This window comes from Achromobacter sp. JCM 18799, assembly GCF_055395645.1.
Window position 1 is genome coordinate 5,880,678 of record NZ_AP043866.1, and the last position, 110,851, is coordinate 5,991,528.

At 64.2% G+C, this 110,851-nt stretch carries 108 protein-coding genes and 4 tRNA genes (2 of these 112 only partly in view); 61 read left to right on the forward strand and 51 right to left on the reverse strand.

Features of this window, described 5'->3' with window-relative positions:
- Positions 1-27, forward strand: the final stretch of a protein-coding gene (locus tag ACZ5YA_RS27800) for a conjugal transfer protein TraG N-terminal domain-containing protein (protein ID WP_042992643.1). The gene continues 1,491 nt to the left of window position 1, outside the view; only the last 27 of its 1,518 coding nucleotides appear in the window; its start codon lies beyond the left edge, outside the window; the stop codon is at positions 25-27.
- A gap of 15 nt (positions 28-42) precedes the next feature.
- On the opposite strand, the gene ACZ5YA_RS27805 is transcribed toward ACZ5YA_RS27800, so the two are convergent.
- Genes ACZ5YA_RS27805 through ACZ5YA_RS27815 form a run of 3 tightly spaced genes read right to left on the reverse strand, consistent with a single transcriptional unit; the run spans position 43 to position 1,222 of the window.
- Positions 43-420: a DUF3742 family protein gene (locus ACZ5YA_RS27805; RefSeq protein WP_013391812.1), complete on the reverse strand. Its 378-nt coding sequence runs from the start codon at positions 418-420 to the stop codon at positions 43-45.
- 26 nt (positions 421-446) lie between these two features.
- Positions 447-905 carry a type II toxin-antitoxin system YhaV family toxin gene (locus tag ACZ5YA_RS27810; RefSeq protein WP_013391813.1) on the reverse strand — a complete coding sequence of 153 codons (459 nt, stop codon included), beginning with the start codon at positions 903-905 and terminating at the stop codon, positions 447-449.
- A complete protein-coding gene (locus ACZ5YA_RS27815) occupies positions 905-1,222 on the reverse strand; it encodes a type II toxin-antitoxin system PrlF family antitoxin (RefSeq protein ID WP_013391814.1) in 318 nt (105 codons plus the stop codon). Before ACZ5YA_RS27815 ends, ACZ5YA_RS27810 begins: the two co-directional genes overlap by 1 nt.
- 298 nt (positions 1,223-1,520) lie before the next feature.
- On the opposite strand from ACZ5YA_RS27815, the gene mobH reads away from it, so the two are divergent.
- Positions 1,521-3,335: a MobH family relaxase gene (gene mobH / locus ACZ5YA_RS27820; RefSeq protein ID WP_010791736.1), complete on the forward strand. Its 1,815-nt coding sequence runs from the start codon at positions 1,521-1,523 to the stop codon at positions 3,333-3,335.
- Here the strand turns inward: mobH and ACZ5YA_RS27825 are convergent.
- Positions 3,317-3,559 (reverse strand): MerR family DNA-binding transcriptional regulator, encoded by a 243-nt coding sequence (locus ACZ5YA_RS27825; protein ID WP_073674113.1) that lies wholly within the window; start codon positions 3,557-3,559, stop codon positions 3,317-3,319. The genes mobH and ACZ5YA_RS27825 overlap by 19 nt on opposite strands.
- A 52-nt stretch (positions 3,560-3,611) precedes the next feature.
- Positions 3,612-4,076: a Rossmann-fold NAD(P)-binding domain-containing protein gene (locus tag ACZ5YA_RS27830; protein ID WP_010791737.1), complete on the reverse strand. Its 465-nt coding sequence runs from the start codon at positions 4,074-4,076 to the stop codon at positions 3,612-3,614.
- Between the two features lie 47 nt (positions 4,077-4,123).
- On the opposite strand from ACZ5YA_RS27830, the gene soxR reads away from it, so the two are divergent.
- Positions 4,124-4,549 carry a redox-sensitive transcriptional activator SoxR gene (gene soxR / locus ACZ5YA_RS27835; RefSeq protein ID WP_006226036.1) on the forward strand — a complete coding sequence of 142 codons (426 nt, stop codon included), beginning with the start codon at positions 4,124-4,126 and terminating at the stop codon, positions 4,547-4,549.
- A gap of 234 nt (positions 4,550-4,783) precedes the next feature.
- On the opposite strand, the gene ACZ5YA_RS27840 is transcribed toward soxR, so the two are convergent.
- Positions 4,784-5,206: a MerR family transcriptional regulator gene (locus ACZ5YA_RS27840; protein WP_003090234.1), complete on the reverse strand. Its 423-nt coding sequence runs from the start codon at positions 5,204-5,206 to the stop codon at positions 4,784-4,786.
- Between the two features lie 143 nt (positions 5,207-5,349).
- Here ACZ5YA_RS27840 and ACZ5YA_RS27845 point away from each other — a divergent pair, with 143 nt between their 5' ends.
- From ACZ5YA_RS27845 to ACZ5YA_RS27940, 20 genes are all read left to right on the forward strand, one after another.
- A complete protein-coding gene (locus ACZ5YA_RS27845; RefSeq protein WP_079279895.1) occupies positions 5,350-5,784 on the forward strand; it encodes a hypothetical protein in 435 nt (144 codons plus the stop codon).
- Between the two features lie 154 nt (positions 5,785-5,938).
- A complete protein-coding gene (locus ACZ5YA_RS27850; RefSeq protein ID WP_003090236.1) occupies positions 5,939-6,340 on the forward strand; it encodes a hypothetical protein in 402 nt (133 codons plus the stop codon).
- A gap of 11 nt (positions 6,341-6,351) precedes the next feature.
- Positions 6,352-6,591, forward strand: a complete 240-nt coding sequence (locus ACZ5YA_RS27855; RefSeq protein WP_003090237.1) for a DUF2933 domain-containing protein — start codon at positions 6,352-6,354, stop codon at positions 6,589-6,591.
- The gene (locus ACZ5YA_RS27860; RefSeq protein ID WP_003090238.1) at positions 6,588-7,238 is read left to right on the forward strand and encodes a methyltransferase family protein; all 651 of its coding nucleotides are present in this window, start codon (positions 6,588-6,590) and stop codon (positions 7,236-7,238) included. The genes ACZ5YA_RS27855 and ACZ5YA_RS27860 overlap by 4 nt, the downstream gene beginning before the upstream one ends.
- A gap of 1 nt (position 7,239) precedes the next feature.
- Entirely contained in the window at positions 7,240-7,398 is a 159-nt protein-coding gene (locus tag ACZ5YA_RS27865; RefSeq protein WP_010791738.1) for a hypothetical protein, read from the forward strand.
- Between the two features lie 10 nt (positions 7,399-7,408).
- Positions 7,409-8,272, forward strand: a complete 864-nt coding sequence (gene ppk2, locus ACZ5YA_RS27870; protein ID WP_003090242.1) for a polyphosphate kinase 2 — start codon at positions 7,409-7,411, stop codon at positions 8,270-8,272.
- Positions 8,273-8,304: 32 nt separating this feature from the next.
- Positions 8,305-10,770: a heavy metal translocating P-type ATPase gene (locus ACZ5YA_RS27875; protein ID WP_031687142.1), complete on the forward strand. Its 2,466-nt coding sequence runs from the start codon at positions 8,305-8,307 to the stop codon at positions 10,768-10,770.
- Between the two features lie 13 nt (positions 10,771-10,783).
- Complete coding sequence (locus ACZ5YA_RS27880) at positions 10,784-12,109, forward strand: MFS transporter (RefSeq protein ID WP_009516022.1); 1,326 nt, start codon at positions 10,784-10,786, stop codon at positions 12,107-12,109.
- Entirely contained in the window at positions 12,106-12,717 is a 612-nt protein-coding gene (locus ACZ5YA_RS27885; protein WP_003121536.1) for a LemA family protein, read from the forward strand. The genes ACZ5YA_RS27880 and ACZ5YA_RS27885 overlap by 4 nt, the downstream gene beginning before the upstream one ends.
- 1 nt (position 12,718) lies before the next feature.
- Positions 12,719-13,603 carry a TPM domain-containing protein gene (locus ACZ5YA_RS27890; RefSeq protein WP_009516027.1) on the forward strand — a complete coding sequence of 295 codons (885 nt, stop codon included), beginning with the start codon at positions 12,719-12,721 and terminating at the stop codon, positions 13,601-13,603.
- A 1-nt stretch (position 13,604) separates the two neighbouring features.
- Positions 13,605-14,102 (forward strand): TPM domain-containing protein, encoded by a 498-nt coding sequence (locus tag ACZ5YA_RS27895; protein ID WP_003121538.1) that lies wholly within the window; start codon positions 13,605-13,607, stop codon positions 14,100-14,102.
- Between the two features lie 25 nt (positions 14,103-14,127).
- Positions 14,128-15,489: an MBL fold metallo-hydrolase RNA specificity domain-containing protein gene (locus tag ACZ5YA_RS27900; RefSeq protein ID WP_003121539.1), complete on the forward strand. Its 1,362-nt coding sequence runs from the start codon at positions 14,128-14,130 to the stop codon at positions 15,487-15,489.
- Positions 15,486-17,033 (forward strand): thymidine phosphorylase family protein, encoded by a 1,548-nt coding sequence (locus tag ACZ5YA_RS27905; protein WP_003121540.1) that lies wholly within the window; start codon positions 15,486-15,488, stop codon positions 17,031-17,033. The genes ACZ5YA_RS27900 and ACZ5YA_RS27905 overlap by 4 nt, the downstream gene beginning before the upstream one ends.
- Entirely contained in the window at positions 17,030-17,929 is a 900-nt protein-coding gene (locus ACZ5YA_RS27910; protein WP_003090267.1) for a ribose-phosphate pyrophosphokinase, read from the forward strand. Before ACZ5YA_RS27905 ends, ACZ5YA_RS27910 begins: the two co-directional genes overlap by 4 nt.
- A gap of 53 nt (positions 17,930-17,982) precedes the next feature.
- Entirely contained in the window at positions 17,983-18,627 is a 645-nt protein-coding gene (locus tag ACZ5YA_RS27915; RefSeq protein WP_003121541.1) for a DUF6629 family protein, read from the forward strand.
- Entirely contained in the window at positions 18,624-18,878 is a 255-nt protein-coding gene (locus tag ACZ5YA_RS27920; protein ID WP_009516033.1) for a hypothetical protein, read from the forward strand. The genes ACZ5YA_RS27915 and ACZ5YA_RS27920 overlap by 4 nt, the downstream gene beginning before the upstream one ends.
- A complete protein-coding gene (locus tag ACZ5YA_RS27925) occupies positions 18,875-19,906 on the forward strand; it encodes a hydroxyacid dehydrogenase (protein ID WP_003121543.1) in 1,032 nt (343 codons plus the stop codon). The genes ACZ5YA_RS27920 and ACZ5YA_RS27925 overlap by 4 nt, the downstream gene beginning before the upstream one ends.
- Before the next feature lie 86 nt (positions 19,907-19,992).
- Positions 19,993-21,525, forward strand: coding sequence for an ABC1 kinase family protein (locus ACZ5YA_RS27930; RefSeq protein WP_003121544.1), 1,533 nt, complete (start codon positions 19,993-19,995; stop codon positions 21,523-21,525).
- A gap of 27 nt (positions 21,526-21,552) precedes the next feature.
- Positions 21,553-22,608: a type II glyceraldehyde-3-phosphate dehydrogenase gene (locus ACZ5YA_RS27935; RefSeq protein ID WP_003121545.1), complete on the forward strand. Its 1,056-nt coding sequence runs from the start codon at positions 21,553-21,555 to the stop codon at positions 22,606-22,608.
- Positions 22,605-23,867 (forward strand): MgtC/SapB family protein, encoded by a 1,263-nt coding sequence (locus ACZ5YA_RS27940; RefSeq protein WP_003121546.1) that lies wholly within the window; start codon positions 22,605-22,607, stop codon positions 23,865-23,867. The genes ACZ5YA_RS27935 and ACZ5YA_RS27940 overlap by 4 nt, the downstream gene beginning before the upstream one ends.
- 8 nt (positions 23,868-23,875) lie before the next feature.
- On the opposite strand, the gene ACZ5YA_RS27945 is transcribed toward ACZ5YA_RS27940, so the two are convergent.
- A complete protein-coding gene (locus tag ACZ5YA_RS27945) occupies positions 23,876-24,706 on the reverse strand; it encodes an SDR family oxidoreductase (RefSeq protein WP_009516036.1) in 831 nt (276 codons plus the stop codon).
- Positions 24,707-24,811: 105 nt separating this feature from the next.
- Here ACZ5YA_RS27945 and ACZ5YA_RS27950 point away from each other — a divergent pair, with 105 nt between their 5' ends.
- Positions 24,812-25,414, forward strand: a complete 603-nt coding sequence (locus ACZ5YA_RS27950; protein ID WP_009516037.1) for a TetR/AcrR family transcriptional regulator — start codon at positions 24,812-24,814, stop codon at positions 25,412-25,414.
- A 177-nt stretch (positions 25,415-25,591) separates the two neighbouring features.
- On the opposite strand, the gene ACZ5YA_RS27955 is transcribed toward ACZ5YA_RS27950, so the two are convergent.
- The 8 genes from ACZ5YA_RS27955 to ACZ5YA_RS27990 all read right to left on the reverse strand — a co-directional run bounded on the left by ACZ5YA_RS27955 (position 25,592) and on the right by ACZ5YA_RS27990 (position 35,720).
- A complete protein-coding gene (locus tag ACZ5YA_RS27955; protein WP_003090278.1) occupies positions 25,592-28,021 on the reverse strand; it encodes a phosphoketolase family protein in 2,430 nt (809 codons plus the stop codon).
- 117 nt (positions 28,022-28,138) lie between these two features.
- Entirely contained in the window at positions 28,139-29,455 is a 1,317-nt protein-coding gene (locus ACZ5YA_RS27960; RefSeq protein WP_006226050.1) for an SAM-dependent methyltransferase, read from the reverse strand.
- 154 nt (positions 29,456-29,609) lie between these two features.
- Positions 29,610-30,062: a MerR family transcriptional regulator gene (locus ACZ5YA_RS27965; RefSeq protein ID WP_009516039.1), complete on the reverse strand. Its 453-nt coding sequence runs from the start codon at positions 30,060-30,062 to the stop codon at positions 29,610-29,612.
- A gap of 217 nt (positions 30,063-30,279) precedes the next feature.
- Positions 30,280-31,413 (reverse strand): acetate/propionate family kinase, encoded by a 1,134-nt coding sequence (locus ACZ5YA_RS27970; RefSeq protein WP_003090282.1) that lies wholly within the window; start codon positions 31,411-31,413, stop codon positions 30,280-30,282.
- Between the two features lie 295 nt (positions 31,414-31,708).
- On the reverse strand, positions 31,709-33,376 hold the full coding sequence (locus tag ACZ5YA_RS27975) for a DUF3141 domain-containing protein (RefSeq protein WP_003090283.1): 1,668 nt from the start codon (positions 33,374-33,376) through the stop codon (positions 31,709-31,711).
- A gap of 8 nt (positions 33,377-33,384) precedes the next feature.
- Positions 33,385-33,684 carry a heavy-metal-associated domain-containing protein gene (locus ACZ5YA_RS27980; RefSeq protein WP_003090284.1) on the reverse strand — a complete coding sequence of 100 codons (300 nt, stop codon included), beginning with the start codon at positions 33,682-33,684 and terminating at the stop codon, positions 33,385-33,387.
- A gap of 18 nt (positions 33,685-33,702) precedes the next feature.
- Positions 33,703-34,029 (reverse strand): DUF2933 domain-containing protein, encoded by a 327-nt coding sequence (locus tag ACZ5YA_RS27985; RefSeq protein ID WP_003090285.1) that lies wholly within the window; start codon positions 34,027-34,029, stop codon positions 33,703-33,705.
- A gap of 590 nt (positions 34,030-34,619) precedes the next feature.
- A complete protein-coding gene (locus tag ACZ5YA_RS27990; RefSeq protein WP_077446928.1) occupies positions 34,620-35,720 on the reverse strand; it encodes a cation efflux transmembrane domain-containing protein in 1,101 nt (366 codons plus the stop codon).
- Positions 35,721-35,775: 55 nt separating this feature from the next.
- Between ACZ5YA_RS27990 and cadR the strand changes: the two genes are divergently transcribed.
- Complete coding sequence (cadR, locus tag ACZ5YA_RS27995; protein WP_010791743.1) at positions 35,776-36,195, forward strand: Cd(II)/Pb(II)-responsive transcriptional regulator; 420 nt, start codon at positions 35,776-35,778, stop codon at positions 36,193-36,195.
- 22 nt (positions 36,196-36,217) lie between these two features.
- On the opposite strand, the gene tnpC is transcribed toward cadR, so the two are convergent.
- From tnpC to ACZ5YA_RS28020, 5 genes are all read right to left on the reverse strand, one after another.
- On the reverse strand, positions 36,218-37,768 hold the full coding sequence (gene tnpC, locus ACZ5YA_RS28000; protein WP_003124459.1) for an IS66 family transposase: 1,551 nt from the start codon (positions 37,766-37,768) through the stop codon (positions 36,218-36,220).
- 76 nt (positions 37,769-37,844) lie between these two features.
- Entirely contained in the window at positions 37,845-38,177 is a 333-nt protein-coding gene (tnpB, locus tag ACZ5YA_RS28005; RefSeq protein WP_003121550.1) for an IS66 family insertion sequence element accessory protein TnpB, read from the reverse strand.
- Positions 38,174-38,569, reverse strand: a complete 396-nt coding sequence (gene tnpA / locus ACZ5YA_RS28010; RefSeq protein ID WP_464091488.1) for an IS66-like element accessory protein TnpA — start codon at positions 38,567-38,569, stop codon at positions 38,174-38,176. Before tnpA ends, tnpB begins: the two co-directional genes overlap by 4 nt.
- A 168-nt stretch (positions 38,570-38,737) precedes the next feature.
- Positions 38,738-40,162: a Cu(+)/Ag(+) sensor histidine kinase gene (locus ACZ5YA_RS28015; RefSeq protein WP_003121551.1), complete on the reverse strand. Its 1,425-nt coding sequence runs from the start codon at positions 40,160-40,162 to the stop codon at positions 38,738-38,740.
- On the reverse strand, positions 40,146-40,838 hold the full coding sequence (locus tag ACZ5YA_RS28020) for a heavy metal response regulator transcription factor (RefSeq protein ID WP_003097513.1): 693 nt from the start codon (positions 40,836-40,838) through the stop codon (positions 40,146-40,148). Before ACZ5YA_RS28020 ends, ACZ5YA_RS28015 begins: the two co-directional genes overlap by 17 nt.
- A gap of 254 nt (positions 40,839-41,092) precedes the next feature.
- On the opposite strand from ACZ5YA_RS28020, the gene ACZ5YA_RS28025 reads away from it, so the two are divergent.
- From ACZ5YA_RS28025 to ACZ5YA_RS28065, 9 genes are all read left to right on the forward strand, one after another.
- Complete coding sequence (locus tag ACZ5YA_RS28025; RefSeq protein ID WP_003097515.1) at positions 41,093-42,994, forward strand: copper resistance system multicopper oxidase; 1,902 nt, start codon at positions 41,093-41,095, stop codon at positions 42,992-42,994.
- Between the two features lie 25 nt (positions 42,995-43,019).
- On the forward strand, positions 43,020-44,000 hold the full coding sequence (locus ACZ5YA_RS28030; protein ID WP_005408883.1) for a copper resistance protein B: 981 nt from the start codon (positions 43,020-43,022) through the stop codon (positions 43,998-44,000).
- A gap of 37 nt (positions 44,001-44,037) precedes the next feature.
- Entirely contained in the window at positions 44,038-44,523 is a 486-nt protein-coding gene (locus tag ACZ5YA_RS28035) for a DUF411 domain-containing protein (protein WP_003090303.1), read from the forward strand.
- A 33-nt stretch (positions 44,524-44,556) separates the two neighbouring features.
- Positions 44,557-44,829: a DUF2933 domain-containing protein gene (locus ACZ5YA_RS28040; protein ID WP_003097518.1), complete on the forward strand. Its 273-nt coding sequence runs from the start codon at positions 44,557-44,559 to the stop codon at positions 44,827-44,829.
- A gap of 155 nt (positions 44,830-44,984) precedes the next feature.
- A complete protein-coding gene (locus tag ACZ5YA_RS28045; protein ID WP_446934131.1) occupies positions 44,985-47,423 on the forward strand; it encodes a heavy metal translocating P-type ATPase in 2,439 nt (812 codons plus the stop codon).
- Between the two features lie 141 nt (positions 47,424-47,564).
- The gene (gene copC / locus ACZ5YA_RS28050; RefSeq protein WP_008063308.1) at positions 47,565-47,951 is read left to right on the forward strand and encodes a copper homeostasis periplasmic binding protein CopC; all 387 of its coding nucleotides are present in this window, start codon (positions 47,565-47,567) and stop codon (positions 47,949-47,951) included.
- Between the two features lie 4 nt (positions 47,952-47,955).
- Entirely contained in the window at positions 47,956-48,882 is a 927-nt protein-coding gene (gene copD, locus ACZ5YA_RS28055; protein WP_003097522.1) for a copper homeostasis membrane protein CopD, read from the forward strand.
- 128 nt (positions 48,883-49,010) lie between these two features.
- A complete protein-coding gene (locus tag ACZ5YA_RS28060; RefSeq protein ID WP_003090336.1) occupies positions 49,011-49,295 on the forward strand; it encodes a CopK family periplasmic copper-binding protein in 285 nt (94 codons plus the stop codon).
- Between the two features lie 231 nt (positions 49,296-49,526).
- Positions 49,527-50,417 (forward strand): LysR family transcriptional regulator, encoded by an 891-nt coding sequence (locus ACZ5YA_RS28065; protein ID WP_003097524.1) that lies wholly within the window; start codon positions 49,527-49,529, stop codon positions 50,415-50,417.
- 4 nt (positions 50,418-50,421) lie between these two features.
- On the opposite strand, the gene ACZ5YA_RS28070 is transcribed toward ACZ5YA_RS28065, so the two are convergent.
- Positions 50,422-50,727, reverse strand: a complete 306-nt coding sequence (locus ACZ5YA_RS28070; RefSeq protein ID WP_003097526.1) for a helix-turn-helix domain-containing protein — start codon at positions 50,725-50,727, stop codon at positions 50,422-50,424.
- A gap of 107 nt (positions 50,728-50,834) precedes the next feature.
- Here ACZ5YA_RS28070 and ACZ5YA_RS28075 point away from each other — a divergent pair, with 107 nt between their 5' ends.
- The 3 genes from ACZ5YA_RS28075 (at position 50,835) to ACZ5YA_RS28085 (ending at position 53,457) form a co-directional block, all read left to right on the forward strand.
- Positions 50,835-51,476, forward strand: a complete 642-nt coding sequence (locus ACZ5YA_RS28075) for a LysR substrate-binding domain-containing protein (RefSeq protein ID WP_023657317.1) — start codon at positions 50,835-50,837, stop codon at positions 51,474-51,476.
- A gap of 286 nt (positions 51,477-51,762) precedes the next feature.
- The gene (locus tag ACZ5YA_RS28080) at positions 51,763-52,074 is read left to right on the forward strand and encodes a hypothetical protein (RefSeq protein ID WP_006226245.1); all 312 of its coding nucleotides are present in this window, start codon (positions 51,763-51,765) and stop codon (positions 52,072-52,074) included.
- 147 nt (positions 52,075-52,221) lie between these two features.
- Positions 52,222-53,457 (forward strand): TolC family protein, encoded by a 1,236-nt coding sequence (locus ACZ5YA_RS28085; protein WP_003121558.1) that lies wholly within the window; start codon positions 52,222-52,224, stop codon positions 53,455-53,457.
- Between the two features lie 196 nt (positions 53,458-53,653).
- On the opposite strand, the gene ACZ5YA_RS28090 is transcribed toward ACZ5YA_RS28085, so the two are convergent.
- The 14 genes from ACZ5YA_RS28090 to ACZ5YA_RS28155 form a co-directional block, all read right to left on the reverse strand.
- Entirely contained in the window at positions 53,654-55,588 is a 1,935-nt protein-coding gene (locus tag ACZ5YA_RS28090) for a tyrosine-type recombinase/integrase (RefSeq protein WP_202808273.1), read from the reverse strand.
- A gap of 227 nt (positions 55,589-55,815) precedes the next feature.
- Positions 55,816-55,891: transfer RNA gene (locus ACZ5YA_RS28095), tRNA-Gly, on the reverse strand.
- Positions 55,892-56,041: 150 nt separating this feature from the next.
- Positions 56,042-56,680, reverse strand: coding sequence for a ProQ/FinO family protein (locus tag ACZ5YA_RS28100; protein WP_280014986.1), 639 nt, complete (start codon positions 56,678-56,680; stop codon positions 56,042-56,044).
- A 134-nt stretch (positions 56,681-56,814) separates the two neighbouring features.
- Entirely contained in the window at positions 56,815-57,468 is a 654-nt protein-coding gene (locus ACZ5YA_RS28105) for a hypothetical protein (RefSeq protein WP_059373839.1), read from the reverse strand.
- 35 nt (positions 57,469-57,503) lie between these two features.
- A complete protein-coding gene (locus ACZ5YA_RS28110; RefSeq protein WP_280014987.1) occupies positions 57,504-58,055 on the reverse strand; it encodes a hypothetical protein in 552 nt (183 codons plus the stop codon).
- A 19-nt stretch (positions 58,056-58,074) separates the two neighbouring features.
- Complete coding sequence (locus ACZ5YA_RS28115; protein ID WP_059373750.1) at positions 58,075-58,575, reverse strand: hypothetical protein; 501 nt, start codon at positions 58,573-58,575, stop codon at positions 58,075-58,077.
- A gap of 8 nt (positions 58,576-58,583) precedes the next feature.
- Complete coding sequence (locus tag ACZ5YA_RS28120) at positions 58,584-59,618, reverse strand: hypothetical protein (RefSeq protein ID WP_124260366.1); 1,035 nt, start codon at positions 59,616-59,618, stop codon at positions 58,584-58,586.
- A 28-nt stretch (positions 59,619-59,646) separates the two neighbouring features.
- Positions 59,647-60,330 carry a hypothetical protein gene (locus tag ACZ5YA_RS28125; protein ID WP_059373752.1) on the reverse strand — a complete coding sequence of 228 codons (684 nt, stop codon included), beginning with the start codon at positions 60,328-60,330 and terminating at the stop codon, positions 59,647-59,649.
- A 24-nt stretch (positions 60,331-60,354) separates the two neighbouring features.
- Positions 60,355-62,616 (reverse strand): TcfC E-set like domain-containing protein, encoded by a 2,262-nt coding sequence (locus tag ACZ5YA_RS28130; RefSeq protein ID WP_464091489.1) that lies wholly within the window; start codon positions 62,614-62,616, stop codon positions 60,355-60,357.
- 69 nt (positions 62,617-62,685) lie between these two features.
- Positions 62,686-63,207 (reverse strand): fimbrial assembly protein, encoded by a 522-nt coding sequence (locus ACZ5YA_RS28135; RefSeq protein WP_059373753.1) that lies wholly within the window; start codon positions 63,205-63,207, stop codon positions 62,686-62,688.
- A 172-nt stretch (positions 63,208-63,379) separates the two neighbouring features.
- A complete protein-coding gene (locus ACZ5YA_RS28140; RefSeq protein ID WP_464091490.1) occupies positions 63,380-64,072 on the reverse strand; it encodes a hypothetical protein in 693 nt (230 codons plus the stop codon).
- Positions 64,073-64,384: 312 nt separating this feature from the next.
- Positions 64,385-66,820: a hybrid sensor histidine kinase/response regulator gene (locus ACZ5YA_RS28145; RefSeq protein WP_464091491.1), complete on the reverse strand. Its 2,436-nt coding sequence runs from the start codon at positions 66,818-66,820 to the stop codon at positions 64,385-64,387.
- Between the two features lie 29 nt (positions 66,821-66,849).
- The gene (locus ACZ5YA_RS28150) at positions 66,850-68,082 is read right to left on the reverse strand and encodes an EAL domain-containing response regulator (protein ID WP_059373756.1); all 1,233 of its coding nucleotides are present in this window, start codon (positions 68,080-68,082) and stop codon (positions 66,850-66,852) included.
- Positions 68,083-68,089: 7 nt separating this feature from the next.
- Entirely contained in the window at positions 68,090-70,888 is a 2,799-nt protein-coding gene (locus tag ACZ5YA_RS28155; RefSeq protein WP_464091492.1) for an ATP-binding protein, read from the reverse strand.
- A 490-nt stretch (positions 70,889-71,378) separates the two neighbouring features.
- Between ACZ5YA_RS28155 and ACZ5YA_RS28160 the strand changes: the two genes are divergently transcribed.
- Positions 71,379-74,276, forward strand: coding sequence for an autotransporter family protein (locus tag ACZ5YA_RS28160; protein ID WP_280014993.1), 2,898 nt, complete (start codon positions 71,379-71,381; stop codon positions 74,274-74,276).
- Positions 74,277-74,448: 172 nt separating this feature from the next.
- On the opposite strand, the gene ACZ5YA_RS28165 is transcribed toward ACZ5YA_RS28160, so the two are convergent.
- Together ACZ5YA_RS28165 and ACZ5YA_RS28170 are read right to left on the reverse strand one after the other, a co-directional pair.
- On the reverse strand, positions 74,449-75,063 hold the full coding sequence (locus ACZ5YA_RS28165) for a hypothetical protein (RefSeq protein ID WP_306634031.1): 615 nt from the start codon (positions 75,061-75,063) through the stop codon (positions 74,449-74,451).
- Between the two features lie 111 nt (positions 75,064-75,174).
- Positions 75,175-75,250 (reverse strand) — tRNA-Gly (locus ACZ5YA_RS28170).
- Between the two features lie 323 nt (positions 75,251-75,573).
- Here ACZ5YA_RS28170 and ACZ5YA_RS28175 point away from each other — a divergent pair.
- From ACZ5YA_RS28175 to ACZ5YA_RS28220, 10 genes are all read left to right on the forward strand, one after another.
- Complete coding sequence (locus ACZ5YA_RS28175; protein WP_464091493.1) at positions 75,574-76,308, forward strand: succinate dehydrogenase/fumarate reductase iron-sulfur subunit; 735 nt, start codon at positions 75,574-75,576, stop codon at positions 76,306-76,308.
- Between the two features lies 1 nt (position 76,309).
- Entirely contained in the window at positions 76,310-76,645 is a 336-nt protein-coding gene (locus ACZ5YA_RS28180; RefSeq protein WP_059373761.1) for a succinate dehydrogenase, read from the forward strand.
- Positions 76,642-76,986, forward strand: coding sequence for a succinate dehydrogenase/fumarate reductase transmembrane subunit (locus ACZ5YA_RS28185; RefSeq protein WP_251877703.1), 345 nt, complete (start codon positions 76,642-76,644; stop codon positions 76,984-76,986). Before ACZ5YA_RS28180 ends, ACZ5YA_RS28185 begins: the two co-directional genes overlap by 4 nt.
- A gap of 1 nt (position 76,987) precedes the next feature.
- Positions 76,988-78,727, forward strand: coding sequence for an L-aspartate oxidase (locus tag ACZ5YA_RS28190; RefSeq protein WP_118932876.1), 1,740 nt, complete (start codon positions 76,988-76,990; stop codon positions 78,725-78,727).
- Positions 78,728-78,739: 12 nt separating this feature from the next.
- On the forward strand, positions 78,740-79,675 hold the full coding sequence (locus ACZ5YA_RS28195; RefSeq protein ID WP_059373764.1) for a fumarate hydratase: 936 nt from the start codon (positions 78,740-78,742) through the stop codon (positions 79,673-79,675).
- Positions 79,669-80,349 carry a fumarate hydratase C-terminal domain-containing protein gene (locus tag ACZ5YA_RS28200; RefSeq protein ID WP_464091494.1) on the forward strand — a complete coding sequence of 227 codons (681 nt, stop codon included), beginning with the start codon at positions 79,669-79,671 and terminating at the stop codon, positions 80,347-80,349. Before ACZ5YA_RS28195 ends, ACZ5YA_RS28200 begins: the two co-directional genes overlap by 7 nt.
- 49 nt (positions 80,350-80,398) lie before the next feature.
- Positions 80,399-81,232, forward strand: coding sequence for an amidohydrolase family protein (locus ACZ5YA_RS28205; RefSeq protein ID WP_118932874.1), 834 nt, complete (start codon positions 80,399-80,401; stop codon positions 81,230-81,232).
- Positions 81,233-81,285: 53 nt separating this feature from the next.
- Positions 81,286-82,158: a LysR family transcriptional regulator gene (locus ACZ5YA_RS28210; protein ID WP_054450007.1), complete on the forward strand. Its 873-nt coding sequence runs from the start codon at positions 81,286-81,288 to the stop codon at positions 82,156-82,158.
- Between the two features lie 170 nt (positions 82,159-82,328).
- Complete coding sequence (locus ACZ5YA_RS28215; protein ID WP_059373768.1) at positions 82,329-83,330, forward strand: Bug family tripartite tricarboxylate transporter substrate binding protein; 1,002 nt, start codon at positions 82,329-82,331, stop codon at positions 83,328-83,330.
- Between the two features lie 6 nt (positions 83,331-83,336).
- Positions 83,337-84,089: a sulfite exporter TauE/SafE family protein gene (locus ACZ5YA_RS28220; RefSeq protein WP_464091495.1), complete on the forward strand. Its 753-nt coding sequence runs from the start codon at positions 83,337-83,339 to the stop codon at positions 84,087-84,089.
- Positions 84,090-84,101: 12 nt separating this feature from the next.
- On the opposite strand, the gene ACZ5YA_RS28225 is transcribed toward ACZ5YA_RS28220, so the two are convergent.
- A complete protein-coding gene (locus ACZ5YA_RS28225; protein WP_118932873.1) occupies positions 84,102-85,631 on the reverse strand; it encodes a CoA-acylating methylmalonate-semialdehyde dehydrogenase in 1,530 nt (509 codons plus the stop codon).
- A 119-nt stretch (positions 85,632-85,750) separates the two neighbouring features.
- On the opposite strand from ACZ5YA_RS28225, the gene ACZ5YA_RS28230 reads away from it, so the two are divergent.
- Positions 85,751-86,716: a LysR family transcriptional regulator gene (locus tag ACZ5YA_RS28230; protein WP_059373842.1), complete on the forward strand. Its 966-nt coding sequence runs from the start codon at positions 85,751-85,753 to the stop codon at positions 86,714-86,716.
- Here the strand turns inward: ACZ5YA_RS28230 and ACZ5YA_RS28235 are convergent.
- The 6 genes from ACZ5YA_RS28235 to ACZ5YA_RS28260 all read right to left on the reverse strand — a co-directional run bounded on the left by ACZ5YA_RS28235 (position 86,713) and on the right by ACZ5YA_RS28260 (position 91,809).
- Positions 86,713-87,714 (reverse strand): Bug family tripartite tricarboxylate transporter substrate binding protein, encoded by a 1,002-nt coding sequence (locus ACZ5YA_RS28235; protein WP_464091496.1) that lies wholly within the window; start codon positions 87,712-87,714, stop codon positions 86,713-86,715. The two genes, ACZ5YA_RS28230 and ACZ5YA_RS28235, sit on opposite strands and share 4 nt — an antisense overlap.
- 61 nt (positions 87,715-87,775) lie before the next feature.
- Positions 87,776-89,392 carry a thiamine pyrophosphate-binding protein gene (locus tag ACZ5YA_RS28240; protein WP_464091497.1) on the reverse strand — a complete coding sequence of 539 codons (1,617 nt, stop codon included), beginning with the start codon at positions 89,390-89,392 and terminating at the stop codon, positions 87,776-87,778.
- Positions 89,393-89,520: 128 nt separating this feature from the next.
- A complete protein-coding gene (locus tag ACZ5YA_RS28245) occupies positions 89,521-90,978 on the reverse strand; it encodes a catalase (RefSeq protein ID WP_464091498.1) in 1,458 nt (485 codons plus the stop codon).
- 84 nt (positions 90,979-91,062) lie between these two features.
- The gene (locus ACZ5YA_RS28250) at positions 91,063-91,296 is read right to left on the reverse strand and encodes a hypothetical protein (RefSeq protein ID WP_464091499.1); all 234 of its coding nucleotides are present in this window, start codon (positions 91,294-91,296) and stop codon (positions 91,063-91,065) included.
- Positions 91,297-91,374: 78 nt separating this feature from the next.
- Positions 91,375-91,448 (reverse strand) — tRNA-Cys (locus ACZ5YA_RS28255).
- A gap of 285 nt (positions 91,449-91,733) precedes the next feature.
- Positions 91,734-91,809, reverse strand: a tRNA-Gly gene (locus ACZ5YA_RS28260).
- 228 nt (positions 91,810-92,037) lie between these two features.
- Here ACZ5YA_RS28260 and murB point away from each other — a divergent pair.
- Positions 92,038-93,084, forward strand: coding sequence for a UDP-N-acetylmuramate dehydrogenase (gene murB, locus ACZ5YA_RS28265; protein ID WP_059373774.1), 1,047 nt, complete (start codon positions 92,038-92,040; stop codon positions 93,082-93,084).
- A 62-nt stretch (positions 93,085-93,146) separates the two neighbouring features.
- Here murB and dapB read toward each other — a convergent pair whose 3' ends face one another.
- Positions 93,147-93,938: a 4-hydroxy-tetrahydrodipicolinate reductase gene (gene dapB, locus ACZ5YA_RS28270; protein WP_118932867.1), complete on the reverse strand. Its 792-nt coding sequence runs from the start codon at positions 93,936-93,938 to the stop codon at positions 93,147-93,149.
- A 15-nt stretch (positions 93,939-93,953) separates the two neighbouring features.
- Positions 93,954-94,490: an outer membrane protein assembly factor BamE gene (locus ACZ5YA_RS28275; RefSeq protein WP_059373776.1), complete on the reverse strand. Its 537-nt coding sequence runs from the start codon at positions 94,488-94,490 to the stop codon at positions 93,954-93,956.
- Positions 94,491-94,642: 152 nt separating this feature from the next.
- Here ACZ5YA_RS28275 and fur point away from each other — a divergent pair, with 152 nt between their 5' ends.
- Positions 94,643-95,062, forward strand: coding sequence for a ferric iron uptake transcriptional regulator (fur, locus tag ACZ5YA_RS28280; protein WP_013391855.1), 420 nt, complete (start codon positions 94,643-94,645; stop codon positions 95,060-95,062).
- Positions 95,063-95,201: 139 nt separating this feature from the next.
- Here fur and recN read toward each other — a convergent pair whose 3' ends face one another.
- Positions 95,202-96,857, reverse strand: coding sequence for a DNA repair protein RecN (gene recN, locus ACZ5YA_RS28285; RefSeq protein WP_059373777.1), 1,656 nt, complete (start codon positions 96,855-96,857; stop codon positions 95,202-95,204).
- A 13-nt stretch (positions 96,858-96,870) separates the two neighbouring features.
- Positions 96,871-97,770 carry an NAD kinase gene (locus ACZ5YA_RS28290; RefSeq protein WP_054450031.1) on the reverse strand — a complete coding sequence of 300 codons (900 nt, stop codon included), beginning with the start codon at positions 97,768-97,770 and terminating at the stop codon, positions 96,871-96,873.
- 141 nt (positions 97,771-97,911) lie between these two features.
- Here ACZ5YA_RS28290 and hrcA point away from each other — a divergent pair, with 141 nt between their 5' ends.
- The 7 genes from hrcA (at position 97,912) to dnaJ (ending at position 104,748) form a co-directional block, all read left to right on the forward strand.
- Positions 97,912-98,916 carry a heat-inducible transcriptional repressor HrcA gene (gene hrcA / locus ACZ5YA_RS28295; RefSeq protein ID WP_054450033.1) on the forward strand — a complete coding sequence of 335 codons (1,005 nt, stop codon included), beginning with the start codon at positions 97,912-97,914 and terminating at the stop codon, positions 98,914-98,916.
- Between the two features lie 45 nt (positions 98,917-98,961).
- Entirely contained in the window at positions 98,962-100,077 is a 1,116-nt protein-coding gene (hemH, locus tag ACZ5YA_RS28300; RefSeq protein WP_059373843.1) for a ferrochelatase, read from the forward strand.
- Positions 100,067-100,300: a hypothetical protein gene (locus ACZ5YA_RS28305; protein ID WP_118932865.1), complete on the forward strand. Its 234-nt coding sequence runs from the start codon at positions 100,067-100,069 to the stop codon at positions 100,298-100,300. Before hemH ends, ACZ5YA_RS28305 begins: the two co-directional genes overlap by 11 nt.
- Before the next feature lie 228 nt (positions 100,301-100,528).
- On the forward strand, positions 100,529-101,086 hold the full coding sequence (gene grpE / locus ACZ5YA_RS28310; RefSeq protein ID WP_059373780.1) for a nucleotide exchange factor GrpE: 558 nt from the start codon (positions 100,529-100,531) through the stop codon (positions 101,084-101,086).
- A gap of 14 nt (positions 101,087-101,100) precedes the next feature.
- A complete protein-coding gene (locus ACZ5YA_RS28315; protein ID WP_059373781.1) occupies positions 101,101-101,505 on the forward strand; it encodes a thioredoxin family protein in 405 nt (134 codons plus the stop codon).
- Positions 101,506-101,585: 80 nt separating this feature from the next.
- A complete protein-coding gene (gene dnaK / locus ACZ5YA_RS28320) occupies positions 101,586-103,511 on the forward strand; it encodes a molecular chaperone DnaK (protein ID WP_054450039.1) in 1,926 nt (641 codons plus the stop codon).
- Between the two features lie 109 nt (positions 103,512-103,620).
- On the forward strand, positions 103,621-104,748 hold the full coding sequence (gene dnaJ, locus ACZ5YA_RS28325; protein WP_059373782.1) for a molecular chaperone DnaJ: 1,128 nt from the start codon (positions 103,621-103,623) through the stop codon (positions 104,746-104,748).
- 296 nt (positions 104,749-105,044) lie between these two features.
- Here the strand turns inward: dnaJ and ACZ5YA_RS28330 are convergent, their stop codons facing one another.
- Together ACZ5YA_RS28330 and ACZ5YA_RS28335 are read right to left on the reverse strand one after the other, a co-directional pair.
- Positions 105,045-105,434: a DUF4148 domain-containing protein gene (locus ACZ5YA_RS28330; protein WP_251877685.1), complete on the reverse strand. Its 390-nt coding sequence runs from the start codon at positions 105,432-105,434 to the stop codon at positions 105,045-105,047.
- A gap of 286 nt (positions 105,435-105,720) precedes the next feature.
- Positions 105,721-108,477: a M16 family metallopeptidase gene (locus ACZ5YA_RS28335; RefSeq protein WP_280015039.1), complete on the reverse strand. Its 2,757-nt coding sequence runs from the start codon at positions 108,475-108,477 to the stop codon at positions 105,721-105,723.
- 121 nt (positions 108,478-108,598) lie between these two features.
- Between ACZ5YA_RS28335 and ACZ5YA_RS28340 the strand changes: the two genes are divergently transcribed.
- The 3 genes from ACZ5YA_RS28340 (at position 108,599) to ACZ5YA_RS28350 (ending at position 110,498) form a co-directional block, all read left to right on the forward strand.
- Positions 108,599-109,198: a GNAT family N-acetyltransferase gene (locus ACZ5YA_RS28340; protein WP_059373786.1), complete on the forward strand. Its 600-nt coding sequence runs from the start codon at positions 108,599-108,601 to the stop codon at positions 109,196-109,198.
- Positions 109,199-109,447: 249 nt separating this feature from the next.
- On the forward strand, positions 109,448-109,825 hold the full coding sequence (locus ACZ5YA_RS28345; RefSeq protein WP_054450052.1) for a hypothetical protein: 378 nt from the start codon (positions 109,448-109,450) through the stop codon (positions 109,823-109,825).
- A 115-nt stretch (positions 109,826-109,940) separates the two neighbouring features.
- Positions 109,941-110,498, forward strand: a complete 558-nt coding sequence (locus tag ACZ5YA_RS28350; protein ID WP_118932862.1) for a GNAT family N-acetyltransferase — start codon at positions 109,941-109,943, stop codon at positions 110,496-110,498.
- A 110-nt stretch (positions 110,499-110,608) separates the two neighbouring features.
- Here ACZ5YA_RS28350 and ACZ5YA_RS28355 read toward each other — a convergent pair whose 3' ends face one another.
- Positions 110,609-110,851, reverse strand: partial view of a vWA domain-containing protein gene (locus ACZ5YA_RS28355; protein WP_059373788.1) — the 3' end only. 930 nt of this gene lie beyond the right edge of the window; 243 of the gene's 1,173 nt are visible here — the last part of the coding sequence; the start codon falls outside the window, past its right edge — the gene reads right to left on this strand; the stop codon is at positions 110,609-110,611.

Genomic DNA, 110,851 nt, shown 5'->3' on the forward strand with positions numbered 1-110,851 from the left:
AACAAGGTAGCCGGCAAGGTTCTGTGACAAACAGGCCAAACCTCAGTCATCGAACGGATCGTTCGGGTCGTGAGGGTCGAGCCGCTGGCCATTGGAAGAATACAGGCCAAAGCCCGCCTCGCCATTGCGCAATTCATCCTGTTGCGTCCAGCGGTCTTCATCTCTAGCCGAATTGCCAGCCATCCATACCGCCGCAACGCCCAGCAGTAGCAACACCGCCAGCCAGAAGGTGGTGTACAGCAGCACCCCGAGCGCAACCAGCTTGACCACCCACACGAGCGCGGTGGCACCGGCCGCCGCCCCCCCCTTTGACACCAACCAGCTCGATGCCCGGCGTTCGCCGCGCACGTAGGCACGCCATCCGCGACCCAAGGTGCGGCCGAGTCGTTCTGCGGTACGGATGCGTGTCGTGGTGTTCATGGTCGTCTCCTGCTATTGAGCGATGCCTATTCCAGTTTGCTCCAATCCTGCTTGCTTGCCTGTATCAGCGCATGCCAGTCGTCTGGTGGGTTCCCGCGCCCGAGCATCTTCTCGAACACGACATACGGGTCCGATTTGCTACCCGAAGACCGCAGGGTCTGTTCATCGTTGACCCAGGCGTACACGATGACCTTCGCCTTCGAGTCATACCGGAAGAACAGCCGGAACCGCCGTCCGATCTTGGCCCTTCGCCAGTGGCGGTGGGCAGGTCCCAAGGTGTTGCCCTGGCGGTACTCGTCGCGTGCCGGATCGCCTGGCACCACATCCAAGATCAACTGGCTCAAGGCCCGGAAGAGCTTGACGTTGGCATTGGACTCGAAGCCCGTCGGGTCGTTCTCCTGCGCGCGCCTCGCGGTCGCATGCAGTTTCTGCAACTGCTCGATCACGCAGTCGTGGAAGAGCAGCGTCCAGCCATGCCGTTGCATCAGAGTTCCACTTTCCCGTCGATCTCCTCGTCCAGGTCCAGACCGTGGCCAGCATGCTCCAGCATGGCGCGGGCCAGATCCTCGGGCAGGCCCTGGACGTTCCGGCCAGCTTCGATGTCGCGGGCCAGCAGGCTCAGGAATGCGCCGATGGCGGGGTCCTCATGCTCGGCATCGACGCGGGTGACGACGACTTCGCTGCCCCGCAGATCGAACGCGAGCTTGCCACCGGCATCGACGCCGAGCGCCTGCCGGATGGGCTTGGGCAGCGTGATCTGGCCTTTGGAGGTCAGCGTGGCAACTTCGTGGATGGCAGGCATGGCGGCTCTCCTGATTGCGATACCCGCATGGTAAGGAAATTTCCTTACTTTGTCAACGTGAAGCCTCACGGCGTTCTCCGAGTCCAAGAATCGGCCCATCGTAGGGCGTGAACAGCCAGCCTTCCTGCATCAATCCGGCCCTGCTGCAACCCGCATTGGCGGTGGACGGTCAGCACCCGTCGCCCTATACCCAAAGGCTGTAAAGGGTCGAAATGGCAAGGGAATGGGGTGCAAGGGGAAAGGCTCTATCCCGAAAAGGCAAAAAGGCCTCCCGCTCGGCCCGCGACAGGACACCCGCATGCTCTCTCTGTTCCAGCGAAAACGGCCCCCGGTCGCTGCCCCGTCGCCAGCGCCCGCCACCGACCTCCCGAAAGGGTTGCTGCGGCCCGAATCGGCCGCATCGCTGCTGGCAACACCGCGCCGGCAGAAGCTGCTGGAACACATCTGGCAGCGCACGTCGCTGTCGCGGCGGCAGTTCGCCACCCTATACCGCACGCCGCTGGAGCACTACGCCGAGTTGGTCCAACAATTCCCCGCATCGGAAAGCCATCACCACGCTTACCCCGGCGGCATGCTGGATCACGGGTTGGAGATCGTCGCCTATGCGCTCAAGCTGCGGCAGTCCCATCTGCTGCCCATTGGCGCCAGTCCCGAAGACCAGGCGGCGCAGTCTGAAGCCTGGACTGCCGCAGTCGCTTATGCCGCGCTGCTGCACGACATCGGCAAGATCGCCGTCGATCTGCACGTCGAACTGGCCGACGGCTCGCTGTGGCACCCCTGGCACGGCCCGCTGCACCAGCCATACCGCTTCCGCTACCGCGACGATCGAGAATATCGGCTCCACAGCGCTGCGACAGGTTTGCTCTACCGCCAACTCCTCGACCGTGATGCCCTGGACTGGCTCAGTGGCTATCCCGACCTGTGGGGACCGCTGCTCTACGTCCTGGCCGGCCAGTACGAGCACGCCGGCGTGCTGGGCGAACTTGTCGTACAGGCCGACCGCGCTTCCGTGGCCCAAGAGTTGGGAGGCGATCCCGCGCGCGCTATGGCCGCCCCCAAGCACGCGCTGCAACGCAAGCTGCTGGACGGGTTGCGCTACCTGCTCAAGGAAGAGTTGAAGCTGAACCAGCCCGAAGCCTCCGATGGCTGGCTCACCGAGGACGCCTTGTGGCTGGTGAGCAAGACGGTTTCGGACAAGCTACGTGCGCACCTGCTGTCAGAGGGCATCGATGGCATCCCTACGAACAACACTGCGGTGTTCAACGTGCTTCAGGACCACGGCATATTGCAGCCGACGTCGGACGGGAAGGCGGTCTGGCGCGCGACCGTGACCAGTGCGACCGGCTGGTCCCACTCATTTACCCTGCTGCGTCTAGCTCCCGCGCTGATCTGGGAAGCTGGCGAACGGCCAGCATCGTTTACCGGCACGGTGGCAATCGACGCTGCGGCAATCGAGAAGGATGCTGGCTCGGAGGCTGCCCCGCCTATGACTGCCGCGAAGCCTGTCTTGGAAGAACAGACGACGCCACCTTGGGAAGGCAGCAGCCCCGCTAACTTGGCTTCACCGCCCGCAGTTCAGCCCCTGCCTGACGTCATGGAAGACATGCTGGCGATGGTGGGCTCCGGACACCTCCTTGCGACGCGACAGGATGCAGAGCCCGTCCCGGCCTTCGCAACGAGTTCGCTGGTACTGCCTGTGCCAGCGTCTAAATCTTCGGCATCGACACAGCAGCCTTCGGGCGAGCACTTCATGGGCTGGCTTAGGCATGGCTTGCAGAGCCGAAAGCTGATCCTCAACGATGCCAAGGCACTGGTGCATACCGTGGACGACACGGTGTTCCTGGTAAGCCCTGGGGTGTTTCAGCGCTATGTCCAGGAGCATCCTCAAGTTCCAGCACTCGCCAAGCAGGATGCCGTTGTCGACTGGCAATGGGTCCAGAAGCGCTTCGAGAAGCTGCAGGTCCATCGCAAGCAGCCCAGCAGCTTAAACATCTGGACCTGCGAGGTCACCGGCCCGCGCAAGTCGCGCAAGCTGCATGGCTACTTACTCGATGACCCTGGCCAACTGTTCGATGAGCGGCCACCGAACAATCCCTACTTGAAACTGGCATAGGTGCTAGATACGGGCCCATAGAGGCACTGGTTGCCTGCCGTGCGCGTAGCATGGATCAACCTCTCTGCTTCATAGAAACGAACGTTGGACACGGTTACGCCGCCGAGGCTGGCGACGTCGCCAACAATTGGCACACGTTCCGTGGCAAAAGGCTTGGCGACCACCGTCGTCGGGGTGGCTGTTCGTACAGATCGTTGTTTCATCATCGTCTCGGCGTGGATCATGTACTGCAGCAAGCACGCCTGCAGCCTCTAGAGTCGAAGAAGTCGACTCGTCTCAAAGCCGGGGGGTGCTGGTGGACAACAGCAAATCGAGGCGGTGTTCGACCAGCACCGCCTCGATGCTGCGCGGCGGCTGACCGGTCATCTGCTCGATGACACCGTCGGAGAACGGCGCCAGCCCGCGTTTGGACACCTCTTCGATGATCAGCGCCTCTCGCACCGTGGATTTCGGAAAGCCCGAGACCTGCAGATGCAGCGCCAGGGCTTCCTCACTGACGGGCACCAGGTCGATGCTGGCTCCGAAGATGATATTGATGCTGTTCACCAGCGCCTCGGCGGTGAGAGCCTGCGGGCCGGTGATCGCCAGCTCTCCGGGCGGAACAGGGTCCGCCCGCAGTACCGCCGCAGCGGTGCGCGCCACGTCCTCGCCCGCCACGTAAGGCAGTCTGCCTTGCGGCGCTGAGCAAAACCATTTCCCGCACCGAAGCGCCAGGATGATCCGCGGAAACAATCGCTCCATAGGCCAACTCACCCGCAAGACTGACAAGGCTAGGTTGCGAGCCTCGCATGACGGTTGGAGAGGTGTCACAGCGCAGCGGCCTGCCCGTATCCACGATCCACTTCTACGAGTCCAAGGGCCTGATCCAGAGCGAACGCACGTCCGGAAATCAGCGGAGATACTCGCCCGCTATCTTGAGGTATCTGGCCATCGTCAAAGTCGCGCAGCGGGCCGGACTATCGCTGGACGAAGTGCTCGACGCTCTCGGGCAGTATCAGCCGGGCGTTCATCTGACTGCTGCGCATTGGCGCCGTGTGGCGTCTAGGTGGCGTGAAGACCTTGACGACCGCATTACGCAGTTGATGCGGCTGCGGGACGAACTCGGGGGATGTATCGGGTGCGGTTGTCTCTCTCTCAAAGAGTGCCCGTTGCGTAATCCGGGCGACATACTCGCAGGCCAGGGGCCCGGTGCGCGTATCCTTGAGCGAGAATAGGCGGGACTTGTGAGATTGACAGTCGACTGAGTGGATCGCGCCGGCAGGGTCGACGTAGGGCGATGTATCCGCTACGCCGACCGCCGCAGTTCACGTCGTCTAAGTCGGCCGTGAGATTGCTGAAAATTCATTCGGCATTTTTGTGCAGCGAACAGTCCGCACGACCATTACCAACGAAGTGCGACAGGCCTCGTTCGCTTTCCTTGGGTCTCGTCTGTTCCTCACAGCGCGCAATCATTCGGACGTATTCAAAGGCCCCATGAGCGCAGCAATGATAGGGCAAGGAAGCGCCTCTCCCGTGTCTTCGCACCTCTCCAGCATGTCTCTCAGAGCGCCTCGCATGCGCTGAAGGTCGCCAACCTTCTCATCGATCTGGTCAAGGCGCCGCCGTGTCACCGTCTGAATAGCCCGGCGATTCCGCCCATCCTCCAGATCCAAGAGCGACTTCACCTCGTCCAGCGAGAACCCAAGGCTCTGAGCGCGCTTGATGAAGCCGATCCGCTGGATCATCGAAGCGGGGTAGCGCCGGAAGCTGCCGGCGTTCTTCGGGATCGGCAACAGGCCGCGTCCCTGGTAGTAGCGGATTGTCTCCACGCCGACGCCAGCGACCTTCGCCAGCCTGCCAACCGTCATCCAATCACCCAAACCTTCGTTCATCGAGCGATCCACTGTCTATTCACGAGCAACACAGAATAACGCAGTACCGCGTAGTTGACCCTTGCCTCCATTTGATCCAAATCAATTTCCCGCAGCTCAGTTGGGAATAGGATCACAGGTGTCAATGGGTCAATAGGCCGCACATGCGCACACTTCTCAACCACCGCAGGATTCGCGCCATCGCGTGGATGGTGCTCGGGGTATGGCTGTTTGCGCTCGGGGCCGGGGTGGCCAATGCCTGCCTTCTGGAGTCTCCGCAGCAACATCGGCATGCTGTCGGGTATGAGCATGTCCCATCGTCCGGGCATGGAAATCATGAAGGCCTCCATGGTGAGCACGAAGAAGGTTCCCACGACCCGTCGAAGGCCCCGTGCCTGAAGCTCTGCGGCGACGTCAACCAGTCCGCCATTCAGAAAGCACCAACCTTCGCGTTCGACCTCGTCGGTTTGGCGCCTCCCGCCTATGGAGACCAGCTGCTGGCTCCGACGTTGGCTCTGCGAGCCATCCCATCGAGGGGTCACCAGCGACCACCTCCCAAGCGGCCGTCGTGGCTGCTGTTCGAGCGTCTCGCGCTGTAGCGCCTCCTTTGAGTTGCCGTGTCGGTCACACCCGGCGCACAACTCATAAGCCTTGACTCTGTACCCGACTACGGAGTTTTCATAGGGCTTTGTCCGCTTGCGGCGACATCGGTTTCGCCCCAATGGCAGGCACCCGCGGCTAAAGGAGAGAGAAATGAAATTCACGCATTCGATCGCGGCCATCGTTGGCGCCGCACTGGTCACCTTGTCTGCGTTCGCGCAGGACAACCATCAGGCCCATCACCCCGCAGGTGCGAGTCCGACCGCGGCCGAGACGCCAAGGGCGCCGACCACCGAGGGCATGGATGCGCAACTGAAGTCGATGCAGGCCATGCACGAACGGATGGTGGCTGCGAAGACGCCTGCGCAGCGCAAGGCGCTCATGGCCGAACACATGCAGGCCATGCGGGCTGGCATGGCGATGATGGGCGCAATGAAGGATGGAGCCGAGTCGGCGCCGACAGCTGAGCGGCAGCAAATGCTCGAAATGCGCATGGACATGTGCCAGTCCATGATGCAGATGATGATGGACCGGATGCCTGAGCCGGCGAAGTGAGGAGGACGACCATGACAACTTCTCACCGCACCGGTCCAAGGTTTTCGCGCTCGCGATGGTTCCTGGGCTTTCTGGTCTTCCTGGCCGTGAGCATCTACATGCTGCTGACGGAACACCGCGGGCACTACCTGGCCGCGCTGCCACTGGTCCTCCTGGCGACTTGCGTCATCGCTCATGTGCTGATGCATCGCCATGCCGTACCAGGCGACGGTAGCAAGGCGAATCCACCGTACCCGGGAGAGCGCAAATGAACCACGATGCGCCCGCTTATGGGCTTTGGCTGCTCGTCCTCGTGAACTCGGCGGTCTTCATCATGTTCGCCTTCAGCTTCTTCAAACCGCAGACCTCGCGCGACTGGAGAACCTTCGGGACATTCGCAGCGTTCATTGTTGCCCTGTTCGTCGAGATGTACGGCTTTCCGCTGACGCTGTACGTGCTGTCCGGCTGGCTTCAGACCAAGTATCCCAGTCTGGACTTGCTGTCGCACAACAGCGGCCATCTCTGGTCGACCCTGCTGGGCGAGAGCGGCGACCCTCACTTCAGCCCGCTTCATATCGCGAGCTACATCTTCATCGGGGGCGGCTTCTGGCTTCTGTCGAGCGCCTGGACGGTGCTCTACCACGCGCAACGGCACGCCCAACTTGCCGTGAGCGGCCCATACGCCAGGATTCGGCACCCGCAGTATGTGGCCTTCGTGGCGATCCTTTTCGGCTTTCTGCTGCAGTGGCCGACGCTGTTGACGCTGCTGATGTTCCCCTTCCTCGTCGTGATGTATTCGAGGCTGGCTGTCAACGAGGAGAAGGACATGCGCAAGCAGTTCGGCGCCGAGTTCGACGCCTATGCCGCGCGCACGCCGCGCTTCCTTCCCTCCCTCTCGGACACGCGCCAGCGAGGCTGACATGAAGAAGACCCGCTGGCGTCAGCGCATCAATCGACCGTACCTGGCTGCAGCCTACGGACAAGGCGATGGCTGCGGCTCCCGCTCGGATGCGGACATGAGCGCCGCGCCCCGCCGGGCGTCGACACACGCAATGCTGATCGCCTGCGACCAGACCTAACGGAGAACCCATGGCAAAGAACAAGAAGGGCGCCAAAGGCGCCAAGCACAAGGCCGATGTGGACGGCACCGGCACTGCCCACGGCTCAGCGCGCGACGAGACAGCGACACGCTCGATCGGCCGCGAGGACTACGAAGCACAGTTGCACATGCTGCAGATCGAACTGGTGAAACTGCAGCGGCATTTCATCAAATGCAACGACCGTATCCTGATCCTCTTGGAGGGAAGGGACGGCGCAGGCAAGGACGGCAGCATCAAGCGGCTGGTCGAACACCTGAGTCCTCGGGAAACACGGGTCGTCGCGCTAGGAAAGCCCTCCGACCGGGATCGCACGGGCTGGTACTTCCAGCGCTACGTCCCGCACCTGCCAGTTGGCGAAGAGCTCGTGGTGTTCAACCGCAGTTGGTACAACCGTGCGGGCGTGGAACCGGTGATGGGCTTCTGTACCGCCGAGGAGCACGAGGAATTCATGAACTCAGTGCCCAAGTTCGAGGAGATGCTGGTCAACTCCGGTATCAAGCTGCTGAAGTATTACCTCGACATCGGCAAGAAGGAGCAGAGCCGCCGGCTCGGGGAACGCCGCCGTGATCCCCTCAAACAGTGGAAGTCGAGCCCGGTGGATGCCGTCGCGCTTAAGCACTGGGACGGCTATACACGGGCGCGCGACGAGATGTTCATGCGCACCCATACGGCCGCGGCGCCCTGGTCTGTCGTGCACGCCGACAACAAACGGTTGGCGAGGCTCAACCTGATCAGAGACATCCTCTCCCGGCTGCACTACGCCGGCAAGAAGCACAAGGTCATCGCTCCCGACCGGGAGATCGTCTTCGAGTTCTCGCAGGACTGCCTGGACTCGGGCCGACTCGCTCGTTGAGACCACGAACACAGCGAACAGGAAGAACAGCCATGAAGTCGATCAACGTTGAAGTCGGAGGGCTCGTATCGAGCCTGAGCGCGGAGGGAGTACGCCGCAAGCTGCTGCAGCTTCCCGGCGTCCATCATGCAGATGTCAACTATGTTGCGGGAAGCGCAACGGTCCATCTCGATGAGGGACAACTCAGTGTCGAGGATCTGCGCCAGCGCATCGCCGAATGCGGCTATCACTGCCGTGGCGAGCAGACGCCCAAGCACGTGTGCGCGCCCGCCGCTGGCGTCTCTGCCGACCCCAGCCATGCGGTGCACGGCCATCACGGCGCACCCGCACGTCAGGCGCAAGAGATGGGGCATGAGGGGCACCACGCGCATGCCCCCGCCACGGCCGCACGCGCGAAGGCTGCGGCCACGACGCCCGCCGCCCATGCTGCGCACCAGGCCCACGCAGGCGACCCTGCGATGGACGACATGATGCACGACATGGGCCACGGGTCGGGCTCGATGCAGGACATGGCTCGGGACATGCGCAATCGCTTCTTCGTGGCCCTGGTCTTCGCCATTCCCGTGTTCTTCTATTCCCCGATGGGGAAGATGTTCGGCGACTTCCAGACGCCGTTCGGGCTGGACGACAAGCTCTTTCTTTTCTTCCTCGCAAGTGCCGCGATCATCTATCCAGGTTGGCCTTTCTACGTGGCGGCGTGGCGCGCGCTGCGCAACGGCGTCGCCAACATGGCCACGTTGGTCGTGCTGTCGGTGGGCACCGGCTACCTGTTCAGCATCGGCGCGACCTTCTTCTACGAGGGTGAGGTGTTCTATGAAGCGGCATCGGTGCTGCTGGTCTTCATCCTGCTGGGGCACTGGCTGGAGATGCGCGCCCGCGCGGGCGCATCCGACGCGATTCGCGCGTTGATGGATCTCGCCCCACCCATGGCCACGGTCGTGCGCAACGGGGTGGAGACCAAGGTACCGACCGCCGAGGTTGCAGCCGGGGAACTGGTCGTGATCAAGCCCGGCGACAAGATCCCGGTGGATGGCGAGATCGTCGAGGGCGCGTCGCAAGTGGACGAGTCGATGCTGACGGGCGAGTCCATGCCGGTCAAGAAGGGCGTGGGCAGCACCGTCGTAGGCGCCAGCATCAACAAGAGCGGGAGCTTTCGCTACAAGGCCACGAAGGTCGGCGCGGACACGGCCTTGGCGCAGATTGTCAAGCTGGTCCAGGAGGCCCAGAACTCGAAGGCCCCCGGCCAGCTGCTGGCCGACCACGCATCCCAGTGGCTGGTGCTGGCGGCGATCGTGATTGGCCTGCTGACCTTCAGCGTCTGGTACTGGGTGATGGGACAGACATTACTGTTCGCACTCACCTTGACCATCACCGTGTTCGTGATCGCATGCCCTGATGCGCTGGGGCTGGCCACCCCGATGGCCATCATGGTCGGGACCGGGCTGGGCGCAATGAACGGCATTCTCTTCAAGAATGCGGCCGCATTGGAGAACGCCACCAAGTTGACGGTCGTGGTGTTCGACAAGACCGGCACCTTGACACTGGGGCAGCCCGATGTCGTCGAGATGGTGGCCGCGCCCGGTGTCGAGGAGACGCGGCTTCTGGCGACGGCCGCCGCGGTGGAGAAGTTCTCCGAGCACCCCCTCGCGCTCGCAGTGCTCAAGCGTGCGGAAGACATGCCGACGGAGGTCACCGAGAACTTCACCAACATCGATGGGCAAGGCGCACGGGCCACTATCGGGGGCGAGACGGTGCTCCTGGGCAACCGGCTGCTGATGCAGTCGGAACAGGTGGATCTGGCCCCCCTTGCCAGCGAGGCGGCGCGGCTGCAAGGCGGGGGGCGCACTGTGGTCCACGTCGCGCGCGGTGGCCGGCTGATCGGCCTCATCGCGATCGCCGATGCCGTGCGGCCGACCTCGCGCGAGACGATCGCCAAGCTGCAGGCACGCGGCGTGAAGGTCGCGATGCTGACCGGCGACAACCAGGCGACCGCCGAGCGCATCGGCAAGGAACTGGGTATCGACATCGTGCTTGCGGATGTGTTGCCCGGGCAGAAGGCCTCCAAGATCAAGGAACTGCAGCAGCAGGGTCACAAGGTCGGCATGGTCGGCGACGGCATCAACGACGCTCCGGCGCTGACGCAGGCCGACGTGGGCTTTGCGATTGGCGCGGGGACGGACGTTGCGATGGAAAGCGCCCAGGTGGTGTTGATGAAGAGTGACCCCTACGACGTGGTCGGGGCCATCGAACTGTCCCGGGCGACGCTGCGCAAGATGCACCAGAACCTCTGGTGGGCCGTGGCCTACAACGTGATCGCCTTCCCGCTGGCGGCCGGGGTGCTGTATCCGTTCACCTTGTCGCCCGAGGTCGCTGCATTGTCCATGTCGGGCAGTTCCGCGATCGTCGCGATCAATGCGCTGATGCTCAAGCGCACGCGCCTGCCGGGGATCAAGCGCGTGACGTCGCGTGTCAGTGTCCCAGCGGCCGCGTCAGCCTGAGCGGCGGGCCACCATGGTAGAGAGCCGCGCCATGCGATCACCGCGCGAATCCGGGCCCACCCGCCAGCAAGACCTCGGCGTCGCGCAGCTGGGTTGGCTCGCTGCGGCCGTATTCGTCGTCTCGGCCGGATATGGGGCACTGATGCCCTTGATCCCCGACTGGCTGCGGCCCTTGATGGGCGACGCGGATCCTGCGGCGCTTGCGCGCCATGTCGGCTACCTCAGCGGCATCTACACGGCGGGCATCCTGCTGGGTGCGCCCCTGTGGGGCATGCTGGCGGACAGGCTGGGGCGTGCCCGCGTGTTGCTGGTGGGCCTGATCGGCTACGTGGCCAGCCTGCTCCCGCTGCTGCGCCCCGAGTCCCTGGGCGTGGTCGGCATCTATGCGCTGCGCGGCGCGACGGGCTTTTTTGTGGCCGCGGTCGTGCCGGTGGTGCCGGCGCTCGTCGCGCAGTACACCCCAGAATCGATTCGCGCCAGGCGCTTTGCATGGCTGGGTGCGATGTCGCTGCTCGGGTTCCTGTTCGGCCCCGGCCTGAACGCCGCTGCAGAACGGCTTGTCGGCCTGGGCTTCTTGAGCGTGCTGGTACAGGGCTCATCGACCACGCTCGTAATCGCACTCTCGGCCGCGCTCGGCGCGCTGATGATGCTGGGCCTGGCCGCAACGCTTCCCGCACCTTCCTCCCTTGGAGAGGCGGACGCAGCCGATCACGACGGAGCACCCCGGAGCCGCTCCCTGGCGCTCTGGATTCTCAACGGTGTGGTCATGTTCGTGCTTGCCGGCTTTGAACTCGGCATCGTGCTGCAGGGCCAGCGCCACCCCGATCTCTCCTCCCGAGAGGTGTCGTTGATGTTCGCCGAGTGCAGTCTGGTGATGCTGGGCGTCAACGCGGTGCTGTTCTTCACCGGCCTGCTGGAGCGCGCCGACCCACGCCGCGTACTGGCCTGCGGCATGGTCCTGGGCATCGCCGGGCTCCTGATGCTGGCCCGCCATGGCAGCGAGATGTGGCTGTACGTCGGCGTGAGTTTCACGGCTGCGGGCACGGGTCTCGTGCTCCCCACCCTGGCCTACCTCGCTGCCGGCACCTCGGCGCGGCGGCTCGGTATCGCGATGGGAGGGCTCGCCGCGGCAGCCGGCCTCGGACAAACACTGGGATCGGCCGCCACCGGATGGCTATTCGGCGCTGTGATGCAGAGCACCTTTGCGTGGCTGTCGATTCCACTGGCCGCCACCCTCGCGCTGCTGCTCATTCCGCGGCGTTGGTGGCCAGCCAACCCCGTCCTGGTGAGCGCTTCACCGTCCCGCACTTTTCTCACTTCCACGGAAACCGAACCATGAGACTGATCCTGATGTCCCTGCTCGCAGCGCTTGCCCTGTCGCTGAGCGGATGCGGCTACAACGACTTCCAGCGGCTGGACGAGCAGACCAAGTCCGCCTGGTCCGAGGTGCTGAACCAGTACCAGCGGCGCGCCGACCTGATCCCCAACATCGTCGCGACCGTCAAGGGCGAGACCAACTTCGAGCAGGAGACGCTGACCCGGGTGGTCGAGGCCCGCGCGAAGGCGACCTCGATCCAGGCCACGCCGGAACTCGTCAACAACCCCGAGGCGTTCCAGAAGTTCCAGGCGGCACAGGGCGAACTGTCCGGCGCGCTGAGCCGGCTGCTGGTGGTGAGCGAGAACTACCCGCAACTCAAGGCGAACCAGGCTTTTCAAGACCTGCGTGCCCAACTTGAGGGCACGGAGAACCGCATCACCGTGGCGCGTGGGCGCTACGTGAAGGCGGTGCAGGATTACAACGTGCTCACGCGCAGCTTCCCGACCAACATCACGGCCAAGCTGTTCAGCTACGTCGTCAAGCCCAATTTCTCGGTCGCCGACGAGAAGGCCATGGCGGCGCCGCCACAGGTCGATTTCGGCGCCTCGTCGCCGGCGGCGCGCCCCTGACATGAGAACGCCCAGAACAGCGGTGCTCTCTCCGGCGGCCCCTCTTCGGCTGGCCCACGCTCTGGCCTGGCTGCTGCTGAGCCTGTTCCTTTCGGTCGCGTCCGCGCAGGAGTTGGTCGCCGTTCCCCCGCTGCAGGCGCGCGTCACCGATCTCACGGGAACGCTCGCCGCCGATCGTGTCGCCGCGCTGGATGCGCAGCTTCGGGCCTTCGAGCAACGCAAGGGCGTGCAGATCGCCGTGCTGATGGTCCGCTCGACGCGGCCCGAACCCGTCGAGCAGTACACCCTGCGGGTGGTAGAGCAATGGAAGCTCGGCCGTCGCAAGGTGGACGACGGCGCGTTGCTCCTGGTGGCCAAGGACGACCGCACCGTGCGCATCGAAGTCGGATACGGCATCGAGGGTGCGCTGAGCGACGTGGTATCGCGGCGCATCATCGACGAGGTGATCACGCCGCGCCTGCGCCAGGGCGATTTCGACGGCGGCATCGCCGCAGGCGCCGAACAGATCATGCGGGTGATCGATGGCGAGGCCCTGCCTGCGGCGGACCCACGGCGGCAGGGGCAGACCAACGACATCGGGCAGGCCTGGCCCTTCCTGTTCGTCGCGGCCCTGATGCTGGGCGGAGTGCTGCGCAACGCCCTCGGCCGCCTTCCAGGCTCCCTGGTCACGGCTGGCGTGCTGGGTGCCGCTGCGTGGCTGTTGGTGGGCACCTTCGCGGTGGCCGCGGTGGCTGGACTGGCGGGATTCCTCGTCACGCTGCTGGGCATCGGCATGGGTGGCCACGGCGGCCTGCACGGGCGCCACCGGGGAGGCGGCTGGCCGGGCGGAGGATTCCGCGGCGGCGGCGGCGGCTTCGGTGGCGGCGGCGCGTCAGGACGGTGGTGAGATGAACATGCAACGACTTCTTCGCCACCTTGCGACCACGGATCGCGCAGTCCGCCGCGCCTTCCCCCCGCGTGCCCTGGATGCGATCGAGCAGGCCATCCGCACGGGAGAGTTCCAGCATGGGGGCCAACTGCGCTTCGTGGTCGAGGGTGCGCTGGACGGATCGCCACTGTGGCGCAACCAATCGCCGGGCGAGCGGGCGCTGGACCTGTTCGCACGCCTGGGTGTGTGGGATACGGCGCACAACAGCGGCGTCCTGATCTACGTGCTGCTGGCCGACCGGGCCGTGGAGATCGTGGCCGATCGCGGCATCCATGCCTGTTGCGGTGCCGAAAGGTGGTCGGCTGTGTGCCAGCGCATGGAAGCCCAGTTTGCGCAGGGACGCTTCGAGGCCGGAGCCCTGGAAGGCATCGTGGCCGTCAGCCACCTGCTGGTGCAGCACTTTCCGCGGGGCGCGGACCACGGCAACGAGTTGCCGGATCGGCCGGTCCTTCTTTGAACGACAACATCCTTGGAGACCTACCATGCAACTTCAGTTTCTGGGTGCCACCGGCACCGTGACCGGTTCCAAATACCTGCTGTGCCATGGCGACGCGACCATTCTGGTGGACTGCGGCCTGTTCCAGGGATTCAAGCAGCTGCGCCTGCGCAACTGGGAGCCGCTGCCGGTCGCGCCCAAGACCGTCGACGCGGTCGTGCTCACCCACGCCCACATCGACCACAGCGGCTACCTGCCACTGCTGGCGCGACAAGGCTTTCGCGGCCGGGTTTACTGCACGTCCGCGACGCACGAGCTGTGCAAGATCCTGCTCACCGACAGCGGCCATCTGCAGGAGGAAGAGGCGAAGTTCGCCAACCGGCACGGTTTCTCCAAACACCAGCCCGCGCTGCCGCTGTACACCCGTGAGGACGCCGAGCGCTGCCTGAAGCTGTTCGCGCCACGTCCGTTCTCTCAGGACTTCGAGGCGCTGCCCGGACTCACCGCGCGGTTGACGCCTTCCGGGCACATGCTCGGCTCGGCCTTCGTGCACCTCAACGACGGCCGGCGATCCGTGCTCTTCTCCGGCGACATCGGCCGGCCCAACGACCCGGTGCTGCGCCCGCCGGTGCAGGTCCCCGGCGCCGACTACCTGCTGGTGGAATCCACCTACGGCAACCGCAAGCATGAAGCGTCCGACGCACTGGCGCAGCTGGAGACTGTCATCAACAAGACGGCCGCCCGTGGAGGGGTCGTGGTCATCCCAGCGTTCGCTGTCGGCCGAGCGCAGAGCCTGATGTACGGCATCTACCAGCTCAAGAAGCAAGGGCGCATCCACCAGCACCTGCCCGTGTACCTGGACAGCCCGATGGCCATCGATGCCACACGGCTGTACCACGCCCATCGCGACGAGCACCGGCTCTCGCCCGAGGAATGCGAGGGCATGTGCCATGCCGCGAAGATCGTCAACAAGGTCGAGGAGTCCAAGGCGCTCAGCGCCGGTCGTGGACCGATGGTCATCATCTCCGCCAGTGGCATGGCCACTGGAGGACGCGTGGTGCACCACCTCAAGTCATTCGCGCCCGACCATCGCAACACCATCCTGTTCGCCGGCTACCAGGCGGGCGGCACCCGTGGCGCCGCGATCGTGCACGGCGCGTCCACCGTCCGCATCCATGGCCAGGACGTGCCGATCCGCGCCGAGGTGGCCTCGCTCGACAACCTTTCCGCCCACGCCGATGCCGACGAGATCCTCGCGTGGATGCGCGGCTTCACGCAAACACCGCGCCGAACCTTCGTGACCCACGGCGAGCCGGAGGCGGCCGATGCGCTGCGCGCGCGGATCGACCATGAACTGGGCTGGTCGGTTGCCGTGCCCGAGTACCTGCAGACGGTGGATCTGGTATGACGGCGCACCTGCACGAGACCGGCACCGGCACCGGAGAGGATGGCGTGAACACGCTGCAGGCGTGGCGCACCGGCATCGACACCCATCAGGAGCCGGTGGTCTACATGCGGCGCGACTGCCCTGTCTGCCGGTCGGAGGGTTTCACGACCCAGGCGCGCGTGCAGCTGACGGCCGGCCGCCGCAGCATCGTGGCGACGCTCAGCGTCGTCGATGGGGATTGGCTGGCCGAGAACGTCGCTGGCCTGTCCGAATCGGCATGGGCGTCGCTGGGGGCGCAGCCGGGCCAGCTGGTCACGGTGACCCATGCACCGCCGCTGGATTCGCTCAGCCATGTCCGGGCCAAGGTCTACGGCAATGCCCTGGGCGATGCCGAGTTCAGCGCCATCATCTCCGACGTCGCGGCGGGCCATTACTCTGACCTGCATCTGGCCACCTTCATCACCGCCTGCGCCGGCGATCGCCTGGACCTCGCGGAGACCGTCTCGCTCACGAAAGCCATGATTGGCGTCGGTGACCGCATCGATTGGGGGCGCCCGCTGGTGGTGGACAAGCATTGCGTCGGCGGCCTGCCCGGCAACCGCACGACCCTGCTCGTGGTGCCCATCGTGGCCGCCTGCGGCCTCACGATGCCCAAGACCTCCTCGCGCGCCATCACCTCGCCGGCCGGGACGGCCGACACAATGGAGGTGCTGGCGCCGGTGAACCTGGATGTGCGAAGCATGCGGCGCGTGGTCGAACGCACGGGCGGCTGCATCGTCTGGGGCGGCTCGGTACGGCTCAGCCCCGCCGACGACATCCTCATCCGCGTCGAGCGGCCGCTGGACCTGGACAGCGAGGGCCAGCTCGTCGCCTCGGTCCTGTCCAAGAAGGCCGCTGCGGGCTCGACCCATGTGCTGATCGACCTGCCCGTGGGTGCCACCGCCAAAGTGCGCAGCGCGCAGGCCGCGGCGGCGCTCGGTCGGCGCCTGCAGGAGGTGGGCAGCGCCATCGGCCTGCACGTGGCCTTGCGCGTCACCGATGGTGAGCAGCCGGTCGGCCGCGGGATCGGCCCGGCACTGGAGGCCCGCGACGTGCTGGCCGTCCTACAAGGGACGCCCGAGGCCCCGGCCGACCTGCGGGAGCGAGCGTTGCGGCTGGCGGCGGACATCCTCGAAATGGGCGGTGCAGCGCCCGCCGGCGGCGGCCTGACGCTCGCCACGCAGGTGCTGGCCGACGGCCGCGCCTGGGCCACGTTCGAGGCGATCTGCGCTGAGCAGGGCGGCCTGCGCAGCATCCCGGTGGCAACGCATCGGCACACCGTCGCATCGCCGTCCACGGGACGGGTCTCCCGAATCGACAACCGGCTGCTCGCGCGGGCGGCCAAGCTCGCCGGAGCACCGACCGCCGCTGCCGCCGGCATCGACGTGCATGCGCGCCTGGGCGACCAGGTCGAAGCGGGACAGCCGCTCTTCACGCTGCACGCCCAGGCGCCGGGCGAGCTGGCCTATGCGCTGCAGTTCGTCCGCTCGCGCCCACCGATCTTCCAGATTTCGGAGAACCTATGAAACCTCTCGTTTTTCACCTGCCGGGCGACGAAGACTTCGCCGATGGACTGATCCGGGCGTTGGGCGCGCAGCGGGCTGCCCTGCAACTGCACCGGTTCCCGGACGGCGAGTCGCTGGTGCGGCTGGACGCCGACGTCACCGGCCGCACCGTCGTGATCGTGGCCAGCCTGGCACAGCCGGACGCCAAGGCGCTGCCCTTGTTGTTCGCCGCGGACGCAGCGCGCGACCTCGGCGCCACCCGCGTGTTGCTGGCTGCCCCGTACCTGGCGTACCTGCGTCAGGACCGGCGCTTCAACACGGGCGAAGCCATCACGTCCCGCACGTTCGCTGCGCTGGTGTCGACGGTGTTCGACGGTATCGTCACCGTCGATCCCCATCTGCACCGCTACCGCTCGCTCGGCGAGGTCTACCGGGTGCCGACCCGTGTGGTCCAGTCCGCGCCCGCCATCGCGGCCTGGGTCGCAGCCCATGTGGACCGTCCCGTGTTGATCGGACCCGATGCGGAAAGCGAGCAATGGGTCCAGGAAGTCGCGCGCTTGGCTGGCGCGCCGTTCACGGTGTTGCAGAAGATCCGCCGGGGCGACAAGGACGTGGAGGTCAGCCTTCCCGACACCGCGGCCCTGGCAGACCGCCAGCCTGTGCTCATCGATGACATCGTGTCCAGCGCGCGCACGATGATCCAGGCAATCGCCAGTGTGCGCAGCGTGGGATTGCCGCCACCGGTGTGCATTGGGGTGCACGCCCTGTTCGCCGCCGACGCGTACCACGCACTTCTTGCGGCAGGGCCCCAGCGGGTGGTGACCTGCGACACCGTGCCGCATGTCTCTAACGGCATCAGCGTGGTGGCACCGCTGGCGACAGCGGTGCAGGAACTGATGGAAGCCGGCGCGCCATGAGCCGCTGCGCCGCGCTCGCCATGACGCTCACGATCGAGGGGAGATGACTGCCCATGTGCTTTTCCGCACCCGCCAGTTTCACGGCCGCAGCGGTTCTGCTGGGCCTGGGGACCGTCACCATGCGCCGGGCCCGCTCACGGCGCGAACTGCCGTATGCCGCCATCCCGCTGCTGTTCGGGGTCCAGCAACTGCTCGAAGGCATGCTGTGGCTGACGTTCCCCGACCGCGCGCCCTTGCTGAACGTGGCGCTGACGCATCTCTACTCGTTCTTCTCGCACGTCCTGTGGCCGATCTACGTCCCGCTGGCTGCGCTGGCGCTGGAGAGCGTCCGTTGGCGCCGTCGGGTTCTGGTGGCCATTGCAGTCGCGGGCGCGCTCGTCGGTCTGTACCTGCTGGCGATGCTGGTGAAGCTGCCCATCACGGCCCGCGTGGTCGGCCAGCACATCCTCTACGACTCTCCGCACTTCTACGTGATGACCACGATGGCCCTGTATCTGATCGGCACCTGCGCAAGCCTGATGGTTTCTAGCCACCGGCGCGTGGCGGCTTTTGGGGTGGCCGCCTTTGTCTCCGCAATCGCCGCCTACATGTTCTATGCAACCTGGTTCATCTCGGTGTGGTGCTTCTTTGCCGCTGTGCTCAGCTTCATCGTGCTGTGGCAGTTCCGTGAGCCCCGAGCGAGGCTGGCCGTGCCATGACGAATCCTCCGGCCAGATTCAAGCCCGCACTGGCCTACGCGGACTGCGGCCGCACGCAGGGCCCGATGCGCCGCGCGGCGTTCTTCACGGTTCAGTTGCTCGACGGATTCGAGACCATGCGCGATGCGGTCGCCGGCCGGCTGCCGACGGTATTCGCGCAAGCGGAACTCGCGCAAGGCACCAAGACCGGGCACTTCATCGCCGCGTTCTGCATCCTGTCCCTGCACCGGGTAATCGAGGAGGGCTCATGACCGCACAAAACCGTCTGTCCGTTCTGTTCTCCGACATCGCACCGGCGGACCAGGCCGCGCTGCAGCAACGGCTTCCGACCCACTGGCACGCGCACTTCGTCCAGAACGAACGCCTGGTGGTATCCGATGTCGGCGATGAAGACACCGAGGTGCTGTGCGTCTTCGTGCGCACGCGCGTTGACGAATCGGTGCTCCGGTTGCTGCCGCGCGTGCGGCTCGTGGCAACGCGCTCCGCGGGCTTCGATCACATCGACCTGCAGGCTTGCCGCCGACGCGGCATTGCCGTGTGCAACGTGCCGGACTATGGGTCCGCCAGCGTCGCCGAACATGCCTTCGCGCTGCTGCTGGGCGTGGCTCGCCATCTGACACAAGCCCACGAGCGGGCGCGCCAAGGTTCTTTCGCTTACCGCGGCCTCACCGGCTTCGAGCTGGAAGGAAAGACGCTGGGCATCGTCGGGCTGGGCCGGATCGGGCGCCACGTGGCCCGTATCGCCCTGGGCTTCGGCATGGAAGTTCTCGCGTACGACCCGGCCCTCGCCCCATCGCTCGACATCACGGCAGCACCCATCGCCGGCGTCCGCGTGGTGACGTGGGAGCAGATCCTGCAAAGCAGCGATGTTCTGAGCCTTCATGTTCCGGCCACGCAGGCCACGCACCACCTTCTCGATGGCCAGGCCTTCGCGCGCATGAAACCGGGCATGGTACTGATCAACACGGCACGGGGTGCGCTCATCGACGACGCCGCCCTGCTGCACGCACTGGAGGCAGGTACCGTCGCCGCAGCAGGACTGGACGTGCTGGAACAGGAAGGGGATCTGTCTCCCGAAGTGCCCACGGGCTGCGGCGGACTGGGTTGCGATACCGGCTGGTCGGCATCCAGCCCACTGCTGACGCATCCGCGTGTGCTCGTGACACCGCATGTCGGGTTCAATACGTCGGAGGCGATCGCGCGCATCCTCGACGAGACCATCTCGAACATCGCAGCCTGGCATGCGGGCCGCCTGCGCAACAGGTTGGATGAGCCATGACGCGACCGAACCGCCCCGTTTCCACCGTGCGTCTTGCGGGCCGCCCAACGCAACGCTCGGCGCTGCGCCGGGCCACGCAGATCGCTATGGCCCTGAGCGGGTTCCTGCTCTGGGTGGCCTGGCACCGGGGCCTGATGCGCTGCGATACCCACCGGGCGGCCGACCGCTTCGCCGAAGTGCTGCAGCGATTGGGCACGACCTTCGTGAAGCTGGGCCAGCATCTCAGCCTGCGGGCCGACATTCTGGCGCCCGATGCGCAAGAGGCTCTGGCCAGCCTGCAGGCCAATGTGGCGCCGTTTCCTCCCGAGCAGGCGGTCCAGGAGGTCGAGGCGGCGCTCGGCCGCCCATGGCAGCAGCTCTTCGCACGCTTCGACATGCACGCGCTCGCCGCGGCCTCGATCGCCCAGATTCATCGTGCAGCCCTGCCGGACGGGACGGAAGTGGTGGTGAAGATCCGCCGCCCTGGCGCGGCCGAGCAGGCCGAGACCGACATGCGCATCCTGCGCCGCATCGTCCTGGTCATGCAGGGGCTCGTGCCCTCGCTGCGTCGCTGGGGGCTGGCAGCCATCGTGGACGAGGTTGCGGCCAACTTCCGCTACGAGATGGATTTGTCGCGCGAGGCAGCTTCCGTGCGACGTTTCGCCGACGCCTGGCGCGGCTCTGCCGACATCGTGATCCCCGACGTGGTGGACGGCCTGTGCACGCCGACCGTCATGGTCCAGCAGTTCAGCCACGGAGCTCACCTGCACGGTCTGCCTTCGTCCACCGCGGTGGCGGCCGCGGGCAAACTCGTGGACAGCTACGTCGCCCAGATCTTCCGCGATGGCTTCTTCCACGGCGACCCCCATCCCGGCAACGTCTTCGTGATGGACGATGGCCGCATATGCGTGCACGACTTCGGCATCGTGGGCCGGGTCGACGGCAACATGCGGCGGGCGCTGGTGGCGTTCGCCCTGGCCTTCGTCGAGCAGGATGCCGAATGGGTGGTCGATGCCTGGCTCGACCTGGGCCTGCTCGGCGACGGCACCGATCGGGCCGTGTTCGTGCCTGTCGTGCGTGCCCTGGTCGCAGACTGCGCACAGAGGCCGCTGAAGGACTGGTCGCTCTCAGGTGCTCTCGCGCAGCTCGTGGCGGCGGGCCGGACCCAGGAAGTCCGGCTGCCCAGGGACCTCCTCGTGCTCACGCGTACCCTGTTGTTGCTCGAAGGGACGGTGCGACTGCTGGCACCCGAGTTTTCCATCATCGAAGCCATCTCTCGCCACACGACCACGGGCGTCTTCGACGAGCCCAAGTCTGCGGCATCGCAGCGTCTGCCATATGAACTGGGGAACGCGGCCCACGCCCTGCCCTCCCTGATGGCGCGGCGTCTGCACAGCGTCTTGCGGCAGGGTGACCTGCTGCAACTGTCGATCAAGCCGGATGCCAGGATGCTGAGCGGGATCGACCGCCTCGGCCGTCGCGTCGCGCTGGCGCTCGTGACGCTCGGCCTGTACATCGCATCGAGCTTGTTGATGCAGCACGGCGTGGGCCCGCGCTGGGGCGACATGCCGGTACTCGCGCTGCTGGGCTATGCGCTGGCGATCCGGTTCACGTTTTCCATCGCGCGCAGCCGCGGCTGAGGCGCCTCATCAAGCAAGGAGTCAGGCATGAACAAGGTCAGAGTGGCGGTGAACGGATACGGTGTGATCGGCAAGCGGGTGGCGGATGCGGTCGCACTCCAGGAGGACATGGCGCTAGCCGGCGTCGCGGATGTGGTGCACGACTATCGCCTGCAGGTGGCCGCGCAGCGCGCTTTCCCGATTTACGCGGCGACCGCTGAAGCCGCACAATCGATGCGTGCTGCGGGGCTTCCTGTCGCGGGCGATCTGGCCGACCTGCTCGCCAACGCGGACGTCGTGGTCGATTGCACACCCAAGAAAGTCGCCGCGGTCAACAAGAGGGCGTACGACGCTGCCGGTGTGAAGTCCATCTTCCATGGCGGCGAGTCCCACGCGTTGACCGGTCATTCGTTCGTCGCGCAGGAGAACTACGCAACCGCGATCGGCCGCACCTCCACCCGGGTGGTGTCCTGCAACACGACGTCGATCGTGCGCACCCTGGGGGCGCTTCGGACAGCGGGCCTGCTCAAGCGAGCCCGCGGGACGCTGATCCGCCGGGCTTCCGACCCGTGGGAGGCGCATGCGGAGGGCATCATCAACACGCTCGTGCCGGAGAAGACGATCCCCAGCCATCAGGGACCGGACGCGCGCACTGTGATCCCGGACCTGGACGTCGTCACGATCGCGGTCAAGGCGCCGCACAACAGCAGCCACCTGCACACCTGGTGGGTCGAACTGACGAGGCCGGCCACGCGCGACGAGGTGCTGGCGGCCTTTCGCGCTGCGCCACGGATCGCGTTCGTGCGATCCTCGGATGGTCTCGTGGCCCTCAACAGCACGGTGGAACTGATGGCCGATCTCGGCCGCCCGCGCGGCGACCTGTGGGAGGTCGCGTTGTGGGAGGACGTGCTTTCGGTCGATGGCGATCAGGCGTACTACACCTACCAGGTCTTCAACCAGGCGATCGTAATCCCCGAGACCATCGATGCCATTCGCGCCTTGAGCGGCATCGAGACCGATCCCCAGGTGTCGATGGCGCGCACCGATGCTTCGCTGGGACTGCAGCGTGATTTCATCCGTGACCGCGTCCAGGTTCGACGATGAGTGAATTCGATGATCCCGCGCTGGTCGGGCTCGGGCTGGCACTCGCTTCGGGACTTCTGATCGGCCTGGAACGGGGATGGCAGCAACGCGAGCGGCCCGAGGGACATCGCGTCGCGGGCGTTCGCACCTTTGCGCTGATCGGCCTGCTCGGCGGCCTTGGCGGGCTGCTGGCCCAGCGCTGGGGAGCCGGCATGCTCATCGCGCTGCTCGTACTCGTCGGGGTGTATCTGGTGGTGGGCTACCTGGTGACGGCGCATATGCATGCCGTGATGGGACTGACCACGTCCGTCGCCGCCCTTGCGACTTTCGCCATCGGGGCGCTGGCGACCAGTGGCGCTTGGCGCGTTTCGGCGGTCGCCGCCGTGGTCGTGCTGGCGCTGCTGCGTTTCAAGCAGCTCTTGCACGCCGGCGTCGGCAAGCTGTCCGAGGCGGAGATCAGCAGCGGCACGCAGTTGCTGTTGATCAGCGTGGTCGTACTGCCCGTACTCCCTGATCGTGGCTTTGGCCCCTATGAGGCGTTGAATCCCTATCGCCTTTGGTGGGCCGTTGTCCTGCTCGCAGTGCTGTCGTTCGCTGGGTTCGTCCTGATGCGCTCGCTCGGCAGGAAACGAGGGCTGGTATTCACAGCGCTGCTCGGCGGGATCGTGTCGAGCACCGCCACCACGGCCACGTTGGCGCGCTGGGCCGGGCAGACGCCAGGCTGGCATCCACTGGCAGCGGCGGGGGCGGCGCTCGCCTGCGCAGCCATGTTTGCGCGCATGGCGGCTCTCGTCGCCATCGCAGCCCCCGGCATCGGCTGGGACCCGGTGGTCATCTTCGTGGCCATGGCCGTGGCTGGCGGTGTTCTGGGGACGTTCCTGGCGGCGCGGTCGCCCGCCGACGACTTGCCCGAACTTCAGCTTGGCAACCCATTGCAGCTGCGCTCCGCGCTCCAGTTCGCAGCCTTCCTGGCCGCGGTGATGCTGGCAGGCCGCTTTCTTGCCGATCGCTTCGGGGATGCTGGCGTCATGCTGACCGCCGCTGCCTCGGGTCTGGTGGACGTCGATGCGATCACGCTCTCGATTGGCCGCCTGGTGACCGAGGGCGCCGTCACCGCCGCTTCGGCCACCCTGGCCTTGTTCATCGCCGCATCCGTCAATCAGGTCACCAAACTTGTCCTGTTGATGTCGCTGGGCGGTAGGGCGCTCGCATGGAGAGTGCTCCCGTCGTACGCGGCCATGGCTGCTGCTGGCTTTGCCGTCGCCCTGGGCTTGACCTGAAACAGCGATCAGCTATCGAAGGCCACCGATCGCGCCAGACTCTCCTGCGCTTCAAGGGCAGACAGCCTGCCCTTGAGCGCCGCCTGGATGACGCCGAAGGCGTCACCGCCCAGCGCCACCCGAAGCGGTGGCTTCTCGCTCGTGGCCGTGTCGAAGATCCGGTGCGCGATCTTCTGCGGATCGAGCGTGTACAACTCGTCACCCGCGTTCTCGAACATCGCGCGAATCTGTCCAGCGGGCGTGTCCTGATAGGCGGGGTTCGCCGGCGCGTACTGCAAATTGCGGCTGAAGCTCGTGCGAGCGCCGCCCGGTTCAATGAGTGTGACGAAGACCCCAAACCCCTCCAGTTCCTGGCGAAGGCATTCGCTGAAGCCTTCCAGACCCCATTTCGCGGCGTGGTAAAGACTGCTGGTCGGCAGGGAGCCTTGGCCACTGGCGCTGGAGATTTGGATGATCCGACCGGCTCGCCGTGTGCGCATGGCGGGAATGAAGGCCCGCGTGACGTGCACCGGCGCCAGCAGGTTGAGGCTGATCTGCCCTTCGATGTCCGCGTCGGAAAACTCTTCGGTGGCGCCGATGATGCCGCCGCCGGCGTTGTTGACCAGGACATCGACCGGGCGGCGGGCCTCGGCGCGCTGGACCACGGGTGCGATGTCCCCCTTCACGGTCACGTCGAGCCGTTCGACAACGAGCTGGTCACCGTAGCGTGCTGCCAGGTCGTCGAGCGTCTCGGGACGCCTGACGGTGGCCGTGAGGTCATCCCCCGAAGCCAGGATGATTTCAGCAAGATGGCGACCGATGCCGCTGGATGCGCCGGTGAGGAACCAATGTCTGGACATAAATGCACTCCTGTGGTTTACTTACCAACTAGTTTGTAAGTTAATGGCGCCCGTGTCAAGCGATGATGGGCGCTCGGATGAAATGTTGTTGAGGAGTAACGGCCCATGGCCAAGAGACGTCCCGCCGAGACCCAGCAAATGCTGCTGGACGCTGCGCTGGGGGAATTTGCCGAGAACGGGCTGGCGGGGGCACGAATTGACCGGATCGCGGCGGCAGCAGGCATCAGCAAGCCGATGCTTTATGTCCATTTCGGGGACAAGGAGGCTCTCTTCGACGCCGTGCTCAGCCGGGAAATCCTCGCCGCGGCGCAGGACGAGCGCTTCGATGCGGACGATCTTCCCGGCTATGCGGGGCGCACCTACGATTTGCTCACCGAGCGGCCGCACCTATGGCGGCTCATGACCTGGTTCCACCTGGAGCGAGGCCAAGAAGTGCTCCTGCTCCCCGCCGGTCACAGCGTACTGGAAGCCAAACATGCGGCCATCACCGCTGCCCAGGCGGAAGGACGCATCACAGCGGATTTCACGCCTGATGAGATCGTGCGACTGGTAGCGACGATCGTGCAAACGTGGTGCATGGCACCGGCGGCGAGGGATTCGCAGGAGCACGAGGCGCGCAGACGGGCGATTCAGTTGGCGATTGCGCGGATGCTTTCGCCTGGCAAATCCCCTCTCCAGCGCGGGAAAATGGTTGACGCCTCGCGCTGAACGCCCGGACAAGGAAGTGCTACTTGGCACGGGAGGACGACATTCAGGCGCGACGTGGCCATCGGTCCCACAGCCATTCGTCAGACATCCGAACCCAGTGCGACCTGGCAACGCACATGAAGAAGCAGAGTGCGTCGGCGCAATCAGCGTCCGGTCGTGGGTCGTGCTGGAAGGGGGTTAAGCCGAGACCGTGATGACGCGCGGGTCGCCACGCCCCTGCACGGCCGCCCACTCCTCGGCGCTCAGCAAGCTCTGCGGATCGACACCGAGCCCTTGAGCCGCCTCCGCCGCGACGTGCGCCCACGTGCAACGGTTCGCGAACAGCATGCCGGCCACATCGAGTGTCCCGCCGCGCGCCTGGTAGCCCAAGGCACGGGTCTGCCGCGCCCCTGTATCGATCCGACGCATCAGGCCCAGCGTCGGCTCGGGTCGCATGTGCGAGACGATGACGCGCACGGCGGCAGTCTCCGGGAACAGGGCGCGCAAGGCCTGGTCGCCGGCCACAAAGTCCTGCTCGCGTTCGTCGCGGGGTGCTCTGAAGCGGCCCGGCTCGATGACGCAGGTCACTGCGGTCCGATGTCCAGCGGCTTCGAGGCGCCGCGCCGCAAGCAGGGCCTGCTGTAGCTGGTATGCGCCGATGGCAACCAGCAACACGTCGGGGGCGTCGCAGGGCTTCACCACCCAACCACCCTGATCGACCAAGCGTTCGGCCTGCTCGGCACTCAACTGGCTGGCGACGGCCCGCTTGGGAACGACCAGCGTCCAGAACTGGCCATGCGAGGCGTAGGCCGCGCGCAGCGCCGCAACGGCACTGTTGGCATCGACCGGGAACAACACGCGCGAGGTGTCGGACATTTCGCCCAACAGCGCTTCGGCCAGCGTCGGATCCTGGTGCGACTGCTCGTTCTTGCCGTTCTCCCAGGTGTGGGACGTCGCAACCGTGACCACCGACAGCCATCCGGGTGGTGTGCCTGCCTGCGCCTGATGTCGCGCGAACAGGATTTCCTGGCGCAGCGCGCCCAGCATCTTGACGGCAAATGCCTCGTAAGAGACGACCAAGTTGATGCCGCCCTTGTTGCCCAGCGCCGCGCTGACCACCGCTTCTTCGTTGAGCGCCGTGATCACGGCGCCATCGACGGCCTCCGCCAGGCCCGGTTCGGGCGTGAAGACGCGGTGTTTGAGCAGGTCCAATGTCTGGCCCATGCGGTTGCTGCGCAGCTCGTCCGGATTGCCTACCCGCGGACGCAGCTGTGGGTTGGCTTGGACGAGGGCCGCGAAGGCTCCGTCGAGTGCCGCCATTGGCGAGACCTCGCCCTGGCCCGCAACATGCCACTGCGGAACCGGAAGTCTGGGGGCCGCCACCTGGCGGTGCGCCAGGGCATGGTCCCGCTCCAGGGGACGATGCTGCACTTCGTGCCGGCGCAGTAGTGCGACCGCTTCGTCGAGTTCGTGCGACGGCACGAAGAGAGCGCGAGCACCCTCGTTGAACTGCTGAAGCGCTATCTGGTCGACCCGGGGGTTCCCCTCCAGCGGCAGGTTGTGCGCGGCATTGGTTCCAGCACCGGGGAAGCCGAATCCCTTGGGCGCTTCGGCGATGGTGTAGTGGAGGGGTACCGGGTACTGAACGGTGCCCTGCGAAACTCCAGCCGCGCAGGCCGACAACCGCTCCTCCATCGCGTGAACGGCCCAGGCGAACGCGGCGGGGTCGGTGCCGTCGATCTCCATCGGGTCGAAGCCGTTCAGCCGCAGATGCTGGTGGAACCATTCTCGGCCCCCCTGCTGCTGCATGGTGCTGCGCTGTTCGATGCGGCGACCGTTGAGGATCATGAACGGTGCCACGAAGCCGCTGTCTTCTGCCCGCCACCAGCGCGGCGCCCAGTCACTGCCACGCTGCTCCTCGAAAGCGCCGTCGCTGAGGAACACCACCAGCCGCTCGCCGGGCAAGGGCATGTGCACGTACTGCAGTTCGGCAAAGCCGAGATAGCCGCCCTCGGACAGACCGCCTGCCGTATTCGGGCCGACGTGGCTGCCCAGCGGCGAGGCGGGACGCCCCTGTGCGTCGATCGCGTAGCTATAGAAATCCCGGGCAAAGCGCGTGAGGCCGCTTTCGCTGCGGTCGTATCTCTCGGCGTGGCGCGGCGTCATGTTGCCCACCAGAAGGTTGCAGGCATCGATGCCCGCGACGCAATGGCCCTGGCCCATCAACCAGCCACGCGTCAACCCACTGAGCGCGTTCGCGGCCAGGTAGCCGACATAGGCCGGCACGATGTTCAGCGCCCCACCGGTATGCCCCTCCGGCGTCTCCTTGAAATCCTCGGCTCTCATCTCCCGGCCATCGGGATAGACCCGGTCGGCATAGGTCATGTGAACCGTCAACCACATGCCTGCCACGGCCAGGCGGTCCGCCGACCAGAGCGTGCGATACACCGCGGTTGTGTCGCTCGCCTTGCCTTCGGCAACCAGCACCTGTGCGAGATCGTGGACTCGCAGTTGCGTGAGATCGTTGTGGGTGATGGGGCCGTGGCCGCGCGCCCAGCGGGCGAACTCGGGATCAGACTCGCGGAACACGCGGACGCGCTCGGCGACCCAGGGAAGCTCGTGGTTCATGTGGAAAGTCCTTGAGAGCCGGCACGCAGGTAAGCGCGACGGCGAGATTGGGAAGGCTGGCGTCTGTGATCGTCTTTCGCGCGCCAGCGGCACGGCCATCTAGCGTTCATGGCTGTGTTATCCATAAAGATCAGAGCGGGTCAAGGGCACGGGCCAGCTTCCGCCGTCGCGTTTGGACGCGACGATCTGGTAGATCCCAGTCCCCCCGGCCTCGAATTCCAGTGCACACGCCGCCATGTACAAGCGCCAGATGCGGAAGGTCACCTCATCGACCTCCCGCAAGGCCTCCTCCCGGCGCGCTTCGAGTCGCTGGACCCAATGACGCAAGGTCAGCGCGTAGTGGGGTCGAAGACCTTCGACGTCATGGATCTCGAAGCCGGAGCGCTCCATCCCTAGCTGGATATTGCTGACGCAGTCCAATTCGCCGTCGGGGAAGACGTAGCGGTTGATGAACTCGGTCGCGACGGTTCGGCTCCAGCCCTCCTCGTCATGGGTGATCCCGTGGTTGAGGAAGAGTCCTCCTGGCCGCAAAACCCGCTGGACCACCGCGTAGTAGGCCGGTAGGTTCGCGAGTCCCACGTGCTCGAACATGCCAATGCTTGACACCTTGTCGAAAACGGCCGTGCCTTCGAGGTCACGGTAGTCGCGCAGTTCAACGGTGACGAGATCCTGCAGGCCCTCCGAGCGGATGCGCTCGCGCGCGTATTCGAGTTGCTGTTGGCTGAGCGTGATGCCGTGCGCACGGACGCCATGTTCTCTTGCCGCCCAGCACACGAGCGCGCCCCAGCCGCAGCCGATGTCGAGCAGGCGTTCGCCTCGCTGCAGGCGCAGCTTGCGGCAGATGTGCTCCAGCTTGTTGCGCTGAGCCTGGTCCAGCGTGTCATCCGTCGCCTTGAAATAGCCACATGAGTAGACCCTCTCGGCATCGAGCCAGAGTCCATAGAACGCGTTGGACACATCGTAGTGAAAGGAGATCGCGGCCTGATCGGTTTGACGCGAATGGCGATGGGAGAAGCGACGTGCGACGCGCGAGGCCAGACTCCGCGAGGGCTTCAACCCGTCCTGGTCGGACACGCGCAGCAGCAGTGCGTCGCGCAACAGGGCCAGTTTGTCGCGCCAAGAGAGCGAAAACCTCTCGAAATGCGCCTTGAGCCCGAGCGCGGTGTACAGGTCTCCCTCAATGTCGATGGTGCCGCGGAAATAGGCTTCCGCCAGCAGCAGCGGATCCGGGCGCAGGACCAAGCGACGCAGCAGACCCGGGTCACGGATGATCAGGGTGTATTCCGGGTGCGATTCGAGCTCGTGCAAGAGCATATCGCCCAGACGCAACGCCGGCGGGCGCTCGATGCCGGCCAGCAGCCGGCGCAAGATCCGTAGCGCGGCGGCATATCCATCGGGCGATACGGTTCGATCCCGTGTCGTGAGGTGGCTCATTGGGGGCGCCTCGCTCGCTCGTGTGCAGCGGATGCTGCGAAGTGGATAGACGACTCATACTTGGCGCTGGCGTGATCGGCACGACCACAACCGCTGCACCGCATGTACGTAGAGCGTCGTGATGCCGGGGAATGTCGACGATGATCAGAGCGATTCATGCGCGTACACGACGGGACTTCGCGCGCACCGAATTGCGCTGAACGTCCGCATCCGCTCCTTCGATCAAACCGCAGACGGAATGGCCATCCGGGACGCCGTCCGGCAGCCGCTTCCAGTCGCGCTCTGCCTGCTGCATGCGGCGATGCAAATCTGTCGCCTCCTTCAGCCGCCGGGCCTGCTCGTCAAGCCGTTCGCTCAGCAGCGCCCGCGCGCGCGGACAAGGCGATGCACCGCGCTGGCTCATCTCGACAAACTCTGCAGCGTCCTTGAGCGTGAAGCCGAGGGCCAATGCATTGCGTATGAAACGAACCCGGGCGACGCTTCGATCCGAGAATGCGCGGTAGCCGTTCGTGCCCCGGCCATCGGGCACCACAAGCCCCACCCGAAGGTAGTGACGCAACGTGTCCGGTGTGACGCCTGCCGCCTTGGCGCATTCAATGAGTTGCATCACCATCCTCCAGCAAGGTTGTCTTGAATCCCTTCACTTTCGAGCGAGTTTGAACCCAGGTGCTGCACATGGGTCAAGGGCCCGGTGTCTGAACCGCTCCGTTTCTTCCTTCAACGTGCGGTTGGATGGGCAACTGGACCATCATCGGCGCGAGCATCAACGGGCGTGGCTCCCGGCCCGGAGGAAGACTTATCGTGGTCTTGTCCCAGTTCATTGCCTATACCAAACCACTTGCCTGGTCATTCAGCGCTCGGAACGTCTCACGCGCGATCGCTAACTGCTCGCGTGCTTGAACCACCAGCACGGCGACGGCGGATCGGGATGACTGCAACTGGGCGACTTCAGTGTTGGGCGAGTAGGCGCGATTGCGCTCTTCGTCTAGTTCCAGGCCGATGAACTCCAGGCCATCAACGATGCGCCGACGCAACGCGGCCGAATTTTCTCCAGCTCCGCCAGTGAAGGCCACAGCATCGCAACCGCCCATCGCGGCGGCGTAGGCGCCGATGTATTTGCGCACGCGGTACGCGTGAACCTGCATTGCCAGTTGGGCGGCTGCGACTCCTTCTCCCGCGCGCTTCTCCACAATCCGCAGGTCCGAACTCTCACCCGACAATCCTTTGAGTCCACTGTCGCTGTAAAGCGCCGCCTCGATCTGCGCCAACGTCAAACCCAGTGCGCGTGCGACGAAGCCGGGTACGCCAGGGTCGAGGTCTCCACAGCGCGTGCCCATCACAAGACCTTCAAGCGCGGTCATTCCCATAGATGTATCGACCGACCTTCCGCGATCGATCGCGCAGACGCTGGCGCCGCTTCCAATGTGGCAGCTCACGATACGAAGTTCTGACGGCGGCCGTTTCAGCTCGGTGCTGACGGCGGCCAGTACACCCTGGTGGGACAGGCCATGGAAGCCGTATCTCCGTACCCCTGCCGCGCGCCACGATGGCGGAACAGCATAGGAATGGGCGTATTCGGGCATGTCGTCATGGAAAGCGGTGTCGAAGACCGCGACGTGGCGCACGCCGGGCCAACGCTCACGGGTCAGGCGTATGCCGGCCAATGCGGCAGGATTGTGATGCGGCGCCAGAGCCGAAGCCTTGCCGATCTCGCGTTCGACTTCTTCATCCACGAGCACCGCGTTGCTCAACAGTGGGCCACCGTGTGCGACGCGGTGACCAATGCCATCGAGCGTTGTGACACCCGCCCTGTGCAAGTGCCGCTCGATCTCCTCGAAGGTCGCAGCATCCACCGCAGGATGATCAATCGCCGAGTCGATCAATGGCAAGGTACGAGCCGACTCGAAAACTCCGAACTTCAGGGTCGCACTGCCGGCATTGATGGCGAGGACGCGCATGTCGGAGCTCCGTCAGCGCCGGTCAGTGCCGACGTCGCCGCCATTGGCAACGTTCATCAGATCGAATTGCCAAGTTTCGCTCGGCGCTAGCAGCACGCGAGGCCGCCGATCAGGCCCATGCTTCCGATGCTGTAGCGCCGTTGCTGGCGTGGTGATGCGGGAGAATCCAACTTTGATCCGTGCCTGGACGACGCTGAAAAGCGAAATCGGCCGTGGCAGGCGCATCGCCTCCGACAAGGAGCGTGCTGCTTGCGACCCGTGAGCGTCTCTTTTTGCAGCCACAGTGGAGGGTCGTTCAGTTGGCATAGGCCTGCTCGAACACAAGCTCAGCCCACAGGTCCCGGCTCTTGCGCCATGATTCCATGGCCTGCCCAATCGCGTCTGCACCAGTTCGCTCAAGCTGATACCAAGGATTTTCGACCCGATGGGGATCCTGCGCACTCCACTGCTCAAGCCATCGTTGCACCCATGGCAGCAGCGCCAGGGCCGGGGTCACCTGCTCGGACCAGACCTTGCGACTGACGCGCATGGGGTGCAGCGCGCGAAGTTCACGAGCCGAGTCGGGGGTGACGGCGAAGCGGACCCACGGCGACACCCACTGCGAATAGAAGCGCTCGGTGATCTCCGAGAGTGCTTCGACCTTGTCGAACCCCGCCGGGTTGGCGTCGTAAGGCAGGTCTTCCAGCCGCCGCGGCTGGAACTGCGCAGCGGCGGCCGACTCCGAAGAGGCGCTGTCCTCCAGAACCATCTCGTAGAGTCCAGGCTTGAGTGCCTGGATCGATTCGGCATGATGCAAGATGGCGCGGTGCTCGCGTCGCGCCACCCCCGCGGAGACGAAGATGCCAAGGTGGCCAACATGTTGGTGCAGCAGGTACACCACGCGCTGGCCCGCCGCCACCAGGTCTGCGGTCGTCGGATATACCGCTTTGAGCCAGCCGAGCGCCTGGTGGGGCGGTGTGATGTTGTCGCCGTTGGAGCAAAAGACCACCAGCGGTGCGCCAATGCGGCTGAGATCCGCGCGGCAGTGGCCATCGACCACGACCTCGCCGCTCTCCAGGTGATTACCTACGAAAAGATCGCCTGCGATCGACAACATTTCCTCGCGGGCAAGCTGGTAGAAGCCATTCCACCAACGCTCGAACTCCAGGAAGCGATCGCGCTCAGTCTCCGGCTGCGCGAAGAGCGTGTCGTATTTCTTGAACACGCCCTCGGGCCGCAACGCCTCGAAGTTCTGGACCAGCCAGGCACCGTCGAATCGCCCGGCGCCGAGGTCCGACGCCCAGTGCGCCGGCCAGATGCCGCCCGTGAACCCACCGAGCAGCCGCATGGGGTTGATGCCTCTCTCGCCTGCCCAGTACGACAGCGGCGAGCCATTGAGCACTGCCAAGGCGGCACGGTGCTCGCAGTGCGACAGCGCCAGCGTGATCGCCCAACCGCCTTGGCAGTTGCCGTAGACGATCGGGGCCTTGCCTCGGTGGCGCTTGGCCACCATGTCGATGAATGTGGCCAGGGTCTGGACGACTGCGCCCATGGTCTGGCCCTCGACGGGCTCCGGATCGAACACTACGAAGTACACGGGATGGCCTTCGAGCAGTGCCATGCCAACTTCAGAATCGCGTTTGAAGCCGCCAATGCCAGGGCCGTGGCCGGCGCGTGGATCGACCACCAGCACCGGCGCGGCGCCTTTGCGCACATGCTTCTCCAAGGCGTCGGTGCCACAGCGAGTGACACGCAGGAGCCGGTAGTTGCTCGCCGGTTGCAAGTCGTGGCCGTCAGCCACCTGCTCTGACTCGAAGTGGAGCAGCGGCGGCATACCCGCCGCTTCGTGTTCGGTCATGTTGTTGGCGCGCTGTCTCAGCGCTTCGCCGGACGCGACGGTCCGCCACAGCATGTCGCCCCAGTAGGCAGCAAAGAGCCCAAGCGGTGCGGCGGCGATACCCTGGGAGTTCGTGCGTGCGTCCATGGCGTCGATCAGCGGCAGCAGCAGCCGCCATGCCCCTTTGAACGGGCAGCGGCCGGCGCATGGGAGGCACCGGCACCCGCCGCAATGCCCGGCGAGGAATCAGCGGATGCCTCGTAGCCCGCGGCAGCTAAGGCCGCGATCAGCTCAGGCGTCTTCTGGGCCGTCTGGTCGCCGGTGACACTCGCTGCGCCGCGAGCGAGATCGACATGCACGTCTTGCACACCAGCTACGCGCTTGAGCGCCTTGCTGACCGAGTTCGCGCAGGAGGCGCAGGTCATGCCGGCAACCTTGAGTTCGATGGTTTCCATGATGATGCTCCGGTGGTTTCAGTGGTGGTGCCCGGACTGGTCGACGGATTTCGGGCGGCTCCGGTCGTCTGATTGGCGCGCAGGCGAACCCCCTTCATCGCCCCGAGGCGGCTGATCTTGATGGTCATGACCGCCATGTGCGCCGTGACTGCCATGGCCGAAGATGTGCATCAACGGACAGGCGAGGATGAAGAGGAAGGGAAGCAGTTGCAGAAGATGGGCGTTGTGGCGGTAGAACATCCAGGCAACGGCGGCGGCGAGGCCGAGCCACAGCAGCCACTGGTTGATGCGAGACCAGTTCGGGCCGTTTCCTGTGCTCTTACTTCGATCGGGCGGAATATTCATGGCGATGCTCCTTCGTGAAGTTGACCCTTGTCGATTGGCGAGATTCCCGCATTCGAGTGCCGTGCAGGGCGCTGATCAGGCCCATCCATAAAACAGGTATGCCAGAAGAATGGGGCTGAACACCGGAGATTTCCATGGCCCCGCTAAAAAGTCCTCGATAGTTTCTGAGCATGATCGACCCGTGCCAAATGTGGCTTGTTAAGCTCAGCATAGAGCTGAGGTGAAGGCAGTACCTTGATCTTGATCAAAAAGACTCTCTGTACCCAGCTACGGGGTACATACCCCGCGCAGCGAACCAGCAGACCAGCTCACCTCAGGGGCTCAGCGCACACCGCCAAGTGAGCGCGCGCCAGATGTGCCGAGCAGGCAGACGTTCGGCACCGATCGGAGGCTATCTACGAACGGTGTCCGGAACTGTGACCGGATCGCGGCCGAGCAAAGGCCCTCCCGTGCGGTGTGGACGTAGCGATGGGATACACAAGCGCATGATGTCGGCGCCTGCCGCTAGGACTGGGCACGTGGCAGTCACGGAGTAAGCGGCCGGCCATCCCACCTTGGCTAGGCATCGGTGTGGGATGCCGCTAGATTGGCTATCGGAGGTTCAGGATGCGCCGGGCACCGCTGAGCACTATCAGCGCAATGACTGCGCCAATCACGAGGTCAGGGTACGAGGAGCCCGTCCAAGCGACCAAAACACCAGCGACTATCACCCCCGCGTTTGCGATCACATCATTCGCAGAAAAAATGTAGCTTGCCGTCATGTGGGCGCCCCGATCCCGCTTCTTGGCGATCAGCACCAGGCAGGTGACGTTGGCGATCAATGCGACCAGCCCGATACTCATCATGAGCATGGACGCCGGCTCACTTCCCACAACTGCCCGCCGAACGACCTCCAAAAGCGCGCCAAGCGCAAGCACGACTTGCAACCAACCAGCGATGTGCGCTGCCTTCATCTTCAAGGCGGCGGCGCGGCCCACCGCATAGAGCGCCAGTCCGTAGACCGCCGCATCGGCGAACATGTCAAGCGAGTCCGCTATGAGACCTGTGGACTGGGCGATCAGGCCAACGATCAACTCAAAGACAAACATCGCACCGTTGATAGCGAGCAGCAGCTTTAAGGTCCGAGCCTCAGAGGCATTCCCCTCTGCGTCTGGGGCCGTAGACTCGTCGCTTTGCACGCTGTCCAACACTTGCGCGCCGAGGTTGAGAGGGATGAGACGGCCCAGCAGCTCTTGCGTACTTCCCCCATGCTGCACGGTGAGTACACGGTCCTTCAGATCGAAGTCCAGTGCCGCAACAGCCGACGCATCGGCCAGCGCCATCCGAATGAGATTCTCCTCCGACGGGCAATCCATCTTCGGCACGGAGAAACGCGTCTTCCACTGCCCGCCTTCGGTGCGCCTCTCGCTTGTCAGCAGAACCGCACCCAAGTTCAGGGGCGTCAGCTTCTGGGCGATCCTGGCGGGCTCGCCCGAGTGCACCACCCGGAGCTGCCGATGGGCCAGATCGAAGGTCATCGGCCCAACCCCGGTCAGACCACCCAGCGCCATGCGAATGAGGTTCTCCTCGGAGGGGCAGTCCATTCCCGGAACTGAAAATGTGCTCTCCACGGAAGCAATGGCGCTTGGGGCCTCGTCGACCGTCTGCGAATTGCAACTGCTCGAGCAGCTACTGCTTTGACATGTACTCATGTCCCGTATTAGAAACCCTCAAGTAGCTGTAGAGTCAAGCGGTAGGTAGGCAAATATGAAAATCGGTGAACTATCGTCATTGGCAGGGTGCTCCGTTCCCGCGGTGCGCTTTTATGAAGCAGAGGGCCTTCTGCAGGCGCCCCTGCGGGCCGCCAACAACTATCGGCAATATGGCCAACAGCATGTCGACAGGTTGGCCTTCATCGTTCGGTGCCGCTCGCTGGACATGTCGCACGACGATATCCGGGCTCTGCTGCAGTTGCAGGACGACCCCGCCATGTCCTGCGACGAGGTCAATGCCTTGCTAGACGATCAAATGCGCTTGGTAGAGCAGCGAATCGCCGAGTTGCAGGCGCTGCGCAAGCAACTGCGTGCCATCCGCAGTACCTGTGCGGGAGGGGTATGCGTTGGCGATTGCGGTGCACTTGAATCGCTGCGCAGCGCCACTGGGGCAAGCTGGCCAACCGTTCGCTGAGCGGAGCCTCAAATAACGACATTCAGCTCGGTGCGAACCAACGATGCGGTAGCAACTCGTGAACCAGGCTAACCCGTTGCGTCGGCAAGCGAGCCAAAACGTCCTTGAGATACGCATAGGGATCATGCCCATTGAGTCGTGCTGACTGGATGAGCGTCATGACGGCTGCTGCCCTCTGACCAGCTCGTAGGCTGCCCGCAAAGAGCCAGTTGCTGCGGCCAATGGCAATCGGCCGAATCTGGTTCTCGATCCAGTTGTTGTCCACGGGCAGCTGTCCGTCATCGACGAACCGGGTCAAAGCCTCCCAGCGCCGCAAGCTGTAGTCCAGCGCTTTGGCGCTTGCCGAGCCTTCCGGCACCTTCTGGCGTTGCAGCACCATCCACTGGTGCAAGGCATCAAGCAGCGGCTTCGTTTGTTGTTGCCGGATGGTTTGGCGCTGATCGGTCGCAATCTCCTTGACCTCACGCTCGATCTCGTAGACCCGCGCGAACTGCTGCAGCGCGACCTCGGCGATCTGGCTTTGGTTCGCCGCGTGCAAATCGAAGAACTTGCGCCGCGCGTGCGCCAGGCAGCCGACCTCGGTCACACCACTTGCGATCAAGGCCTTGTAGCCGCTGAAGTCGTCACAGGTGAGGCTGCCTCTCCAGTCGCCCAGGAAGCGCCGGGCGTGTTCGCCCGAGCGCGATTCGCAGAAGTCGTAGACGACCGCCTTGATGTTCTCGAAGGCGCCCGTGGCATAGGCCCATAGGTACGCCCGGTGCGCCTTGCCGTTGCCCGGCTTGAGCATGGACACCGGCGTCTCGTCGGCATGCAGCACGCGGCGCTGCAGCAGCTCTGTCCTCATGGCGTCAACCAGTGGCTGCAACTGCACGCCACACGAGCCCACCCATTGCGCCAGCGTGGAGCGGGGGATGGCTAGGCCGGCGCGGCCGAAGATCGCTTCCTGGCGGTACAGCGGCAGGTGGTCGGCGTACTTGGCCACCAGCACTTGCGCCAGTAGCCCAGTGGTAGGGATGCCTTTGTCGATGATGTGAGGATCGACAGGCACCTGGTGAATCGTCTCGCACTGGGCACAGGCCCACTTGCCCCGGATGTGGCGCTCCACCGTGAACACGCCGGGCGCGTAGTCCAGCTTCTCGGCCACGTCCTCGCCGATGCGCTTCATCTGGCAACCGCAGGCGCAGGTGGTGGACTCGGGCTCGTGGCGGATCTCGCGCCGCGACAGGTTGGCCGGCAGGGGTGCGCGTTTGGGGACTTGCTTGTCTTGGCGGCCTGCCACTGGCGGCGTGGCCTGCTCGATCTCATCGGCCACCGCCTGCAGGTCCTCATCCAGCGATTCATCGAGCAGGCTCTTCTGCTCGGCGCTGAAGCGCTCCGACTGTGCGGCGAACTTCATGCGCTTGAGCAGTGCGTTCTCGTGCGTGAGCTTGTCGATCTGCGCCTGCTTGAAGACCGCCTCTTGGCCCTGGCGTGCGATCACGCCGTCTCGCTCGGCCAGCTCACCCATCAACGACAGCAGGGCCGCTCGCATCTGCTGCGGCTCCAGGGTGTCAAGGTGGTCTGCGGTGATCACGGGAGAAGATGATGCGGCTAACATCACATTCGCGCATCGGTGCAAGCGCTGATTGCCTGGCCAACGACCGGAGCACTCAAAGTACAGTGATGACTCCAGCCTCGCCGACGTTCTTCCAGGGCAGGCCCAGCACGAGCGCATCGAACTGCGTTCGGCTGAGTGTGGCGGTGGTGGCGGCATCGCGCGGCCAGACGAACTTGCCGCTATTCAGGCGCCGGGCCGCCAGCCAGACACCGATGCCGTCGTGCACCAGCACCTTCATGCGGTTGGCTCGTCGATTGGCGAACAGATAGGCGTGGTGTGGGCGCGCTGCGCCAAAGACAGCCACTACCCGGGCGAGCGCCGTCTCGGTGCCTGCTCGCATGTCCAGCGGCTCGGTGGAGAGCCACAGCGCATCAATGCGGATCATCGGAGCCAGTCGCGCAGCCACGCTGCACATGACGCTGCATCTTCCAGGGGCCAGTTCACGGTGACTACGCTGGCGCTGCGCCGAACATCAACGCGAATCGCACGCGACACGGGCGGCGAGCTGGTCTCGGTTGCTGGGAGCTGTTCAACTGGTGGAGGCAGATTCAGCGCAACGAACTCATTCCGGGGCGCTGGCAACAGGGAGTCTGCTTGCTCGCGCATCCAGCGATGAACGATGTTGGCGTTGATTCCGTGTGCAAGCGCTACGCCGGCCACTGACGCGCCGGAGACCTGGCATTCGGCCACGATCTGGCCTTTAAGTTCCGGGGGGTAGTAGTGCCGCTTGGGGCGCTGGGCGATCGTGTCGTTCGCCATAGTGTGCGTGATGTTCATCGTGCACACGATGCCTCGACACTGGGTCTATCTCAAGATGGGATTGCCGGACGCTTACGTCACGGAGAAAAAATGTCCCGCTCGCGTAGCAACGTGGCCGGCCGGGTAGATCCCAGAATCAGGCAAAGAGATACGCCAGTTGGCTGGACGGACCGCAGCGCCCTCGGACTACTGCCGCAGATGGGGCAATACCAAGTCAAACCTGGTGACAAGCTCACTGGAGGTCACGGCAACGGAGCCACCATGTGCCTCCGCAATCGATTTCACGATGGCAAGGCCAAGACCGGCGCCCGCCGTATTTCGTTGCCGTGCCGGATCAACTCGGTAGAAGCGGTTGAAGAGCTTTGGTAGATCGCGCTCAGGAATTCTCTCACCGGGATTGACCACACTGATCGTTGTCCACTGCTCGTCCTGCGAAAGCAAGACCGTGATGCTCTTGCCGCGAGGCGTGTGTCGAATTGCATTCGAGAGAAGATTGTTCAGCGCCCGGGTGAGCATTTCCCGATCCGCCGCTATGCTGCCGATCGCCCCTTTAACACCAAGCGTAATGCCGCTATCTTCTGCCAGCGCCTCGAAATAGTCGAACAGACTCCGCACCAATTCGGACAGATCAATGGTAGACAGACGCAAGTTGCGGGGATCATTTTCCGTTTGGGCAAGAAACAGCATGTCACCAATCATGCGTCCCATCCGATCAAACTCTTCCAAATTTGAATAGAGGATTTCTCTGTATTCCTCGTTGCTGCGCGGCTGGCCAAGCGCCACGTGAGTCTGCGTGACCAGGTTGGTGACGGGCGTGCGCAACTCGTGCGCGATGTCTGCGGAAAAGTGTGATAGCCGGGTGAAGCCTTCCTCGATTCTCGCCAACATATCGTTGAAGGCGAATACCAGTTCCGCCAGTTCGATCGGCACATCCCGAGGATCCAGCCTCACATCCAGCTTTGAAGAGCGAATCGCCCGAATCTCTTCATTGACCTTGCGAATCGGCAGGTGGCCCCACTGCACCGCCAGCCAAGCCACACCGAGCGCCAGACACATGACCAAGCCGGTTGCCCACCAGAGCATGCGCTTGAACTCCGCCAGGAAGTCGAGATGAAAGCCGATGTCCATGGCAGCGACGATGCGGTAGCCGGGCGCCGCTGAATCGTCAGCAGGCAGTTGCAGCACCACACCTCGATATGACCTCTGATCCTCCTGCCACACGATCAAATCGTCAGCGGTGATGCGGTTGACCAACTTTTTGCTACTGGCAAGTTTAGACAGGTCAGGACCGGGCGTGGCATAGATGCTATTGCCAGCCCCATCGTAGACGCCGTACGTCATCCCATGATGTCCTGCGACTGCGTTGGCCAAGTGTTGCTTCAGTTCGTCGCTTGCGATGTCACTTGCAAGCTGGTGCAAGGGCTGAGCCAAAGCGGTTGTCACTGCCTCCAGTTCGTGGGCATCCTGTTGAGCAAAGTGGTGCTCCAACGACCGGAGAATGACCCAATTGAACACAAGAAACACCAAGGTCGTGGCGATACCAACGAGGGCCGTGACCCTCAATGCAAGCGACGCTGGACGGCTTTGCCGCGGCTTATGGCGCAGGGGCATCATCGGGCGCATCGAGCGTGTATCCCATTCCACGCACGGTGTGGATGAGCTTCGGATTGAACGCATCGTCTATCTTCGCGCGTAGACGGCGGATGGCTACATCGATGACGTTGCTGTCGCTGTCGAAATTCATGTCCCATACCTGCGACGCGATCAGAGACCGTGGAAGGACCTCCCCCTGGCGACGGGCCAGGAGCTCAAGCAACGCGAACTCCTTGCTGGTGAGATTGATGCGTTGGCCAGCGCGCGTTGCGCGCCGGCGCGCCAAGTCCAGCACCAAATCGGCAACCTGGATGCGATCAGGCTGGCTCGGAGCGCTTCCGCGTCGCAGCAGCGTCCGCACCCGCGCCAGCAACTCAGAGAACGCGAATGGCTTGACGAGGTAGTCGTCCGCTCCCAGTTCCAATCCCTTGACACGGTCGTCTACACCGCCACGCGCCGTCAGAAAGAGCACAGGGACCTGTTTACCGGCATCTCGAAGGGCACGCACGATGCGCCAGCCATCGACATCCGGCAGCATGACATCCAAGACCACCAGATCGTATGTCTCGCCCATGGCCAGGTGGTGTCCGTCCAATCCGTTGCGCGCCAGATCCACGACGAATCCCGCCTCCATGAGACCTTGGCGGACGTAATCCGCCGTCTTGTTCTCGTCTTCAACGACCAGCAGTTTCATCGCATGTCCCATGAAATCGCTACGGCGCGGAAAAATAGCCGCTCACGATGTACGCATTCATCCACTTTCAATCAGCAATTTACTGGTTGCCAGCTTCCACGAACATGACACGAACATTACATGAATGTAATTCAGGGGTCATTCGATGGAAAGTGCCCAACCCATAGCATGACCTGCATTGCGTCGAACTGTGCCGCTCAGGATGGGGTGGCGTTTAGAACGACTTCCGAGTCATCTATGGAGGATTTCAGGCCATGCCGCCTCGTTCACCCTTTTTTATCGTGCCCACACAGGGCCTTTCTCGTCGGCGTTTCGTCCAAGGGTTAGCCGCCGGCGGCGTTCTCGCTGGGCTGTCCACGCCGGCGTTCAAGGCATTTGCCCAGCAAGGCTCCGCGACGCGCGGTGCCGCCCCTGTGCTGAAGGGCACCGAGTTCGACTTGGTGATCGCCGAATCGCCCGTGAACTTCACGGGCAAGCCAGGCGTGGCTACGACCATCAACGGCTCGCTGCCGGCACCGACATTGCGTTGGCGCGAGGGTGACACCGTCACAATCCGTGTAACCAACAAGCTGCGTGAAGCCACATCCATTCACTGGCACGGGATCATCCTGCCGTATCAGATGGATGGCGTGCCGGGCATCAGCTTCAATGGCATCGCTCCCGGCGAGACCTTCACGTACCGCTTCAAGGTTCAGCAGAGCGGCTCCTACTGGTACCACTCGCACTCCGGCTTCCAGGAACTCACGGGCATGTACGGGGCGATCATCATCGACCCCGCTGGCGCCGAGACCATCCACGCCGACCGTGACCACGTGCTGCTGTTCTCGGATTGGACCGACGAAGACCCGATGCGGGTGTTCACCAAGCTCAAGTCCCAAAGCGACTATTACAACTACAACCAACCTACCGTCTTCGACTTCTTCCGGGACGCCTCGCGCGAAGGCACGGCCGCTGCGATCGACAAGCGCAAGATGTGGAACGAGATGCGGATGAATCCGACGGATCTCGCCGATCTGTCCGCCGCCACGCTGACCTATCTGGCCAACGGCGTCACCCCCGCCGGCAATTGGACGGCGCTGTTCCGACCGGGTGAGCGCGTGCGGCTGCGCATGGTCAACGGTGCGGGCAACACCTTCTACGACGTACGCATTCCAGGACTGAAACTCACGGTGGTGCACGTCGATGGTGTTGACGTGGAGCCGGTGACCGTCGATGAGTTCCGATTCGGTCCTGGCGAAACCGTCGACGTGATCGTCCAGCCACGGGATGACGCTTACACGATCTTCGCCCAGGCGATGGACCGGACAGGCTACGCGCGTGCCACGCTGGCCGTGCGTGAAGGTCTTCAAGCTCCCGTGCCTGCCCTCGATCCGGTCGAATGGCTGACCATGAACGACATGATGGGCGGCATGATGGGGGGCATGGACCATGGCGGGTCCGGCCAGGCCATGGAGATGACCGGGATGACGGGCATGACGGGCATGACCGGGATGACCGGGATGGGCTCGGGTTCGATGTCCGGGATGGATCATGGGGCGATGGCAGGCATGAATCACGGCGCCATGAACCACGGTGGCATGGCGATGGATCACAGCCAACACGCCGCGGCGGCGGGGGGACTGGCCGTGCCCAGCACTACTGCTCGCCACGCTCGCACCGAGTATGGTGCCAGCACGGACATGCGCGTTGACATGGCGCGCACCAACCTCGATGACCCCGGCATCGGACTGCGCAACAACGGTCGGCGCGTGTTGACCCTCGCGGATCTGCATACCCCGTCGGGGCCGCTGGACAAGAGAGGCCCCGGCCGGGAGGTCGAACTGCACCTCACGGGCAACATGGAACGCTACGCATGGTCCCTGGACGGGCTGGAGTTCGGAAAGTCCACGCCGGTGCACTTCAAACACGGCGAGCGGCTGCGGGTCATTCTGCACAACGACACCATGATGACCCATCCCATGCACCTGCACGGCATGTGGAGCGAGCTGGAAAGCCCCGACGGTCGCTTCCTTGCGCGCCGCCACACCCTGCCGGTGCAGCCGGCACAACGCATCAGCTTCCTGGTGACAGCCGACGCGCTCGGCCGCTGGGCGTGGCACTGCCACCTGATGTTCCACATGGATGCCGGCATGTTCCGCGAAGTCGTGGTGTCTTGAACCCAGCGCACAAGGAAGACCAAGAATGTCCAAAGCACTCCCCACTCGCGCACTGGCCACGACGCTTCTGGCCCTGGTAAGCGTCGCCGCCCAGGCACAAGCACAGAACGACCATGCAGCGCACGGCCAGGCCGACGCTCAAACGGCCGCGCCATCCACTCAGACCGTGGCTCCTGCCGCCGACCCGCACGCGGGTCACGCGACGTCGGCGAGCGGCTCGACCGCGGCCCCGGCCATGGATCACGGCAACATGCAGATGCAGGGCGGGTCGGCGCCTCCTGACGCCCGCGATCCGCATGGCTACTCCAATGGCCTGACATTGGGATCGGGCGACTACGCCGTACCCGGTGTGCCGCGGCTGATGCTGGCCGACGAACACAGGTTCTTTTCGTTGCGCGGCGAAACTCTGGAACGCCGCTTCACGCGCAAAGGAGACGACTCCACGGCCTACGACCTCCAGGCGTGGTATGGGACGACCTACAACAAGGCCGTCGTGAAGGCCGAAGGCGATATCGCCAAAGGAAAGCTCGAAGAATCGCGTACCGAGCTTCTCTGGGGGCACGCCGTCGCACCGTACTGGGACACCCAGCTCGGCGTTCGGGTGGATAACGGGGAAGGCCCGAGCCGTCAATGGTTGGCTTTCGGCATCCAGGGCCTCGCCCCCTACTGGTTCGAGCTGGAGGCGACGGGCTACGTGGGAAGTGGTGGACGTACGGCGCTGCGTGTCGAAGGCAGCTACGAGCTGCTGCTGACCCAGCGACTGATTCTGGAGCCTCGCGCCGAGTTGCAGTTTTATGGCAAGGACGACCCGGAACGCGGTATCGGCAAGGGCCTGGCCGAAGCGTCTGCTGGCTTGCGCCTGCGCTATGAATTCAGTCGCCAGTTCGCCCCCTATATCGGCGTGGAACGGGCGGGCAGCTTCGGACGCACCGCGGACTATGTGCGTGCCGAAGGCGGCCGTGCGCAGCAGACGCGCTGGGTGGCTGGCGTGCGATTCTGGTTCTAGAACCTAGCGGGTTTGATCATCTGATGAGAGGCGATCCATGAACATGCACTACGACAGAAGCCAGGGCAAAGTGCCGAGACGCCAGGCATTGATCGCTGGCTTGTTGGTGATGGCACTCGCAGGACCGAGCCTGGCGCAGAGCCGACCGATTGCCAAGGTCTGGAAGGACCCGAGCTGCGGATGCTGCAAGGACTGGGTCTCACACCTGCAAGGCGCAGGCTTCGATGTGCAGGTTCTCGACACCGGGAACACCGCAGCGCGCACGCGGCTGGGCATCCCGCAGAAGTACGGTTCTTGCCACACGGCGCAGATCGGCGGCTATGCCATCGAGGGTCATGTGCCTGCCTCGGACATTCAACGCTTGCTGCGCGAAGCCCCGCAGGCCATCGGCCTCGCGGCGCCCGGCATGCCGGTCGGTTCGCCCGGCATGGATGGTCCGGCCTATGGTGGACGCAAGGACGCCTACGACGTGCTGCTGATTGGGAAAAACGGTAGCAGCACGGTCTATCAGTCGCATCGCTGACCATCCATCAACCCTTCTCCGTGGAGATATGCCATGCAGCATCAGCACACACAGACCCCCAGCGATCGCCCCCGGTTCTGGCGATCGCGCTACGGCGTGGCGTTCCTCATCATCGCCGCTGTCGCCGCGTATTTCCTGCTCAAGGAGCATACGGCACATGTTGCCGGCTATCTCCCCTTCCTGCTGCTGGCGGCTTGTCCGCTGATGCACCTGTTCATGCACCGTGGTCACGGCCACGGCGGACACGATCATGCCGCGCGTCAGGGTAAGGAAGGTGCCGCAGCCTCCAAGGAGCAGAAGCAATGAGTCGAGGCACTCGCACCGTGCGAGCACGCGACGCCGCGCTTGTCTCCTTGCGCGCCTGCGGCCTGCTGCGATCACCAGACACCAAAGGTTAACGGCGGAGGGCACTTGTCACTATGAATTCACCCAGCAAGTCTTCAGGACATGAGCACGCAGGCATGGCGGCGGGTGCCACAACGTCCGGCCCGCATACGCACCACCATCACGCCAGCCATGCTGGAAGTGACGACGCGGGCGGGTCCTCAAGCCACACGCAGCCCGATGCCGCGACGCGAGATCCGGTGTGTGGCATGGCGGTCACGGCGGCGTCGGAGCACCGTTCCACGCACTTGGGGAACACGTACTTGTTTTGCAGCACCGGATGCAAGGCCAAATTCGACGCCGATCCGGCGCGATATGCCAGCGGTGACGCGGGCATAGGCACAGGCAGCGGCCATGCACCGCATCACCATGCCAGCACCGCGATTTCACCGGCCCCGGCGGCATCGCCAACCGCACCCGGAACCATCTACACCTGCCCGATGCACCCGGAGATCCGCCAGGATCATCCGGGAACCTGCCCCAAGTGCGGGATGACGCTGGAGCCTCTGCTGCCCGACCTCGATGACGACAACCCGGAGTTGCGTGACTTCTCGCGTCGCTTCTGGTGGACCTTGCCGTTGACGCTCGTGGTCCTGGCGCTGGCGATGCTGGGCGAGCGGCTACACCTGATGGACATGGCTACACAGAGCTGGGTCGAGTTGGTGCTGTCGTTGCCGATCGTGCTGTGGGCCGGCTGGCCCTTCTTCTCCCGCGGCTGGCTGTCCGTGGTCAACCGCAGCCCGAACATGTGGACACTGATCGGCCTGGGAACGGGTGCGGCATTCATCTACAGCGTTGTGGCAACCGTTGCGCCGGAAGTGTTTCCAGCTTCCTTCATGTCCATGGGACGGGTCGGCGTGTATTTCGAGGCCGCCGCCGTCATCATCTCGCTGACACTGCTCGGCCAGGTGCTGGAACTCAAGGCCCGCTCCCAGACTTCGGCAGCCATCAAGTCGCTGCTGGGGCTGGCGCCCAAGACCGCGCGGCGCATCAATGCGGACGGCAGCGAGGAAGACGTGCCGCTCAGCCATGTGCACGTCGGCGATCTGCTGCGCATCCGACCCGGCGAGAAGGTGCCGGTGGATGGCATCGTGCACGAGGGCAGCAGCTCGATTGACGAATCCATGCTGACCGGCGAACCGCTGCCCGTCAGCAAGCGCGTGGGCGACAAGGTCATCGGGGCCACACTCAACACCAGCGGCGCGCTGGTCATGCGTTCGGAGCGGATCGGCTCGGACACCGTTCTATCGCAGATCGTCCAGATGGTCGCCCAGGCGCAGCGTTCCAAGGCGCCGATGCAACGCATGGCCGATGTCGTTGCCGGCTACTTCGTGATGGCCGTCGTCGCCATTGCGGTAACGACGCTCCTTGTATGGGGATTCTTCGGGCCACAGCCCACCTGGGTCTATGGACTGATCAATGCGGTGGCCGTCCTGATCATCGCCTGCCCGTGCGCGCTGGGTCTGGCCACGCCGATGTCGATCATGGTCGCAACGGGCCGTGGCGCCACGCAGGGCGTGCTGTTCCGCGATGCCGCGGCGATCGAGAATCTTCGCAAGGTCGATACCCTCGTCATCGACAAGACAGGAACCCTGACCGAAGGCCGACCTGCTTTCGATCAGGTCGTCGCAGCACCCGGCTTTACGAACGATGAGGTGCTGCGTCTTGCGGCCAGCCTGGACCAGGGCAGTGAACACCCCCTGGCCGACGCCATCGTGCAGGCCGCGCGTGCCCAGGGCCTCCAACTCGTGAAGCCTCAGAGCTTTGAATCGGGAACCGGCATCGGCGTGCGCGGAAAGGTTGAGCACCGGCAACTGGCGTTGGGCAACACAGTGCTGATGGAACAGTCTGGCGTATCGGTGGAACCGCTCGTACCCCAGGCCGAAGCTCTGCGCGGCGAAGGGGCCAGCGTCATGTACTTGGCTGTGGACGGGCAGCTCGCGGGCTTGCTCGCCGTGTCCGATCCGGTCAAGGGCAGCACCCCCGAGGCCCTGGCCGCGTTGAAGGCTGCGGGCCTGCGGGTCATCATGGCCACCGGGGACGGGCAGACCACCGCCAAAGCCGTCGGTGCACGCCTAGGCATCGACGAGGTGCATGGTGAGGTCAAGCCGGCGGACAAGCTCATGTTGATCGAGCGACTGCAGAAAGAAGGACGCATCGTCGCCATGGCCGGAGACGGCATCAACGACGCGCCGGCCTTGGCGAAGGCAGACGTGGGCATCGCCATGGGAACGGGAACCGACGTGGCGATGAACAGCGCCCAGGTCACGCTGGTCAAGGGTGACCTGCGTGGCATCGCTGTCGCTCGCACGCTCTCGGTGAGTACCGTGCGCAACATGAAGCAGAACCTCATGTTCGCCTTCCTCTACAACGCGCTGGGCATCCCCATCGCCGCCGGGGTTCTCTATCCCCTCACGGGCTGGCTGCTGTCGCCGCTGATCGCAGCATTGGCGATGAGCCTGAGTTCGGCGTCGGTCGTTGGCAACGCCTTGCGCCTGAGAGCGAGCCGACTGTGACCGGATTTTCTTTCTGAAACTACAGGAGCCTGCTATCGCCCAGCAAACCGTTTCTTTCGTTCCACGCCGTTGCAAAGGTGCAAGCCTTATCTCGGCATTTCGTTCTTAAACCACACCTCACACATCCAGGTAGAAACTTCTATGACCCGTTCACATTTCATCGCCAAGCTCGTCGCGCCGATCGCTGCTGGTCTGTTCGCCACCGCCGCATTCGCGCATCCTTCGCTGGTGTCTTCAACGCCGGCCGACAAGTCGCAGGTTTCTGCGCCAGCCACCATCGAGCTGAAGTTCTCCGAAACGCTGGTGCCGCAGTTCTCCGCCGCGAGCCTTGTCATGACTGGCATGCCGGGAATGGCGAGCCATGGCCCGATGAAGATCAACGCCAGCGTCGCGGGTGCCGGCGACGGCAAGACCATGGTCATCACGCCAGCACAGGCGCTCCAGCCCGGCGACTATCGCGTCGAATGGCGTGCCGTCTCCTCGGACACGCATCCGATCACGGGTAACGTCACCTTCAAGGTGAAGTAAGCCCATGGCCGGGGATTGGTTGACCATCGTCCTGCGCCTGGCGCTTTATCTGGACCTGGCGGCGGCGTTTGGCGTCGCCATGTTCGGACTCTATGCTTTGGGCAACGACGAGCGATCCTCGACGATCTCGCGCCGCTATCGCGTCCTCATTGGCGCATCCGCTGCCATCGGCATTGCCCTGTCGATGTGGGGCATGACGGTCATGGCCAAGGCCATGTCCGGCGCCCAAAGCTACGCGGAGCTGTCAACGCACGTTTTCGACATGCTCATTACGGGCACGCACATGGGCATCGCCTGGTGCATTCGCATCCTCGCGCTGTTGGTGTGTGTGCTCGTCGCAATGTTGAAATTGAACGCTACCTTGCGATTTGCAGTGATGGCGCTCTCCACCGGCGTGGCGCTGGCGACCCTTGCGTGGGCAGGCCACGGCGCGATGGACGACGGCGTTCGCGGCTACATCCATCTTGCGTCGGATATCACGCACCTCTGGGCAGCGGGCGCTTGGGTGGGCGCATTGGTGGCGTTCTTGATGCTGGCATCCCACAAGCAGGATGTCGCGCAAGACCCGGTAGCGGTCCTCAGTCGGACGTCGAATGGCTTTGCTCGCATAGGTACAGCGATCGTGGCTGCACTCGTCGTGAGTGGAATTCTCAATTACCTGTTGATCGCCGGACCATCGTTTGATCCGCTCATCTCGACGCTGTATGGCCGGCTGCTGATGGTAAAGCTCTTGCTTTTCGCAGGCATGCTGGCGTTGGCTGCTGCCAATCGGTATCGGTTGAGCCCGAGCCTGGAGGCTGCTTTGAAGGCAGGCAATCGCGCACAGGCAGTCATCAAGCTTAGACAGAGTCTGTTCACGGAGGCGACCTTGGCCGTTTTGGTTCTGGCGAGCGTTGCATGGCTTGGCATCTTGTCTCCCACTGGAACCTAGTCCTTCATGGGCGGCAGATGACAGCACATGAATTGAATGTAATGCACGGGTAAGCGCTCTGTAGACCGCCTGCTTCTACATTTAACGACGCGGCGCAAGTTGTCGTCGTTTTTACAAAGGAGTCGATCATGAAATCGCAAATTGTCATTGCCGCCCTGTTGAGCGCTCTCTCCGTGCCAGCCTTCGCCGGTCATGCAGCAGCCCAAGCAGCCAAGGAAATGGTTCCCTTGGCTGACGGGGGAACGCTGTACATCTTCAAGGACGGAAAGATGGCACAGGAAAGCCGCTTCGGGCGCGCCGTCTATCTCAATGTCGGAGCTTCGGTGTCGACGAAGGATGGGCGCAACATCGCGATCACCAGCAATGAAGTCGCTCGCCTCGGGTCGCTGCTACAAAAAGAGCACGGCGGATGACGCCGCGGGTGTGCGGTGCTTTTCAAAGCTTCTGCACAGTGTGACAGAGACGCGCGCCCCGATTGGGCGCGCGCGCTTGGGACGCGTCACGAGCAACCACGAGCGCTCAAGGTGCCAGTTTTTGCGATGTCAAGCGCATCAACTTCCCTGAAATGGATCCAGCCTCCCCGTCCACCGTGATTCGTCCACGGGACATCTGGCGCGAATGAGAACTTGCGAGGAGCCCGATTTATGGAGTTGCGTCATCTACGATGCTTTGTCGTCTTGGCAGAGGAGTTGCATTTCACGCGGGCGGCCGAGAGGCTGCATATAGAGCAACCCCCCTTGTCTCGCGCGATCAAGGAATTGGAAGATGAGCTTGGGGTCACGCTGTTTGACCGCGACCGCAGGGGCACACGGCTGACCGTGGCGGGGGCGGCATTCTTGCAGGACACCCGCCGACTCTTCACTGTCCTGGAGCAAGCGCGTGAAAATGCCAGAGCCATTGCCGCGGGCCTGAGGGGCAGCCTGCGCATTGCAATTTCCGATGGTGCGATGGACCCACGACTATCGGCGTTCCTAGCTCGTTGCCGCGCGGAAGAGCCCGAGGTCGAGATACGTCTCTCCGAGGTACCGCTGACCGAGCAGATACGGGGCCTACGGTCTGGCGACTTCACGATCGGATTTGCACACGCGGCGGATGTTGGCGAAGGCATCGTGGCTGAACCGATCTGGCGAGACCCGATTGTGATCGCCGTGCCAGCGCGGCACTCGCTTCTTGCGCACAAGCAAGTTCCGCTGAACGAACTTCAGGGTCACCCACTGGTTCTGTGCGACAAACTGGCCTGCGAAGGCTACTGCCGAGAATTAAATCGGCTGCTACAGGTTCTGGAACACAGACTCAACGTTGTCGAAGAAGTGTCGTCGCTGGACATGATGCTAACGCTCGTCGGCGCAGGCTATGGGATTGGTTTCATGACGGCGACCAAGATTCCCATCAGCCAGAGGCCGGACGTGGTGATTCGCCCTCTGGCGCAGGACACGGCGGTAATCACAACCTATCTGCTTCGGCCAGAAAGCAGCAACTCATCGGTTTCGCTGGATCGCTTCATCGAACGTCTGCGAGGACCTCCGGATGACTAAAGCGTCAATGCCTATCTGAATCGTGCGCCGCGGCACGAAGATTGCGTTCGGCTGCGCTGACGAGTTCCGCAGCACTGAGCTTGAGTCCGGCGGCGATTCTTAAGATCAGAGCGAGAGTGGGCATGTGCTCCCCACGCTCTATTTTGCCCATGTGCGATCGCTCGATCCCTGCTTTCGCAGCCAGTTCTTCCTGAGCAACACCTTGCGTCAGGCGGGCGACACGAACGGCCGCTCCGAATGCCAACGCTGGCTCGGCGTCGAAAGTGGTAGTTCCTGGGGGACGGCCTCGTCGGACAGTTCGCTTCTCCATCCTTGGAAGCGTCGAACAGTCCAAACAATTTAACCACGTTAAGTTTAACTCAAACTAGCTATCATGAAGACTTTCCATCCTTGTCTTATCGCTTCTTGGGGCCTCTCATGCACGACGCCACCAGCCCACGCCCACAGCTCAGGCTCGCCATAGCGCCTGGTGTGGCCTCTTCGTACCTAGCTGCATTGCTTGCCCTGCAGCGCGCGGAGGAGCCCGAAGTTTCTATGGAATTTAATGAGGTTACGGCGAGCGATCTCATTACGGGCCTCTACAAACGGCGCTTCGACGTCGGCCTTTCTCTGAAGCAGGTGAGCGATTCTTCGCTGAAGAGTCTTTCTATTTGGTTCGAGGCGACAGCTCTTGCCACGCCGCTGCGATACCCACTGCTCCGGCAGCAGTCAATCAGAATAGACGAACTTAAGGAGCACTCCGTGTTTCGATGGAAGGCCGAATATTCTCCTTCGCTGGACCAGTACCTGTCCTCCATGTCATCAACGGAAAGGCCGAATGTCCAGCATGTCAGTTCTTTTGAGATGTTATTGCTCTGGGTCGCAGCTGGATATGGCGTAGGGATTTCCTCGCGATCACGCATCGAAACCGCTAGCCAGTGCGGAATCTGCACGCGCCCAATAGCCGATGGCCCCTACGAGGTCATTACGCACCTGCAGCGACTCTCGGGACAGACGAATCTTGTAGCTGATCGATTTGAGCTTAGAGCCTTGCGAGTTGCCGAGGCGCGTAAAGCATGACAACCACGTGCGGTGCCCGCCCTTGCCGGTGGATTTGCAGCGGGTGCCGGTTCGGGCCAAGGCGCCGTCCAGACGCATCAATTCATCCTGGAAACTGACCTTGATCAATTCAACTCCCTACAACTTCCAATAGTATGTCCGCATGATCGGCTTAAGGCGCCTTCTCGCAAGATGGAGCCGCTGGATTACCAGCGGCCTAGTCGTAACCTTGCTTTTCTCGCAGGTTGCGATGGCGATGTACGTCTGTCCCAAGCCAGACCCGAGGGCATCTGTGGAAACCACGCAAATGCGTGCCACGATCTCGATGCAGCAGGCTGACAAGTTGCCAATGTCGGATTGCACCGGCATGCCTGATTCCATGGACAGCGAAGCGCCACAGTTGTGCCACGCTCATTGCAGTGGCGATCGGGAGTCGGCGCTTTCATGGCAGGGGCTGGACATTCAGTTTCTCGCGGCGCACGTGATGTGGCTCGCCAACTCGCTGCCCGGGTTGGTTCTCGACCGGGTAGCCCTCAGGCGGCACGTTACCTACATTCCTCCCAATCCCCGCGCGGGCTTTCCGCCGATCTACCTCACGTTCCAAGTCCTGCGGAATTGATTTATGTGTCCGTGCTCGCCGCGCACCGATGCGGCAGACCACGTGATTTCGTGAATACCAATTCCGAGGACAACCATGTTTACTCCCTTTTTTGGCGCCCCCGAGGGGCGCCCGTCGGCGTACGGCCGAGGCACAACGCCGGCCTCGATGCGAGTGCATCGTCTGAAAGCTATCAGCATCGCGTTGGCGGGCAGTGCGCTTGTCTCGCCTGTAGCCTACGCCCTCGATTTTGCTGAGGCACGCCTTATCGCGGAGCAGCAGAGCCCACGCATAAGCGCGCAGCAGTTGCAGGTTAACGTCGCCGAATCCGTGCAGAAGGCAGCAGGCTCGCTGCCCGACCCCAAGCTCTCGCTCGGCATCGAAAACTACCCCATCAGCGGCATGGATCGCTGGAGCATGACGCGCGAATCCATGACGATGCAGCGCTTGGCGCTCATGCAGGAAGTGCCCAACAGGGCCAAGCGCGACGCCCAGGTCGCCAGCGCGCAGGCGCGTGTGGATCGAGAACGCGCGGCGCTGGTTTTGCAGCGATTGCAGATCCGCCAGGAACTCAGCCTGGCGTGGATCGCCGCGCAGGCGGTGGAGCAACGGGAGATACTGCTGACGGAACTGCTCGCGGAGAACCAGCGCCTGCAAGACAGTCTCCCCGCTCGCGTCGCCGGCGGCACCGCCCAGGCTGGCGATCTGTTGGTCGCGCAACAGGAGGCGCTGACACTCACGGACCGCCGTGACGATCTACAGCGGGACCGGGCCAAGGCCAGGGCCGCGTTGCGGCGCTGGGTGGGCTCCAGGGCCGACGAAGCACTGCAAGGCGATCCAGGCCCGCTCACTCGCCCCGTCGCGCAACTGCGCACAGAACTGGCGAATCACGCGGAGCTTGAACTCTATCCGGCGATGCAAAGCATGGCCCGGGCCGAGTCCCGCGAAGCCCAATCAGAGACCCGCGGCGATTGGGCCTGGGAGATAGCCTATAGCCGGCGTGATCGCCGATGGGGCGACATGGTGTCATTTCAGGTGACATTCGATCTGCCTTGGCAGAAGGATCGACGCCAAGTGCCCATGATCGAGGCAAAACGGCACGAGTTGGAACGTCTGGACGCCGAACGCGAAGACGTGGCGCGGCGGCATTTGCAGGAGCTGGACGACAGCGCCGCCGAACTCCAAGCGTTGAACAGCCAGATCGACCGCCTGCAGACCGCCGGCTTGCAACTGGTACGGAACCGAGCGGCGCTTGCATTGAGCAACTACCGATCCGCCAAGGGGGACCTGAGCGCTGTGCTCAGTGCACGCGCCCAGGTGCTGGAGACGCGCATGCGTCTGATCGACCTTGGAGCGCAGCGCGACAGCCTCGTCGCCCGACTGAACAGCCTGATCGCGGACTGAGTGGAGACCCTCGCCATGAATACCTCTTCGAGAAACATCCTTGCCGGCTTGACGCTGGTTGCTGCCGGTATTGCCGTTGGATGGGGCGTCGCCCAATGGCGCGCCGGCCACCTCAGCGGCTCCCCCGCTGCCAACGTCTGTTGGCGCGCACTTAAAACTGACCCAGTGGGTCAGTTCTGGATGCGCGCCAACAGCGTCAGGCACTTTCGAGCATTGCCGCATCATTTAGCAACCGTTGAATGCGCTGGCGAGTCTCCTCTGGAATACCTTGCACAGACGAGTCAGGTCCGGGCCTGTTTGGCTGCTGCTGGGTGCCCGCGATGACCCGCACGACCATGCCCAAATTTCCTGGTGTCACGATGTCGATGGCTGCGCGATCACCCAGGTCCGGATGTGGGCGGGTCAGCATCCGGTACAGGTCCCACGGATCCGCATGCGGGCACTGGTTCATGAGCACCTGTGCCAGCTTGTGCTTGAGGGGTACCAGCTGCCAGTCGGGCACGCGTTGCCCGCGGTTGCCCAAGCTGATGGACAGCAGCTTGCCCGCCTTCAGCTCGCGGTTGATCTGGTCCTTGGACTTCCCGGCCAACTTGCCGAACAGCGGGACCGGCAGACTGCTCGGCGATTCGTAGATGACCAGCATTTCCTCGCGCTCGCGCTGGATGACAGACACCTCCGGCTCTGGCGCATGCGTCGGGGGCGGTGGTACCTGCGACAGTCGCTGGAATGTGATTCCCCCGTCGTTTGGCGTCACGACGATGGGTTCGGCCACCACAGGCGGAACGGATGCCGCAGAAGCAGCAGCGACGATGGTGTTGGGCTTGTCCTCCTCTGCCATGGCCGGCACGCCCTCGATATGGATCGTGAGGTGCGCGCTGGCCGCTTCCACTTGGCCCTGTTCGAGCAGATCGAGACGATCCGCCCAGTCCTGCATCATCCGGCGGCGCGGCTCAACATACTTGGCGTGGTTGTAGGCCGAACTCACCTTGTTCGGGTCCGAGTGCGAAAGCTGCGCGTCCACCCAAATCTTGGGATAGCCGATCTCGTTGAGCGCCGTCGAGATGGTTCCGCGGATGCCGTGACCGGTCAGTTGATCCTCGTAGCCCATTCGTTTCAAGGCCGCGTTGAGGGTGTTCTCGCTGATGCGCTTCTTGAGTTCGCTGCGGTGCGTGAGCAGATGGACCTGGGCCGGCCTCATCACACCCAACAGGTAGCGCACGATCTCGATGGCCTGCACGGACAACGGCACGATGTAGGGCGGAACGTCCTGCGGGCGCTTGCCGGCCTTGCGCATCTCGTCTTGGAGTTGCTTGACGATCTGCGGCGGGATGATCCACAGGCCACGGTCGAGATCGAACTGGTCCGGGGTCGCCAGCCGCAGCTCGCCGGTACGCACGCCGGTCAGGAACAGCAGCCGGATGCCGAGTTGGGTCTGCCAACCACGAGGGTTGTAGAGCCTGAGCTTGTGCAGGAACTCGGGAAGCTCCGGAAGATGCAGGTAGGGGTTGTGGTTCACCGGGGGCTTGGGCTCGGCCACCACGTCCAGGTCGGAGGCCGGATTGGCTTCCAGCCCCTCCACGATGACGAGGGCATAGCGGAACAACTGCCCCAGCCAGGTGCGGACCTTCTCGGCAGTGGTGAACGCCTTGCGCTCCTCGATCCTCGCCAGGACGCCCAGGAGTTGGGGCCGGCGAATGTCGTAGATCGACATCTGCTTGAGGCTAGGCAGCACGTCCTTGTTGAAGATCCGCAGGATTTGCGACAGCGTGCTGTTCCTGCCCTCCTTGATTTCCTTGCGGCGATGCTCGACCCACGCATCGAAGACGGCCTTGAAGGTGTAGTCGGCCGCAAGCTTGACCGCGTGTCGCTTCTGTTTCCGATCGGTATGGGGGTTGACGCCCTTTGCCAGAAGCGCCCGGGCTTCGTCGCGCAAGGTGCGCGCTTCGCGCAAACCGATCTCGGGGTAGTTCCCCAGGGAGATGCGCTTTTGCTTGCCGAGCCAGTAATAGCGCAAATGCCACGACTTGCCGCCGGTGGGGGCGACCACCAGGCCGAGGCCATCGATGTCGGGGATGCTGTACGTTTTCTCGGCGGCCTTGGCTTGCCGCACGGTCAGATCAGAGAGTGTCATCATCAAGCTCCTAAGTCTTGGACTTAGGCCCGATGCTGCTTGTCATCCCGATCCAACCCCAGCAACAACCCGGAACCGGCACGACCCGCATTCTTTGGCCTTGTTTTTGGCCTCAAAAATGGTGGCTGTCAGTGGACTTCCGTGGCTTTCGCTGGAATGAAAAAAGGAGCCGAAGCTCCTCTTTTCAATGACTTACAGACGTCAGTGGAAGTCTGTAGATCATAAATTGGAGCGGGAAACGAGTCTCGAACTCGCGACCTCAACCTTGGCAAGGTTGCGCTCTACCAACTGAGCTACTCCCGCGGGGGCACTGCGTTTTGGTGTAATTTCTGACTTGGTTTTCAGAAAGGCCGTGTCCACCAAAGACAGCGATTATACACAGAATTTCGGGCTTGTGTAGCCTGGCGGGGCGGGGATGCGAAAAATCCCCGCTCGCCGAGCCAAACAGTGTCCTCAGGGCGTATCGCTCGATGCCGGCGTTGTGACGGCCGCGGCTTCGGGGGCGGCTTCAGGCGCGGGGGTGTCAGCCGGGGTGTCAGCGGATGCGGCAGCCGGCGCGTCGGCCTTTTTCGCCGGACGAGCCTTGCCGGCCGGCCGGCGCGAAGCCTGGCGGCGCGCGTAGGCGGCTTGCTCCGCCGTCACCGTGCCCGCGGGCTGGCCTTGCAGGTCGACGCGGGTGGCGTCGGCGACCATGCTGCTCCAGTAGCGGCTGCCCTTGCACCAGGTGGCGATGGCTTGCTTGAGCTGTTCTTCCGTCATGCCCAGCTTTTCCAGATGCTGGGCCGCGTCGGCCAGGATGCCCTGCTTGAGCGGCAGCTTCGGCGCGGGATTCTTGGGGAAGGCCTGCGGGAAGTGCTTCTGCAGGCGCCAGATGGCCTCGACCACGGGGTCGACGGGCTCGCGCTTTTGCTGCGGGCGGGCGGCAGCCTTCGCTTGACCAGACTCGCGCTTTTGCTGCGGCCGCGCCGTAGCCTTGGCCTGATCAGGCTCCCGCTTCTTTGTCCGGCCTGCCGCCTTCGGTTGGACCGGCACCGCCTTTTGAGCCTGTGCCCGTAGCTGCTCGCGCAGGTCGGCAAGTTTTTCAAAACCCATTGTTATTTCCAACACCTCAGATTTGTTCAGGCTGAAGGTTACCGCAAGTGCGCGAATGCAGCACTGTCGAGGGGGGCATGTGTGGTGGCGGCGCCATGGCCGCCGGCGTTGGGGGACGTGGATTTACCCCGGAATCAGCGTCCGGAGGGCGGGCAGGATGGCTGGCCGGGCACCTGTATTGCGCGGCCTTTCAGCAGGATGGGCGTGCTCGGATAGACGTTGAATGGTTCCACGGGCCGGCCATCGGCGACCGCATCCTTGACCTGATAGCGCACGTTGCCCGACGCAGCCAGCCAGGCGCCTTGCGGCGCGCAGCGCAGCGACAGCCCCGAGGTTTCGTTTTGCGGTAGCAGCCTGACCAGGGTGCTGAACGCAAGGGTGACGACCACATTGCCGGAGGTGCCTTGTCCCGCCCGATCCAGCAGATTGACGACCGGCCTGATATCCAGCCGGTACACCTGTTCCTGTTCCACATCGGCCAGCGGCTTGAGGGTGACGGTCTTGCTCTGCCCTGGTCCTAGCGAGAGCTTGAACGGGGAGACGTAGAGCGCAGGCCTCTCCGTCTGCGCGATGGGCTCCAGGTGTTCCTGGTCGGCCTCGACGCCGGGGTTGAGCAAGCGCGATAGGGTAATGGACACGTACTCCGCGCGATCGCCCTGGTTGATGATATGGACCGAGGCCGGTTTGCCTTGCACGACGGCGAGCTTGGGCATCACGTCGATATGTGCGAAGGCCGGTGTGGCAGGCCAGGACACCAGAAGCAACAGCAGACAGTCGAAGGGTTTCATCCACATTTCGGCGACATCCGGCCGCTTATAGCGGGTCAGGGGATCCGCACGGTCGGTTCAAAGACCAGCGACAGCTCGCCGACATAGCTGCCTGCGGTCTGCTTGAAATCGCCTTCCGGCGGGTAGGCCGCAATCGCCAGCCCGTAGTAGCCGATGGAGTCCTCGCCCGCAGCGGGCGCAGGCGGATTCTTGAATTTCACGTCCTGGCCTACTTCCAGGGTTTTCTGCTCCCCGTCTTCCGCAGCCAGGGAAACCTTGGGCCGACGGAACACCAGGGCCGCGTTGGCCGTATTGCGGATCTCCAGCGGTCGGTCCATGCGCACCTGAAACGCGCCGCTCGAGGACAGGATACGCAAGCGTGCTTGCGCCTCATACGGCGATTCCCAGCCGCGTAGCTGCTGCATGGCCAAGCCCTGGTCGAACCAGCCACCCTTGTCGTCCGTGACCAGCAATCTGTTGGCGGCCTTGACCGTGGCGGTGATCCTGCTTGTGGTGTCGCCGGTCAGGACGATATCCCCGGCGGAGGCTGCGGCAGAGAGCGTTCCCAGGGCAAGCATCAGGCACGCGCGGATTGATATTCTGTTCATGTCCGGGTTCTCATGGGTTTCAAGGCTGAGCGTGCTCGGCGGTCTGATAGATCAGAACGCCGTACGCCATGTTGATGATCAGGGGCGCGCTGCCATCGGCCTCGCCGCCGTTCAGAATCACCCGCTCCCTAGGCCGGAAGGTGATGCGCCAGACTTGCGTGCGGGCAGGCGCATGCAAGACGCGCACGCTCATCCGGTACTTTTGTCCCGGCGCCAGAATCAGGCGCTTGGGGGTGACCAGCAAGCTGGGTCGCTCTGTTTCGCCAACTGGCGCCAGCACCTCCGGCATCGATCCGGGATTGAGGAGCAGATGTTGTTCCACATCCAGATACAGCGGGCTGTCGCCACGGTTTTCCGCCAGCAGTTCGCTCGGCGCTCGACCGGGTTCCAGGCGCAGTTCCGCTCTCGGCAGGTGCAGGATGCCGGCCCCCTGGCCGTGCTGGGGCCAGGGCAGGGCGAGTGCCGCGACGATAAACGCGGTGCGGCGGGCGAATCGCCGGGGAAGGACATGAACGCTCATGGCATGAGCTAAGGTCGTGCGACGACCGTGAAGGTGAGCACGTCGCTGTAGTCGCCTTCCTTCGCCGCCTTGGGCGTGTCGGCCGTGAACGTGGGGATGAAGCAATCGCGTCCGTTGTTGCCCAAGGCGGACACGACATTGCCGGTGTTGGGCAGCGCGACCTCGGTACTGGTCGTCGCGTTCCGCAGCACGACTCGGTATGGCACCGTGTCGGAAGGCGAGGTCAGGTGCTTGAGTTGGTACCAGCCATTGCCCGACAGGCCGTTCTGGTTGGTCGCGTTGATGGCGTAGCGCGATCCTGTCCATTTGAGGTGGTCATAGGTGAAGCACAACTCTTCGCCGGCGCCAGAAAATGGCCTTTCCGCAGGCGCTCCGGGCAGCAACTCTCCGAGGTTCCAGTCCGGCGCGGTCATGTGGATCTTGGGAGCCTCAGGTGGGGGCGGAATCTTCGGATCGGTGATGGTATTGCAGTTGCCCGTTGAGCTGTCTGCGCCGATATAGGCCAGTCCGGTTATTTCGACGATGTCGTTCTTTTGCGTGACGTTCGCTGCTCTTACCCCAATGGCAGGCCACGGTGCAAGGTGCTTGTTATCGATAACGACCGTTACCCGCACGACTCTCGCGGATGGATCGCGCCAGCTCGTGGCGTAACGGGAATCACTGTTATCGTAGGATGCGTAGTCAATGCCGCTTGTTCTACCCCAGTGCCGAACGCCATCCATGTAGACAGCACTGGCATAGTGACCAGACTGCTGCAGTTTGCCATCTTTCTCATAGGTGTATATAAGGATTCCTCGGCTCTGGAACCACCCGCTATGCCTGCCTAGGTGACCTTGAATGTTCTTATAGCTGATGGTCACGCCCAGCGTGCTGGTGCCATTGCCATTGTTTTGGTAGGTGCAATTGCTATAGCCGTTGCTCAGGTTGCTGTAGTAGATGCCCCGCCATGCCAAGGCGTCACTACTGGCGATCATCGCGCTTGTTGCCAGTACGGCAGCAACTGGTCGCGGCATCATCCATCCTTTGAAATTCGGCAATCTCATGGTTGGTCCCTCGTACATTGCGCCATGCTCATCCGCGGCAATCGAAACCCTGCGGCGCATCGCCGATCAGCATCGTGAGCTTCTTGCCCTCGAAGCGCCGCGACATGCCGGGAAACAACACCACCCGGTTCTGCTCCTGCTTGCGGTCCGGCGATGCGATATCCGCCAGGACCAGCGACACATTGCCGGTATTCTCCAGCCTCACACCCGCGTCTTCGCAGCGATGCGACCAGCCCGACCGTTGCTGACCCGGAGGAGGCATGTGCTGGACCAGCACGCCATAACCTATGGAAACTGACATGGGCGCGCTGATCTTGTCCTGGGGCGCCTCTTCGACCTGCATCGCCCTCACTGGCACGACGTACAGGCGGTACATCTCTTCCGCGGTGGGCACGGATAGCGACTTCAGGCTGATCGCGCGGCTTTGGCCCGGTCCCAGCGTCAATTTGTCCGGACTGGCGAGCAGGCCGGGATGCTCGAGTTGGCTCAGCGGCACCTGCTCCTCGGGGTCGAAGCCGGGATTCTTCACCTTCTGCAGCGTGGCCGACAGGTAGAGCGGCGCGTCGCCAACGTTCTTGACGGTGACGCCGTAGTCGTGGCCATTGAAGACCTTGATCCGGGCCGGCATCACCAGCAGCTCGCCTTCGGCTTGAGCCGACGGCGCGGCCAGCAGCATCGAAGCGAATAGCGTGAGCAGGGTCTTGCGTGGCATCGTGGTTCCTCTTCGGATATCAGGTTATCGGCAGCGGTAGTAGCTGCCGTTGATGGCGTTGCCGAGGTCGCAGGTGTAGTTCCTGCCGGGTTGCCGCAGCGTGATCTTGGTAAGCACCGTCTTGCTGGCGATGGAGAACAGTCCGTTGGGGTACGCCGTGTCGCCAGTTTCCTGGATGGTTCCGCCCAGGGGCTTGTCGGACGGATCCATCAGGATGCCGCTGTAGACCATGTTGATCGCCACCTTGGCTCGCGCCGCGTACACCTGACCAGGATGGGCGCGCACGACGTTGGCAGGGACTTCGATGCTCATGTCCATGTGCTCGCTGTTGCTCAGGACGCGGGCGAAGGGAACGTCGCGGTATTGGCCTAGCGGTACGGCGTAGGTGCTGCCGCCGCCGACCGGATGGCCTTCCACGCTGAATCCGTAGGCGGTGCCGTCGATGGCGGGCGTGTCCAGCAACATGGCGCTGCCGCTGCTGCTGTAGCGTCCTACCGCTATGCCCGTGGCGCTGGCCGCCAGCATGCTGCGGTAGTTGAAATCCGCGTTGCTGCCGAAGTCGCTGTGGCCCAGGTTGAGGGAGGTGTCGCCACGAGTGCCGGAGCGGCTGCCGTAAACACTGACGCTGTTGCTTGTGCTGCTCCGGTTGACCGTGACGCCAGCCGTCGAGGTGCCGTAGCTGTCCTCGAAATCCTTGCGATAGTCGCCGCTGAGTTGCGTTTCGCCGCCCTGGCGGGCCGCGCGGAAGCTGGCTTGCGTCTCGTCCAGGGTCCAGCTCATGTTGAAGTACACGGCGTAGCCGTCGTCGCCCCGGCCGTACCCGCCCTTTTGCACGCCCAGGGAAAAGGTCGACCACAGGCCGTTGGGGCGGTAGTTCCAGCGCGCTTTGGCTTGCTGTATTTCGCCGCGGCTGTGCTTGTTGTAGTTGTAGCCCAGCATGACATCGCCCACGCTTCTGCTGTATGAAAAGCTGGTGCTGGGCGCGCCCCAATAGAAGCGCGATACGTCTGAAATCTGATAGCGGCTGGCCGAGAGGCTGCCCAGCAAGGGGTCGTTCATCGACAGGTTGAAATAGCCGCCCGCGCCGCGTTCGCCGCCTAGGACGCCCACTGTGGGAGTGAGGTCAGCCGTGCCGATGCGGGAGGGGCGCGTGATGTTCAGCTCGCCCGCCCAGCGGGACTGGTCGCCGCTGATGAACGAGGCGTTCAGGTAGAACTGGCTCAGGTTGCGGCTGACGGCAGCTTGAAGCAGCTGGCCGCCTGCGCCCATTTCCTTGCCCGCGGTCATGTGCCAGGAATTGCCGCCGCCGCCGTTGAAATTCAGGTTGTTGATGTCGCGCGTTTCGCGGTTGATCAGATTGCCGTTGCGGTCCACCAGCCGGATCTCCACCGGGTAGTAGCCGCCAGGCAGGTCGATGAAGCTGATTTCATTGCGGCCGAGTATGGCGGGCCGCTTCAGGATGAGACGCCCGTTGCGGTAGAACTCGTAGTTTCCTTCGGCGGTGGAATACAGCACCAGCGAACCCGTATCGCGGTCGGCCCGCAAATGGTTCTGGCTGCCGATGGTGACGAACTGATCGAAGCTGGGCGACAGCATGGTGCTGACCGAGCCCGAGGCGTAGTCGAGGCTGTTCTGCTTGCCTGCCCGCACGTAGGTGCCGTGAAAATTCTTCTGCAGGAAGTAAGAGGATATCCCTTGACCGCCATTGCTGCGGCCGCGCATGCGATTGCGGCTGCCGTACCAGCTCATGTAGCCGAAGCTGCGCAGCGGCAGGCCCAGCCATGTCGTGCCGCTGAGATTCATGGCGCGATAGCTGTCGGAGGATCCGCGCAGGTCCAGGGACTGATTGTTGATCAGCCCCCAGGTGGTCGCGGGAGATAGGTAGTCGTCGCGCGAGCTTCTGATCTGCAATGTGCGGCGGATCTTGTCGATGGTGACGTAGTGTTCCGCCACGCGCACGTCACAACCGTTGACGCATTGCTTGTAGTCGACCGCGGAAACTACCTGGCGGATGGTTTCTATTTCTTCCACCGTGATACCGTTTTCCGCATACTTGACCGGGTCGAACGCGAGCCGGTTCTGCTCCAGCGAATAGGCGATCAATCCGGGCAGCGTCCTGCCGTTGAAGCTGGAGACGTAGCTTGCGCTATTGTCCATTTCCACCGCGCTGAAGCCTTCGGGGATGCCGTAGGAAATCTTCACTTGCGCAAAGACCTGGGTGGAGGTAGCGGCAAGCACGCACGGCAGGATTTTTTTGAGGCAAAAGGAAACCCGATGAGCGCGCATGCCCTGCAATCCATAAGGGGGAAGGAAGAGCCCCGGACGAGGCTCTGGAGAACGATGGTCGAGCGAGGCTTAAGGGGCCGGCTCGAAGAGCATGACCAGATTGCCGCTGTAGCTGCCGTTGGTGGGCTGGCCGTTGGTTTGCTGGGGGCTGTCCACTGAGATTTCCAGATTGTGGATTTCGTCAAAGCCGCCGTTGCCCTGCACGACCTGGGTAATCTTGTTGGGTTTGTCGTATGCCAGGACTTGGTCGCCTGCGGCGTGGGTCAAGATCACCTGTGCGTTGGTCATCTCGAGGTGTCCGTTGGACATTTTCAGAGGTTGGGAGAGCTTGACGTTGATCCCAGCGGTCTTCGAAAATATGCGGATCGGCAGCGTCTTGGAGAATGTCAGCTGCCTGTAGTCTGCCGGTTCGAGCTCTTCGGTGCCGTACCAGGTGGAGCCGTCGGGCTTGGACACGAAAATCGCGTCGTTGATCTGAGCCGTCAGGGTGATGCTCTTTGTGACGGTTTTCTCTGCTGGGGTAGCGGCATGCGCCACGCCCGCAAACGCGCCAGCCAATCCCAGTGCGATCAGGATCTTGTTCAGTTTCATGGATGAAAACCTGGAGTTGAAGTTGAATGAATGCCTTCGAGAGTTGTTGAAGGCGGGGTTGTGTAGCGGACGCTTCGTGTGCGTCCGACTCCATGCATCATCCTTGTTCAACCCAAGTCCAGGTCTGAGAAATTTCTCGTTCTGATTCCGATGTTGGTGGAATGCCGCGCAGCTATCGAATCTGGCCTCCAACCTTGAAGTCCCGCCATCTGTCGCCGCCCATCGTCAGCAACAAGTCCAGGCTGTCCGCACCGATGCGCGGGGATAGCAGATCTCCCTGGAACATCAGGTTTGGAAACGACCGCAGCCAGTGAAAATCGATGGCATGGTTGATATCCGAGACCAGCACCGGCAGCTTGAATGCCTGGGCGCGTTGCAGCAGGGAAAAGAACTTGCCATTCAGCATGGGCTGTTCTGAGATGCGCTCCGGGATCTTCAGGTGCAGGCCCACGACGCGCAGCACGCCGTGCGTGTTTGGCCGGCCCTCCACCAGCGTGGGATTGATCCTCACTCGCAGGCCGGCATTGAAATCATGCCGGTTCTTGTGCAGTTCGGCGTCCGGCAGCAGATCCCACGTCATGGGTATGTTCAAGGTGAACAGCGATGCGGGATAGCTCGGGCCCGCCGCGACGCCGTCGGCGGGGGCCGCGCCTAAGTGCAGGCGGCTTTGCTCCAGCGACAGGTCTAGCTCGGTGCATACGTTTCGCGCCGACCACTCGATGCGCGGGGCATCGAGCGCATAGCTGAATGACAGGGGAATGCCCTGATGTCCCTGCCGGAAGAGATGCAGCGTGTCGTGCAGTCTGTGAGCGGCGGGATCATCGATGAAATGTCGGGTCGCTTCGGCCGCGGGCAGGTCAGGCAATGCGTATTCGCATACTCGGCCATCGGCGGAGAAAACGGGTTGATAACCGACTAGCGCCGAGGGCTGACGCGCGGGGCGTAAGCCGACGCCACCGCAGGGGAGATATTCCATTTTCGGTAGTAGCGCATGCCTGCGCGTTGTCGGCCAGGATGGCGACGGCGCTTGCGCGCATGGCATGCATTCGTTTGCAGTGGTTGATTCTAGAAATCACCCACTGCATGGGCCATGGGAATATTCTCAATTGTTCCCAATGGCCTCGCGCCGAGTGAACGCGGCCTTTCAAAGAAGGGGGGCGAGTCTGACTTCGCTGATTTACTCTTTCGCGATCTCGAGCATCTTGTCTCGCAACTGCGCGACAAAGGAGGCCACCTGCTGGGGCATGGCGCCGCCCAGGCCGTCCTTGCGGTGCAGGGCGGCAAGATCATCGGCCTGGGCCAGCAGAGGGGCCATGTGCACTGCGGCCAGGCCGCCGCGTATACGATGCAGCAAAGCGCGGATATCGGCGTTGTCGCCGCTCTTCATCGAGGCTTCCAGCCGAACCAGATCCTTGTCCATGGTTTCGAGAAAGACGGCCTTGTACTTGGCGGGAACCACCGGCTTGCCGGGCCGCGGCGGTTCGGCGGTGCTCTGTAGCGGGGCAGCCGGCCGGTCGGGCTTGCGGGGAGGTGCGGCGGCGTATGCCTGGAGCCGTTGCCTGAGCGTGCGCAGGCCTATCGGTTTGGCGAGCCAGCCGTTCATGTCGGCCGCTGCGCACCGCTGTTCCTCTGCGCGGGGCGTGCTTGTGACCAGGGCAAGGATGGGGACCGTCGCGCCCTGGGCGCGCAGGGCCGCGGCGAACGCGTAGCCGTTCATGCCGGGCATGTCGGCGTCCGCCATGACCAGGTCGTAGGGCTGTATGTTCCACAATGCCAGTCCTTCGGCCCCGTCCGAGGCGACCGTGGCGTGGCAGCCCAGGCGCGCGAGCTGATCCTGCAGCGTGGCCTGGTTGATGAGATCGCTCTCCACGACCAGGACGCGCAGGTTCAGGAGGCGGTGGGCAGGCAGCGCGGCATGCGGGGGCCGATCTGTTCCGCCTTGCATCAGGTGTTGTACCGCGTAGCCGATCTCGCGCGCGGAATGGCGGTCTACCAGGACCGTGCCGCCGCCGCTGCGTGCGCTTCCCGCCACGATGCGCGGCCCTCTCCAGGGCGCATGTTCGGCATTCTTGTGCAAGGCCAGGTCGACCAACATGCCAGCCTCGTTGCCGTTGGCGACGATGCCTGCGGGGACGGTTCGGGACTGGGCCCCCCATTGCCGCAGCCACTGGGCCACGCTCTCGCCCGCTTCCTTGCGGGCGCTGCGCACCAGCACGCTTAGACCCTGCAACAGCGGTGGCGTATAGGCCAACGCGTCCGCCCGGTCCACCATGAAGGAAATGGAGAAGCTGCTGCCCAGCCCAGGTTCGCTGATGACCTGGATACGGGTTCCCATGAGCGCCGCCAGGCGGGCGCAAAGAAACAGACCCAGACCCAGGCCCGCGCCGCGCGCGGCCTGCGTTCCGGCAGCGGCCTGATGGAAGGGTTCGAACAGTTTGGCCTGCTGGGCTGCGGCGATGCCAATACCGCTATCGGCAACCTGCAGGTCCAGGCGGACCCTGGCGTCTGGCATGGCCTGCGCACGCAGCCTGGCGACGACGTGGCCGGAATCCGTGAACTTGATGGCGTTGCTCAGCAGGTTGTTCAGTATCTGCCGGATGCGTCCGGCGTCGCCGGTGACGCAGTTCGGTACCGAGGTGTCCAGGCAGCCATAGATGATCAACCCCTTGCGTTCTGCTATCGGAGCATGGGCCGCGACCGTGCTTTCGACCAGCTCGAGGGGATCGAATGCGCCGGTTTCCAGGGAGAACTGGCCTGATTCTATCCGGGCGATGTCGAGCAGATCGTCCATAAGCTGCTGAAGCGCGAGGGATGCGTTCTGGACGCGGTCGACGTGTTGGCGCTGTTCTTCGTTCAGCGCCGTCATGCCCAACACCTCAAGGGTGCCCAATACCCCATGCAGCGGCGTGCGGATTTCGCGGTTGATGGCGGACAGGATGCCCGCCCCGGATTCGTAGAGCCTGTCTGCCTGAGCCTTTGCGCGTTTCAGTAGACGCTCCATGTCGGCGCGTGCGCTGATGTCGGCGAAGGCGCACAGCACCACATCCTGCCGGCGGTATCGAGTCGGGGCATAGGCTACCGTCAGCCTGCGGCCGTCATGGGTCTTGAATGCCTCGATGTTGCCGGGTTCCCGTACTTGCAGGGCTTGCATCAAGAGGCGTCTGGCGTCGGGTGTGTCGGGCAAGACCTGGCCGGCGCCCGCGCCCAACCATTGCAGCGCCAAGGCGTTGCCGAAGACCAGCCGGCCGTTCTCGCGCGAGAGCGCACATAGCGCGCAAGGCGCCGTGGCGAGCATCGTTCGGCAGAGCGCCTCGCACTCGGCCAGCGCCTGCCGCGCCGCTCTCGCCGGCAGGATGATGCGGCGGCGGCACCAGAACCAGAGCAGCGCGCCGGCATAGAGTCCGGCGGCCAGCAACAGCAAGGTGCAGGCGAACAGCCAGATGTTGGTCTGCACGATGGTCGCGAAGTCCAGCCGCATCAGGTCGGCGTGGCGCCGTTGGATCTGTTGGCGCCCGCAGTAGAGCGCGGCGACGCAAAGCAGGACGGGCGGCATGGCGCGCAGGCACGCCATGCTCAGGCGGCGCAGGCTGCGGGCTATTCTGTTCGGCGGCATATCCGGTATCGGAGCGATGTCGGAATGCCCTAGTGGGGCGGAGACAGCGGGGCGAAATAGGAATTCGGCTCGTAGGCCAGCAACTCGCAGAAGGTCGCAACGTTGACGGCTGCGGAAATAAGGAATCCTTGTGCGACATCGCAGCCGATCCGTCGTAGCAATTCCAGGTCTTCCAGCGTTTCCACGCCTTCGGCGGTCACCTGCAGGCCCAGTTGCCGTCCCAGCTGGATCGACGCCACCAGCGCGGCCGCCAGCGACTCGTCGGCCGCGGCGCCGTTGACGAAGGCGCGATCGATCTTCACCTCGGTGTAAGGGGTGGAGATAAGGTTGTACATGGAGCTGTAACCCTTGCCGAAATCATCTTGCGACAGCCCGAACCCCTTCAGGCGCAGGCGGCTGGCTCCCATGTGGAACTGCCCGGCGAGTGTCGGCATCGCGTCCTCAAGCAATTCGAAGGTCACGTCCGAGGCGGGTATGCCGAGTCCGGAGACCATGGCATGGAGTTCGTCGGGCAACTGCGGAAGATCCAGCAGGCTGGCCGAAAGATTGACCGAAATGGGAATGCGGTGCCCTTGATCGCGCCAGATGGAATAGGCTCTCAGGCCATCGTCCAACATGCGCAGCAGCAGTTCGTGGTCCAGATCGTAGGCGCGCAGCGATGCGAGGAACGAGGAGGGCAGCATCAGGCCCAGTTCTTTGTGCTGCCAGCGGACCAGCGCCTCGGCGCCGACGATGTTGCCGGAAACGAGTGATTTCTTCGGCTGAAACCAGGCCTGGATACTGCCGTCGCGCAGGGCGTTCTCGATCATGCGCCGGTCGAGCAGAGGTCGAGACTGATCGGCGCCGGCGGGAGCTCGCGCTGGCGCCGGGGCGGTCTGCTTTCTCAGCAGGCCTGCCGCCAGGCTGCCGATCTGCTCGGTGGAAACCGGCTTGATGAAGCTTGCCATGACGGCGAATCCGCGCTCTTTTGCCATGAGTCCGATGCTGTTGCTCATCCGTCGGGAGCATCCCGTGACGATCGCCAATATCGGATTCAGGCCGCGGCAGGCGAGTTCATGAATGAACTGCGCACCGTCCATGCCGGGCATGTCCACATCCATGAGCACCAGTTGATGTTTCTCTCTCCAGATCTGGTCCAGGGCGTCGTGCGCGTCGAGCGCCGTGTCGACGTGCGGGAAGCCTGCTTCCTCGAGCATGTCTTTCAGCAAGGCGCATTGGTAGGCGTGATCATCCAGTACCAGTACTTTGAGTTTGGACAGCATTTTTTCGTCAGCCTTCGGCGTATGCGTGCAAGGTTGCGGTCAGGGCCAGGATGGGCAGTGGCTTGATCAGCACCTGATTCATGCCGGCTTCCTGCGCCTTGGTTATGGTTTCGGGCGCCGCGCAGGCCGTCACGCCGAGTATGGTTCCCGGGTAGCCGAGTTTGCGCAGGGCTCTGGCCAGCTCGTAGCCATCCAGGACAGGCATATTGATGTCGGTGATGACGGCGTCGTACTTGTCGGGATCCCAGCGTTGCAGCGCTTCGCCGCCGTTGGAGGCTATGGTGGCTGAGCATCCCAAGTACTCGAGTTGCTCGCGCAGGATGATCTGGTTGATCGCGTTGTCCTCGACCACCAGGATCCGCAGCCCCAGCGACGGCCGTTGCGTGCCGGGAGAGGGCGGCAGGACTTGTTCGCGGCCGTGTTGGGCCATGCCTACGGCGGTTCCGATACTGAATGGATTGCCCTGACTCGTGACGCCGAGGCGGCCGCCGCGCGACGCGATCGAAGCATGGTCGGCGCCTGGGGCGAGCACGCGCACCCTGCTGCCGGCCCAAGACGCTTCTGTCAGTCCGGGCGGCCAGGTCTGCAGCAAGACCGCGTTGTCGGCATCTTGTCCATGGCTCTGCCCGCGATAGGGTATGGCGATGGCGCCCCAATTGTTCAGCCACGCGCATGCGTTCGCCACGACCTCCGGAATGGCGCCGCTGACGTAGACGGCGCTGCGTCGTAGCGCTATGGGCGATGCCGGTTCCATTTCGGCTACGTCGAGCACGACGGTGAACGTGATGCTGGTACCCAGGCCGACCTCGCTGACCACGGTCAGGCTGCCTCCCATCAGGTCGACCAGGCGGCGGCTGATGGCCAGGCCCAGGCCAGTGCCGGTCGCGTCCCGGCCCAGCCCGGAATGCGCTCGAAAGTAGGGCTCGAATAGCTGGGCTTGCGATTCCGCGCGTATGCCGACGCCGGTATCGGCAACCTGGAAGCGCAGCGTCACCTTGCCAGGATCGACGACGCTCGTGGATCCTCGCAGCACGACCCGGCCCGCCTCGGTGAACTTGACCGAGTTGCTCACCAGATTGTTGAGGATCTGCTGCAACCGGACCGGATCCCCCTTCACCATTGCCGGCATACCGGTGTCGGATAGGGAAAAAATCTGTAGCCCCTTGCCCTGGGCGCGAGCGGCATAGTTGGCCACGACTCTTTCCAGCATCTCCGCGGGCGAGAACTCCGAAAGGATCAGGTCCTCGTGGCCGGCCTCCATGCGGGACAGGTCCAGCGTGTCGTTGATGGTGCGCAGCAAGGTCGAGGAGGATTGCTGGACGGTTTGAAGGTATTGCTGCTGCTGGCTCGTCATGGGCGTGAGCGCAAGCAGCTCCAGCGTGCCCAGGATGCCGTACAGAGGGGTGCGTATTTCGTGGCTGATCGTGGCGAAGAACAGGGTTTTGGCGTCATTCGCCTGGTCGGCAGCCAGTTTGGCACTGCGCAAGGTGTGTTCAATTTCCTTCTGCGCGGAAATATCGCTGATGGCGCATATCACGACGTTCTCGGATTGGTAGCTGGTCGCGGCGTATGTCAGGCAGACGGTGCGTCCGTCGCCAAGCTGATACTCATGCCGGCCTGCCTGGTCTCCAGCGCTGCGCGTGTCCTCGCGCCACCTGTCGTGCGCGCCCAGCAGATGGCGTGCCGTCTCGTTCGATATGACCTGGGTGCCGTCGGCGGGGCGAACCAGGCTGAGCCCGATCGGCGCGACGTCAATGATCTTCCGGTTCAGGGCGAGGCTGTCGATGAGCGCGGTCTGATGCCGGATCGCGGGCGAAATCAGCGTCTCCCTGATGTGGCGTACCCCCAGCAGGACCACCGTGCTCAGGCAGGCCGCGATCGTGCCCACGGCCCAGAAGGCGGATGCGCCATGTTTCAGCACGTCCTGCGTCGGCACGTAGTAGATCAGTCGCCAGCCGGCTTCGCCGACCGCCTTGCTCAGCGCCAGGCTGTGGGGAAGCCAGCTGGCGCCTTGGAAGCTGAAGGAGTCGCGGGTCAATCTCGCCGACATCGAGCCGGTGGCGGAAGGCGAGGGGCCGCCGTGCAAGGCGACCCGGCTGTCGCTGTCGTAAAGCGCATAGCTTGCGCCGTCGCTGGCATGTTGCGCCGTGATGACGGAAGCGATGTCGTCGACTTCGAGCCCTACCCAGGTCTGCTCGCGGCCTGCCGTGTCCAGAGGCGTGTAGAGAAACAGATGATCGGTGGCGTCCGTCAGGGGCCTGATCCAGACGACTGGCGCGCGTCCGTCGTCCGGATCAGGCGTGGCGTGATGCGACGCCAGCGCGTCGTAGAGCCATTTTTCCGCTTCCCTGGAAATCTGGTGACCGTCCCGCCGCGTGTCGTCCACCGCCAGACGTGTCGCGCCGGAGTCTGCCAGCGTTGTGTAGACGATGCGCGCATTGGCGGCGGCTACGTCCGCCCGGTTGCGGCGGGTGAGAATCAGCGCCCATTCGTAGGCGTCCGCTCCGTTCGTCAGCGGGATCACGTTGATCTGTCCGGTCTGGCCGAAGGTCCTGGGCGTGTGCTGGGCCGGCATGCGGTCGGTGTTGCGCACCGACGAGGCAGCCACGGCCCGCAGCAGCGTTTCGCGCTGGTCGAAGAATATCTGCGCCCGGTCGGCGGCGGCGTTCATGCGGCGGCGGTAACTGGACACCTCGTCGCTGAACGACCAGTACATCAACAGCATCGTGCCGATGAGTATGCATGCCAGCAGCGCCATCGCGAGCAGGTGCAGCAGGATCATCGGCAATCTGGTGGTTGCCGGCATGTATCCGTCGGGGAGGCTGGGGGCGGCCATCATGCAAACGATGGTAGGGGCCGGGCCGGGCTTCACGGATAAGAAAATTCTGGAAGCGGGCCGGTGCCGCGCCTCGTTCCCGCGCTGGTTATGTCAATTTGTTTCTCGAATGGCTTGGAAGTCGGGAAATCGAACGCCAGTTGTATCGGTTTGGATGGTATCCAACAAGAAAAAATAAATAAATCGGATATTGGCCATTTTAATTATTTTTCGCCGATGGATGGTATCCATATTCGATTATTCAGGTTTTGGATGGTATCCAAGTTGCTGAATTAATTAATAAAGATGGTATCTATTCATTAATTTTCGGTATTGAAAGAAAAGGGGTATAAATTGCCTCCTTTTTTCGCGAAAACTTATTTCGGCCATTGGGTTTACCCGGTTACTTAATAATACTTTTATAGCGATCCGGTAATGCCCTGGATATCAAATTTATTAATCAAAACATGGAGGATTTACGTTGATACACGACACGAAGAAATGGCTGACGGCGACGCTCGCGCTGAGCGCGTCCTACTGCGGTGGCGTCGCGGCTGCGGACCTGACGGTTACGTCGGGCAATACGCAGGTGTTCGACGGCTCGGCCAATTTCCCCGGCGGGGTGGATGTCAACGGCGGCACGCTGGTGATCGGCGGCAATGGCGGCGGCTCTGGCGTTACGTTGGGCGGCAACGTCAATGCGAACTCGAACGGCACCGTCGCGGGCTTTGGCTCGATCAACGGCGATCTCAATGTGTCCGGCGCGCGCGTGGCGCCAGGCTATGAAGTCGGCACGCCTACTGGCGTCTCCAATGGCAACCTGGTCGTCAACGGCAATCTGTCGATGAACAACTCGGTGTTCAATTTCGAGACCGGCTACGCGGGGCTGCCCATTACGCAACCTGGCACCGGCGACAACATCACCGTGCGCGGCAATGCCGCCATCAACAACACCACGCTGAACGTCACGGTCAACACCCTGGGCGTCAACGCCGGCTACTACCGGATCCTGTCCTACGGCGGCAGCCTGAGCGGCAACGGCCTGACGCTGGGATCGGTCTCGGGCGATTCCGCGCCTGCCGCGACCATCCAGAACCTGACCGGCGACAAGCAGATCAATCTCATCCTGGGGCCGAGCACCACCAACCTGTGGAATGGCAACGGCGCGGCATCCGCGACCCGCTCGGGCGGCGGCAACGGCACCTGGAGCGCGGCCAGCGCCAACTGGAACAGTCCGAGCAATGCCACGGGCGCCCTGCCCGACGGCGGCTACGCGATCTTCACGGGCGCGGCCGGCACGGTGAACGTGGACGGCAGCGCCGGTCCGGTGCGCGTGTCGGGCATCCAGTTCGCCACCGATCGCTACCGCTTGCAAGGCGCTCCCATCACCCTGGTCGGCAGCGGCGGCAATCCCCCCGCGATCGTGGTCGGCGACGGCACCTATGCTTCGGGCCAATTCGTCGACACCATCGACAACCCCTTGCAGGGCACGCAGGGCTTCGTCAAGACCGGCCCGGGATCGGTCATCCTGACCGCGGACAGCAGCGGCCTCACGGGCCCCATCCTGATCGCTGACGGCGCCCTGGAGATCGACGGCAAGCTGAACGGCCCGATGGACATCGGCCGTGAAGTGGTGCTGGCAGGCGTGGGCCAGGTGGGCACCACCAACCTCTATCCCACCGCGGTCATCTCGCCCGGCAATGATGGCACACCCATGGGCACGCTCACCGTCAACGGCAACCTGACCTTTGGCCAGAACACCATCTACCGCGTGCATGCCGATCCGGCCAGCAACCTCAGCGACCGCATCCACGTCACCGGCGTCGCCTACCTCGACGGCACCGTGGCGCACGTGGGTCCTGACGGCAATTACGCGCCGCGCACGACCTACAACATCCTGACGGCGGATGGCGGCATCCAGGGCCAGTTCACCGGCGCTTCGAGCAGCTATGCGTTCCTGACGCCGACGCTCAGCTACGACCCGAAGAATGCGTACATGACCCTGACGCGCAACGATGTGCCGATCGGCAGCATCGGCGGTTCGGGCAACGAGAGCAACGTGGGCGGCGCGCTGGACAAGGAAGAGCCGCCCGCGACGGGCAACGGTTCCTCCTCGAACGGCAACGGCTCGACGTCGACCGGCAATGGTTCGTCCTCGAACGGCAACGGCAACGGCTCGACGTCGACGGGCAGCGGTTCGTCCTCGAATGGCAACGGTTCGTCCACCGCCGGCAATGAAACGCCGTCCACCGGTAGCGGATCCTCCCTGGTCGACAGCGGCATCGCCGCTGGCAAGAACACCGGCGCCAGCCAGGTGGCGGCGGCCGTGCTCGCGATGACGCCGAACGAAGCGCGTTCGGCCTTGAGGATGCTGTCGGGCGAGGCTTACGCCAGCACCGCGAGCGTGCTGCTGAGCCAGGGCGACACCGTGCGCACGCTGCCGTTGTCCCATCTGCGCGGCAACCTCGATGCGCCGGTGGTCGCCGGCCGGCCCACGGCCCAGTTGGGCGCGCCCTCGTCCGACGCCATGCCGCAAAGCGGCGCGTCGCCGGTGTGGGCGCAAGCGTTCGGTAACTGGAGCAAGTTCGGCGGCGACGGCGACGCGTCCAGCCTGAGCCAATCGTCCGGCGGCCTCTTCGTCGGCGGCGATGGCGCGGTCGGCGGCGGCTGGCGCCTGGGCGGCGCGGTCGGCTACATCGGCAGCCACAACTCGATCGACGATACGTCTTCGCGCACCAATGTGGACAGCTATACGGCGACCCTGTTTGGCGGACGGAACTTCCAGGCCGGCCCCGGCCACATCCGCTTCATGGCCGGCGCAGCCTACACCTGGCATGACATCGACGCGAAGCGCGACGTGGCGGCCGGCAGCTTGAACCAGCGTCTCGAGTCGTCCTACCACGCCTCGTCGACGCAGGTGTTCACCGAACTCGGCTATAAGCTGCCGCTGGGCGATGCCTACACCATCGAACCCTTTGCCGGTCTGGCATGGAACCAGCTGCGCACGCGCGGCTTCGAGGAATCGGGCGGCACGGCGGCCCTGCACGGGTCCAGCAATTCCGATGACGTGACCAGCACCACGCTGGGGCTGCGAGGCGGCTGGGAGTTCGGCTCCGACCGCACGCCGGGGCGTTTGACGGCGTCGCTGGGCTGGCGCCATGCCATGGGCGATGTGAAGCCCAAGCAGCAGTTGGCCTTCGAAGGCGGCAGCACGTTCTCGGTGACGGGCGTGCCGATCGCGCGCGACGCCGCAGTGTTGGGCTTGGGCGCCGAGATGGCGATCACGCGCAACACGACGGCCGGCATTGCGTACGACGCGCAGTTCGGTGGCGGCAACCGCCAGCAGTCGGGCGTGCTCAAGCTGGCTGTGCGCTTCTGATCGGACGCAGCAAGGCACAACAGGCATCGCGATTGCGGCGCCCGTTGTGCCTGTGCGGGTTGGAATCCAGGCCAAATGAAAAAGGGGCGAATCGAAAGATTCGCCCCTTTTTCAATGACTTGCTTAAGAATGCGCGCTGAGCGGGGCCAGAGCGGACGAGACGCAGTTGGTCCTAGTGCTTATCGGCCCCTTGCCATCGCAGATAAGCCGAGCGGGTAACAGCAGACACTGAATCCAGGACTTTCCGGTGATCGACCTGATGCCGCAGCATCAGCCGTGCATCGGCCACGGCGCGGGATTTGCAGAACCAATGGCAACTGTGTTGCAGCAGATACAACTCTGCCGAGAGGTGGTATGCGCGTTCTCTTGCGTCCCAGTGGCTCTCGTTGTCCACGACATGGCGCAAGCCGGATGCATGGATGTGCAGCAGTTCACGAAAATCCCGTGTCATTGCAGGCAAAAAGCGCTCGATGTATGGCACGCAGAACGAGAGCGTGCTCACGCGGGTAGCCTGTGGACTTTCCTTTTGCATGGCGTCGGCCAGCGACTGCACTTGCGCCGCTACGGCGCGTTCGGTCTGGGCGAAGGTTTCCAGCACCTGTAGCTGGCGTGTTTCGGTGTCTTCGCGGATGGCGCGTGTGTAGCCTTGCGTCAGTGTTTCCATGTGGCGCTCAAGCTGCAAACCGCCCAGATGACGCCCCAGCAGCGCAATGCGGGCGCGCTGGTAGCGCACGCGCAGCACCTGCCATGCCGCGCCAAGCACCAGCAGGATCAATGCGGTATCCATTGCCCGTGTTCCCTCATTTTCCAAGCGGCGCAAACCGCAATGAAAAAAGGGCCCGTAGGCCCTTTCTCAACGATTTTCAGAATTCCGTGAAGGAAGCTGGAAATCAAAATTTGGAGCGGGAGACGAGTCTCGAACTCGCGACCTCAACCTTGGCAAGGTTGCGCTCTACCAACTGAGCTACTCCCGCATTTTCGTTGCCTGGCGCCATCCGTGATCGTTGCGATCCGGGGGCGGTTGCGGCAAGCGAGGCGGAAGTATACCTAATTTTCAAAAACGTGCCTGAGGGGGGCTGCGGCCCGGCCGGATCCCCGTCCGGCGGCGGCCTGGAGGCGGCCAGTGATCGCCATCCGTTGAAGATGTGGCGGCGCGGCAGGCGCCGGATCGTTCGGCGCCCCCTCTGGCCAGGCAAAAAATAACTTCAAAAAATATCAACCAAATCTATATTGCTTCACCGATACGCGAGATTCAGAATTCTGTTCATGGGCGCAGCCTGTCGTCCGAGGGCGGAAAATGGATACGAAGAACTCCACGAATCAGCGACAACTCACGGTCCGCATCTCTCGGGGAACCGAAGACGGAAGCTATTCCACCTACTCGGTCCCGTGGCGGGAGAACCAGACGGTCCTGGATGTGGTGACCGAAGTGCAGCGCACGCAGGAACCGAGCCTCTCGTACCGCTATGCCTGTCGCGTCGGCGTGTGCGGGTCCTGTGCCATGACGGTCAATGGCAAGCCGCGCTGGACCTGCCGCACGCACGTGAGCCGGGTCGAGGAAGGCGGCGTGATCGTGATCGAGCCGATGCGCAACATGCCGCGGATCAAGGATCTCGTCGTCGACATGAGCGAGTTCTTCCAGAAGTGGGCGCGCGCCGGGAATACCTTTGTCGGCACGACCACGCGCAACGATCCGCCGGCGCTGGTGTCGCCGCAAAGCAAGAAGCGCAAGCAGGCAGACGCGGCCATCGAATGCATCAACTGCGGCGTGTGTTACGCGGCCTGTGACGTGGTGTCCTGGGACAAGGACTATCTTGGCCCGGCCGCCCTGAACCGCGCGTGGACGCTGTTCAATGACGAACGCCACGCCGACCCCAAGGACGTGCTGCGCAAGGCCACCTCCGGCAGCGGCTGCAATTCCTGCCACACCCAGGGCAGCTGCATGAAGCACTGTCCGGTAAGCCTCAGCCCCACCGGCAGCATTGCGGGATTGAAGCGCAGCGCCATCTTCAGCCTGCTCAAGGGGGGCTGACATGGAAGCTCGTCTTTTCGCGCTCCAGCGTCTGACGGCGATGGTGATGGCGCCCTTTGTCCTGGTGCATGTGGGCCTGGTCATCTATGCCGTGCGCGGCGGCCTGACCGCGGGCGAGATTCTCTCGCGCACCCAGGGCAACTGGTTCTGGATCGTTTTCTACGGCCTGTTCGTCGTGAGCGTGGCGGTCCACGTGCCGATCGGCGTGCGCAACATCCTGATCGAGTGGCTGCGGCTGGGCCGCGGCGCGGCGTCCGCGGTCGGGCTGGCGTTCGGCTTGGGGCTGTTCATCCTGGGCGTGCGCGCCGTCGCGGCGGTGGGAGGGCTGATGCCATGAGATCGGCGCGCAACCATCAGGCGTACTGGGCCTTCCTGGGGCATCGCATCTCCGGCCTGGCGCTGGCCCTGTTCCTGCCGGCGCATTTCTATGTGCTGGCGATGGCGCTGGACGAAGCGCGGCTGGACGGATTCCTGAAGCTTGCCGACATGCCGGCCATGAAGGTCGGCGAGTGGGGGCTGGTGCTGCTGCTGACCTTGCACATGTTCTTCGGGCTGCGCCTGCTCGCGCTGGAGCTGCTGCCCTGGAGCTCGCCGCGGGACGCGCGCATCGCCTGGATCGGCTGGGGCTTCGTGGTCTCCATGGCGACGGGCCTGGTTTTCATCGCGGGAGTGATCTGAGATGCGGATCGAGAACATCAAGACGGACATTCTTGTGCTGGGTACCGGCGGCGCCGGCCTGTTCGCGGCGCTGCACGCGAAGAAGGCGAATCCGTCGTTGCGCGTGACGGTGACGGTGAAGGGGCTGCTGGGCAAGTGCGGCTGTACCCGCATGGTCCAGGGCGGCTACAACGTCGCGCTGGCCGCGGGCGACTCGGTGGAACGCCACTTCATGGACACCATCGAGGGCGGCAAATGGCTGCCGCGCCAGGACCTGGCGTGGCGGTTGGTCGAAGGCGCGGTCGAGCGGGTGCGCGAGCTGGAAAACGAGATCGGCTGCTTCTTCGACCGCAATCCCGACGGCACCTTGCATTCCAAGGCGTTTGCCGGCCAGAGCTTCGACCGCACCGTGCACAAGGCCGATCTGACGGGTATCGAGATCATCAACCGGCTCATGGAGCAGGTGCGGGCGCTGGATGTCGACGAGCTGGAAGAGCACCGCGCCATCGAACTGATTCCCGCCGCCGACGGCTCGGGCATTTCGGGCGTGTTGTTCATCGACATGCGGACGGGCGCATACCGCTTTATTCAGGCCAAGGCCGTGCTGTTGGCAACGGGGGCGGGCCCGACCATGTACCGCTACCACACGCCTTCGGGCGACAAGACCTGCGACGGCCTGGCCATGGCGCTGCGCTATGGCTTGAAGCTGCGGGACATGGAGATGGTGCAGTTTCACCCCACGGGCCTGCTCGGCGGGCCGGACACGCGCATGACCGGAACGGTGCTGGAGGAAGGGCTGCGTGGAGCGGGCGGCTATCTGCTCAACGGCGACGGCGAGCGTTTCATGGCCAATTACGACAAGCGCGGCGAACGGGCGACGCGCGATGTGGTCAGCCGCGGCATCTACGCCGAGATGCGTGCGGGACGCACGGGGCCGATGGGCGGGGTCTACATCCAGATGAGCCATCTGGGCCCGGACAAGGTGGCCAAGACCTTTCCCGGCATGGTCAACCGGTGCAAGGATTGCGGCTTCGACCTGGCAGGCGGCAAGGTGGAAGTGGTGCCGACGGCCCACTATCTGATGGGCGGGGTCGAATTCAATGTGGACGGTTCGACCGCGTCGCCGGGCTTGTATGCGGCCGGGGAGGACTGCGGCGGCGTGCATGGCGCCAACCGCCTGGGCGGCAACGGCGTCGCCAATTCCACGGTGTTCGGCGGCATCGCGGGCGATGCGATGGCGGCCTACGTCGCGAAGTCCGGCCAGTGGCGCGACCCCGACCAGCGCGTCATCGAGCGCGGCATCGAACGCGCCGAGTTCCCGTTTTCCCGGCCCGCGGGCCGCATCCACGAGCTGCGCGACGCGCTCTCGCAAACCATGTGGGACGACGTAGGCGTGTTGCGCCGCCAAGAGGCCATGGCGCATGGTCTGGATGCCATTGCCGGCCACCGCGCAGCCTTGCGCGACATTGGCGTGGCGGACGGCGACCGCCGCTACAACCTGACCTGGCATGACTGGCTCAACCTGGAGAGCCTGGTCGACATTTCCAAGGTCATCACGGTCTCGGCGCTGGCGCGCGAGAACAGCCGCGGCGCGCACTACCGCGAAGATTTCCCCGAGGCCGGCGACCTGCACACCAGCTGCTACACGCGCGTGAGCGCGCAGGACGGCGAGGTGGCGCTGGAGATGGTTCCGGTTTCCTTCGACATCGTAAAACCCGGCGAATCGCTCATCGAGGGCGAGGCGGGCATCCCCCAGAGCTGAGGCATCCCAATCATGAGCATCCCTGTCCAGAAAGTTGAAGAGGCGGCGCTGGAGATCATGCGCCGCGCGGCCATCGAAATCCCGGCCGACTACAAGCGCGGCATCCAGGAACTGCAGAAGAAGGAAACCGGCAAGCTGCCGCGTTTCGTCATCCACGCCATGATGGACAACTGGGAAGCGGCCGACCAGGACCGGCGTCCGATGTGCGCCGACACCGGCCTGCCGCGCTACTACGTCAAGGTGGGCAACCACGCCTCGGTCGACAGTGGCTTCGTCGCCGTGGAACGCGCGCTGCGCCACGCCACGGCCGAGGCCACGGTCAGCGTGCCGCTGCGGCCCAACCGCGTGCATCCGCTCTGGCGCACCGACCACAACAACAACGTCGGCATCAACGCGCCCGAGATCGAATGGTCGTTCGAGCCGGACAGCGACTGGATAGACATCACCACCGTGCACAAGGGCGGGCTGTTCGGCACCGACTACCGCATGCTGTTTCCCGGCGACGGCATAGACGGCATCAAGCGCTTCGTGCTGGACACGCTGATTGCCTTCGGCAAGCGCGGGCTGGCCTGTCAGCCAGCCATCGTCGGCATCGGACTGGGCGGCTCCAAGGACACCTGCATGCAACTGGGCAAGCAGGCCGCCTGTCTGCGCACGGTAGGGGACCGCAATCCGGACCCCAAGGTGGCGGAATTGGAACTGGAGCTGATGCGGCTGGGAAATTCCATCGGCATGGGCGCCATGGGTTTCGTTGGTTCCGGCATGGTGGTGGACTGCCATATCGAGTGCGGCTACACCCACACCGGTGGCATGCCCATCAGCCTGCACACCTTTTGCCTGTCTTCGCGCCGCGCCACCGCGCGGATCCATGCCAACGGGGAGATCGAGTACCGCACCGATCCCCAGTGGTTCACACCCTACATGCGCCGGGAGACGGTCGAATGGTAAGCAACGACGACGACATCAAGGTCTTTCATCTGGACCTGCCCGCCAGGCGCGAAGACATCGCCAGGCTCGAACTCGGCTCGGCCGTGTATTTGAACGGCGTGGTCTACACGGCCCGCGAGGGTGTGTACAAGAAGGTGCTGGACCAGGGCCTGCCGCTGCCCGTGGACTTGCGCGCCATCAGCAACGTCAACTTCCATTGCTCGCCGGCGGCCGCGCCAGACGGCCGCGGCGGCTACAACGTGGGCGCGGTCACCGCCACCGCCTCGTTCCGATTTTCCAAGTGGATACCGCGCTGGCTGGAGGAGACCGGCTGCCGCATCCTGATCGGCAAGGGCGGCATGCCCGCCGACGACTACAAGCAGGTGTTGGCGCCCGGCGGCGCGATCTACCTGACCACCGTGGGCTACGGCACGGGCGCCTTGCTGGGGCGGGGCATCAAGCGTGTGCGCGAAGTGCACTGGCTGGACGAACTGGGCATTGCCCAGGCCATGTGGCTGTTCGAGGTCGAGAATTTCGGGCCTTTCATCGTCGAGAGCGACCTGGAAGGCAATTCGCTCTTCGCCCAGCACGCCGAGGCCATCAACGCGGGCATCGAGAAGCTCTATGCCGGGCTGAAGCCGCCCGCCTTGCACCGCTACGGCGAGACGGACGACCGCAAGGACGAAGTGATGTAGGCGCGGCGGCACGGCTTGCGGCAACCTCATACCTGACAGAGATACTGCGATGATCATCGACTTTAGGCTGCGGCCGCCGGTAGGCGGCTTCCTGGACACGCTGATGTACTCGGCGGGAGAACGCCGCGACGGCTTTACGCGGACGGTGGGTTTCGAGCCCTCGGCAGCGGCGCAGCAGCAATCGATGGCGCTGCTGCTGAAAGAAATGGACGCCGCGCGGATAGACCGCGGCGTGGTCGTGGGCCGCCTGGCCGGCGTGCTGGGCAGCGTATCCAACGAGGACGTGCGAGGCATCGTCGCCGAGCATCCGGGCCGATTCATCGGCGCCGCCTCCATCGACCCCACCGACCGGCGCCGCGCGTGCCAGACCATCAGCCAGGCAGTCGAGGACGGTTTCAAGCTGATCAACATCGAGCCTGGCTCCTACCCGGTTCCCATGTACGCCGACGACAGGCGCCTCTATCCGATCTACGGCCACTGCGAGGACCTGGGCGTGCCGGTGATCATGATGGTGGGAGGCACTGCGGGGCCGGACTTGAGCTATTCGGACCCGATACGGACCGACCGGGTGCTGGCGGACTTTCCCGGCCTGAACGTGGTGGTCGCCCATGGCGGCTGGCCCTGGGTCAACGAGATCCTGCACCTGGCCTTTCGGCGCCAGAACCTGTGGCTGTCGCCCGATATGTACTTCTCCCGCATGCCGGGCTGGGAGGAATACGTGAAGGCGGCCGACGGCTTTCTCTCGGACAGGATGCTTTACGCCAGCTCATTCCCGTTCTGCCCGGTGCAAGGGTACAAAGAGTGGTTCGAGACCTTGCCGATCCGGCAAGATAATCTAGGGAAAGTCATGGGAGGGAACGCGCGGCGGCTGCTCGGCCTCTAGCGCGGCATACTCCTCTTTTCCGCAACGCCGCTCTTCACCAGGAACCTTCTTGCATGGACATCCGGACGCTCTACACGCTGATCGCGATTGCAGACCACGGCAGTTTCGCCGAGGCTGGCAATACCATCGGCCTGTCGCTGTCGGCGGTGAGCATGCAGGTCCGCGCGCTCGAGGACGAACTGGGCATCACGATCTTCGACCGCAGCCGGCGTCCGCCGATACTCACGGACACGGGGTTGGCGCTGGTGCACCGGGCGCGCGACCTGATCGCGCATTGGGAAAGCATGAGCGCCGCCCTGAAGAAAGGCACCTCGTCGGGACTGCTCAGGCTCGGCAGCGTCCACACCTGTGTGTCCGGCGTGCTGCCGCTCGCGCTGCGGCACCTGCAGAAGCAGGGCCACGGCCTGGAGGTCCACGTCACCACGGGGCTCACGCACGACCTGGAGCGCGCCATTTATCACCGGCAGCTGGACGTGGCGATCGTGACCGAGCCCGACGCGCCGCGCTCGGGCCTGGATTTCCTGCCGTTCGTCGAGGAGCAACTGGTCGTCATCGCCCACCGCTCGGTCAAGGGCGCCAGCGATCAGGAGATCCTGGAGCAGAACCCTTATGTCCGCTTCAATCGTTCGGCGCGCGTGGGGCATCTGGTGCAGGAAGAGATGGTGCGCAGGCGCATCACCGTGCGTTCGACCATGGAGATCGACAACCTGGAAGGCGTGATCGCCATGGTGGCCAATGGCCTGGGCGCATCGGTGGTGCCGGCCTGCCGCGGCAGGAACGAGTTTCCGCCGGGTATCCGCGTCATTCCGTTCGGCTCGCCCACCGTCACGCGCCGTCTGGGCATCCTGGCGCCGAAAGAGAACCCGCGGGCCCATCTTACGCAGTTGTTGCTCGATGCATTGAAGTCAGTCTGTGCCGGCCAGTAGTTCTTAGTCCGGTAGTTCTGTAGTTCAGCAGCCTAGTAGTCCGCAGAAAAACACCGCAACGCCCCAAAAAATCGAGCCATCGGCCCGAGGGTCAGTTGCTGCCTGGCGAATCGTCAGCCGGCCGCGAGCCGGCGGGCTTCGCCGTCCCGCGAACTGAAGGAGACAAATCCATGAAGAACGAAATCCGACCCAATGATGTACGCCGCCGCATCGTCAAGACGCTGGGCTGTGGCCTCGCGCTTACGCCGTTTATCGCCTTGCCGGCGCGGGCCGATTGGCCGGCGGACAAGGCCATACGCATGATCGTCCCGTTTTCGGCGGGCGGGGCCACCGACCTGCTGGGCCGCGCCTTGGCGGCCGAATTGGGCAAGGGCCTGAAGCAGAGCGTAATCGTCGAGAACCGCGCGGGCGCTGGCGGCAGCGTGGGCGCGCAGGCCGTCGCCAGCGCGCCGGCGGACGGCTATACGCTGTTGCTCGCGTCGGGCAGCATGTTCACGGTCAACCAGTTCATCTACAGCAAGCTGCCTTATTCGCTGACGGATTTCAGTCCCATCGGCAAGGTGGCCAACGGGCCCATGGTCATCACCGTCAATGCCAACCTGCCGGTCAAGAACACGCGCGAACTGATCGAGTACGCGCGCGCCAGGCCGGGCAAGCTCAGCTTCTCGTCGGCGGGCGTGGGCAGCCAGACGCACATGGCGGGCGAAGCCTTCAGCGACGCGGCGGGGATCGAACTCATGCACGTCCCGTACAAGGGCGAGGGCCCGGCCTACACCGACCTCATGGCGGGCGTGATCGAGGTCGCCGTGGGCAATATCAACGCGATCGTGCCGCTGCTCAAGGGAGGACGCCTGCGGGCGCTGTCCGTGACGGGGAAGGAACGTTCGGCGTTGCTGCCGGACGTGCCGACCACGGCCGAGGACGGCGTGCCGGGGTTCGAGTTCACGGGCTGGTTCGCCTTGCTGGCGCCGGCGGGCACGCCCCAGGCCTCGGTTGACCGGCTGCTGGCCGATGCCAAGGCGGCGGTCGCGCAGCCCAACATGCAGCGCTATCTGGCTGACCAGGGGATGTCGGCGACCATCGTGCCTGCCGCCGCGCTCAAGGAGGAGATCGCCCGGGAGTCCGCCAAGTGGAAGGCGCTGGTGGAAAAGAAGAAGATCACCGCGAGCTGATTCCCCATGATGCCGTCCGATACGCTCGCCTGCGCCGCGCCCGTCGTCCTTGCCGCCTATGTCGTCTTCGGGATGACGGGGTTCGGCGCGGCCATGGTGGCTGTGCCGCTGCTGGTTCAGTTCATGCCCTTGCAGTTCGCGGTTCCGCTGGTGGTGCTGTTCGACCTGGCTTGTACCGCCCTGGTGGGCGGCAGCAATTGGCGGCGAGTTTCCCTGGTCGAACTCAAGCGCCTGTTTCCCTGGTTGCTGCTGGGGATAGGACTGGGTGTGACGCTGCTGCACAACGCCGGCGCCCGCTGGCCCCTGATCCTGCTGGGCAGCTTCGTGCTGGCCGTGTGCATCAAGGGGCTGCGAGGCGCGCGGGCCAAGCCGTCGGCGCCGCTGAACACCTTCTGGGCCTTGCCGTTCGGCGTGTTCGGCGGCATCTTCAGCGCGCTGTTCGGCACCGGCGGGCCGATCTACACCATCTATCTGTCGCGCCGGCTGGATGCGCTGGACCAGTTCCGCGCCACGATCTCGGTGGTCATCCTGGCCAGCGGCCTGATCCGGGCGGCGGCCTTCGGCGCCGCCGGACTGTATGCGCAGCCGGAAATCCTGTCCGCAGCCGCCGTGCTGCTGCCCGTGGCGCTGATCGGCCTGTACGGCGGATCCCGCCTCAGGGTCCGGGTGTCCCCGGAACTGCTGAAGCGGGCCATCTTCGTGCTGCTCGCGATAGCGGGCGCGGGCGCCATCTATCGCGGATGGGTCTCGCCTGCGTGAGACGGACTGCCGTTACTTGGCCGTCGGCATGGCGAACTCGGCGCCCTTGCCGATGCTTTCGGGCCAGCGCTGCATGATCGACTTCTGACGCGTGTAGAAGCGCACGCCTTCTTCGCCATAGGCGTGCATGTCGCCGAACAGGCTGCGCTTCCAGCCGCCGAAGCCATGCCAGGCCATGGGCACAGGGATGGGCACGTTGATGCCCACCATGCCCACCTCGATGCGGCGGCCGAACTCGCGCGCCACGTTGCCGTCGCGGGTAAAGCAGGCCACGCCGTTGCCGAATTCATGGGCATTGATGAGATCCACCGCCTCTTTCAGGTCCTTGACCCGCACGCAGCCCAGCACCGGGCCGAAGATCTCTTCCTTGTAGATGCGCATGTCCGGCGTGACGTGGTCGAACAGCGTGCCGCCCATCCAGAAGCCGTCGCCGCAGCCCGCGCCCGCCTGCGAGCCTTGGAAGCCGCGGCCGTCCACCAGCAGTTGCGCGCCTTCCTGCACGCCGAGATCGATGTAGCCGCTGATGCGCTCATGCGCGGCGCGGGTCACGATGGGACCCATCTCGGCCGCGGGATTCTCGCCGTCCAGCACCTTCAGCGTCTTGGTGCGTTCGATCAGCCTGGGCAGCAGCCGGTCGGCCACGTCGCCCACCAGCACCGCCACGCTGATCGCCATGCAGCGCTCGCCGGCCGAACCGTAGCCGGCGCCGATCAGGGCGTCGACCGCCTGGTCGATGTCGGCGTCCGGCATCACGACCATGTGGTTCTTGGCGCCGCCCAGGGCCTGCACGCGCTTGCCATGGCGCGCACCGGTCTCGTAGATGTAGTTGGCGATGGGCGTGGAGCCGACGAAGCTGATGGCCTTCACGTCCGGGTGTTCCAGCAGCGCATCCACCGCCACCTTGTCGCCCTGCACCACGTTGAACACGCCATCGGGCAGGCCGGCTTCGCGCAGTAGTTCGGCGATGCGCAGCGACGCGCTGGGGTCGGTGGGGCTGGGCTTGAGCACGAAGGTGTTGCCCGCCGCGATCGCCACCGGGAACATCCACATGGGCACCATCACCGGGAAGTTGAACGGCGTGATCCCCGCCACCACACCCAAGGGCTGGCGCAGCGTCCAGTTGTCGATGCCGGTGGATACCTGCTCGGTATGGGCGCCCTTCAGCAGCTGGGGGACGCCGCAGGCGAACTCGACGATGTCGATGCCGCGCGTGACTTCGCCTTGCGCATCGCTGAAAACCTTGCCATGCTCGGCAGTGATCAAGTGGGCAAGTTCGTCGCGATGCTTGTTCATCAGTTCAAGAAACCTGAACAGCACGCGTGCGCGGCGGATGGGAGGGGTGTCCGCCCATTGCGGAAACGCCGCCCTGGCGCTGGCCACGGCGCGGTTCACCTCGTCGGGCGTGGCCAGGGCCACCTGCCTGGCGACAACGCCGGTGGCCGGGTTGTAGACGGGCTGGCGGCTGCCTGTCCCGTCGACGAGGCTGCCGCCGATATAGTGTCCGGCATCGCGGGATTGGGCGCTGGCATTGCTTGCGGTCATGGCTGGCTCCTGGGCTCATGCATGGTGTTCTGGAGCTGGCAATGTCGCGCATTGCCGCCCGGCCGTCGAGATCAGAGGGCTGGAATCAGTGTTTGATGTTTCGAACAATGGAGCAGGGCATGACGAAAACCAGACGTCTGGAAGATCTGTGGTCGCATATCCATTGCCTTGGGGTGCTGGCCGATACCGGCAGCTATACGGCGGCCGCGCGCCGCCTGCAGATCAGCAAGGCGTCGGTGAGCCAGCGCATCGTGGAACTGGAGCAGGCGGCTGGCGTCCCTCTCGTGCGCCGCACCACCCGCAGCGTCGGCCTGACGGAGGCGGGGCAGAGCCTGGTCGACCAGACCGCGGCGGCCTTTCTGCGCATCGAAGAGGGCTTCTCGGCCGTGCGGGACCTGTCCGAGGGGCCGCGCGGCGTGCTGTCGGTGACCGCGCCCGTGGCCCTGGGACGCCAGGTCATTGCGCCGCTGATACCGGGGTTCCTGAAGAATTTTCCCGATGTGCGGATCCAGCTGGAACTTAGCGACCATCTCGCTTCCCTGGCTACCGAAGGCTTCGACCTGGCCATCCGGCATGTGGCCGGCGTGCCGGACACTCACGTCGCCTCGGTCATCTGCGAGACGCGCTCCGTGCTGGTTGCGGCCCCGGAGTATCTGGCACAGCATGGCACGCCCAAGACGCCGATGGATCTGGCCGCTCACAATTGCCTGCACTACCTGCGGCGCAGCGGCAGCGCGACCTGGTCGTTCGAGTCGCGTGACGGAGACAAGCGCGTGGCGGTGCCCGTGCGCGGCAGCTTCACCGCGAACAACAGCGAAGTGCTGCGGGAGGTGGCTGTCGGATCCCTGGGGATCGCGCTGGTGCCGGATTTCAGCGCCAACCAGGCCCTGCGCAGCGGAGAGCTGGTCGAGGTCCTGCGCGGGTGGCGCGTGGTGGGTGAGTATGCGGAACGGCTGTACGCAGTCAGGCCCTACACGCCGCGCGTGCCGCTGACCGTATCCTCATTCGTCGGCTACCTGCGCGAGGCGATCCCGGCGTCCGCCGGACTCGGCGGGCCGCCAGGAACGGGGGGTGGGGCTGGCTAGTTGACCTGCAGTCCGGCCTTGGCCACAAGGTCGGCGTAGATCGCGGCCCCCTGGCTGACGTATTTTTCCGTCTCCGCGGGGGGCAGGACGTGAGGGATGCCGCCGAAGTTGGCGTTGCCCGCGATCCACTTCGGATCCTGCGAGATCTGCTTGAGCACGGCGGCCCATTTGTCCACGGCTTCGGGACTCATGCCGGGCGGCCCGAACAGCCCGCTCCAGCCTATGACCGCCTCAAGTTGGGGCAGCCCCAGCTCGCGCGCGGTGGGTATGTCGGGGAACTGCGCCAGGCGTTCGGGCGTGGTCGTCAGCAGGGCGCGCAGCTTGCCGCTGGCAAGTATGCCCGTCATCGAACTCAGGTTGTTGCAGGCGAAGTCTGCGTCCTTGCTGAGCACCGCCAGCGCAACTTCGTTGCCGCCCTTGTAGGGCACGTTGACCACGGCTTCGGGCTTCAGGCCGAGACTGCTGAGCAACAGCTGCGGCGCTAGGTTCTGCACCGTGGCCGGACCGGAATGGCTGTAGTTGAGCTTGCCGGGGCGGTCCTTCAAGGCCTGCGCCAGATCGCCCATCGTTTTGTAGGGGCTGTCCGGATGCACCACGCAGACCACGGGGTTCAACTCCAGCAGTCCGATGTACGTGAAGTCCTTTGCGGTGTAAGGCGTGGTCTTGGGTTGCAGCGCGGGCAGCAGGACCTGGGAGCCGATCCGGCCGACCAGCAAGGTGTAGCCGTCGGGCGCGGCGTTCTTCACGGCGGCCGAGCCGATCGCGCCATTCGCCCCGGCCTTATTGACCACGACCAGCGGCTGGCCAAGCAAGCCTTGCGCGGCGGCGGCCAAGTTGCGGGCCGCCATGTCGGCGTCGCCGCCCGCGCTGAACGGCACGATGAGCTGGACGGGTTTGGCGGGATAGGATTGGGCGGTCGCCAGGCCCGGAAGCGTGGCAAGCATGCAAATCGCGGCGCGAGCGAACGCGCCCGGCCAGAGGCCGGTAGGTCTCATCATGAGGGTCTCCTGTCGTGCTAAGGGACGAAACCGGACTGCAGCTGGGCTCGATGCTTCGAGGTCAATGACCGGTTGCGGACTGCATTGATGCGCTGAAAACCGGAGCGGGTTCGCCCGCCAGGGATACGTTGATGCACGCGGGCAGCCCGCTGTCCGCCGCCGCGCGCAGCGCGGTGGCGAGGCTGTCGCGGTCCTGCGCGGCGTAGCCGGCTCCGCCGAGCGCCGCGGCGACTTCGTGATAGCGCGCGGTCGGCGCGAGTTGGCAGCCGATCAGCCTTTGCGGGCCGTAGGTGCGCATCTGGATGAGATGTTCCGCGTTCCAGCGCAGGTCGTTGCCGATCACGGCGACGATCGCGGCCTGTTCGCGCGCCGCCGTGTCCAGCTCCATCAGGTGAAAGCCCGCCGTGCCATCGCCCATGAGCACGGCCACGGTGGCGTCGGGCTGTGCGATCTTGGCGGCGATGGCGTAGCAGATGCCCGCGCCGATCGCGCCGGACATGCCGTTGATGATGCGCACCGGCGCCTGGCAGTAAGCCTGCGCCCACTGGCCGAATTCGCCGCCGTCGCACACCAGGATCGGGTTGGGGGCGGAGGCGAGAAACGTCTGGACGGTCTCACACAGCGCGCGCGGCCCCAACGCACCCTCGGCGCAAGCCGTGGCGCCCAGCGTGTTCCGGTTGCGCAGCGCGTCGTCCACCCGCGCGCGCCACGAGGCGCGTTCGGCCGGGGCTGGCGCTGCCCGCAACGCGGGCAGCACGGCGTAGGGATCGCCCTGCAAGGCCAGGGCCAGGCGGTCGCCCAGCAGGCGGGCCGCGCGTTCCAGCATCGCGGGGTCGGGATCTATCGCCACGATCCGGGCCGTCTTGCCCAGCGCGCCGGCGCCGCCGAAGCCCAGCGTGAAGTCCAGGCACTTGCCCGCCAGCACGATGAGGTCCGCTTGCGGAATGAGTTCGGCCAGGGACCCCAGGGAAGGGTCCTTCAGGCCGCGAGGGCTTTCCATGGGAATGAGGCGCGCGCCTAGCGCTGCTTCCAGCCTTTCGCGGGCTGCGCGCATGTGCGGCCGTGCGCCGGTGGGGCCGGCCAGCACCAGGGGACGCTGCGCTGGATTCACCAACGCGGCGAGCAGTTCCAGGCCGGCTGCGTCCATCGTGGCGGGCTCACGCTTGGGTGTAGTGGCGGGCAGTTCAGCCAAGCCCGTCTCCGCAGTCATCAGGTCGAAAGGCAGAGCCAGATGGACTGGACCGCGCCGGGGAGCAAGCGCTTGCGCGACCGCGCTGTCTAGCGCGGGATAGAGTTCCTGCACGGTCCGCGGACGCAGCGAAAGCTTGGTCAAGGAACGGGTGATGGAAACCTGGTCCAGTTCCTGGAACGCGCCCATGCCGTCTTCCCCTACCGGGGAGTCGCCGGAAATGAGGAGCACCGGGCTTTCGGCCTGTGCCGCCGAATAGAGCGGCGCCAGGCCATTGGTGATGCCCGGCGCTGCGGTCAGCATCGCGACGCCTAGTTCGCCGGTGATCTGGGACCACGCATCCGCCATGAAGACAGCGGCCGCCTCATGCCGCACGTGGATGATGCGGATGCCCGCGTCGATACAGGCATCGTAGAGCGGCATGATCTGATTGCCGGACAGACTGAAGATGGTCTTGACGCCCAGGCGATGCAGCGTACGGATAATCAACTGGGATCCAAGCACCTGTGTCTCCGCTGAGGCTGCGTCGGTTGTACGCCGCGCACCTGTTTTTTACCGGCAATGGGAGAGTTCAGTGTATCGGCTATCCGTGGCGGGTTGGTTGATGTTTTTTGAAGCTAGGGGGCGGCCCGCGGATGGTCTTGTTCCGTCTGCATGACCGCGTCGCGCACGCCTTGCCCGTAGGCCGGGTCTGCCCGTGTGCAGTTGGCGATGTGGCGCTCGATGACTTCCCTGGAGGCGCCGCGGATCGCGCGCGCGGTGTTTTGGAATAGCCTTTGCTTTTCGTCTGCCGCCATCAAGCGGAACAGGTTGCCGGGCTGGGAGTAGTAGTCGGCATCTTCCCTGTGGTCCCAGCGGGCCGCGGCGCCATTAAGGTCCAGCGGCGGTTCGGAGTAGTCCGGCTGCGCCTGCAGCGCGCCATGGCTGTTGGGCGTATACGCGGGCGTGCTGCCGCCGTTGCCATCCACGCGCACGGCCCCGTCGCGGTGATAGCTGTGAAACGGGCAGCGCGGCGCGTTCACCGGTATCTGCGGATAGTTCACGCCCAGGCGATAGCGCTGCGTGTCCCCATACGAGAACAGGCGGCCCTGCAGCATCTTGTCGGGCGAGAAGCCGATGCCGGGCACGATTACCGCGGGGCTGAAGGCGGCCTGCTCGACCTCGGCGAAGAAATTCTCTGGGTTTCGATTGAGCTCCAGGACACCGACCTCGATCAACGGATAATCCCGGTGCGGCCAGACCTTGGTCAGATCGAAGGGATTGAGCGGGTAGGTATGGGCCTCGGCCTCGGGCATGATCTGCACGTACAGGGTCCAGCGCGGGAACTCGCCGCGTTCGATCGCTTCGTACAGGTCGCGCTGGTTGCTCTCGCGGTCTGCGGCGATGACCTGACCGGCCTCGGCGTCCGTCAGGTTCTGGATGCCCTGCTGGGTCTTGAAGGTGAACTTGACCCAGAACCGCTCGCGGGCGGCGTTGATGAAGCTATAGGTATGGCTGCCGAAGCCATGCATGTGGCGGTAACTCTTCGGAATGCCGCGGTCGCCCATGATGAGCGTCACCTGATGCAGGGTCTCGGGCAGCAGGGTCCAGTAGTCCCAGTTGTTCTGCGGGCTGCGCATGCCGGTGCGGGGATCGCGCTTGACGGCCCGGTTCAGGTCGGAGAACTTCAACGGGTCGCGCACGAAGAAGACCGGCGTGTTGTTGCCGACCAGGTCCCAGTTGCCTTCCTCGGTATAGAACTTGAGCGCGAAGCCGCGGATGTCGCGTTCGGCGTCGGCTGCGCCGCGTTCGCCCGCCACGGTGGAGAAGCGGGCGAACATCTCGGTCCGCTTGCCTACCTGGCTGAAGATCCTGGCCTTGGTGTAGCGCGTGATGTCATGGGTGACGGTGAACGTGCCGAAGGCGCCGGCGCCCTTGGCGTGCATGCGCCGCTCGGGGATTACTTCGCGGTCGAAGTGAGCCATCTTTTCCAGGAACCAGACGTCCTGCAACAGCGCCGGTCCACGCCGGCCGGCGGTCATGGTGTTGTCGTCGTCCGGAACGGGGGCGCCGAATGCGGTGGTGAGTTTGCTCATGATGGGCTCCTTGCATGGTTCAACGGGGCAGCGGCCTTCAAGAGCGGGTGCGTCGCAGCGGGCCCGGATCCGGCCACGCGGGGGTCAGGCGTAGTGCTCGATGGGGGAGTGATCCTCCAGGCGCAGCACGCGGCCATCGATGACGAGGGACGGCAGGCGGGTGATGCCGAGCGCCTTGGCCTGGACGGCGGACTCGGGGTGCCGCGCCAGGTCGAATGATGCATAGCGATGCAGCGGCGTCGCGAAAACCGCCGCCATGCTGCGGTCTATGCCCAGGCAGAGATTGCAGCCGTCGTGGAACAGGGTGACTTGAATCAAGGCGATCTCCTTGGCGTGCCGCCAGGGCGGCTGCGTCCCGGCACCCGTACCCTATGGGCCGACATGCCAGGCTGGTCTTGGAGGCGCGGGCTGGAATCGAACCAACCTCAGGAGATTTGCAATCTGCCGCATGACCACTCTGCCACCGCGCCGCTTTCTTTGTCCTAGGACGTAATGAATGGTACGCAAGCCGGGCAGGGCGTGGACTTCCTCGAATCCACGAAAATTGTCCTGGCGTCCAGGATGAATGGCGCAGGCCAAGGGGCGTGTATGTCATAGGCCGCGTGCGTGGCGGCTAGGGGATTCGTGCCGGAGAGGGGCGGGGCGATATGGCCGCAGGCAGCGTGGAGAAATGCCCGATTTTCGAGCAGAAATGAAAAAAGGGCCCGGAGGGCCCTTTCTCAAGGATTTCCAGAAAAGATCTGGAAATCAAAATTTGGAGCGGGAGACGAGTCTCGAACTCGCGACCTCAACCTTGGCAAGGTTGCGCTCTACCAACTGAGCTACTCCCGCATGGGTTCTGCACTTGAACAGCCAGAACCTGTTTTCTTATTCACTCTGATCAACTTGGTTATCGATCAGAAGGCGCGCATTCTACATGATTTTTTTGAGCTTGTCTTGGCCTGGACTTATTTGGATTTGTTCACTGCAAGCAGTTTTCGAACAAAGCCTGAAATTCAGGGCAAGCACTCAATCAAGTAATATGAGCGAAGACAGAAACTATAGCAATCCGCAGCACCCATGTCAAATTCTTCCGCCAAAGTCCTTCCGTCCCCCGACTTGTCTCCCGTCAGCCAGGATCTCACCCGGTTGAATACGCTGGGCCTGGCGTCGCGGGCCGGGGCCTTTGTGACCCTGGAGGATGCGGCGCAGCTGCCGGCGCTGTCGCAGCTGGCGCACGAGGCGTCCTCCCTGCTGGTGCTGGGCGGGGGCAGCAATCTGGTGTTGCCGAGCCAGGTGCCGGGACTGGTGGCGCGCGTCGCGTTCAAGGGCGTGCGCCTGCTGGAAGCCCGGCCGGATGCCTGGCTGATCGAGGCGGCGGGCGGTGAGACCTGGCACGGCTTTGTCGAAACCTGCGTGAACCAGGGCTGGGACGGGCTGGAAAACCTGGCGTTGATCCCGGGTACGGTGGGCGCGGCGCCGGTGCAGAATATCGGCGCCTACGGCGTCGAACTGCAGGAACGCTTCCACAGCCTGACCGCCTGGGACGTGCGCGCAGGCCGCCAGGTCGAAATGAGCGCGGCCGATTGCCGCTTTTCCTATCGCGACAGCGTGTTCAAGCACGACGAGCCCGGACGGTGGGTCATCGTGAGCGTGCGTTTCGCCTTGCCCCGGCCGTGGCGGCCGGTGCTGGGTTACCCCGACCTGCAGCGCCACGCGCGGCTGGCGGCGGGGCAGCCAGCCGCCCGAGACATCTTCGACGCGGTGTGTGAGATCCGCCGCGCCAAGCTGCCCGATCCGGCGGTGACGGGCAACGCAGGCAGCTTTTTCAAGAACCCCATCGTGTCGGCGCAAGTGCGGGACGGGCTGCTGGAGCGTTTTCCCGGCCTGGTGTCGTACGCCCAGCCCGATGGCGGCTACAAGCTCGCAGCCGGCTGGCTGATAGACCAATGCGGCTGGAAGGGCCGCTCGCTGGGGGCCGCAGGCGTGCATGAGCGCCAGGCCCTGGTGCTGGTCAACCGCGGCGGGGCCACGGCAGCCGACATCATGGGCTTGGCGCATGCCATCCAGGCGGCGGTGTCCGAGCGCTACGGCGTGCGGCTTGAACCGGAACCCGTGGTGGTGTGAGGCCGTTTGGGCCAGGCAAGAAAAAGGACCCCGCAGGGTCCTTTTTCTTGCAGGCGAGGGCTTCAGAGGCCCAGCACCGATTGCATGTCGTACAGGCCGTTGTGCTTGCCTTCCAGGAAACGGGCGGCGCGCAGGGCGCCTTCCGCGTAGGTGGCGCGGCTGGCCGAGCGGTGCGTGATCTCGATGCGTTCGCCGGTGCCGCAGAAGGACACGGTATGGTCGCCGACGATGTCGCCGCCGCGCAGCACGGAGAAGCCGATGGTGCCGGGCTTGCGCACGCCGGTATCGCCATGGCGGCTCCAGGTGGCGACGTCCGGCAGGGCCACGTTCCAGGCCGAAGCGATGGTTTCGCCCATTTTCAGCGCGGTGCCCGAAGGCGCGTCGACCTTGTTGCGGTGGTGCGCTTCGAAGACTTCGACGTCGTAGCCGGAGTTCAGGATGCGCGCGGCCATGTCCAGCAGCTTGAGCGTGGCGTTCACGCCCACGCTCATGTTGGGCGCGAAGACGATGCCGATCTTCTGGGCGGCGACTTCGATCGCGGCGCGGCCGTTGTCGTCGAAACCGGTGGTGCCGATGACGGCGTTCACGCCGTGCTTGACGCAGGCCTGCAGGTGTTCGAGCGTGCCTTCCGGACGGGTGAAGTCGATCAGGCAGTCGGCCAGGGCCAGAGCGTCGAGGTCATCGGTGATGGCCACGCCCGTCTGCTTGCCCAGCGGCGCGCCGGCGTCCTGGCCCAGCGCCGCCGAGCCCTGGCGGTCCAGCGCCACGGCAAGCTGCAGGCCGGAGGCGTTCAGGACGGCTTCGATCAGCATTTGGCCCATACGGCCGCTGGCGCCGGCAATTGCGATACGCATAGATAGTCCTTGGTGTTACTTGAGCGGCTCGGGGGCGTTGCCGGGCTGGCCAGGGTACTGGTTGAGGGGGCTGACCGGGGCGGCGGAGTCGCGCTTGCGCTGGTCTTCCTCTTCCTTCTGGCGGGTTTCGTCTTCGATGAGGCGCTTGTCTGCCTTTTCGTCGGCGACGGCGTCGGGCGTATTGATCTGGTAAGGCTGCAGCTCAGGCTGCTTGTCGCCTTCCCAGCGGGTCAGCCGGTCGTTTTCGAACCAGACGGTGAATTTGCGTTCCTGGGCGTCGCCGTAGCCAGGCTTGTAGTAGTAGGGGTAGTCCCAGCGGTTGGCGTGCAGCACGCTGGTCAGCGTCGGGCTGCCGAGGGCGAAGCGCACCTGTTCGCGCGTCATGCCAGGCTGCAGCAGGGCGACCTGTTCCTGGGTGATCCAGTTTCCTTGCTGGACGCCGGCCTTGTAGGGGAAGCCCCACTTGTCCCCCGAGCATCCAGCCAGGGCGACGGCCAGAGCGGCCACTGCCAGGCCGGTCTTCAGCGAGCGGGAGGGAATTCGTGCAATCATGGACACTACGCGCCCCTATTATTTGGAAGCAGACAAAACCGTTATCATAAAGGTTTCATAAGGATAGTTCCGCGTGGCGGCATGATTTCGGTGAGCCGGCTCGCGGTGAACCTATCCTGCCCATGCCAACGCGGACGGAGAGCGATTACACCATGAGCGACCAAAGCGAACTGAAGAACATGGGTTTGAAGGCGACGTTTCCCCGCCTGAAAATTCTTGATATTTTCCGGAAATCGGACCAACGGCACCTGAGCGCCGAAGACGTCTATCGCGCCCTGATCGGCGAAAACGTCGAAATCGGGCTGGCAACCGTCTACCGCGTCCTGACCCAGTTCGAACAGGCCGGCATCCTTGCCCGCAGCCAGTTCGACAGCGGCAAGGCGGTGTTCGAGCTCAACGACGGCGATCACCATGATCACCTGATTTGCACGAATTGCGGCAAGGTGGTCGAGTTTTCGGACCCCGAGATCGAGAAGCGCCAGCAAAAGATTGCCAAGGACAACGCCTTCGCGCTGGAAAGCCACGCCATGGTGTTGTACGGCATTTGCGGCAGCTGCATGAAGGGCCGCTGACCCGGCCCTGCATACGACCCGCGGCTACGCTCGCGGCGGGTCCGTAAGATCCAAATCCCCTTCGATATGAAGGGGATTTTTTTATGGCGCGAATCGGCCCTTTTTTCTGTGCCCCGCCGTAACAAGGCCGGCCAGCGCTTCAGTTCTGCCCGAAACCTTCCAGCATCTCGCGGGCGTGTTCGCGGGTGGTCGCGGTGAGCTTGATTCCGCCCAGCATGCGCGCGATTTCCTCCACGCGGGAGGGCGCGTCCAGTTCTTCGATGCTGGAGCGGGTGGCGCCGCGCGATTCCGCCTTGCTGACCAGGAACTGGTTGTTGGCGCAGGCCGCGACCTGGGGCAGGTGGGTCACGCACAGCACCTGATGGCGTTCGCCGAGTTCGCGCAGCAGCTTGCCGACGGCCTCGGCCACCGCACCGCCCACGCCGCTGTCGACTTCGTCGAAGATCAGTGTGGGCACGCGCGCGGCGCGGCTGGCGATGACGGACAGCGCCAGCGAAATCCGCGACAGTTCGCCGCCCGAGGCCACCTTGGCCAGCGGCCGCGGCGTGGTGCCGGCATGGCCGGCCACCAGGAATTCGACCTGTTCGTTGCCATGCGCGGAGGGCGCCGATTCGGCCAGTGTGGGTTCGAACTTGCCGCCCTGCATGGCCAGCGTCTGCATGGCCCGCGTGACCTGCTTGCCCAGGTCCTTGGCGATCTTGCGGCGTGCGGTCGTCAGCTTGGCCGCCGCGGCGTCGTATTGCGCCTGTGCGGCCTGCGCCTGGGCGCGCAGGGCGTCGATGTCGCCTGCGGCCTGCAGCGCCGCAAGCTGGGCGTGCAGCGTGTCGCGCAGCTCGCAAAGCGCGTCGGGCTCGACGCGGAATTTGCGAGCGGTTTCGAATACCAGGCCCAGGCGCGCCTCGACCGCCACCAGCCGCTGCGGATCGAGATCGACGCGGCTGACGTAGTTGTTCAGGTCGGAGACGGCCTCGCTGATCGCGATGCGGGCCGATTCCAGTTCGTCGTAGACGCCTTGCAGGCCGGGATCGTGGCGCAGCATCTGCTGGATGCGGTGGTTGGCCGAGGTGAGCCGGTGGTGCGCGGAATCGCCTTCGCCGTCCAGCCCTTCGAGGATCTGGTTGGCGCCGTCCAGCAGGGATTGCGCGTGCGACAGGCGCGTGTGCTCGGACTGCAGCGCATCCCATTCGTCGGGACCGAGATTCAGCTGGTCGAGCTCGTCGACCTGCCATTGCAGGCGGTCGCGTTCGGTAGCCAGGCTTGCGGCGTCCTTTTCGGCGGATTCCAGCTGGCGCGCCAGCGCGCGCCATTGCTTCCAGGCCTGGCCGACCGCGGTGCGCAATTCGCCGTGGCCGCCGTGGGCGTCCAGCAGATCGCGCTGGGCGTCGGCGCGCATCAGGCTCTGGTGCGCGTGCTGGCCGTGGATATCGACCAGGCTGTCGCCCAGTTCGCGCAATTGCGCCACGGTCGCGGGCGTGCCGTTGATGTAGGCGCGGCTGCGGCCCTGGGCATCGATGACGCGGCGCAAGGACAGTTCCGTGTCGGCGTCGATCTCGCGTTCTTGCAGCCAGGCGATCAGGCCCTTGGGGGTATCGAAGACCGCGGTGATGTCGGCGCGCGGCGCGCCCTCGCGCAGCATGCTGGCGTCGCCGCGTTCGCCCAGCGCGAGCGCCAGCGCGTCCACCAGGATGGATTTGCCCGCGCCGGTCTCGCCGGAAAAGACGGTGAAGCCGGGGCCGAAATGGATCTCGGTCTGTTCGACGATGACGAAGTCGCGGATATGCAGGGTGCGCAGCATGTCGGGGCGCTTACTACTCTACGTTGTCGGAGGCTTCGGGCATCAGGTTCCAGTGCAGCTTGCGGCGCAGGGTGGAGAAGAAACTGTAGCCTTCGGGATGCACGAAGCGGATGGTATAGGGCGCGCGCTGTACGACGATGCGGTCGCCCGGCTGCAGGTCGGACCAGGTCTGCATGTCGAAATGCACGCTGGCGCCGACTTCCACGCGGCCCATGGCCGTGAGCGTCATGTTCAGCACGCCGCTGTCGGGAATGACGATGGGGCGGTTGGACAGCGTCTGCGGCGCCACGGGCACCAGCACCATGGCGTTCATGCCCGGATGCAGGATGGGGCCGTTGGCCGACAGCGCGTACGCGGTGGAGCCCGTGGGGGTGGCGATGATCAGGCCGTCGGCGCGCTGCGTGTACATGAACGCGCCGTCCAGCTCGACCCGCACTTCGATCATGCCGCCGCGTCCCGCGCGGTTCAGCACCACGTCGTTCAGCGCGGACGCGGAGTACATCTTCTGGTCGCCGCGCCACACGCTGCCTTCGAGCAGCATGCGTTCCTCGATCTGGAAGCTGCCTTCGAGCACGCGCGCCAGGGCGCCGTGCGCGTCCTGCAACGCGATGTCGGTGATGAAGCCCAGGCGTCCGTGGTTGATGCCAACCAGCGGCATGCCATAAGGAGCGAGGTGGCGGCTGGCGCCCAGCACGGTGCCGTCGCCGCCCATGACGACGGCCAGCGACGCGGTCTTGCCGATTTCCTCGAGCGTGGCGACGGGGTATTCGGTCAGCCCGGTGTTGCGCGCCGTGTCCGCATCGATGAGCACCTGCCGGCCCGCTTGCGTCAGCGCGTGGGCGAGTGCTCTCAGCGGTGTGTCCAGGCCGGTGTCCTGGTATCTGCCGATCAGGGCTACGGTAGGAAAATGCATGGCTGCTTGCGTATCAAAAAAGGCCGGACCAGAAGCCGAAACCTGCCCGGAATGGGCGGTTTAGCCGATTATATGGGGCCGCATATGTGCTTGCGGGACAAAAATCGCCTCAATTGAAAAAGATTCCCTAAAATACTTGTTATGGATGACCGCGCACGCGCACTACTGAAAGCGTTGATCGAACGCTATATCGCCGATGGGCAGCCAGTCGGCTCGCGGACGCTATCGAAAGTATTCGACTTGTCCCCGGCCACGATCCGCAATGTGATGGCGGATCTCGAAGAACTGGGACTGATCCACAGCCCGCACACCTCCGCCGGCCGCGTGCCCACGCCGCGGGGATACCGCATGTTCGTCGATTCGTTGCTGGCGGTGCAGTCCTACCAGCTCGAACCGCACAACATGGGCGAGATGCTGGCGGCCGCCGAACCCACGCGCGCCGTCAACGCCGCAGCGGCCCTGCTGTCCAACCTGACCCAGTTCGCGGGCGTGGTGCTCACGCCCAAGCGCGCCCAGGTTTTCCGCCAGATCGAATTCATTCGCCTGTCCGACAAGCGCGTGCTGCTCATCATCGTCACGCCCGACGGCGATGTCCAGAACCGAATTCTTTTCGTGCAGCGCGACTATGCCGAAGCGGAACTGCTGGAAGCCGGCAATTTCTTCAACATGCATTTCGCCGGCAAGTCTTTCAATGTCGTGCGGCAAACCCTGTCGACCGAACTGGCGCAATTGCGCGAGGATATCTCGCGCCTGATGCAGGCCGCGGTCGAAGCCAGCGCGGAAGCCGCTGAAGACGGCGACGCCATGGTCATCTCCGGAGAGCGCAAGCTGCTGGACGTGACCGACATCGCCTCCGACATGGACCGCCTGCGCAAGATGTTTTCGCTGTTCGAGAAAAAAACCGACCTGCTGCAGCTCCTGGACGTGTCCACCCGGGCCCAGGGCGTGCAGATCTACATCGGCGGCGATTCGCAGCTGGTGCCGATGGAAGAGGTCTCGGTCATCACCGCGCCTTACGGCGTGGACGGCAAGGTCGTGGGTACCCTGGGCGTGATCGGTCCCACGCGCATGGCCTACGAACGCGTCATTCCCATCGTGGATATCACGGCGCGCTTGCTGTCCAACGCCCTCAGCCACAACCAGTAGGTCCATCCGAAGCTACGTCCTCCTTGCGGAGGAAGGGGAGTGTTTGTGTTTCTTCGCCTGTTCAAGTACCTGTGGCCTGAGCGCTATCTGCCGGAACCCGAGCAGGAGGACCCCTTCAACGAAGACCCCGCGCCGCGCGGGCCGGCCAAGGTCGGCGTGCTGCTGGTGAACCTGGGCACCCCGGACACCCCGGGTAAGCAGGACATACGCAAATACCTTGGCGAGTTCCTGTCCGACCCGCGCGTGATCGAGATCCCGCGCTATCTGTGGAAGCCCATCCTGCATTGCCTCGTGCTGACGATGCGGCCCAAGAAGCTGGAGCCGCGCTACGCCGGCGTCTGGATGAAGGAAGGCTCGCCCCTGATGGTGTACAGCCAGCGCCAGGCCGATGGCGTGCGCGCAGCCCTGGCCGAGGCTGGAATCGACGCCGTGGTGGAGCTGGGCATGCGCTACGGCAACCCCTCGATCCCCGACGCCATTTCTCGGCTGCGCCGGCAGGGCTGTGAACGCATACTCACCGTGCCGCTCTATCCGCAGTACGCCGCCAGCACCACCGCCACGGTCGTCGATGCGGTCACCCGCCACGCAGGCCGCCTGCGCGACCAGCCCGAGCTGCGCTTCATCAAGCGTTTCCATGAAGAGCCGGCCTATCTGGACGCGCTGGCTGGCCGCATCGAGCGCTACTGGCAGGAGCACGGCAAACCGCAGAAGCTGGTCATGAGCTTTCACGGCCTGCCGCGCTATTCGATCGAACTGGGCGATCCGTACTACCGCGATTGCATGGAAACGGCGCGCCTGCTGGGCCAGCGTCTGTCGCTGCCGCGCGAACAGATAGAAGTGACCTTCCAGAGCCGTTTCGGCACCGCCCGCTGGCTGGAACCCTATACCGAACCCACCCTGAAGGCGCTGGCCGCCGCCGGCGTGACCGAGGTCGATGTGGTGTGCCCGGGTTTTGTGGCAGACTGTCTGGAAACCCTGGAAGAGATCAGTCTGGAATGCCGCGACGCCTTTATCGAGGCCGGCGGCAAGCGTTTCCGCTACATTCCGGCGATCAACGACGATCCGGCCTGGATCGCAGGGCTGGCCGACCTGGTGGCACGCCACTTGCAGGGGTGGCCTACGCAAATCACGGACTTGAAGGAGAAGGCGCATGCAGCATGATCCCAAGACTGGAAAGGTCGTCAAAAAGGGGCGGGTCAGTACCCCGGTGGACGAAGATCAGGTGGAACACGAGCTGGATGAGGCGCTTGCCGAGACCTTCCCCGCCAGCGATCCCATCGCAATCAGCCCGGAGCCGGACGAGGATCGCGACGTGGACCGCGCCCTGAAGGACAGTTTTCCCGCCAGCGATCCCGCCGCGCCCGCGCAGCCCCACAAGAAGTAGCCTGCCGGAGGGCGTCCGCCATTTGCCGGATGGCGTCGGGAAGTGCTGAATTTATGCTTGCAGTCTGATATTTGACGGCAATTGGCAGAAATTGGGCGGATTTTTGACTACATTCCGCCTGCCTCTCTTACCCGGCGCCGTCAGGGAATATTTGCTTTCCCGGGCTTGAAATAGGGGTATTGGCCCCCATTCATGTCTGCGAAAGCCATACTTTTTGGAGGATTCCCCATGACGGCACCCAACGAGCCTGTAGATCAGACGCCCGAAGTCGGCCAGAACGCCGATGCGGCCTCCGCCGCCGAGGACGCCGTGCAGGCCGAGCTGAACGAGTTGCGCGCCCAGCTGGACGCGGCCCAGGCTACCGTCAATGAGCAGCAGGACCAGCTTCTGCGCATTCGGGCCGAAGCCGAAAACGTGCGCCGCCGCGCCCAGGAAGATGTGTCCAAGGCGCGCAAGTTCGGTATCGAGTCGTTCGCGGAAAGCCTGGTCCCGGTCAAGGACAGCCTGGAAGCTGCCCTGGCCCAGCCCGAGCAAACCGTTGAAACCCTGAGCGAAGGCGTCCAAGTGACCCTGAAGCAGCTGACGGCCGCCTTCGAGCGCAATCTGCTCAAGGAAATCGCGCCGGCGCAGGGCGACAAGTTCGATCCGCACCAGCACCAAGCCATTTCGTCCATCCCCGCAGAGCAGCCCGCCAATACGGTGGTCCAGCTGCTGCAAAAGGGCTATGCCATCGCCGACCGGACCCTGCGTCCCGCGCTGGTCGTGGTGTCCGCCGGCCAGGGCTGAACAGGCGGCGCGCCATGACGGATCCCCGGTTCGACCCCGCCCAGATATTCCAGGTGTTCGGCATGCGCCATGTCGACACCGAGGGATTCGACGCGGCGGTGGTGCAGGCGCCGGGGACGGATCTGCGCTGCGTGTTCCTCTGGGGACAGGATTGCTATAACTGCAATATTTTCAAGCAGACCGCCTTGCTGCATCGGGACGCGCTGCTGGAATTGGGGCTGACCTGGTTCGAAGCCGATGTCTACGCGGACGAAGCGCTGGGAAGGCGCTTCTCGCTGCATGGCGTCCCCACTTTCGTGCTGTACCGCGCCGGCAAGCGGCTGGGCCGCGTCACCGGCTGGCCCGGCCTGCCGCAGTTCACCGCGGCCATGCGCCGCCTGCAGGAAACGGCTGTAGAAAAATCCGGCCAGGCGTCTTGAAAAACCCTGCGGGCAGCCCCAGTTATGTGGGGACAAGAAGTTTCTCCCTATTTTCATAGATTCAATCAAGGTAACCGACCATGAGCAAGATTATTGGCATTGACCTGGGCACGACCAACAGCTGCGTGGCTGTCATGGACGGCGGGCAGGTCAAAATCATTGAAAACGCGGAAGGCGCTCGCACCACCCCCTCCATCGTCGCCTACATGGACGATGGCGAAACCCTGGTCGGCGCGCCGGCCAAGCGCCAGGCCGTGACCAACCCGCGCAACACCCTGTATGCGGTGAAGCGCCTGATCGGCCGCAAGTTCGAAGAGAAGGCGGTGCAAAAGGACATCAACCTGATGCCCTATGCCATCGTCAAGGCCGACAACGGCGACGCCTGGGTGGAAGTGCGCGGCAAGAAGATGGCGCCTCCCCAAGTGTCGGCCGACGTGCTGCGCAAGATGAAGAAGACCGCCGAGGACTACCTGGGCGAAGAAGTGACCGAGGCCGTCATCACCGTGCCCGCCTACTTCAACGACAGCCAGCGCCAGGCCACCAAGGACGCCGGCCGCATCGCCGGTCTGGAAGTCAAGCGCATCATCAACGAACCCACCGCTGCGGCGCTGGCGTTCGGCCTGGACAAGACCGAAAAGGGCGACCGCAAGATCGCCGTCTATGACCTGGGCGGCGGCACGTTCGACGTGTCCATCATCGAAATCGCCGACGTGGACGGCGAAAAGCAGTTCGAAGTGCTGTCGACCAACGGCGACACCTTCCTGGGCGGCGAAGACTTCGACCAGCGCATCATCGACTACATCATTGCCGAGTTCAAGAAGGAACAGGGCGTTGATCTGTCCAAGGACGTGCTGGCCCTGCAACGCCTGAAGGAAGCCGCTGAAAAGGCCAAGATCGAGCTGTCCTCGGCGCAACAGACCGAAATCAACCTGCCGTACATCACGGCGGATGCCTCGGGTCCGAAGCACCTGAACCTGAAGATCACCCGCGCCAAGCTGGAAGCGCTGGTCGAAGAACTGATCGAACGCACGATCGAGCCCTGCCGCGTGGCCATCAAGGACGCCGGCGTGAAGGTTTCCGACATCGACGACGTGATCCTGGTCGGCGGCATGACCCGCATGCCCAAGGTCCAGGAAAAGGTGAAGGAATTCTTCGGCAAGGATCCGCGCAAGGACGTGAACCCCGATGAAGCCGTCGCCGCCGGCGCCGCCATCCAGGGCTCCGTGCTGTCGGGCGACCGCAAGGACGTGCTGCTGCTGGACGTCACCCCCCTGTCCCTGGGCATCGAAACCCTGGGCGGCGTGATGACCAAGATGATCCAGAAGAACACGACCATCCCGACCCGGTTCTCGCAGACCTTCTCGACCGCTGACGACAATCAGCCGGCCGTGACGATCAAGGTGTTCCAGGGCGAGCGCGAAATCGCTGCGGGCAACAAGGCCCTGGGCGAGTTCAACCTCGAAGGGATCCCGCCGTCGCCCCGCGGCATGCCGCAGATCGAAGTCACCTTCGACATCGACGCCAACGGCATCCTGCACGTGTCCGCCAAGGACAAGGGCACCGGCAAGGAAAACAAGATCACCATCAAGGCCAACTCGGGTCTGTCGGAAGACGAGATCCAGCGCATGGTCAAGGATGCCGAGGCCAACGCCGAGGAAGATCACCGCGTCGCCGAACTGGCTCAGTCGCGCAACCAGGCCGATGCGCTGGTGCATGCCACCCGCAAGTCGTTGACCGAGTATGGCGACAAGCTCGAGGCTTCCGAAAAGGAAGGCATCGAAGCCGCCATCAAGGAACTGGAAGACACGCTGAAGGACGGCGACAAGGCTGCGATCGACGCCAAGGTGGAAGCCCTGTCGACGGTTTCGCAGAAGCTGGGCGAAAAGATGTACGCCGACATGCAGGCGCAGCAAGCCGCCGGCCAGCAGCAAGCGGCCGACAACGCGAAGCCGGTGGACGACAATGTCGTCGACGCCGACTTCAAGGAAGTCAAGCGCGACCAATAATGGCCGGGCGCTGACCTGCCTCTGCCGCCCGGTAGCCGGAGAAATCCGCCTACCGGGCGTACTCATTCTGTAGCACTGAAAAGAAGGCTCGTTTTCGAGCCCACGGATCATGGCAAAACGTGACTATTACGAAGTCCTGGGCGTTGCGAAGAACGCCTCGGACGACGACCTCAAGAAGGCCTATCGAAAGCTGGCCATGAAGTACCATCCGGACCGCAATCCGGACAGCAAAGAAGCCGAAGAGAAGTTCAAGGAAGCCAAGGAAGCCTACGAGGTCCTGGGTGACGATCAGAAGCGCGCCGCGTACGACCGCTACGGCCACGCGGGCGTGGACCCCAACTCCGCCGGCATGGGCGGCGGCATGGGTGGCGGTTTCGCCGACGCCTTTGGCGACATCTTCGGCGAAATCTTCGGCGGCGGCGGCGGTGGCCGTCGCGGCGGCGGCCCGCAGGTCTACCGCGGCGCCGACCTGAAGTACGCGCTGGAAATCACGCTGGAGCAGGCCGCGGCCGGCTTCGACACCGAGATCCGCGTGCCCAGTTGGGAAAACTGCGACACCTGCCACGGTTCCGGCGCCAAGGCCGGCACCTCGCCCAAGACCTGCCGCACCTGCGGCGGCTCGGGCGCCGTGCGCATGCAGCAGGGTTTCTTCAGCGTGCAGCAGACCTGCCCGACCTGCCATGGCAACGGCAAGGAAATCACCGATCCCTGCCCCGCTTGCGACGGCGTGGGCCGCATCCGCCGCAACAAGACGCTGCAGGTCAAGATTCCGGCCGGCATCGACGACGGCATGCGCATCCGCTCCAGCGGCAACGGCGAGCCCGGCATCAACGGCGGCCCTCCGGGCGACTTGTATGTGGAAATCCACATCAAGCAGCACAAGATCTTCCAGCGCGACGGCGACGACCTCCATTGCGAACTGACCATCCCGTTCACCTCGGCGGCGCTGGGCGGCGAGCTTCAGGTGCCGACGTTGGGCGGCAAGGCCGAGATCTCGATCCCCGAGGGCACGCAGTCCGGCAAGACCTTCCGCCTGCGCGGCAAGGGCATCCGCGGTGTGCGCGGCAGCTATCCGGGCGACCTCTACTGCCACGTGGTGGTGGAAACGCCGGTGCGCCTGAGCGACGACCAGAAGAACATCCTGCGCCAGTTCGAGGCTTCGCTGAATGATGGCGGCGACCGTCATTCGCCGCAAAGCAAGTCCTGGACCGACCGGGTGAAGGAATTCTTCAGCTGAACTGGCTGAAGCATGCAAAAAGCCGCGATCATGATCGCGGCTTTTTTTTGCCTGAAGAGGACGTCGAGGCACGGGCGGTGCGCATATGAGAAGACCGCGGCTTGCGCCGCGGTCCATTGCTACTGCTACTGCTACTGCTACTGCGAGTACTGCAACTTCAACTTCAAACTTCAGCTTCTACTGCTACTTTCACAGCTACTACTGCTTCTACTGCTACTTCTACCGCCGCTGTCGCCGATAAAAACCGGCCTCAAACCATGATGCCGTCCGAGGCCGGCCGGGCCACAGCAAGCAGCTCACCGGGTGATCGGCGGGTACTCGAGTTCGCCGAACGTATATTGGCCGCTGGCCTTGGCTTGCGCCAGTTCCTGCTGGACTTCAGCGCGGCTCTTGGCGCTGGCGGGGGCGGATACGGCCGCCGGGTATTCCAGTTCGCCGAAGGTGTATTGACCGCTGATCTTGGCTTGTTGCAGCTGGGCTTGCACTTCCTGCGAGCTCAGGCTGGTGGTCTGGGGCAGGGCGGGCGGGTAGTCCAGCTCGCCGAAGGTGTACTGGCCGCTGATCTTGGCTTGCTGCAGTTCAGTGGCGACCTGAGCGCTGCTCTTGGTTTGTTCAACGCCGGCGGCTTGGGCGCCAACGCCAACCAGGGCCAGGGATAGCAGCAGGGTGGTGGTTAGGGTTTTCATGGTAGACCTCCAATTCGTCTTGGTTGGGGACCGAATCCGGCGGCCCTCCGTCGTGGTTCGTTGTGTGTTCCCGATGACTGAATTGTGATCGCTATCCCACCTGGGATAAACCCGTATTCCTTGAAAACATCTTTCCAAATAATCGAGTAATCATGTTCGCTTTTATGATTTCATCCATTTTTGGCATAGTCAGGGGGCGTTCCAGTGAATTTTGGTGAGCTGCCCCAGATCGGAAAGCCAAAAAAAGCCCCGCCGCAGCGGGGCTTTCCAGAGGGGACAGGCTTGCTCAGGGCGCCGCCTTCTTCTTGAAGTCGCCGGCAACCGCCGTGCTGAAGCCGTCCGCACGCAGGGTCTTGCGCATAGCGGCATTGACCGAATCGGCCGTCAGCGCAGAGATCTTCTTGTCCATGTCGGCCGACCAGGCGAAGGTGCGGCCGCGCTGCATGTAATCCAGCCAGGTGCTGGCCAGGACGTCGTCCTGGGCGCGGGCCAGGTTGCGGTAGTTCAGCAGGGCCGTGATGCCGTCCGAGATTTCCTTGTCCGTGAAGCCATCCTTCAGCACGCGCGCCAGTTCTTCGCCGATGGCCTTTTCCAGGCGCTCGCGGTTTTGCGGCGCATAGATGGCGTACATGGTCCAGCTGGCGGAGGGCTCGAACGACGAGACCGACAGCGAGCTGCGCACGTTGTATGAGAGGCCTTCGGTTTCGCGTACGCGGTTCCACAGGCGCGAGGTTTCGGAGGCGCCGAACAGGTAGTTGGCCAGGTACAGCGCGGCATAGTCCGCGTCCGTGTCCTGCAGCTTCAGCGGCATGCGCGAGATGTAGAACGCATTGGCCTTGTCCGGCGTGTCGATGTCGAACTGCTTGGCGGGAATGTCACGGTACGGGTTGGGCACGCGGGTGTAGGCGGGCGCCTTCTTCCAGCCGGCCAGTCCGGTCTTGAGCGCCTTTTCCACAGCTGCGGGCTCGAATTCGCCAACCGCCGAGTACTCGATGTTGCCGGCGCCGTAGAACTTGGAATGGAACTTGACCAGGGCGTCGCGGTTCAGGGCGCGCACGCCGGCCAGCGATTCCTCGAAGGTCGGCACGTAGCGCAGGTCATTGGCGGGCCACGGGTTGTCCTGGCGGGCCAGCGCGCGTCCGGCCAGCGCCGACGGTTCGGTCATGGCGTTCTGGATCGAGGTTTCGAGCTGGCGCTGATATTCCTCCAGTTGCTCCTTGGGGAAGTTGGCGTTGCGGACGATGTCCAATGCCAGCGCGGTGAGTTCGGGCAGGTTTTCGCCCTTGGTCGACATGGCGATCTTGAGCGTGGTGCCGCCGCCGCTGAAGCCGAGTTCAGCCTGCAGCTTGTCCAGGCGATCCTGGATGTCCTGGCGCGACAGCTTGGCCGTGCCGCGGGTCAGCAGGTCGGCCACGGCGCTGGAATTCACGCGTTGGCCGAGCAGGTCCTTTTCATTGCCGAACTGGATCAGCATCTGCGCCTGCACCCGGTTGCCGCGCGTGGCCTTGGGCAGCAGCGCCAACTGCACGGGGCCGTTGGGCAGGTCCAGCTTCTTGCGCTGCGTCAGCTTATCGATGTTCTCGGGCGTGGGGTCGAAGGCCGAGGCGGCCTTGAAGTCCGGATCGCCCTTGTAGTCCTTGAAGACGGCCGTGAGGTCCACGCGTTGCTCCTGCGGCGCGCGCACGGGTTTCTCGGTGGGGATGTAGCGGCCTTCGATGCTGTTGCTTTGGACCAGGTAGGTAGTTGCGGCGCGCTGCACCTCGGCCAGCGTGGCCTTGCGGGCGCGGTCGCGCTGCAGGAAGAACAGGCGCCAGTCGCCGGCGGCGATGGCTTCGGACAGCGCCACGCCGACCTGTTCGGGATCACTATAGGTCTGTTCCCAGGCAGTCAGCCATTTGCTGCGGGCGCGGTCCAGCTCTTGCTGCGTGAAGGGCTTCTTGTCCAGGGTCTGCAGCGTGCCGGTCAGCGCCTTCATGGCGGCGTCCAGGCTCTTGCCCGGCGTCAGCTGGGCGGCGAACATCGCCAGGCCCGGGTCCAGGTTTTCCATGGTGAAGCCGAACACGCCCGAGGCCAGCTTGGTCGGAACCAGGGCATGGTAGAGACGGCCCGAGGGCGTGTCGGCCAGGATGGTGGCGGCCAGGTCCAGCGGCACGAAGTCGGCGCTGCCGGCGGCAGGGATGTGGTACATGGCCGCGACCAGCGGCGTGCCGCCCGTGCGGCGCAGGGTCACGGAACGTTCGCCGTCCTGCGCGGGTTCAACCGTGTACTCGGGCGGGAGCTTGCGCTCGGGCTTGGGCAGCTTGCCCAGCGTTTCCTCGATGTCGGCCAGGGTCGCTTGCGGGTCGAACTTGCCCGCTACGATCAGCACGGCGTTATCGGGCTGGTAGTACTCGTGATAGAAGGCGCGCAACTGGCCGATGTCCACGTTCTCGACGTCGGAACGGGCGCCGATGGTGTTCTTGCCGTAGCTGTGCCACTGGAAGGCCGCGGCCTGCATCTTCTGCATCAGGATGCGGAAGGGGCTGTTTTCGCCGCTTTCCATTTCGTTGCGGACCACGGTCATTTCCGAGTCCAGGTCTTCCTTGGCGATCAGGGAATTGACCATGGCGTCGGCCTGCCAGCCCAGGTACCACTTGAGCGTGTCGGGGTTGGCGGCGAAGCTGGCGAAATAATTGGTGCGGTCGCTGGAGGTCGAACCATTCGCCTGCAAGCCGCGGCGCGAGAACTCGCCCATGGCGTTGCGGGTGGTCGAGGTGCCCTTGAACAGCATGTGCTCCAGCAGGTGCGCCATGCCCGTCTGGCCGTAGTTCTCGTTGCGCGAGCCCACCAGGTAGGTCATGTTGACGGTGGTGGACGGCTTGGATTCATCGGGAACCAGCAGCACTCTCAGGCCGTTGGCCAGGCGGTATTCGGTGATGCCTTCGATCGAGGCGGCCTCCGAGACGCCCGCCGGCAGGCTGGCGGCGCCGGCCTGAAAGGCCAGGAAGGAGGAAAACAGCAGCACGCTCAGCGGGCGCGGCAGCTTCGACAGGGACAGGCGCATGGCAGACAATTCCTTTGGCATGGCAGAATCCGTTGGAGTGTATACGTTGGCAATGGTTCAGGGGCGCGGCGCGGTGTTGTCCGCGGCGCGCGGCCCCGGACCGCAAGCAAGGAAGTCCGTCATGTCTCTATCCCTGGAAGTCGAAACGCCGCGCCTGGTGCTGCGCCAATGGCGCGCCGCCGACCGTGAACCTTTCGCGGCGCTGAACCAGGACCCCCGCGTCGCCGAGTACCTGCTGCCGCTGAATGCACAGGAAAGCGATGCGCTTGCCGACCGGCTGGCCGCCGGCATCGACGAGCATGGCTGGGGCTTCTGGGCCGTGGAAGCGCCGGGCGTGGCGCCTTTCATCGGTTTTGTCGGCATCAAGCCTCTGGCGCCCACCCTGCCGTTCGCGCCAGGCGTGGAGATAGGCTGGCGCCTGGCGCAGCGGCACTGGGGCAAGGGCTATGCCAGCGAAGCGGCCGAGGCGGCCTTGCGCGCGGGGTTCGAGCAGGTGGGACTGGATGAGATCGTGGCCTTCACGGCCACGGGCAACCTGCGCTCGCGCGCGGTGATGGACCGCTTGGGCATGAAGGAGGATCCGGAAGGCTTCGACCATCCCGCCGTGCCGCTGGGGCATCCTCTGCGCCGGCATGTGCTGTACCGGATCGGGCGCGAGGCCTGGCGCGGACGCGAAAATGGTGACGCAGAAGCAGGCTCCACGCCGGTTGCGGCGGCATAAGGCGCCAGGAGCGCCGCCAATCCCGGATGGTGCAATGCGGAATGGCGAATTTCCGGGCTGATTTGAGGTATCCCGGCCTGCGGGTGTAAGCTTTTCAGGACGCAGTACCAGTTGCTGACGGGATGCGCGACAGCCCGCCCACAGGCTTCCCGTCCAACGCCAGACGCCGCTTTTTGCGCGGCGCCGGTGCTTGTCGTTCGCGCCTTCGCCGCCGGCATCCTGCCGGCGCACTTACCGGAGGAACGACCCATGCTGACCGAGATCGTCACGCGTGCCTTGTCCCAATTGACCGGCAGCCCATTGAGCGGCGACGGGATCAAAGGACAGTTTCAGTACGCCTATGCCAGTGATGACGGCCAATTCGTGGCCATATTGACCCATGACATGACCACCTATGTGGTGGACTTGAGCACACAACGATATTTCGCGGAGTGCGGCGGCTCGCCACGGGGCTTCGCCGGGCACGTGCTGGAAATGGAAGGCGCGGCGGCGCGCAGCCATCCCTGGCCCGCCGCCAACGATCTGTTCGACCTGGATATGGATGCGGATGAGCTTGCATGGCGCAACTGCCCCGGCTTGCGTGGCGAGCCGCCCGCCGCCCGATCTGCTGAGAGCCGCGCCGCCTGAGAGTGGCCAGAAGCGGCAAGATCCAATTGAACCGGCGGCTCCGCCGGTTTTTTTTGTCCGTAGCGGCCGCGGACCCAATAGCCGCAAGGCTGCGCGGGTCGCTACAATTTGCGCCATGACTACGCACGCCGAAACCCGCGCGCCGGATGGCGCAACCCTGGTCGATTGCACGCATGAGCGTCATGCCGACCAGATACTGGCCATATTCAACGACGCCATCGTCAATTCCACCGCGCTGTACGACTACAAGCCGAGGCCGCGCGAGGCGATGCAGGGCTGGTTCCAGACCAAGCGGCAGGGCGGTTTTCCAGTGCTGGGGTACGAGAACGCAGCCGGCGAGCTGATGGCCTTCGCCAGCTACGGCACCTTCCGCGCCTGGCCGGCCTTCAAGTATTCGGTGGAGCATTCCGTGTACGTGGACGGCCGTTTTCGCGGACTGGGGTTGGGCGAGGCGCTGATGCGCGAGCTGATCCAGCGGGCGCGCGTCAATCAGGTGCACGTGCTGGTCGGCGGCATCGACGCGAGCAACCAGGGCAGCATCCGCCTGCACGAGAAGCTGGGCTTCAAGCATGCGGGCACCATCCGCGAGGCAGGCTTCAAGTTCGGACGCTGGCTGGATCTGGCGTTCTACCAGCTGACGCTGGATACGCCGGAACAACCTGTGGATGGATGAACACCCGTTTACCCATCATCGCTGTCGGGAACGGGTCTTGCCATCGCGTGATGGGTTGCGCGCGACGGGCTTCGGAGTTCTTGCCTGGGGACTCTCGCGCTACACCCATCCTACTTCGATAGCACGCGCATGGCCTGTTCCAGACCGGCGACCGTGACGGGGTACATGCGGCCCTGCATGATGTCGCGCATCAGCGCGATGGACTGGCGGTATTGCCAGGACGCGGTGGGCTCGGGATTGAGCCAGACCGATTTGGGCCAGGCGTCCAGCAGGCGGCGCATCCATTCGGCGCCCGGCTCCTTGTTGTAGTGTTCGACCGAGCCGCCCGGCTGCAGGATTTCGTAGGGGCTCAT

Bases quoted from the DNA above. Each gene is read 5' to 3' on its own strand.
- ACZ5YA_RS27805 (WP_013391812.1), bottom strand. From the start codon at position 420: ATGAACACCACGACACGCATCCGTACCGCAGAACGACTCGGCCGCACC.
- ACZ5YA_RS27810 (WP_013391813.1), bottom strand. From the start codon at position 905: ATGCAACGGCATGGCTGGACGCTGCTCTTCCACGACTGCGTGATCGAG.
- ACZ5YA_RS27815 (WP_013391814.1), bottom strand. From the start codon at position 1,222: ATGCCTGCCATCCACGAAGTTGCCACGCTGACCTCCAAAGGCCAGATC.
- mobH (WP_010791736.1), top strand. From the start codon at position 1,521: ATGCTCTCTCTGTTCCAGCGAAAACGGCCCCCGGTCGCTGCCCCGTCG.
- ACZ5YA_RS27825 (WP_073674113.1), bottom strand. From the start codon at position 3,559: ATGATCCACGCCGAGACGATGATGAAACAACGATCTGTACGAACAGCC.
- ACZ5YA_RS27830 (WP_010791737.1), bottom strand. From the start codon at position 4,076: ATGGAGCGATTGTTTCCGCGGATCATCCTGGCGCTTCGGTGCGGGAAA.
- soxR (WP_006226036.1), top strand. From the start codon at position 4,124: ATGACGGTTGGAGAGGTGTCACAGCGCAGCGGCCTGCCCGTATCCACG.
- ACZ5YA_RS27840 (WP_003090234.1), bottom strand. From the start codon at position 5,206: ATGAACGAAGGTTTGGGTGATTGGATGACGGTTGGCAGGCTGGCGAAG.
- ACZ5YA_RS27845 (WP_079279895.1), top strand. From the start codon at position 5,350: ATGCGCACACTTCTCAACCACCGCAGGATTCGCGCCATCGCGTGGATG.
- ACZ5YA_RS27850 (WP_003090236.1), top strand. From the start codon at position 5,939: ATGAAATTCACGCATTCGATCGCGGCCATCGTTGGCGCCGCACTGGTC.
- ACZ5YA_RS27855 (WP_003090237.1), top strand. From the start codon at position 6,352: ATGACAACTTCTCACCGCACCGGTCCAAGGTTTTCGCGCTCGCGATGG.
- ACZ5YA_RS27860 (WP_003090238.1), top strand. From the start codon at position 6,588: ATGAACCACGATGCGCCCGCTTATGGGCTTTGGCTGCTCGTCCTCGTG.
- ACZ5YA_RS27865 (WP_010791738.1), top strand. From the start codon at position 7,240: ATGAAGAAGACCCGCTGGCGTCAGCGCATCAATCGACCGTACCTGGCT.
- ppk2 (WP_003090242.1), top strand. From the start codon at position 7,409: ATGGCAAAGAACAAGAAGGGCGCCAAAGGCGCCAAGCACAAGGCCGAT.
- ACZ5YA_RS27875 (WP_031687142.1), top strand. From the start codon at position 8,305: ATGAAGTCGATCAACGTTGAAGTCGGAGGGCTCGTATCGAGCCTGAGC.
- ACZ5YA_RS27880 (WP_009516022.1), top strand. From the start codon at position 10,784: ATGGTAGAGAGCCGCGCCATGCGATCACCGCGCGAATCCGGGCCCACC.
- ACZ5YA_RS27885 (WP_003121536.1), top strand. From the start codon at position 12,106: ATGAGACTGATCCTGATGTCCCTGCTCGCAGCGCTTGCCCTGTCGCTG.
- ACZ5YA_RS27890 (WP_009516027.1), top strand. From the start codon at position 12,719: ATGAGAACGCCCAGAACAGCGGTGCTCTCTCCGGCGGCCCCTCTTCGG.
- ACZ5YA_RS27895 (WP_003121538.1), top strand. From the start codon at position 13,605: ATGAACATGCAACGACTTCTTCGCCACCTTGCGACCACGGATCGCGCA.
- ACZ5YA_RS27900 (WP_003121539.1), top strand. From the start codon at position 14,128: ATGCAACTTCAGTTTCTGGGTGCCACCGGCACCGTGACCGGTTCCAAA.
- ACZ5YA_RS27905 (WP_003121540.1), top strand. From the start codon at position 15,486: ATGACGGCGCACCTGCACGAGACCGGCACCGGCACCGGAGAGGATGGC.
- ACZ5YA_RS27910 (WP_003090267.1), top strand. From the start codon at position 17,030: ATGAAACCTCTCGTTTTTCACCTGCCGGGCGACGAAGACTTCGCCGAT.
- ACZ5YA_RS27915 (WP_003121541.1), top strand. From the start codon at position 17,983: ATGTGCTTTTCCGCACCCGCCAGTTTCACGGCCGCAGCGGTTCTGCTG.
- ACZ5YA_RS27920 (WP_009516033.1), top strand. From the start codon at position 18,624: ATGACGAATCCTCCGGCCAGATTCAAGCCCGCACTGGCCTACGCGGAC.
- ACZ5YA_RS27925 (WP_003121543.1), top strand. From the start codon at position 18,875: ATGACCGCACAAAACCGTCTGTCCGTTCTGTTCTCCGACATCGCACCG.
- ACZ5YA_RS27930 (WP_003121544.1), top strand. From the start codon at position 19,993: ATGGCCCTGAGCGGGTTCCTGCTCTGGGTGGCCTGGCACCGGGGCCTG.
- ACZ5YA_RS27935 (WP_003121545.1), top strand. From the start codon at position 21,553: ATGAACAAGGTCAGAGTGGCGGTGAACGGATACGGTGTGATCGGCAAG.
- ACZ5YA_RS27940 (WP_003121546.1), top strand. From the start codon at position 22,605: ATGAGTGAATTCGATGATCCCGCGCTGGTCGGGCTCGGGCTGGCACTC.
- ACZ5YA_RS27945 (WP_009516036.1), bottom strand. From the start codon at position 24,706: ATGTCCAGACATTGGTTCCTCACCGGCGCATCCAGCGGCATCGGTCGC.
- ACZ5YA_RS27950 (WP_009516037.1), top strand. From the start codon at position 24,812: ATGGCCAAGAGACGTCCCGCCGAGACCCAGCAAATGCTGCTGGACGCT.
- ACZ5YA_RS27955 (WP_003090278.1), bottom strand. From the start codon at position 28,021: ATGAACCACGAGCTTCCCTGGGTCGCCGAGCGCGTCCGCGTGTTCCGC.
- ACZ5YA_RS27960 (WP_006226050.1), bottom strand. From the start codon at position 29,455: ATGAGCCACCTCACGACACGGGATCGAACCGTATCGCCCGATGGATAT.
- ACZ5YA_RS27965 (WP_009516039.1), bottom strand. From the start codon at position 30,062: ATGCAACTCATTGAATGCGCCAAGGCGGCAGGCGTCACACCGGACACG.
- ACZ5YA_RS27970 (WP_003090282.1), bottom strand. From the start codon at position 31,413: ATGCGCGTCCTCGCCATCAATGCCGGCAGTGCGACCCTGAAGTTCGGA.
- ACZ5YA_RS27975 (WP_003090283.1), bottom strand. From the start codon at position 33,376: ATGGACGCACGCACGAACTCCCAGGGTATCGCCGCCGCACCGCTTGGG.
- ACZ5YA_RS27980 (WP_003090284.1), bottom strand. From the start codon at position 33,684: ATGGAAACCATCGAACTCAAGGTTGCCGGCATGACCTGCGCCTCCTGC.
- ACZ5YA_RS27985 (WP_003090285.1), bottom strand. From the start codon at position 34,029: ATGAATATTCCGCCCGATCGAAGTAAGAGCACAGGAAACGGCCCGAAC.
- ACZ5YA_RS27990 (WP_077446928.1), bottom strand. From the start codon at position 35,720: ATGAGTACATGTCAAAGCAGTAGCTGCTCGAGCAGTTGCAATTCGCAG.
- cadR (WP_010791743.1), top strand. From the start codon at position 35,776: ATGAAAATCGGTGAACTATCGTCATTGGCAGGGTGCTCCGTTCCCGCG.
- tnpB (WP_003121550.1), bottom strand. From the start codon at position 38,177: ATGATCCGCATTGATGCGCTGTGGCTCTCCACCGAGCCGCTGGACATG.
- tnpA (WP_464091488.1), bottom strand. From the start codon at position 38,569: ATGAACATCACGCACACTATGGCGAACGACACGATCGCCCAGCGCCCC.
- ACZ5YA_RS28015 (WP_003121551.1), bottom strand. From the start codon at position 40,162: ATGCCCCTGCGCCATAAGCCGCGGCAAAGCCGTCCAGCGTCGCTTGCA.
- ACZ5YA_RS28020 (WP_003097513.1), bottom strand. From the start codon at position 40,838: ATGAAACTGCTGGTCGTTGAAGACGAGAACAAGACGGCGGATTACGTC.
- ACZ5YA_RS28025 (WP_003097515.1), top strand. From the start codon at position 41,093: ATGCCGCCTCGTTCACCCTTTTTTATCGTGCCCACACAGGGCCTTTCT.
- ACZ5YA_RS28030 (WP_005408883.1), top strand. From the start codon at position 43,020: ATGTCCAAAGCACTCCCCACTCGCGCACTGGCCACGACGCTTCTGGCC.
- ACZ5YA_RS28035 (WP_003090303.1), top strand. From the start codon at position 44,038: ATGAACATGCACTACGACAGAAGCCAGGGCAAAGTGCCGAGACGCCAG.
- ACZ5YA_RS28040 (WP_003097518.1), top strand. From the start codon at position 44,557: ATGCAGCATCAGCACACACAGACCCCCAGCGATCGCCCCCGGTTCTGG.
- ACZ5YA_RS28045 (WP_446934131.1), top strand. From the start codon at position 44,985: ATGGCGGCGGGTGCCACAACGTCCGGCCCGCATACGCACCACCATCAC.
- copC (WP_008063308.1), top strand. From the start codon at position 47,565: ATGACCCGTTCACATTTCATCGCCAAGCTCGTCGCGCCGATCGCTGCT.
- copD (WP_003097522.1), top strand. From the start codon at position 47,956: ATGGCCGGGGATTGGTTGACCATCGTCCTGCGCCTGGCGCTTTATCTG.
- ACZ5YA_RS28060 (WP_003090336.1), top strand. From the start codon at position 49,011: ATGAAATCGCAAATTGTCATTGCCGCCCTGTTGAGCGCTCTCTCCGTG.
- ACZ5YA_RS28065 (WP_003097524.1), top strand. From the start codon at position 49,527: ATGGAGTTGCGTCATCTACGATGCTTTGTCGTCTTGGCAGAGGAGTTG.
- ACZ5YA_RS28070 (WP_003097526.1), bottom strand. From the start codon at position 50,727: ATGGAGAAGCGAACTGTCCGACGAGGCCGTCCCCCAGGAACTACCACT.
- ACZ5YA_RS28075 (WP_023657317.1), top strand. From the start codon at position 50,835: ATGCACGACGCCACCAGCCCACGCCCACAGCTCAGGCTCGCCATAGCG.
- ACZ5YA_RS28080 (WP_006226245.1), top strand. From the start codon at position 51,763: ATGCGTGCCACGATCTCGATGCAGCAGGCTGACAAGTTGCCAATGTCG.
- ACZ5YA_RS28085 (WP_003121558.1), top strand. From the start codon at position 52,222: ATGCGAGTGCATCGTCTGAAAGCTATCAGCATCGCGTTGGCGGGCAGT.
- ACZ5YA_RS28090 (WP_202808273.1), bottom strand. From the start codon at position 55,588: ATGACACTCTCTGATCTGACCGTGCGGCAAGCCAAGGCCGCCGAGAAA.
- ACZ5YA_RS28100 (WP_280014986.1), bottom strand. From the start codon at position 56,680: ATGGGTTTTGAAAAACTTGCCGACCTGCGCGAGCAGCTACGGGCACAG.
- ACZ5YA_RS28105 (WP_059373839.1), bottom strand. From the start codon at position 57,468: ATGAAACCCTTCGACTGTCTGCTGTTGCTTCTGGTGTCCTGGCCTGCC.
- ACZ5YA_RS28110 (WP_280014987.1), bottom strand. From the start codon at position 58,055: ATGAACAGAATATCAATCCGCGCGTGCCTGATGCTTGCCCTGGGAACG.
- ACZ5YA_RS28115 (WP_059373750.1), bottom strand. From the start codon at position 58,575: ATGAGCGTTCATGTCCTTCCCCGGCGATTCGCCCGCCGCACCGCGTTT.
- ACZ5YA_RS28120 (WP_124260366.1), bottom strand. From the start codon at position 59,618: ATGAGATTGCCGAATTTCAAAGGATGGATGATGCCGCGACCAGTTGCT.
- ACZ5YA_RS28125 (WP_059373752.1), bottom strand. From the start codon at position 60,330: ATGCCACGCAAGACCCTGCTCACGCTATTCGCTTCGATGCTGCTGGCC.
- ACZ5YA_RS28130 (WP_464091489.1), bottom strand. From the start codon at position 62,616: ATGCGCGCTCATCGGGTTTCCTTTTGCCTCAAAAAAATCCTGCCGTGC.
- ACZ5YA_RS28135 (WP_059373753.1), bottom strand. From the start codon at position 63,207: ATGAAACTGAACAAGATCCTGATCGCACTGGGATTGGCTGGCGCGTTT.
- ACZ5YA_RS28145 (WP_464091491.1), bottom strand. From the start codon at position 66,820: ATGCCGCCGAACAGAATAGCCCGCAGCCTGCGCCGCCTGAGCATGGCG.
- ACZ5YA_RS28150 (WP_059373756.1), bottom strand. From the start codon at position 68,082: ATGCTGTCCAAACTCAAAGTACTGGTACTGGATGATCACGCCTACCAA.
- ACZ5YA_RS28155 (WP_464091492.1), bottom strand. From the start codon at position 70,888: ATGCCGGCAACCACCAGATTGCCGATGATCCTGCTGCACCTGCTCGCG.
- ACZ5YA_RS28165 (WP_306634031.1), bottom strand. From the start codon at position 75,063: ATGGATACCGCATTGATCCTGCTGGTGCTTGGCGCGGCATGGCAGGTG.
- ACZ5YA_RS28175 (WP_464091493.1), top strand. From the start codon at position 75,574: ATGGATACGAAGAACTCCACGAATCAGCGACAACTCACGGTCCGCATC.
- ACZ5YA_RS28180 (WP_059373761.1), top strand. From the start codon at position 76,310: ATGGAAGCTCGTCTTTTCGCGCTCCAGCGTCTGACGGCGATGGTGATG.
- ACZ5YA_RS28185 (WP_251877703.1), top strand. From the start codon at position 76,642: ATGAGATCGGCGCGCAACCATCAGGCGTACTGGGCCTTCCTGGGGCAT.
- ACZ5YA_RS28190 (WP_118932876.1), top strand. From the start codon at position 76,988: ATGCGGATCGAGAACATCAAGACGGACATTCTTGTGCTGGGTACCGGC.
- ACZ5YA_RS28195 (WP_059373764.1), top strand. From the start codon at position 78,740: ATGAGCATCCCTGTCCAGAAAGTTGAAGAGGCGGCGCTGGAGATCATG.
- ACZ5YA_RS28200 (WP_464091494.1), top strand. From the start codon at position 79,669: ATGGTAAGCAACGACGACGACATCAAGGTCTTTCATCTGGACCTGCCC.
- ACZ5YA_RS28205 (WP_118932874.1), top strand. From the start codon at position 80,399: ATGATCATCGACTTTAGGCTGCGGCCGCCGGTAGGCGGCTTCCTGGAC.
- ACZ5YA_RS28210 (WP_054450007.1), top strand. From the start codon at position 81,286: ATGGACATCCGGACGCTCTACACGCTGATCGCGATTGCAGACCACGGC.
- ACZ5YA_RS28215 (WP_059373768.1), top strand. From the start codon at position 82,329: ATGAAGAACGAAATCCGACCCAATGATGTACGCCGCCGCATCGTCAAG.
- ACZ5YA_RS28220 (WP_464091495.1), top strand. From the start codon at position 83,337: ATGATGCCGTCCGATACGCTCGCCTGCGCCGCGCCCGTCGTCCTTGCC.
- ACZ5YA_RS28225 (WP_118932873.1), bottom strand. From the start codon at position 85,631: ATGACCGCAAGCAATGCCAGCGCCCAATCCCGCGATGCCGGACACTAT.
- ACZ5YA_RS28230 (WP_059373842.1), top strand. From the start codon at position 85,751: ATGACGAAAACCAGACGTCTGGAAGATCTGTGGTCGCATATCCATTGC.
- ACZ5YA_RS28235 (WP_464091496.1), bottom strand. From the start codon at position 87,714: ATGATGAGACCTACCGGCCTCTGGCCGGGCGCGTTCGCTCGCGCCGCG.
- ACZ5YA_RS28245 (WP_464091498.1), bottom strand. From the start codon at position 90,978: ATGAGCAAACTCACCACCGCATTCGGCGCCCCCGTTCCGGACGACGAC.
- murB (WP_059373774.1), top strand. From the start codon at position 92,038: ATGTCAAATTCTTCCGCCAAAGTCCTTCCGTCCCCCGACTTGTCTCCC.
- dapB (WP_118932867.1), bottom strand. From the start codon at position 93,938: ATGCGTATCGCAATTGCCGGCGCCAGCGGCCGTATGGGCCAAATGCTG.
- ACZ5YA_RS28275 (WP_059373776.1), bottom strand. From the start codon at position 94,490: ATGATTGCACGAATTCCCTCCCGCTCGCTGAAGACCGGCCTGGCAGTG.
- fur (WP_013391855.1), top strand. From the start codon at position 94,643: ATGAGCGACCAAAGCGAACTGAAGAACATGGGTTTGAAGGCGACGTTT.
- recN (WP_059373777.1), bottom strand. From the start codon at position 96,857: ATGCTGCGCACCCTGCATATCCGCGACTTCGTCATCGTCGAACAGACC.
- ACZ5YA_RS28290 (WP_054450031.1), bottom strand. From the start codon at position 97,770: ATGCATTTTCCTACCGTAGCCCTGATCGGCAGATACCAGGACACCGGC.
- hrcA (WP_054450033.1), top strand. From the start codon at position 97,912: ATGGATGACCGCGCACGCGCACTACTGAAAGCGTTGATCGAACGCTAT.
- ACZ5YA_RS28305 (WP_118932865.1), top strand. From the start codon at position 100,067: ATGCAGCATGATCCCAAGACTGGAAAGGTCGTCAAAAAGGGGCGGGTC.
- grpE (WP_059373780.1), top strand. From the start codon at position 100,529: ATGACGGCACCCAACGAGCCTGTAGATCAGACGCCCGAAGTCGGCCAG.
- ACZ5YA_RS28315 (WP_059373781.1), top strand. From the start codon at position 101,101: ATGACGGATCCCCGGTTCGACCCCGCCCAGATATTCCAGGTGTTCGGC.
- dnaK (WP_054450039.1), top strand. From the start codon at position 101,586: ATGAGCAAGATTATTGGCATTGACCTGGGCACGACCAACAGCTGCGTG.
- dnaJ (WP_059373782.1), top strand. From the start codon at position 103,621: ATGGCAAAACGTGACTATTACGAAGTCCTGGGCGTTGCGAAGAACGCC.
- ACZ5YA_RS28330 (WP_251877685.1), bottom strand. From the start codon at position 105,434: ATGAAAACCCTAACCACCACCCTGCTGCTATCCCTGGCCCTGGTTGGC.
- ACZ5YA_RS28335 (WP_280015039.1), bottom strand. From the start codon at position 108,477: ATGCGCCTGTCCCTGTCGAAGCTGCCGCGCCCGCTGAGCGTGCTGCTG.
- ACZ5YA_RS28340 (WP_059373786.1), top strand. From the start codon at position 108,599: ATGTCTCTATCCCTGGAAGTCGAAACGCCGCGCCTGGTGCTGCGCCAA.
- ACZ5YA_RS28345 (WP_054450052.1), top strand. From the start codon at position 109,448: ATGCTGACCGAGATCGTCACGCGTGCCTTGTCCCAATTGACCGGCAGC.
- ACZ5YA_RS28350 (WP_118932862.1), top strand. From the start codon at position 109,941: ATGACTACGCACGCCGAAACCCGCGCGCCGGATGGCGCAACCCTGGTC.